The sequence below is a fragment of the Streptococcus sp. 32226D021BW genome, from assembly GCF_053545015.1.
On the sequence record NZ_JBPPVC010000004.1, the window covers coordinates 1 to 115,343 of the forward strand.

Here is a 115,343-nt window from a genome sequence, read left to right on the forward strand (position 1 = left end):
CACCTCAGAAAAGTATTGCCAAATTGCGATACTTTCCTTGAGGCACTTTTGTCCTGTTCTTGTTTCAATTAACTATAAAGAAGGCAAAACCGTTCAAGTAGATGAATGGATGACCTTTCTCAATGAGCACATGGAAGACACCCTTCTCACTCTTGAAGGAGAGAAAATGTATGTCGAAACCATCTTCCGCGAGGTATTGGACGGACGCGAATACCTTTACTGGTATTCTGTTCAAACTGAAGGAGGGATTGAAGTCGAAAATTCAGAATCCTATATCGACAGAAAACATTTAGAATATTGGGAAGAATGCATCGACCCGAGCTATGGTATGGTCGATTTGGATCCGCAAGTTGTAATGATTCCAAAGCCGATTTATGAAACCATGGAAGAATTAGACAGACAGTACGATGAGACGTATAGTCATTTGAATTAACTTTGATACATCGTCACTCTCGGCTTGCCGTACTCTAGTACAGCCTGCACCTCAGTTCCTTGTCTGAAAGCTAATTCATTCGACTATATAAAAAATGAGCTGCTCCATGCAACTCATTTTCTTTTTATTTTGGACTGATACCTAGCGTAATCCGTCCCAGACGGCTGATTCGCGTCATCTTCCAAGCAGGAGACCAGACAATCTCTACTTGTGCATCGGTAATGCCTTCGATTTTCTTCAAGGCTGTGACTAACTCACCTGGCATGGTATCAGCACAAGAACAACCAGCATCGGTAAAGGTCATGATGACCTTACAAAATCCATTCTCATCCAAATCAATTTCATAGACCAAGCCTAAATTATAGATATCCAATTCAATCTCCGGATCATAAATATTCTCTAGGACTTCGATCAATTGACTTGAAAGTGCAGCTGCTCGGTCATTGATTTTTATATCGTCTCTCATTGGAATTCTCAACTTTCTTGTTTTTACCATTTTCTCATATTTTTCATAATTTTTCAAGAAAATGTAGCTTAATTGTCTGAAAATTCAAAAAGAAGCTCCAAAGAGCTTCTTGAAGTTTTCTGTCTAGAGAATTAGATCGCTCTCATCTCCTTCGACTGACTTTCTCCAATCTGGAAGACATATTTGTGACCTTGGGTCAAGCTATGGTAGAAACCTTTCCCCTCATAAAGTTGAAAAATTTGCATGGTCTTGCGACTTTCCTCGTCCTTGTAAACATGTTGAACATAAGGATTGTCCGCAAAGACCTTTTCCAAGAGATCTTGACTTGCTGGTCTAGCCTTTCCTTCAATTCGGATGACTTGAATAAGATAATCTTCCTCAGACAAAGCCGTGATAGCTAGGCGCTCATCCCCCATCAATTGATGGTAAAAATGAGTTTCTGATCCTGTCATAAAGAATACACCATCTTCCGTCGCAGCTGTAATATGAATCGGTCTGGAATGAGGATTACCCGCCTCATCAACCGTAGCAAAAATCCCTACCTTCATTTCTTCCAAAATGTCCATGATATCTTTCAATTCCATAGCACACCTCCTAGACTTCTTTCTACTTTGATTATAGCAAATTCTAGCAAGAAAGTTAAGAAAAATTCCATTCATTTAAATAGATAATGAGAGGAGAAAGTAAGCTTGCACATTCTAACAAGACAGATAGAGAAAACGAAATGACAGATACCTTATATCTGATACTAGCTTGTTTTGACACAGGTAGACCATAAGACTAGAACTAGCTGTTTTCATTTAAAAAGATTGAAAGAATGATCATTCAACGACCATCCCTTCAATCTCAAATCTTGATTTCACTGTTCTTTAATAGGTAGCCAAGCATTTTTCCAAGTGTACTTGACCGACAGCATATAGTGTACAAATAACCCAATAAATGAGGGCTACACAGATATAAACTGTCATGTAGTCAGACTTGGCTCCACCGACTATCTTGGCCTTATTGAAAATCTCTGGTACAGTAATCATGGCTGTCAGAGAGGTACTTTTAACCATGTCCAAAAGCACATTGCTAAGAGGTGGTAGGGCAATTCGGAAGGCTTGGGGAATGATGATTTTTCTGTAAATCACATTGGTCCGCAAGCCCAAGGAACGCGCCGCCTCCCACTGTCCCTTATCAATGGCTGAAAGAGATGCACGAATAATTTCAGAAATGTAGGCACTGGACATGGATGTAAAGGCGATGATAGAAGCTGTGATGGCATCTAACTGTAGGCCCATGAAAGGCAAGCCAAAATAGATGAAAAAGAGGAGAACCATAAGAGGAATGCCCCTCATGAGAGAAATATGTGTCATGGCTAGCCAACGCAAGGGCGCCAACTTGGACATTCTAAGTAAGGCAACAAAGAAACCACAAAAGGTACCCAAGGCAAAACCAATTAAAGACAGAGAAAGAGTGTAAGGCAAGCCTTCCAAAATCTGTGGAATAGCCTCTCTTGCTATATCTGCATTAAAAACTGCCTGCCAGTTGATATCCATATCTTCTCCTCTTTCCTAAAAACCAGATAGACTTTGCCAGTCTGTGACTGACAAAGTCTATACAAGATGCATTTAATTTGTTACAAGGTCTTATTCAACTTCGATAACTGGCAATTGGTCTGCATTTTCAACAGGGACTGTCAAGTCTTGTCCTGCGTAGTATTTCTCAGAAATTGCCTTCAAAGTTCCATCAGCCTTCATCGCTTCAAGAGCCTCGTCAATTTTTTCTTTCAAGCTTGTGTCAGCCTTGCTCATGACAATGCCTTGTTCTGTTGGGTTGTATTTTGCATCACCCATCTTCACTTTGATATCTGGGAAGTTGGCATTGACCCATTTGATAGCCATCACTTGTGTGTAGTAGTCGTTTGGAATGAAGTCTGTACGACCTGTTGATACGTCACGCAAATAGACATCGTTGGTTACGTTGTCATAGATAACTGGCTCTGCACCTTGCTTTTCAGCAATTTTCATGTACTGGGTACCTGCGCCACCACCAGCTTTTTTACCAGTCCAGTCGCTCAAGTCAGCTGCTTCGATTCCTGATGAACCGTCTTCACGAACGATGTAGCCACCAACCGAATACTTGTAAGGAGTAGAGAAGTTGTACTTTTCCTTACGTGCTTCCGTCATGTCAAAGTTGTTAACAGAAATATCAACTTTACCACTGTCCACAGCTGTAAAGGCTTCTGCCACACCGATTTCTTGGTATTCGATTTCCAAATCTAAACGCTTACCAATTTCATTGATCATGTCAATTTCATAACCGACCAATTCTTTAGCATCGTTGTAGTAAGAAGTTGGGAAGAGGGTACCTGGTGTAGCAACTTTCAAGACACCAGCTTCTTGTACTTTTTCCCATTGAGTCTGTTCAGCAGAAGAACTGCTAGTATTCGAACTTGAGCTAGAACATGCTGCCAAGGTCAAAGTAGAAACCAAGAGAGCTGAGGCTAAAACTTTTTTCAACATAAAACAATCTCCTTTGGAAGCCATAGCTTCCTTTTTTTTACTTTTTCGGTGTTAACTCACCAACTTTTATAGGTTAACATTTTGAAAACGTTTTGGCAAATAATTGAACCGAAAAAATGGAGAAGTTATAAGTGAAGAAGTCCAGCTTGTTCTAACTGGTCTGCCAACTGCAAGAGTAAATCCTCTCGTCCCTTGGCTGCTGTCAATTGGATGCCGATTGGCAAGCCATCAGCCCGCACATAAGTTGGGAGAGAAATAGCTGGCTGACCACAAATATTGGCCTGCTGTGTAAAGGGAGTTAGGGCTAGGCTGTCCTCGAACATTTGCCAGATCAGGTCCTGCTGCTCTTCCATGGAATAGTTCTGGGTGTGCTTGAGGCGGTCCAGCATCTCTTGCGAGTGAGTGAACTGGTTTAGCTTGGGCGCTACATCTGCGACGGTCGGTGTCAGAAGGAGATCGTAGTGCTGGTGGAAGTCCGCCATGTTGGCACTGTAACGGTCCCAATCCTGTAAGACTTTGGAATAGAGCTTGGCTGGGATGGTCTGCCCGCTCTGGTAAATGGCCCAGGTCATGACCTCCATGTCATCCAAGGTCATCTGGCGCCCAAAAGCTGCTTCGATGTCGTCAAACATCTGAGCCGTGTCCACGCTGTTCATCAGGTAGAAGGATTTCATCAGGGCCACTCCATCCAGAGGATATTCTGATAATTCCACCACTTCATGCCCCAAATTTGCCAAGTGATGACAGGCTTTTTGAACTGCTTCTACCGCTTCAGAACTGACCTTGCTCCCTACTGGAGATTTGGTATAGTAGGCGATTTTTAGGGGGCGAGACAATTTTCCAAACACCTCCTCTTCACTCAGCTTGGCAAGGGGAAAAGGAGCTTCCAGCTGATAATCCTGGAAATGATAGAGCAGACGCTGGGTGTCTCGGACAGACTTGGTCAGGGCAAAATTGACAGATGCTCCCTGCCAGCCACGATAAGACTTAGGTCCAACTGGAATCCGACCACGACTGGTTTTGAGCCCAATCAAGCCATTGAAGGAGGCTGGGATGCGAATAGAGCCACCACCATCCGATGCCGCAGCAATAGAGACCATGCCTGAAGCCAGTGCTGCAGCTGCACCACCACTTGATCCACCAGCATTGCGACTGGGGTCCAAGGGAAGATTGACAGGACCATGCAAGCTGGCGTCTGAGATATTTTTGAAGCCGAATTCTGGCGTGTTGGTTCGACCGACAATGATGAAACCCAAGTCCTTCAAGCGTTGGACATAGGTGTCGGTATGACCTGCTGGTCGACCAGCAAGCAGGCGAGAACCAGCAGAAGATGGCTGCCCCTTTTCATTTTGCCCCAAATCCTTGAGCAAGAAGGGAACCCCTGCAAATGGCTTGCCCAGATAGTCTTCTTTCTCCGCTTCTTTCAAGGCCTCTTCATACTGCTTGCTGACAACCGCATTGAGGGCGGGATTGAACTTTTCAATTCTGTCAATCGTTTCTTGTACCAATTCCTTGGCAGAAACCTGTTTTTGATTGACAGCCTGAGCCATGGCTGTCGCATCTTTCCATGTCATAAGAATCTCCTAGATACCATATTTTTCCATAGACTGCTTGATGGTCTTTCCGAGCGCCATAAAATCAGCCATGTTGTCCGACGAGGGATAAAAGGTAGTCAGAAAAGCCCCTTTTTCAATCAAGACACGCTCAATTCGTGTTTTCATATCCTCCACCGTCAAAGCCTGACCGACCAAGTCTGACAGATTGGCCATCGAATCCGGATTTACTTGCGGAAATCTGTCCGATACTTCTTGCGGAGCAACACTTGCCACATAAAAATCCGCCACCACTTGCCCACGTTTGACTTGATTGCCTGAAACACTGATATAGGCAGAAATGGCAATAGCCTCTTGGTAAATCCGCTGAGCCAATCCAGCAAATTTCCGCCCCTTGATACTAAGGTCGTAGGTCCCTGGACAGTAGGAAGTTGCCACCTCACCACTGACCACCTCGAAGGGAAAATCCGAAAGTGCCTGGGCAATCAAATCCACCATGACCTGATAAGACTCCCGCAAATCAACCTTGTGACCAGAAGGATTGGGCAAAATCAGAGTGACATTTAAAATCCCTTCATCTGCAACGACTGCCAAACCGCCCAAACTCCGAATAATAGGACTGTAGCCTGCCTGACCAATACTGGCTAAGCCCTTATCCAGCTGGGCAACCTGACTATCCATCATCCCCAGAATGACCGTTTGGTCCATGGGCCAAAAATGTAAAATCCCTGTATTGGACTGACGATTGACCTCGCGCAAAAATACCTCAGTCCACACCAGTGGCCCCTGTTTCAAACCCGTCAAGCCAGACCGATCTTCATATTTCTTTATGGTCACATTCTCAACCCAAGATTTCATTCATAAGCGTTCTCTTTCAAATTACTATATCTTATTTTAACACAGAGCCTGTGATGCGTCGGAGAAAATGCCCAGAGTTGTTTCTGAAAAAGAAAGGAGACTGGAGTTTCCAGTCTCATCTTAGAATTATAAATCCTCAAAGGCATCTTTTACCTTGTCAAAGAATCCTTTTTTATGTGGTTTGACATCAATATTTCCTGCTGCCGCAAATTCTTTAAGAGCTGCACGTTGACGGTCGTTCAGACCTGTAGGGGTAACAATATTGACCGTCACATACTGATCACCGATGACCCCACCACGAACACTTGGAGCTCCCTTGCCTTTCAGACGGAAGGTCTTACCTGTCTGTGTTCCTTCAGGGATCACCATATCCACATCACCGTGAACGGTTGGTACATGGACTGTATCGCCCAAGGCTGCCTGAACAAAGTTGAGGTCTAATTTATAATAAATTGTTGTCCCCTCACGCTCAAACTTATCTGAAGCCTGGACTTGAATGACCACATAGAGATCTCCGTAAGGACCTCCATTAAAACCTGCTTCCCCCTGACCTGCCAGACGGATTTTCTGACCAGTTTCCACACCAGCTGGTACCTTAACCGTTACCGTATGAGCTTGTTTTTCATGACCGGTTCCGCGACACGTTGTACATGGATCCTTAATTTGTTTACCACGACCATGACAGACATCACAGGTCATTTGACGGCGCATGGTACCAAGTGGTGTTTGCGTGTCCACATTGATAATCCCTGAACCGTGACAGCGTCCACAGGTTACTGGACTTGTACCAGGTTTAGAACCTGAACCCGTACAGGTCCGACAAGTAGCTTCACGGTAGTATTTGACTTCTTTTTCTGTTCCAAAAATCGCTTCTTCAAAGGTAATTTCCAAGCCATAGGTTAAGTTATCACCTTGACGCGGAGCGTTCGGATTACGGCTAGCGCCTCCACCACCAAAGAAGCTAGAGAAGATATCTTCAAAGCCACCAAAACCAGCTCCGTCAAAGCCACCAAATCCCCCAAACCCACCAGCTCCACCGCCGAAGCCACCATTGGCACCAGCAGGACCAAACTGGTCATAAGCAGAACGCTTCTGAGGATCACTCAAGGTTTCATAAGCCTCTTGAACTTCCTTGTATTTATCCTCCGCACCCGGATCCTTGTTAATATCTGGATGGTATTTCTTTGAAAGCTTCCGATAAGCCTTCTTAATCTCGTCTGGCGAAGCATCCTTAGAAACCCCCAGACGATCGTAAAATTCTGTGTTGTTCATAGTTTATGATACAAAAGGCATTAAGAAAACCGTATGAAAATAGGAAACTGACGCAGTGTGTAAAACACACTAGGAGGTTTAGCTTTTTCACTAGGTTTTTAGCCTGTGTTCGAATAGCCGAACTTGTATTCCTTTCTGTAAAAGTTAGAAGGCTATTTACCCAAAAACAGAGGCTGGGTTGCAACCTCTGTTAATAAAATATTATAAATAATTTCGTATCCAATCTGGCATACTGGAGTCATCAATCGACCATGATTCTACTTCATGCTCATCTTTCTCCCACACATTTTCATCACCATCGAAAAACTTAACTCTAGAGCATTTATACTTTGTAACTACACTGCCTTCTAGGCGATATTCATTCCAATAATAGCTCTTTCCGTGACCTTTCCACTCATTTGTTATATAAATTGTTGACATAGTTACTCTCCATAAATATTGTCATGAGAAATACTACTTTTTCTACCGCATTCTTCGCACTTCCAAATATATTTATTATCGTCAAATCCACTTTGAACATTTAAGTATGCACCACAATGATCACAATACCAATCTACATCAGGAAATCTACCACTCATAATTATCCTCCTTGTTAGTCTAGTCACTAAGAAATCCTACTTCTCCGTAAACTCGCCGTCAACCACGTCGTCACCAGCATTTGTTGGGCCTGCTTGTGCACCTTCTTGGCCTGCGGTTGCTTGTTGGGCTGCTGCGGCTTGCTCGTAGAGTTTCACTGCAAGGGCTTGAGCTTTTTCGTTGAGGTTTTCAAGTTTAGCCTTCATGTCGTCCAAGTTGTTTGCTTCTTGAGCTGCTTTCAACTCGTCAAGAGCTGCTTGGGCTTGGTCGCGTTCTGCGTCGAAGCCTTTGCCTTCAGTTTCTTTCAGAGTTTTCTCAGTCGCAAAGATTGCTTGGTCAACATCATTACGAAGATCTACTTCTTCCTTACGTTTCTTATCTGCTTCAGCGTTTGCTTCTGCATCTTTCATCATGCGGTCGATTTCTTCATCTGTCAAACCTGAGTTAGATTGGATAACGATTGTTTGCTCTTTTTGCGTACCAAGGTCTTTGGCTTTTACAGAAACGATACCGTTCTTGTCGATGTCGAATGTTACTTCGATTTGTGGAATACCACGAGGTGCTGCAGGGATATCAGTCAATTGGAAGCGACCAAGAGTCTTGTTGTCTGCTGCCATTGGACGCTCACCTTGAAGCACGTGGATATCAACAGCTGGCTGGTTATCTGCCGCAGTTGAGAAGACCTGTGATTTAGAAGTTGGGATTGTTGTGTTACGGTCAATGAGTTTTGTAAATACACCACCCATTGTTTCGATACCAAGTGACAATGGTGTTACGTCAAGAAGAACAACATCTTTGACATCACCAGTGATGACACCACCTTGGATTGCCGCACCCATAGCAACCACTTCATCAGGGTTTACAGATTTGTTTGGCTCTTTACCTGTTTCAGCTTTTACAGCTTCTACAACGGCTGGGATACGAGTTGAACCACCGACAAGGATAACTTCGTCAATTTCTGACAAGCTGAGACCTGCATCTGACAGAGCTTGACGAACAGGAATTTTTGTACGTTCTACAAGGTCGTAAGTCAATTCGTCAAATTTCGCACGAGTCAATGTCATTTCCAAGTGAAGCGGACCTGCTGCACCTGCAGTGATAAACGGCAAGCTGATTTGAGTTGAAGTTACACCTGAAAGGTCTTTCTTCGCTTTTTCAGCCGCATCTTTCAAACGTTGAAGGGCCATCTTGTCAGCTGACAAGTCGATACCGTTTTCTTTCTTGAACTCTGCTACCATGTGATCGATAATCTTTTGGTCAAAGTCGTCACCACCGAGCTTGTTATCACCTGCTGTTGCAAGTACATCAAAGACACCGTCACCAAGTTCAAGGATAGATACGTCGAAAGTACCTCCACCAAGGTCGAATACCAAGATTTTTTCATCTTTGTCAGTCTTGTCCAAACCGTAAGCAAGGGCTGCTGCAGTTGGTTCGTTGACGATACGTTCTACTTCAAGACCTGCGATTTTACCAGCGTCTTTGGTTGCTTGACGTTGGGCATCGTTGAAGTAAGCAGGAACCGTGATAACGGCTTTGGTTACTTTTTCACCAAGGTACTCTTCAGCGTAGCCTTTCAAGTATTGAAGAATCATAGCTGAGATTTCTTGTGGTGTGTATTCTTTACCGTTTGCTGAAACTTTTTCAGAAGTTCCCATTTTTGATTTGATAGAGATGATGGTATCTGGGTTGGTTACTGCTTGGCGTTTTGCCGCATCACCAACGATGATTTCACCATTTTTGAAAGATACAACAGACGGAGTTGTGCGGTTCCCTTCTGGGTTTGCGATAATTTTTGATTCAGTTCCTTCAAGAACTGCAACTGCTGAGTTTGTTGTACCTAAGTCAATACCGATAATTTTAGACATGTGTGTTACCTCTTATTTTAGTTTTCTTTTATTCATTCATAGTTTACCGTCATTGCAGACGAGGTTTTTTCATAGTTTTCGAGTAACTCCTGTCGCTTTAGCGACCTTAGAGTTACCGACACAAAGTTTGCCCAAGAGCTAGGAGCCTAGCGACGAAGCGATTGGTTGCAAACTACTGTGCACGACATCTCGGTCAGGATTCTTTCTTTTTTGGGGAAATAGCAGAGCGACTACTCAGACACCACTACCATAGCCGGTCTCAGCAAGCGTTCATGCAACTTGTAGCCTTTTTGGAAGACTTGTGCAATGTGTTCTGCTGGGCAATCGTCTGTAGCTGGGACTGTTTGAATAGCCATGTGAAGATTTGAGTCAAAGACATCTGTTGCGACTTCCTCCACCCCTTCTTCTTTAAGGGCTTGGATCAAGCTTTCCTGTACCATTTCCAAACCTTTTTTAACATCTTCTGTCAAGCCTTCGACTTGAAGGGCACGCTCCAAGTTATCCAAACTCGGCAAGATTTTCTTGGCCAAGTCTTGCGAACGGTAACGTTGAATGGTTTGGCGTTCCTCGTTGGCACGGCGTTGGATATTTTGCATTTCAGCGTGGGCACGAAGGTACTTATTTTCAAATTCCTCTGCCCGCTCATTTGCCAAATCCAATTCTGATTTTTCAGGTGTCTCCACAACTTCTTCTGTTGCTTCAACCTCTTCTACGATTTCTTCGTTTTTGATTTCTTCTGACAAAACATTCTCCTTCTAATTGACTTCATAATGATTACTACTTAAATATCTGTAATAATCGGTTAATTTCATAAATAGGACGCGGCTGATGATGTTGATCAAGCTCATCTGCCTACGATAGTCCATATCAACAGGACCGAGCAAACTCATCTGGGCCATACCCCGATAGGGGATTGGAAAGCGGTGATGAATGACCGTCACATCTGCAAGTGCAGGATCACGATGTTCTGCCACAGAAATGCTGGTCTGCTGGTCGGGTGCCAAGCCCTGCCGCAACTCTGGTGCTAATAGCTGTGCGTTATCCAAGAGTTGGTAGGTGGCGAGATTGCCATAGGTCAGCGAGGCAACTTTTCCACTGATAAAGACTGATTCTTGGAAGAGATTGGAAAAGATGTAATCCATTAAATCCAAGACATTGTCCGTCGTGGTAAAGTAACGCTGCACCACTTGGGGAATCTCCGTCCGCAGCTTGTAGTGGATAGCCAAGACCGTCTGGTCAACGAAACGTTCATCCACCAGGCGTTTGAGCACTTCCAAGTCCCTGGTCAAAAAGTTCTTGGGAATGGCAAACTGGACAGTAACTGGTTTGGACTGGTCCAAGGTCAAGACTGCCAGAGCATCGTGACTACTGAGCTGTACGATGTCAAAGGAAGTCAGCTGCTGACTGGTCGGCTCCACATCTAAAATGACCGAGGTGTATCCTGTCAAATCCGCTAGGACCTGACTTGCCCGCTCCAAGATGTCTTCTAGCTTGAAGGCTTCAAAGTCGAAGGCCTTGACCACCTGATAAACATCTTCTTCATTGATGTGTTCCAGATTGAGCGAGTGGTTGACAAAGTATTGAAAACCAGCCCGACTGGGCATCCGACCACTTGATGTGTGGGCCTTTTCCAGCAAACCCAACTGCTCTAGCTTAGCCATATCATTACGAATGGTAGCCGAACTTGAAGCAATCATTTCCTGCAAGGCCTTAGAACCAACTGGCTCATGATGACGCGTAAACAATTCAACAATCAGATTCAAAATATCATTTTGACGTTGGGTAATCATCTCCGCTCCTTTCATGAACACTGTTTTAGTTACGCTCAATAAAAATCGACAGTAGCCTAGGAAGCGAGGCCGAATGTAGAACTCTGCTACTTTCCTAACTCTAGGTAGCAGGCTGAAATCCTCCACTGGAGAATTTCACTCACACAGGCAAGCTGACAACGGATAGTGTTGATTTTTGAAGAGCGTTAGCACTCTATGATGTCGAGTGCTAACCTATATACTCCCATTATACGCCGAAAAAATGGATTGTCAAGAGAAAAAGACAAAAAATTAGCACTCTTTTGCTTAGAGTGCTAAAAATCAGTCTGAGGACCTAGTTACTCTTTACCATACGATAAAAACGGGTACCTAGTAATAATAAAAGTGGAATATAAATGATAGAAATACCTAAGACAAAAGCTGGATGAGAACGCATATTCATCCCTAATAGAATGAAATACAGTCCCAAAGATAGCAAATAGCGTCTTTGGAAGATTGTTTTCACAAACTCTACCTTACTTTCCCTATCACCATATAATTCAAGCTCCCCCATCTTCGCAGGTTTCCTAAAAATATTGAAATTTTGGCAGGATACGACAAACTCCCATCCATAATCCTCGTACATACGCAAATAGGAGTCTCGGTCTTTATTTTTTGATTCCTTAAAATCAACCTGATACACAACCTCTTCTGGCTGGCATTTTTCAAAATGATAAAAGAAGAGCCAGCTAATCTTAACTAGTTTCCACCCTTGTTGATGCATCTCACTGAGATAGCTTGCCTGCTGACTGAAATCTGTGATAAAAAATACCTTACACTCTGTCTTAGTCTCCATAACTTTCCCCCTTACTATTTCGATAGAGCCGTTCAATTCGAGCCAATTCTATGTCTAAAATTTCTCGACCTGTTTCTGTTATCCGATAAAACTTCCGCTTGTCTTCTTCTCTGACAAAGGCAATCAGGCCGTCTTTCTCCATTTTCGACAGGGTGCCGTACATGGTTCCAGGGCTAATCACGACTTGCCCTGCCGTGACTTGCTTGGTCTTTTGCGTAATATCATAGCCATGCCGTTCTTCCTGTAAATGAAAGAGAATATAGAAGGCTGTTTCTGTCATGGGGACATAGACCCGTTTTAATTTGTCGTCCATAGAATCCTTTCGTATTGCGATACATCGAACTTCGATATACAAATTATATCGCACTTCGATATAGTTGTCAACAAAAAAATCAGAGAAATCTCCCTGATTTCATATCTTTATTTCCCTTGGGCAATCAATTCTGCTCCACGTTTTCGGTAGGATAGGTCGCCAACTGCTTCAATTAAAAGCTTGCCATTTTCGTATTTGAGGACGGTGATTGAGCCGTTATCGAGAAAGACATTGGCACCACGCTCTGGCTCCAACAGATGAGCCAGGGTTGCAATGGTCATACCATGACTGACCACAAGGGCATTGCCTCCGCCTTGTTTTTCCAAGTCTTGGGCGATGGATTCAAAGCCTGTCAAAATGCGGTCACGCAAGACTTTCCAAGACTCTGCCCAGCCAGCTGTGTCTGCTTCTTGAATACCTGCTGCGATTTCCTCAAAGGACATGCCTGTCGCATCAACTGTCCCTTTCAAACGAGGCAGGACACCTTGGAAAAGCTCGGCATCATACATGCCCTCAAAACTACCGAAACACCATTCGCGGATACGCTTGTCTTGGTAATAAGGAATTTTTCCCAAAATTCCCAACTCACGCTGTGCAATAGTAATGGTCTGAACAGTCCGTCCCAGGTCACTGGATACAGCAACCTTGAAATCAAGCCCTGCATCCTTGAGCCCCAAGCCCAATTCACGAATCCCTTCCTCACCAGCCTTGGTCAGCGGCGTATCACACCAGCCCTGCACGCGCCCAATGGTATTAAACATGGTTTTCCCGTGACGAGAAATATATAATCTTACGTCTGCCATTCCTTTTTCTCCTTGTCATTTCTTACTATATAGTATAACAAAAAACCGACTGCTTGTGGCAATCGGTCTACGTTTTTTAGTTCTTAAAGCTATGAATCGGTGCTGGAATTTGTCCACCACGATTGATAAAGTCCACAGAAGAAGCCTGATTGACCTTCATAACAGGAGCTGTTCCCAGCAGTCCACCGAATTCGATCATGTCCCCTTCTTTTCCAAGTGGAATAATACGAACCGCGGTTGTCTTCTGGTTGATAACCCCAATGGCAGCCTCATCCGCAATCATAGCTGCAATGGTTTCAGCAGGCGTTGTTTCTGGAATGGCAATCATGTCCAAACCAACAGAACAGATAGCTGTCATAGCTTCCAATTTTTCTAGGTTAAGTGAGCCATTTTGCACCGCTGCAATCATGCCCTCGTCCTCAGAAACAGGGATGAAGGCACCTGACAAACCACCGACTTGGTTGCAGGCCATGACTCCACCCTTTTTGACTGCGTCATTGAGCAGAGCAAGGGCAGCAGTCGTTCCGTGCGTACCAACGGTTTCTAAGCCCATTTCCTCCAAAACCCGTGCTACTGAGTCCCCGACAGCAGGTGTTGGAGCAAGTGAGAGGTCAACGATACCAAATTTAACACCCAAACGTTCGCTGGCCATATTGCCGACCAACTGACCGATACGGGTAATCTTGAAAGCCGTCTTCTTGACGGTCTCCGCCACCACATCAAAGCTCTCACCACGCACTTTTTCAAGGGCACGCTTGACCACACCAGGACCAGACACGCCGACGTTGATGACCACATCCGCCTCGCCGACACCGTGGAAGGCACCTGCCATAAAGGGATTGTCCTCGACCGCATTGGCAAAGACCACAAGTTTTGCCGCCCCCATATCAGAAGCCTCCGCCGTTTCCTTGATGATCCGCCCCATGTCCCGCACAGCTGTCATATTGATACCCGTCTTGGTCGAGCCGATGTTGACCGACGAGCAGACTTTTGTCGTTTGGGCCAATGCCTGCGGTATAGAGTTGATGAGGATTTCATCTCCTTTTTGGTAGCCCTTTTGAACCAGAGCTGAAAAACCTCCGATAAAATCGATGCCGATCTCATGAGCCGCCTTATCCAAGGCATGAGCCAGGGGAAGATAATCCGTGGCATCCGTCGCTGCACCAATCAAAGCAATAGGCGTTACTGATACACGTTTATTGACAATGGGAATACCTAGCTCTGCCGCAATCTCATCACCGACCGCTACCAAGTTCTTGGCCTTTGTGACAATCTTGGTATACACTTTCTCAGCAGCTTTCTCAATATCCGCATCAATACAGTCCAAGAGGGAAATTCCCATGGTGATGGTCCGAATATCGAAATTCTGCTCCTCAATCATTTCAATGGTTTCTCTAACCTGTCTAATATCCATGAAACCTCTCCTTACAAGTTGTGCATAGCATCAAAAATCGCCGCACTTTGAATGTTGATTTTCACGTTCAAACCCTGACCAAAAGCATCCAACTCCGAACGTAACTGAGTGAAATCTTTCTTCTCATCTGACGACACCACCGCCATCATGGTAAAATACTCATCCAAAACTGTCTGGGAAATATCATCAATATTAAGCCCTAACTCCGCAATCTTAGTCGCAACACCCGCAACAATTCCTGACTTGTCCTTACCGACAACTGTAACAATAGCTTTCATCTGAACACCTCTTCTAAATTTTCATTTATTTTATCATAAATACACAGAAAAAGGTACAAATCTTTTGATTTCTACCTGTATCGTACGTTTTTACAACTTCAACTGTTTCTTCTATTCGGCCACGGCTAGAGTTGCCTAGTTTTTAAGTTGCAAACTTTCTATTTCTACCAGTCTGTGATACACTAGTGTCACCGAATTCTATTATTTGTTGGTGGCGACAAGCTACCAACCTTTCTTTTGTTCAGAAAGGACACTTATGAAGATTATCAAGCAATTGTGGTGGTTCTTTTCCCTTGAGAAAAAGGCCTACCTGATTGGGATTTTATCACTCTGTTTGGTCAGCGTCCTCAATCTCCTTCCCGCTTCTATCATGGGGCAGTTGATTGACCAGATTGCCAGCAATCAGTTGACGGACAGCAACCTGCTACTCGGTGTCGCTGGGCTAGTTTTATCAGCCGTAGCTATGTACGGTCTTCGTTATGTTTGGCGGATGAATATCCTAGCGACCTCCTATCGGCTAGGAAAAATCATGAGGGCTCGGCTGTTTGACCACTTTATGCACCTATCTCCTTCCTTTTTTCAGCAACATCGAACAGGGGATTTAATGGCCCACGCGACTAATGACATCAATGCCTTAACACGACTAGCTGGCGGCGGTGTCATGTCCTTTGTCGATGCAACGGTCACAGCCTTGGTTACCTTAATCACGATGAGTGTGAGCATTTCCTGGCAGATGACCTTAGTTGCAATCCTACCCCTGCCCTTCATGACTTTAACCACTAATTTTTTAGGCCGTCGCACTCATGAAAATTTCAAGGCTTCACAGGCAGCCTTTTCAGAGCTTAACAACAAGGTACAGGAAGCTGTTTCTGGTATAAAAGTTACTAAATCCTTTGGCTACCAAGAACAAGAAACAGCTGCTTTTCAGGAAGTCAACCAAGCCGCCTTCTTGCAGAATATCAAAACCATGCGGTACGATGCCCTGTTCAACCCCGCCGTCCTATTTTTTATTGGCCTGTCCTACCTGCTGACCCTTCTGGTCGGCTCTCACTTCATCTCGCAAGGTCAGGTCAGTCTGGGCCAACTAGTAACCTTCATGACCTACTTGGACCTCCTAGTCTGGCCTCTCATGGCAATCGGTTTTTTGGTCAATATTAGCCAGCGTGGTGATGTATCTTACAATCGGATTCAGACCCTTCTCAGTATTTCCTCAGAGGTCATTGAAACAGACCAACCACTACCTGCACCGAACAATGGAGAGATTGCCTATGAGGTTAACGAGTTTGCCTACGATAGCACTCCAGTACTCCAAGATATCCAGTTTCAGATCAAAAAAGGGCAGACGATTGGCCTGGTGGGTCCAACAGGCTCTGGGAAGACCAGCCTGCTCAAACTCCTGATGCGAGAATACGACGTGGCTCATGGGCAAATCTTGCTCAATCAGGAAAATATCAAGAACTACAGGCTGGCTGATTTGCGACGGTTGATTGGCTATGTTCCCCAGGACCAGTTCCTCTTTGCAATCAGCGTAGCTGAGAATATCCGCTTTGGCAATCCAGATCTGCCTCTAGAACAGGTGGAAGAGGCTGTCAAAGCTGTCCATGTCTATGAGGATATCCAGGATATGCCGGATCGCTTTGACACCATGGTTGGCGAGAAGGGGATTTCCCTTTCTGGCGGACAAAAGCAACGCTTGGCCATGGCCCGTGCTATGATTCTCAATCCAGATATTCTACTCCTGGACGATTCGCTCTCAGCAGTGGACGCCAAGACAGAGCACGCTATTCTTGAAACCATTAAGCAAGAACGACTGGGTAAGACAACCATTATCACCGCCCACCGTCTGTCAGCCATTGTCCATGCGGATTTGATTTTGGTCCTGGAAGATGGGAAAATCGTAGAACGAGGTCGTCACCAAGACCTACTGGATGAAAAAGGCTGGTACTACGATACCTATATGATGCAGCAGTTAGAAAGTGAGGAAAGCGATCGTGACTAAGAACAAGCAAACCAGTGTTTTTTGGCGACTCCTGTCCTATCTTAAATCCTATCGACTGCTGACAATCCTTGCCCTCAGCTTTTTGTTGCTGACCACTCTTGTTCGCAGTCTAATTCCCCTTCTGGCTTCTTACTTTATAGACCACTATATTTCCTCGATTTCTGAGACTGCTGTGGCTATTCTAGCAGCCTACTTCGCCCTCTATCTGCTTCAAATGCTGCTCCAGTATTTTGGAAATCTCTGGTTTGTTAAGGTTTCCTATAGCATTGTCAGGGATATTCGCCGGGATGCCTTTGGGAGAATGGAAAAGCTGGGAATGGCTTACTTTGACCAGACTCCAAGCGGTTCCATTGTCTCGCGAATCACCAATGATACGGAGAGCATTTCAGAGATGTTTTCAGGGATTTTATCCAGTTTTATCTCCGCTCTCTTTATTATCTTCACCACGCTTTCGACCATGTTTGCTCTGGATTGGAAATTGACCTGTCTGATCATCCTCTTTCTTCCCTTGATTTTCGTCTTGGTTAATCAATACAGAAAACGGTCTGCTCCCATTGTGGCTAAGACCAGGAGCCTGCTGAGTTCTATCAACAGCAAACTGGCTGAAAGTATTGAAGGAATTCGGATTATCCAGGCTTTTTCTCAGGAGGACCGCTTAAAAGCAGAGTTTGAGGCTATCAACCAGGAACATCTGAACTATGCCAGTCGTTCCATGGCCTTGGACAGTCTCTTTCTCCGCCCCGCCCTATCACTTGTTAAGATTTTGGCCTATGCTCTACTCATGACCTATTTTGGTTTGGACTGGTCACAGGCTGGCATTTCTGCTGGTCTGATCTATGCTTTCATCCAGTATGTCAATCGTCTTTTCGATCCCTTGCTGGATGTCACACAGCATTTTTCCACCCTTCAAACCTCTATGGTATCTGCCGGACGAGTCTTTACGCTCATGGACCAGACTATCGAGGAGCCACTGCAGCTTGACCGAGGGGCCAAGATTGACAAGGGGCATATTGTCTTTGAGGATGTTTGCTTTTCCTATGACGACAAGCGGCAAATTCTGGACAAGGTTTCCTTTGAAGTGAGACAGGGGCAAACCATTGCCTTTGTGGGTGCTACAGGGTCAGGCAAGTCCTCTATCATCAATGTCTTTATGCGTTTCTATGAGTTCCAATCTGGACGGATTTTGATTGACGGTCAGGATATTCGTAGCTTTTCGCAGGAAGAATTACGGTCCGCGATTGGCCTAGTTCTGCAAGATCCCTTTCTATTTCATGGAACCATTGCATCCAATATCCAGATGTATCAGGATATTTCCCGAGAGGAGATTGAAGAAGCGGCTCAATTTGTGGATGCTGCTCCCTTTATTGAGAAACTTCCTGAGAAATATGACCACCTGGTCACCGAGCGGGGCACTGCCTTTTCGACAGGTCAACGGCAACTACTGGCCTTTGCACGCACCATGGCCAGTCAGCCTAAGATTCTCATTTTAGATGAGGCTACCGCCAATATCGATTCGGAGACGGAGCAAACGGTCCAGACCTCTCTTGAGAAAATGCGAAAGGGGCGGACAACCATCGCCATCGCCCACCGCCTATCAACCATTCAGGATGCCGACTGTATTTATGTCTTGGATAAGGGGAAAATCATCGAGTCCGGCAACCACGAAGAACTTCTAGCCCTCAAGGGGCACTACCACCGCATGTACCAATTACAAGCAGGGCAGTTAGCAGCGACCTAAACACCACTCCATTACAAAAGCCAAGTTCACAAAGAACTCGGCTTTTTTCTTATTTACATTTTCAGAGTCTCTGTTGATTGAAGACTCCTTCCTATTGCAATCCCTGCACTTTCTTATAGTCAATCATAATCATGCCTGTCCAGTTTATTTCAACCCTCGTGACCGACGGGCATAGGCTTTCCAATCAATCCCACGCGCCTCACACCAGTTCTGGACATTTGGAGCCAAGACCACATCTTTCTTGCGAAGTTCCGCAATATTCTTAGCACCCAACATGGTCATGATCTCAGCAATCTGCCATTGATAGGTCTTAATAGCTTGCAAGCCGTCGTCAAAACGATGCCCTTTTCCATCCTTGACATATTGAAGGAAATGATTGGACATACCAACAAGGTCTGCACCGAGGGCCAATGATTTAACAATATCTAGCGGTGTTTTAATACCACCAGATGCAATCAGGCTTGGACGTATATCCTCAGAAATAGACATAGCTTCCACCAAGGACGTTACGGTTGACTGACCCCACCCCTCTAAATAAGCATAGTCATTGAAGGTCCGACGGGCATTTTCAATCTTGGCAAAGTCCGTTCCCCCAGTACCAGACACATCGATGGTCTTGACGCCGACAGAAGCCAGCTGGGCGACAGTTTCACGGCTCATACCAAAACCAACTTCCTTGACGATGACAGGTACTTCCATCTCACGTACAAGGGTTTCAATATTTTTCAACCACATAGTAAAGTCACGGTCTCCCTCAGGCATGACAATCTCCTGGGGTGCATTGACATGAATCTGAATGGCATTGGCTTCCAACAAATCCACCGCCCGCTTGGCATTCTCCACACTATGATGGGCACCTAGGTTGGCAAAGATAATCCCGTAAGGATTTTCCCGACGCATCACAGAGAAGGTTTCCGCAACAGATGGATCCTTGATCGCCGCACTGACCGAACCAGAAGCCAGAGCAATCTTCCCAAAATGTCCCATAATTCCCAACAGACGGTTGATTTCGCGCGTCTTCTTGCTTCCGCCAGTCATAGCATTGACAAAGAAAGGAAAGGCAAAGTCCAAACCAGCTACACTGGTCGAAATATCCACCTCATCCACCTTGGTCTGTGGCAGGGAATGATGGACAAACAGAGTTTCCGTAAAGTCCTTGGCCGGCGTGGCACTATATTGCTGATTGGCCAAGCCAACGTGTTGATCCTTGCGGTCTAAACCAAATTCTCCTAGATAAAACATAGGGTTCTCCTTATTTTCTACTTGCGATGTTTAGGGTGAGTGGAAAAATGCCGGCTTCTTGCCAAGCCGTCTCTATCGCTACTTTTTGTTCCTTACTGTCTACCAAGCAAATGCCGCAGTCACCTCCGCCTGCGCCAGATGATTTGGCCACCGCTCCATAAGCCCGGGCCAGGTCACAGAGTTGACTCAGTTGAGGGGTTTCAATGACCAAGCCCATTCCTCTCGCAAAATCCTGTAAGAGCTTGCGATTGACTGACAAGGCCTGTCTAGCTGATACCAAGTCATTTGTCTGACAAGCTACTATCAACTGCTCTACACAGGTCTTAGAGTCGGCTAGAAACTGGCTATGAATTTGCTCTTTTTCAGCCTGACTTTTTTGGTTTTCCATCTGGGAAACTAGCCTGTCCGTCGAAGCCGCCGACCCAGTCCAACCAACCAAGAGGTCTAGACCTTGGGGTAACTGGATAGGGCTGACGGACAAACCTTGCCAATCACTTTCCACCACATCAAGCAGGGACAGCTCTGCCATTTTCCTTAAAAGCCAAGAACGGTCCAGGGAATGATAGGCTATCAAGCCACCAAAACTGGAGGCTGCCAAATCGCCAAAGGAGCCCGTCATGCCTAGCTTGGTCTGGGCCAAGGCTGCCAGCTTGTAGGTCAAAAGGACATCCGCTTGATGACCGTAATAGGTCAACAGGGCCTTGACTGTCGCAACAGTTACTGCCCCTGACGACCCCAGACCATACTTGGCACCTGAAGTCTGGTCATCCAGGTCAGACTGGACCGCTAGACTGTAAGTTCCATGACAAGCATAGCCCTTGGCTGTCAGATAGGCTTCGGTCACCTGCATGGCTGATTCAATCAGAGCATAGGGATGGTCATCTTGGATGAAAATCTCATTTTCCTTACGCTCCCAGGTCAGATAAAGGTCCGCCTTTTGGCTGGAATGAATACTGCCTTGGTCACTTGTTTCAATGGTGACGGTCAGGTACTGGTCAACCGCCGCAATCACCGCAGGATAACCGGCCTCAACAACTGCGTACTCCCCTGCTAGAAAGAGTTTTCCAGGTATCTTTACTTGTACTTTCATGCTACAAGCCCTTTTCAAACGCTGCTTGTGAGGTCTGCCACTCGTCTTCACTGAGGACGTAGGCAGCAGGACCAGGCTTGCTGGTGATAATTTTCTCTCTTGGGAAGACTTTGGCCAATTCAGCTACTAGCTCATCCATTTGACTTGCTCGGCAGAGGACCTTGACATTTGGTCCCGCATCCATGGTCATGTAGGCTGATAAGCCACTTGCCTCACGAACCTGACGGACGGCCTCTTGAGCCACCAGGCTATCGGCTGACCAGTAGGTAAAGGGTGGATTGGCAGAGAGCGTTGTTGCATGCATTTTCATGCCATTGTGCTCTGTAATCTGACCAAGTTTTTCAAAATCACGGCTGGCAATAGCTGCCTTGATGTCCACCAAGTCTTGCTTGGCTGTTTCTACCCAGGCTGAATAAAATGGCGAAGTAGCAACCGTGTGGTCCATTCCCTCTCGACTGGCAATCTTTTTCGGTCCGGTATTGACCGCCAAGACGACCATACCGATATCCCAATCCGCATCATCAATGGGGTGGGCCATCGAATCTTCCGAACCAATTCCCATATCCCACTCGACAAATCCACCAAATAGGCTGCGGGTGCTAGAGCCTGAGCCCCTACGAGCAAGGGTTGATAGGGTGGCTGGTGATAAATCTAAATCCAAGGCTGTCGCAGTTGCCAGAGCAAGTGCTGCGAAGGCTGATGCGGAGCTGGCCAAACCAGCTGCAGTCGGAACAAAATTTAGACTTTCCACTCGGGCAAATGCCCTTTCACCTATATATTCGCAAAACAAATCTAAAAATCGAGAAATTTTTAAAATTTCTTTTTCTTTTTGTAACATTCCGTTGAGATAGAACTCATCGGCAGTCAATTCTGAGTCAAAAACGACCTTGGTATCCGTATAAAATGCGTCAAGGGTCAGGGATAAACTAGAATTCATGGGTAGAAATAATTTCTTATCTCGTTTTCCCCAGTATTTAATCAAGGCAATATTGGTATGGGCACGGGCAATGCCTGTTTGTTTAGTCATTGGTTTCTCCTAAGTACTGTATCCAGGTTTGGCGGGCGCCTGCTTGGGTAAGAATTTGAGCAAGAGTTTGAGCATCTTGGCCTGTTCTAACAAGAGCAATCATGCAACCGCCTCTTCCACCACCGGTTAATTTGGCTCCGAGTGCTCCATTTTCTTGGGCAAGGCTGACGAGCTTATCCAAGCTGGGATCAGACACGCCTAATTCTTGCAGGAGGATATGGGCTTGGTTCATTCTGCTACCTAGAAGCTCTGCCTGGTCTGTGGCTAAATCTTCCTTGGCCTGTCGGGTCAAGTTGCCCAGTTCTTCTACTAGCTTGATAGCCTCTGGCTTTTTCTCCAACAAATCAGCCACGTCTGAAATGGCTTCTAAGGTGTTTCCCGTCACGCCTGTATCAGCCACTACCAAATGGGCATGGAGTTTCAGCTCCAAGGGCTCGATGGGCTGGTGCTTGATAAAAAAGACGGGGGACTTGCCGCTGGTGGTCGCCGCATCAATGCCCGAGGGATTGCCGTGAGCAATTTTTTCCGAAGACTGGACGATATCCCAGAGTTCGCTGTCGGTCAATTCTTTTTCATAGTATGCAAAGAGGGCGCGGGCAACGGCTACTGCCACCGCAGCACTAGACCCCATGCCTCGCTCGGCAGGAATGGTGGAGCTGATTTCGATGTGGATAGCAGGATCTGTCGGCGCGCCGATACGGTAGAGGGAAAAGCGGATGGCATGCTTGAGGCTTTCCCAGATTTTTGGCATCTTGTGAACCAGGCCTTCGTAAAAGTCACAAGCCACACTTAGAGCCTGACCCTGCGCCCTTACCTGAGCGGTAATTTCAACAGCAGAAAAAGGCATAGCAATTGCTGGCTGGCCATAGACAACCGAATGCTCGCCCATCAAAATGATTTTTCCATTTGCTTTTCCTACTACTGACATACTTTTCTCCTTACACAATCACTACTATTATACCATTTTTACATAAGAATAGAACACACGAAAACAGCCGACCGCAGTCGACTGTTCTCAGGAGATTATATGAAAAAGAAATTCGCTATTTCTAGCTTGAACATAGTATATAAGAACAAACTTAAGCGAAACTAAAAGATCTCTTAGTTTTTTCTAAAACGATTTCTCATACTTATTTTCTTAAAACTTGACGCGAAAACAGCCGACCGCAGTCGACTGTTTCCTGGAGATTATATGAAAAAAAATTCGCTAGTTCTAGCTTGAATATAGTATACAAGAACACACTTAAGCGAAACTGAAAGATTTCTTAGATTTTTCTAAAACGATTTCTCATACTTATTTTCTTAAAACTTGACGCGAAAACAGCCGACCGCAGTCGACTGTTCTCTGGAGATTATATGAAAAAGAAGGGCTATTTCTAGCTTGAACATAGTATACAAGAACAAACTTAAGTGAAACTGAAAGTTTTCTTAGATTTTTCTAAAGCGAGTTCTCATACTTATTTTCTTAAAACTTGATGCGAAAACAGCCGACCGCGGTCGACTGTTCTTTGGAGATTATATGAAAAAGAAATTCGCTATTTCTAGCTTGAATATAGTATATAGCTACAAACTTAAACGAAACTGAAAATTTTCTTAGCCTTATCTTAAATTGATTCTTGTTTTGAATACCTATACTGAAAAAATAGCACCCCTGCTCGGAAGGCATTATCTAAAATCGTTGCAATCCAAATGGCTGACAAACCGATTTTAAAAAATGTTACAAGTAAATAAGCTATGCCAATCCGCACTAGCCACATACCGATAGTTGTGGCATAAAAGGGTAATCTAGCATTTCCCAAACCTTGCCAAAGAGCTGTCATAATAAGAGTGCCAGCTGTAAAGGGAACTCCTAACATAGAATAGAGCAAAACTGTCTGGCTGGCCTGAACAACCTGTGATTCTTTTGAATATAAACTGATCAAAAATGGACCAGATAAATAGGTTGTAGCAGCTACCAGTAACATAAATAAGAGAGAGAGGAAAAAACTTCTTTTAAATATATCCTCAACCTCCGCCTGCTCCTGTCTATGCTTGGCTGTCAAGATAATAGTTGCCGTTGCGATTCCCATGGCTGGCATATAGTTAAACTGAGTGAGGGTTTCACCGATGGCGTTACCAGCCACAACCGCTGTACCTAAACCAGTAATCAAAGCGACAACAACCACATCTCCAGCCCGCATCATCAAACGTTCTCCGGTTGTTGGTAGGGCAAGACGAATGAGTTCTAAATCCCAAGACCAGGTCCATTTTTCAAAAGGGATAGACAGCTTTGCCCACAGCAGGAAACAACCGATTAGGCGTGACAAGATTGTCCCAAGTGCAACTCCTGCCACGCCAGCATGAAGCACAAAAACAGCGAAGGCTGAAAAAAGAACGTTCAACAAATTGGACAGGAGACTGATGTACATGGGGAACCGGGGTTGCCCCAAGGTTCGAAGCATGGCACCAAGACTCATCATCAAACCTAGAAAGAGAATCCCACCGCCAACCAAGATGAGATAAAGACCACCTGCTTGCGCAACAGCCACTTCAGCTCCCAAGCCTGACAGCAAGAACGGACCTGCCAAAACTGCAACAGCCCCTAAAACCAAGCTGACAAACAGGGTCACTTTTAGACTTTCACTAGCAAGGTAGCCCACCTTTTCAATCTTCCCCTGACCCAAAATCTGAGCCAGACGAGCTGAGATAGCCGCAGCTAAAGCGATAAAAATCGCTTGATAAACCGCCAAGATATTGTTGGCCAGAGACACTCCAGAAAGTGCTACAAGACCGATACTAGCCACTAAGTAAGAATCTACCATCCCCATCAGCATTTGGAGAATATTTTCAGCCATGGCTGGTAGGGCAATCCTTAGTATTTCTTTTGTATGCTTTTTCATAATCCCTTTTTCAATTGTTTACTATCGATGATTTTATCACAGACCGTCGCCAAGAGCTCCTCATCATGCGAGATGAGAAGGACCAGCTTCTTTTCTTTTTTCAACAAGGCCAGTACCCTAGCCAGTTCCTTCATCTGAGCCAGGTCCAATCCGCTAGAAGGCTCGTCAAAGATGAGGATATCCTTATCCGCCAATAAGCTGGCTACTATCATCACACGTTGCTGCTCACCGCCAGACAGGCTGACTGGGTGCCTGTCCAGCAAGTTATCCAAACGAAACCGACTGATCAGCTCCTCATCGAGTTGCTTGCCTTTCTGCCCTAGAGTCAATTCTCTGCGGACCTTTTCAGCAAAGAGTTGCAGGTGGACATCCTGCATGACAAAGGCTGTTTTTTCCAAACGCTTGCGGGCTGTTAGTTCTTTCCCCTGCCAAGAAATGCTGGCCTTCTTATCTTCTGCTAGTCCCACCAGATAGTTGGCCAGACTGGTTTTGCCAGAGCCATTTGGGCCAACTAGACCCACTACCTGACCTGGTGCCAGACAGAGTTGCTCTACCCGATAGAGAAAGTTACCAGCTGGGCTGACAGATAAGTTAGAAACAGACAAACCTTCTTGGTCAGACACAAACTGACTGGCCTGCTCTGCTATTGCCTCCCGATAAGGCGCCGCATCGTAGCACCGCAAGCCCATGTCTTGACGGCACTCCTCTGTCCGATGGAGAAAGTCGCTGGCTGGATAATCCGCCATCAGCTGCCCCTCCTGGAAGTAGAGGTAGCGGTCTGCCAAATCGCTCAGATAGGCCAAGAGGTGCTCGGCGATGATAATGGTCTTGCCTTCTTTTTTCAGTTTATGCAGGGCTTCTCGGACCTTGTGGACAGCCTCCTGGTCCAGATTGGCCGTTGGCTCGTCCAAGAGTAAGATGGGACTGCCCTGCATGGTCGCCGTTGCTAGAGCAATCAACTGCTTCTGACCACCTGACAGCTGAAAAATTGGCTTGTCATAGAAATCTTCCAGTTGAAAGAGACTATTGACCTCCTGCAAACGAGCTGCAATCTCTTCCGTAGAAAGCCCCTGATTTTCACAGGGAAAGACCAGCTCATGCAGGACTCGGGTATGGAAAAACTGGGTGGCTGGATTTTGAAAAACAGAGGCAACTTGATAGGACAGGTCCTCCACGCTGGCTTGTCTGATGTCCTGCCCCCAAATCTGCACCTGTCCTGTCACCTGAGCTGGATAATATTCTGGAATCAGACCATTGAGCAACTTGAGTAGGCTAGACTTACCGGAACCGCTGGGACCGCAAAGGACCACACACTGCCCAGCTGGAATGGTCAAGTCCGTGATCTGCAGAGCTGTCTTGCCCGCACCTGCATAGGTCACTTGGAGATGTTTTATCGTGATAGCCGTGTCCATAGAAGAAAGATCAGACAACATAGGCAAAGACTCCAATCTAGCCAAGTCCAACGCGACTTGACAAATTCACTGGGACGTCCATCCATAGCCATTCCCTTTGTCAAGGTTGCCACCGTCAAATCCTGGGCGGTTGCCAAGAGAGAAAGCATGAGGGGGACTAAAAAGTATTCCAGATAGCGTAGCGGTTGGACAAACAGAGCCCATCTGCCGAGAAATATTCCTCTGACCTTCAAGGAAGCCTGGATATGTCTGGCGTCCGACTTAATGGCTGGTAAAAAGCGAAACATGACACCCAAGGTCAAAAGGAAGGTTTCAGGCAACCGCCATTTCCGCAGGCCATGAATAAGGTCATAGCTGCTGGTGGTCATAAGAAGCAAATGCCCTGCCAGAAGCGGTGGCCAAATATATCCTATCACAACAAACAAGTGTGTCAACCAAGCTGGAAAGATTGACCAATAAGATAGCCCTAAAAAGAATCCGTAGCCAAGAAGTCCGACAACCGTCATCCTAGGCTTGCCAGAAAACCAGAAAAGCAGGCTCAGTCCAGAGACCAAGACTGCATTTTCCAGTCCGCTCAGCCGCATCCCATAGGTAAAACTGGTGAAGACGACCAAGAGAATCTTACTGCGTGCATCAAGTTTCATCCGACCAAACCTGAACGGTCAAAGTAGCGTTTGACCATATATTGTCCAAAGAGGCCGCTCAGACTAGCTGCCAGGATAATGGTAAAGGATAACCAGAGGACATTGGCAGGTGTAAAGTCCAGCATGACACGGGCCACATACTCTGCTGATTTACCACGGGCCAATAGACTAGCTTCATAGGCATCTCGCATGAACCACATGAGCAGAATCGGTCCTAAATTTCCAAAGGAGAATACAATATAACTAAGAAGATTGACCCATTTTTGTTTATAGTGACCAGCTTTTGCGATCAGTTCAGCTAGTAAGCCAAAGGTCAAGCTTGGCAGAAAGGCAGCTGTCATATAGCCAGATAGAAAGAAGAAGCAGGCCATGACCGCACCGACTAGACTAATAGAACCCGGCTTCCCAACCTTGGCAATCAAGAGCATATAGACTGGACCAGCTAAAAGAGCTGCTCCAGCTGGTGCATACATCATATTACCCGACCGATCAAAAGCCAAGCTCAATAAGGTTCCTAGACCAACACAAACAAAGTAGAGGGCAGCAAAAGCCCCTGTTACCATCAGATCTTTTACTTGTAATTTCTTCATTTATTTTTCCTTTACTAATTGCCCGGCTTCCAAACGGAAAATGGTATCCGCACAGGCCATGGTCGAACTTCTATGAGAAATCAAGAAGACCATGCCCTGACAATGTTCCTTAACCAGCTGGATAAAGCGGGCTTCATTGAGCGAATCTAGGTTACTAGTTGGCTCATCAAAGATATAGCAGTCCGCGTTTTTGAGCAGGGCCCGCATGAGTTCCAAGCGTTGCCCCTCTCCTGCTGAAAAGTCACTGGCTTCCACAAGCGTATCCAAGCCCTGCGGTGCTGCCAGAATCCGTTCTTTCATGTGGCATTTTTCTGCCAAGTCCATGATGGTTTCGTCCGACACATCTGTCCGACCCAAGACAAGATTTTCTCGAATGGTCTGGCGGAAGATTTGTGGCACCTGTGGTACATAGGCAAAGGAGCCCTGCAAATGGGCCTTATCTACCTGCCGACTATTCAAGCCAGACAGGCGGATTTGCCCTTGTTGCCAATCATACCACCGCATGATCAATTTCATCAAGGTGGTTTTTCCTGCACCGGACTCACCGACCAGACCAATTATGCCTCCCTGTTCAAACTGGACAGACAGGTTGCGATAGAGCCCTGTTTCTCGGTCATCATAGTCGAAGTCCAGTTGCTCGATAGCAATGTCCGTCACGCTGACCTCAACAAGCTCACCTGTTCGCTCTGCTTCTTTTTCATCCAAAAGAGCATAGATATTGCGACCAGCATTCATGGCTCGCTTGAAACCAAGAGGCAGACGGCTGAGCTCCAAGAAGGGAGCAAAGGAGCTAGTGAAAGAAACCAGCAGGGCTACTCCTGTTGCTAAGTCCAAACTCTGACTACCTACCAAGTCAAAGGTCAGCCAGGCAAAGCTCATGATCGACAAACCAACCACCAAAAAGGAAACAGCATACTGCATGAAGTTAGTTTGAGCGACCTTTCGCTCCTGACCATTGACCTCTTGGCTTTTCTGCGTCAGATTGGCAAAGCGTTCCTCTGTCTGCTGGAACTGCATGAGGTCCTTCATGCTCTTGAGACTTTCAATAAAGTAGGAAACATAGTCCTTGCGACTGGCATTTTGCTCCTTGAGCAAGGGCTGCAGCTGCTTGGCAAACTGATTTGGAATAGCAATAGCCAAAAGAGCATAGGTCACCAGAGCCAGCAAAGCCAAAACCCAGCTGGATAACCCAAAATAGACTGTCAAACCAAGAGCCACCAGAATCCCTGTACAAATCGGAGCAATGGTGTGGGCAAAGAAAACCTCCAAGGCCTCAATGTCCTCCCCAATCATCTTAAGCAGGCTACCGCTGTCCTGTCGATCCAATTTCCCAGGAGCCAGGGCCCTAAATTTTGCGAAAATCAAACGACGATAGGCCGCCAAGGTATGAAAGGCTACATAATGACCAAAGTAATGCTCACCATAGCGGAAGGCGCCACGTAAAAGAGCTAGGAGAATGAGGATTCCCAAGGTCCATAGCGGAGCAGGATTGCCAGTAAGGGCATTGAAAGCCAAATAGACCAGCATAACTGGAATAGCAATGGTCACCACCTGTCCCAAGACCGCAAAGCAAACCGCCACCGCAATCCGTGGCAAGAGGTGTTTCATGGACTGCAAGAGTCTCGGAATCAGCACACTTGTTGGCATTTCTTTCTTATCCATAAACTGCTTCCTCCAATTCTCTTTGTTGATCAACCAGCTGACCATAAGCCAGGCTAGTCTGATAAAGCGTGGCATGGTTGCCTGTCACAGCTCCCTCCGCAGACAAGAAGAGAATATCATCTGCCTGCTCCACCTGTTTCATCTTATGTGTAATAATAATAACAATCGCATCCTTGGCCACCAAGTTTATCAAATCGTAAATCAAGCCTTCATTGTCCTGATCGACGCTGGACGTCACCTCGTCAAAGATATAGAGCGAGCGTTTGGCCAAGACCGCACGGGCACAGATAACCTGCTGGCGTTGACCAGGCGACAAGAAAGCACCGTCATCGCCCACAATCGTGTCTAACCCGTCTGGCAAATGCTTAACAAACTGCAAGACCCCATGCTGATCTGCCCAAGCCAAGATGTCCTCCTTGGACCAATCACCAGCCATGCGTAAATTCTCATAGATTGACTGGTTGAGTAAGGTGGATTGACCAGATACATAGAGGACCTGTTCATTCAGAGACAACTGGCTGACAGTCGAAATCTCCTGCTCACCCAAGTAAATAGCTCCCTTATCCGCCCTCAAGCGTCCCAAGAGCAACTGGGCCAAGGTCGTTTTCCCCTGCCCTGACTCGCCCGCCAAGGCATAGACCTTTCCAGCTGTCATGGTCATAGAAATATCTTTTAAGACTGGCTTTTCTCCGTAGGCAAAGGCTAGATTTTCCAGTTTCAGACTGTCAAAAGCAGGCACATGGACAGAATCGATTTCCTGCTCCGCTGTCATACTGTCCAAGAAACCAAAGATGCGATCCGCCATCTTGGTATTCATCATAACCAAGTGCATACCGTAGCCCTGCTCCCGTATGGGTGCAAAAAACTCCGTCGCAATGAGGACAAAGAAGAGCACACTAAAGAGGGACAAATTGCCTGCCGCTAGGCTATTGACCGCCACAAAACCAGACAAGCCAATCCCCAAATACATGACCGCATCCATGTAGCCCACCGCTTGCAACTGAAAGCTGAGCAACTCCATGGTCGCATCGCGGAAGTCCTCGGCCTGTTCATTGAAGGTCTTTTCGTAGGTGGCTTCCGCCTGATAGGAATAGAGGGTGTTGAGGCCCTTGAGGTCGTCCAGGAAAAGATTGCCCACATCCATATAGGAACCCCAATAGCGATTCATAATCCGCTTGGACCGCTTCTGCATAGCGATAATGGAAATGGGAATTAGGGGCAAGGCCAAGATGAAAATGACTGCCCCCAGCGGGAAAATCAGAAAGACCAGCAAGAGAACTGTCGCACAGTTAAACTGGGTCCGCAAGGAAGATGCCATGTAGTAGGAATAGTAGGTATCCAGGCTATCAATTCCCTGTGAAGCGATGTTAAAGACATCCGCTGCTGTCGCTTTTGACTCAAACTGACCGTCCTTAGCCAAGAGAGCCTCAAAGAAAGACTGCTTGAGCGAATCCCGAGCAAACTGGGAACCCAATCCCTGCAAACGCTTGGCAATCAGGGCCACACCATATCCAAAGGCATTGAGCCCCAGCAAGATGAGGACAAACTGTACTAAATCAACCTGCCCGCCCTCATAGTAGGTCACAAAGCCCTTAGCAATCAGGTAAAAGGAAATAATCCGCATCAAAAACTGCACCCAGGATAGAAAGGCTGCCAAATAAACCAGCTTCATCTTGGGTTTGATGCGTTCTTTGAGTCGCTTCAAGAGGGCTTTTTTCTTTTCTCTGGAGATTTTCTCCTGTTCTTGTGCCATACGCCACCTCATCTACAAGTATTTACATCTAGTATACCATTCTTTGAATTATCTGTAAATTTTAATTTAAACAACAAAAAGAAAACAAACTGCCTGTTTTAAGCAGTTTGTCATAAGTCATTTTTTACTAAACACCCAAATAGCGTTCTACTTCAACCTGCATATCGGCAGCTGCAACGACGGTATTGTGGCGGACAGGTGCCGTTTCCAAGCCGTCCACAGCTGGTGGCAAGGCTACACCTGAAATCTCATGCAATTTTGCAAGGGCTTCAAAGTCAGACAAACCTGACTGGCCTGTCACAGCCTCAACCGCAACTACTGGGAACTTGTAAGGACTTGCTGTAGAAGCAATCACAGTCGGAGTTTGGTCCCCTGTTTGCTCCACATACTGTTTATAGACAGCTGAGGCAACAGCCGTATGTGGATCTTCAATGTAGTTTGACTCGTCATAGACACGCTTGATTTCCGCAGCGGTTTCTTCTTCTGTCGCAAAGGCGGCAGCAAAGAGAGAGAGGATATCCGCGTCAGCCCCTTGAATGTCATACTGACCAGCTGTGTTCAAGGCTTCCATGAGATCGGCTGTTTTGCCAGCGTCATTGCCAAATAGATGGAAAATCAAGCGCTCCAAGTTAGAGGACACCAAGATATCCATAGACGGACTAGTGGTCACGCGGAAGGTACGGTTCTTGTCGTAAACGCCTGTCGAGAAGAAGTCAGTCAAAACATTGTTGTCGTTGGACGCACAGATGAGCTTGCCAACTGGCAGACCGATTTGTTTGGCGTAATAAGCCGCCAAGATGTTACCGAAGTTACCTGTTGGAACGGTGAAGTTGACCTTATCGCCCGCCACAATCTCGCCAGTCTTAACCAGCTGAGCGTAGGCATAGACATAGTAAACAATCTGTGGCACCAAGCGGCCGATATTCATAGAGTTAGCAGATGAAAACTGGAGTTTCTTGGCCGCCAACTTGGCACGGAGGGCCTCATCATTGAACATATGTTTGACATTTGTCTGAGCATCGTCGAAGTTACCGTCAATAGCCACCACGTGCGTGTTGGCACCTGTCTGCGTAGTCATCTGCAACTCCTGAACCTTAGACACACCGTCGCGTGGGTAGAAGACGATGATTTGCGTGCCAGGGACATCCGCAAAGCCAGCCATAGCCGCCTTGCCCGTATCGCCTGAAGTCGCTGTCAAGATAACAATCTCATTTTCCAAACCATGCTTTTTCGCCGCAGTCGTCATCAAGTAAGGCAGGATGGACAGAGCCATATCCTTAAAGGCAATGGTTGATCCACGGAAAAGCTCCAAGTTGTACTGACCTTTTAGCTTAACCACTGGGGCAATAACTGGCGTGTCAAACTTGCTGTCATAGGCATTGTTGATACAGTAGTCCAGCTCGTCTGCCGTGAAATCATCCAAGAAAGCCGACAAAATCAGTTTAGCAACTTCTTGATAAGAAGCGTCTTTCAAAACAGAAAAATCCAAGTCAACTGTTGGAATGGAAATCGGTGTAAACAAACCACCATCTGTCGCCAAGCCCTGCAAAATCGCCTGACTAGCCGATACAGTATTTTGAACATCGCGTGTTGATTGATATACTAATGTCATGGTATCCCTCATAAAAAATCTATTTTTTCTATTCTACCACAAATTGACAGAAAATTGGGAAGATATGATGGAAAAGAAAGACTTTATCAGTAGTTTCCATACGATATTACTCTGTATTGCGTTCCAAGTCTGTCCATTCAAATAAAAATACCAGTCACCTAAATGGTAGACTGGTATAATTGAAAGTTTGGAGGCAATTTACCTATGGATGGTCCCTGGCCAACAGACCAAGTCACGATTTACTATACAAGCCTAAACTTGTTACCGAACTATTTCTAGTCCTAAGTCTTTCTAGGCAGATTGACGAAACTACCCAAACCATCAAGGAATGATTTGTACAACCAACACTTGTACGTTCATTTTGAAATCAGTTTTTCCTAAGAGAGTCAAGGCGGCGAAGACGACGGTTGAACTCAAGTTCACCTAGCCAAGCCAACGCAGAGTCTCGACGGAAAAATTATTTCAAACGGCCTGGTCGTTCTTTGTAGCCGTAATACGCATCCTCAATAATTTCTTGCATGTGGTCAACCATTGCTAGACGAGGGTTAGCTGGTGTACATTGGTCTTCGTAGGCAAGGAGAGCCAATTCACGAGAGTGTTCTTTGAGTTCTTTCTCGTCCACACCTTGCGCTTTCAAGTTCATTTGGATACCGATACGCTCACCGAGGTCATAAACAGCTTGTGCGTATGAAGCGACACCTTCCTCTGGTGTTGAAGCTGGAAGTCCTAGCATTTTCGCGATGTCTTGGTATTTCTCATCTGCTTTGTAGTAGTTGTACTTAGGCCATGTAGCTGTCTTAGCTGGACGAGTACCGTTGTAGCGGATAACGTATGGAAGCAAGATAGCATTTGTACGACCGTGAACTGTGTGGAAACGTCCACCAATCTTGTGGGCCATTGAGTGTGAAATACCCAAGAAGGCGTTGGCAAAGGCCATACCTGCAATAGTTGAAGCATTATGCATTTTCTCACGTGAGTGGAAGTCAGCATTCTTCACTGAGCTTTCAAGGTTTTCAAAGACAAGTTTAATGGCTTGAAGCGCAAGACCGTCTGTGAAGTCGTTGGCTACTGTTGATACGTATGCTTCTGTTGCGTGGGTCAATACGTCCATACCAGTATCAGCAGTAACATGGGCAGGTACTGTCAATACAAGCGCTGGGTCAACAATTGCCACAGTTGGTGTCAATGAGTAGTCAGCGATTGGGTACTTGCGGTTGTTTGCCTTATCAGAGATTACAGCAAATGGTGTTACTTCTGAACCTGTACCAGATGTTGTTGGAATCGCGATAAACTTAGATTTCTTACCAAGCTCTGGGAACTTGAAAGCACGTTTACGGATGTCCATGAATTTTTGGACTAGGTCATGGAAGTCAACAGTTGGTTGTTCGTAGAAGAGCCACATAACTTTGGCAGCATCCATTGGTGAACCACCACCAAGTGCGATGATTGTATCAGGTTTGAAGGTACGCATCAATTCTGTACCCTTGTAAACTGTTGTGATATCTGGATCTGGTTCAACGTCTGAGAAGATTTGGTAAACCACTTTATTACGACGAAGATCCAATTGTTCAATAATACGATCCAAGAAACCAAGTTCTACCATGGCATGGTCCGTAACGATCATCACACGTTCAACGTCACGACATTTTTGGAGGTATTGGATAGAATCACGTTCGAAGTATGTTTTAGAAGGAACTTTAAACCATTGCATATTATTTCTACGTCTTCCTACTTTCTTGATGTTGAGCAAGTTCATCGCACTTACGTTATCACTGATTGAGTTACGTCCATAAGAACCACAACCAAGTGTCAATGATGGCAAGAAGGCATTGTAAACATCACCGATACCACCGAAAGTAGATGGAGAGTTCCAGATAACACGAATCGCACGTACGATTGTACCAAATTCTTTGGCCAATTCCGCATCTTCTGTATGGATAGCTGCTGAGTGACCTAGACCATGGAATTCAACCATTTGACGAGCTGCTTCCAGACCTTCTTCACGGCCTTCAACTTTCAAGACCGCAATAACTGGTGACAATTTCTCACGAGTCAATGGTTCTTTTTCACCGATTTCAGCAACTTCAGCTGCCAAGATGTTAGTCCCTTCTGGAACTGAGAAACCAGCTTGTTCAGCAATCCATGCAGCTGGACGACCTACGATGTCCGCATTCAATTTGCCTTCTGCACAGTTCTTGCTATTGGCTTTTACACCGAAGCAGTACTCTTCGAGAAGGGCTTTTTCTTTCTTATTAACAAAGTAAGTTTTGTAAGATTTGAATTCAGCTACAAACTCGTCATACACTTCCTTATCAATGATTACTGCTTGCTCTGACGCGCAGACCATACCATTATCAAATGACTTAGACATGACGATATCATGAGCAGCTTGACGGATGTTTGCAGATTTTTCAACATAGGCAGGAACGTTACCGGCACCTACACCAAGAGCTGGTTTACCACAAGAGTAAGCTGCACGCACCATGGCGTTACCACCCGTTGCAAGAATTGTCGCAATACCGTCGTGCTTCATCAATTCAGAAGTTGCTTCCATAGATGGTTTTGTTACCCACTGGATACAGTTTTCTGGAGCACCAGCTGCCACAGCTGCTTCATAGACAACACGCGCTGCGTGAGCTGAAGACTCTTGAGCAGATGGATGGAAGGCAAAGACGATAGGGTTACGTGTTTTCAAAGCAATCAAGGCTTTGAAGATGGCAGTTGACGTTGGGTTAGTCGTTGGCGTGATACCACAGATAACACCAACTGGCTCAGCAATCAAGGTCAAGCCGGTTACATCATCTTCTTCGATGACACCAACTGTTTTTGTATGGCGCATATTGTTAACAACGTGCTCGCAGGCAAACAAGTTTTTAGTTGCCTTGTCTTCGAATACACCACGTTTGGTTTCTTCAAAAGCGTGCATTGCCAATTCACCGTGTTTGTCAAGAGCAGCTACCGAAGCCTTAGCTACAATGTAGTCTACCTCTTCTTGACCAAGTTTGCGGAACTCATCAAGAGCAACCAAACCTTTTTGAACAAGCTCATCAACGTGCTTGCGAGCTTCTGCTAATTTTTCTTCTGGTGATACAACTTTTTTATCAGCCATTGTGTTCCTCCAAATTTTCTTATTAACATTTTGTTAATTTTTTCACAATCTTATTCTACAACTTTTTATTTTATTTGTAAAGAGAATTTGTTATTTTTTTCACATTTTTTCTGTTTTATTTTTGAAAACGCTTTCTTTTTGTTTATCTGGAGTACATTTCAGAAAACTTTCTGAAATGTATCTGTTAACAGCTTCAAAAATAAACCTAAGACATAAAAATCTAACAACTAACCCCTTTGGTTTCTATTTTAACAAGAAAACGCTTACAAGTAAATGGCTTTTTATGAAAAAATTTCAGTAATTATCTGATTGTTTTCAAAAGCAGATACACTCCCCTCTCTTCTGATTTACTTGCATTTTCTTGTTTTATGTGATATTATTAACAAGAAAATATCTATATTAACACATCTAAAAAATGTGCTACAATAAATAGGAGGTCTGCCATGAAAGCAGTTGTCGTTAATCCAGAATCTACTGGTGTTGTCGTTGTTGAAAAAGAACTTCGTCCACTTGAAACTGGCGAAGCTCTGGTTCAGATTGAATATTGTGGTGTCTGCCATACTGACCTACACGTTGCTCAAGGTGATTTTGGCAAGGTCCCTGGCCGTGTTCTTGGGCATGAAGGGATTGGTGTCGTTACTGAAATCGCCCCTGATGTGACCAGCTTGAAGGTCGGCGACCGTGTCAGCGTTGCTTGGTTCTTCCAAGGTTGTGGTACTTGCGAATACTGTACTACTGGCCGTGAAACCCTCTGCCGTACAGTAAAAAATGCAGGCTACTCTGTTGACGGTGGTATGGCTGAGCAATGTATCGTAACAGCTGACTATGCGGTAAAAGTTCCAGAAGGTCTTGATCCAGCTCAAGCAAGTTCTATCACTTGTGCCGGCGTTACTTGTTATAAAGCTATTAAGGAAGCACACCTAGAACCAGGTCAATGGATTGTCATTTACGGTGCAGGTGGACTAGGCAACCTTGCAGTCCAATACGCTAAGAAAGTGTTCAATGCCCACGTTATCGCTGTAGACATCAATAATGACAAATTGGAATTAGCCAAAGAAGTCGGTGCAGATGTCATCATCAATGGTCTTGAAGTGGAAGACGTGCCTGGCTATATCAAGGAAGTAACTGGCGGCGGTGCCCACTCAACTGTCGTAACGGCTGTTTCTAAGGTTGCCTTCAACCAGGCTATTGACAGCGTTCGTGCAGGCGGTTATGTGGTTGCAGTCGGCCTCCCATCTGAATACATGGACCTCAGCATTGTGAAGACTGTACTAGATGGTATCAAGGTTGTCGGCTCTCTGGTTGGTACTCGTAAAGACCTAGAAGAAGCCTTCCACTTTGGTGCTATCGGTCTAGTTGTTCCAGTTGTTCAAAAACGCCCTGTAGAAGATGCAGAAGCCGTCTTTGATGAAATGGCTGCTGGTACTATCCAAGGCCGCATGGTACTTGACTTCTGCCACAGTCACTAATTTCTACTCTACTATAGTTAGAAGCGACTCATTAGAAGCGACTCAATTGTCGCTTCTTTTTTGCTTTTAGAACCAGAAAAAAGTAGCAGCCCTCGCTACTACTTGTCTAATTTTTCTAAAATACTTGCGAAATCTGTTTTTAAGATTTCCAAGCTTGTTTCAACTTGACTTCTAGTCTGGTTATTTTTTACCACAACCTGTCCGCTTCCCAGCTCGCTTCCACCAAGTGTGATAATGGTCTTGGCTCCAAAGACATCTGCTGACTTAAACTGGGCCTTGAGCTTGCGGTCCAGATAGTCGCGCTCTGCTCGGAAACCTTGTTTGCGGATAGCTTGAACAAGCTCAAGCGCTCCGCCATTGGCCTCCTGACCTAAAACTGCGATGTAGACATCCAACTGGGGGTCGAGAGGAAGCTCAATGCCTTGCTTTTCAAGGACGAGGATGAGGCGCTCAATCCCCATACCAAAGCCAAAAGCTGGCGTTTCTGGTCCGCCAAAGTAGGTCACCAATCCATCATAACGTCCACCGGCACAGATGGTCAGGTCATTGCCACCAACCTCTGTCATAAACTCAAAAATAGTGTGGTTGTAGTAGTCCAGACCGCGTACCATGTTAGTGTCAACGGTGTAAGCAATACCTAGGCTGTCCAGCATGGACTTGACTGCTTCAAAATGGGCTGTGCTTTCTTCGTCCAGATAGTCCAGGATAGACGGTGCATTTTCCACAGCGACCTTGTCTTCCTTTTCCTTGGAATCCAACACACGCAGGGGATTTTCTTCCAAACGGCGTTGGCTGTCCTTAGAAAGCTGGTCCTTGAGCGGTGTCAGGTAGTCAATCAAGGCCTGACGGTAGGCAGCACGGCTCTCAGGATTACCCAAACTATTGAGGTGGAGGCGGATACCTCTGATCCCCAACTCTCCAAAGAAGTGATAAGCCATGGCAATGGTTTCCACATCTGTTGCTGGGTTGCTAGAGCCAAAGCACTCAACACCAATCTGGTGGAACTGGCGCAGACGACCAGCTTGTGGGCGCTCGTAACGGAACATTGGACCCATGTAGTAGAACTTGGCAGGCTTTTGCACTTCTGGGGCAAAGAGCTTGTTCTCTACATAGGAGCGAACAACCGGTGCCGTCCCTTCTGGACGAAGAGTGATATGGCGGTCCCCCTTGTCATAGAAATCGTACATCTCCTTGGTCACAATGTCCGTTGTATCCCCAACTGAACGACTGATGACCTCGTAATGCTCGAAGATCGGTGTGCGAATTTCTGCATAATTGTACTGTTTGAAAATGTTCCTAGCAAAATGTTCGACATACTGCCACTTGGCAGAATCCTGTGGTAGTAAATCCTGGGTTCCTTTTGGTTTTTGAAGTTTCATGGGCTTTCTCATTTCTCTATATCTTGCCCCTTATTTTATCATATTTTAGTCTTTTTTGGAAATGGCAGAGCAGACAAAAGGGAGTGGGAAAGAACTCGACCATTCATAGAAGAGTTCGTCAACAAGTCCTTATTTCTAATTGTTGAGCTGAAACAGTCTATCCCCAGACTGTTTCACTCCCACCCCCGTGTAGCTCCAACAGTCAGAGTAGGGACTGTTGGAGGTTGGGAATAGGGCGAACAGAGTTCGCATCAGTCGTATAGGTCAGATTTGGAGTGTAAAACACGAACAAATCTGCCAATCAACCACTGCGCTGAGATGTTGACACTAACTTTGAGAAGCGGTGCTGGGCTTGAGCCCAGCCTCCTCGTTTTAAAAAACTATTTCTTATCCACAATCTGGAAATTCAAGTCGCTCACTTCTATCTCAACCTCAAGTTTTTCTTCGGAGTTGAGATTGAGGAGGTTTTCTAAAGCCGTTTCTGCAAAAGCCGCGACTTTTTCCTTACGTTCTGCATTATTCAAGACATCCTCACTTGTCTTGTATATGGCTTCTTGGGATTTATCATTTAAAAATTCCTGAGCCTTTTGCCCTGCAGTAAATACATCCACCGCCTTATCGACAAGACCATTGCTATTATTGCTGATTTTGATTTGACCATGCTGCTGAGAATCAACTTCGACAAGGACAGGCTGCTTGAATGTCAAGGTGTTGTTTTGAATGTGAACATCTGACTGCTCAATTCCTTCCAAGACCAGTTTGAACTCTGTCTGCACAGGAATATCTACAGACATTTCCCGCCCAACAAAGAGCTTGGTAAGGGGCTCTGTCCAGTCTGGCCATTCCTTTAATTTGTTGTTTTCAAAGGTCTGAGGGGCAGTGGTTGCTACCTCAGCTCCTGCCACAACCAGCTTGCTTTCCGCTTCAAACTTCTTGATAACAAATTCATACTGAACCTTGTGGGTCCCTTGGAACCAGGCAAAAATACTATTTCTAAGCCAAAAGATACCTAGACCTAAAACCAGCAATAAGACCAAAAGGCTAGCCAACTTTTTCGCGAAAAACTTCCCAACTGTTTTCATACAGTTCTCCTTCATATTTGAATTATCGGAACTTGTCCTACAACCATTATATATATATATGCTGTCAAGTATTTTTTGCATTTTTTTGATTATTTTAGCAAAGTTAGAGAATTTCTGCTCACAGGAAGTATTCGAGGCAAAAATTTTTAAAAAAATCTGTCAAGTAACTTTACTTTACAAAAAACTTTTGTTATACTGTTAAAGTTGACGAAAGTCATACGCACTATTTTAGATTGAAAAAGGGCTGTGCCCTTATATTTAACGGAGGAAAAAAGAAATGGCAGTACCTGCACGTCGCACTTCAAAAGCGAAGAAAAACAAACGTCGTACTCACTATAAAGTAGCAGCTCCAACTGTGAAATTTGATGAAACTACTGGAGATTACTCACGTTCTCACCGTGTATCTTTGAAAGGATACTACAAAGGACGTAAAATCGCTAAGGCTGCTTCAGCTGAATAATAGAAGGGAGATACCATGCGCGTAAATATTACACTTGAACACAAAGAATCTGGTGAGCGTTTGTACCTTACTTCAAAAAACAAACGTAACACTCCAGACCGTCTTCAATTGAAAAAATACTCACCAAAATTGCGTAAGCACGTTATTTTTACTGAGGTGAAATAGGGATTCACTACACGTCAATAGACAGTAGAAACCCTGATTTTATGCGATTTTTGAAAGATGAACTTTCATTACATTGCAGTACAAATCAGTCGAATCACTACCTTTTTTGAAATAAGTTTTTGATTCGGATAAGTAGTAAAACCCACTGGCTCATTAAGTCAGTGGTTTTTTGAGTGATTAGAAAGAAGTGAAGTTACGGATTAACAAGATCTACAATGATAATTTCTGGGCGATTAAAGAATCTTGGTACTCGTGTAGATTCTTTGGCCAGACCCCTGCTTACAATAAAATACGAATTTTCAACTTCATATAAACCACCTGCATATTTTGGAAGAAAACCTTGATTAGGCGCAAATACACCATTAACCAAATAAGGCACTCTCCATTGTCCTCCATGCGCATGACCAGATAACACTAAGTCAAATCCATACTTTTGATATGTATCAATTAGTTCTGGCCGGTGCGCTAGTAAAACTTGGAAGTCAGTGCTTATTTGCTTCCCTTTTATGTCTTCAAGTTGGTCTAGCAAACTCTCACTAGTATCATACTTTTGAAAATATTCAGGATCATCAATGCCTGAAATAGTGATGGATTGCCCCCTTACATCAACTCTACTACTATTTCCAGATAATACAACCACATTCTGTTGTCGCAGATGTTCTAGCATCTGTTCATATCGATTACTCCATATTTCATGATTACCTGACACATAGTAAGTATGATTAAATTTACTTAGCCCGCTCAACAATTCTAGAGTTTTTCTGTCAGAAAGTTCATCATCAAAAATATCTCCACCTAATAAAATGATATCTGGCTCTTCTTTCTCTAATGTTTCCAAGATTTGTATCTGATTTTTACCGTAATTTGATGAGTGTAAATCAGTAATTAGAGCAAGTCTGATTAGCTGAGATATTTTGGGACTAACAAGCCTGTAATGAGTTACTTGAAGCCGACTGTCAAAACCTAAAGCAAGAAAAATTAGGATACAAATAAAAACAAACCATCGTGGCTTAATATTTTTTAGTTTTTTCATTATTCGAACTATTTTACCAAATTTCTGTAACGACCAAACATTTTCAAAAGGTTACTCAATAATAATATCAAAATGTTTTTTATCAACTTCTTTTGGAGCAACATAGCTAATACTTCGTTTGGCATTGAATATGTCAGATTCTTCCAGTGATGTAGAAAGTCCGCTCCATGGTTCTAATGCGATAAAGGGACTCTGATTTGTAGTTGACCAAATCACTAAATATGGAAAATCATCAAATGCAATCGAAAGTTTCTTCTGATGATTTTTTGATTTCAAGGTTACCTTTCGTGATGCTAACTGATCCAATGTTATGGCATCATGCTCAAATAATTGATAGGACAAGTCCAAGGTTTTTTGATTTTCCAAGAATGGCCGGCGGTCTCGCAGATCAAGTAAGCCAGTTTCTGGAAAACTTCTAGGTACTGTACAAGATTCTACTTTTTCAAATTCTAAATAATAGTCTTCATAACTCTCACCATCCAACAAGGGACAATTAAAACCTGGGTGACCCCCAATAAAGTAAGGTAGCTTTCTATGTCCTTCAAGATTTTTCACCCGATATTCTGTCCGAATTGTATTGCCATGTAGTGAGTAGTTAATGGAAAGTTCAAATTCAAATGGGTAATTTTTTACGGTTTCTTCATTTGATGAAATAGAAAATTCCAAAGAGTTTTCAGTACTATTTACATTTTTGAACATCATTTTTCTCACAAGTCCATGCCTTGGAATTGTGCCAGTAAATGTCGGTCTTTCTGCAGGTTCATAGATAGCCCAATCATTTCGTAAACTTCCACAAATCGGAAATAGAACTGGTGCTTGACCGCTCCAATAGGTCGGATCACCTTGCCAAAGATATTCGATACCATCCTTGTCTTTAATAGAAATAATTTGTCCACCTAATTCAGAAAATTGTACTGTTAAGTTCTCATTTTTTAATTCGAGCATAAAAACTGCCTCCCTTATATGAAAACAAGGATGCTAACTTGAGCTAGGCATCCTTGTATTAGTTTTATTCAATAACCTGTGTTTCTGCTACTTTTTTATACCAATATGCACTTTTCTTTGGATAGCGTTCTTGGGTCTCAAAGTCAACATAAAACAAACCATATCGTTTCTCGTATCCATTTGACCAAGAAAATACATCCATCAAGGACCAGATGAAATAACCTTTAACGTTGGCACCATCTGAGATAGCATCTGAAATCACTTCTAAATGCTTTTTCACGTAGTCGATTCGACCATCGTCATAGACTGTTCCATCTACAAACTCATCTTTATAGCCTAGGCCGTTTTCAGTGATGTAGATTTTCTTATAGTTTGGATAGTCATTTTTCACACGCATGATTTGATCATAAAGACCTTGTGGGTAGATAATCCAATCCCAATCCGTTTTCGGAATATCGACTGGAGATTCTCTACGACCAACTCCCTTGATTTGATACTTAGAACTTCCCTTTTCACCTTTACCATTATGGATAATTTCAGTTTCTCCATCATGAGCTCTCATCCAATCACTCATATAGTAATTGATACCCAAGAAGTCGTTCAAATCTTTTGCGGCATCTAAGGCAGCGAAATCTTCATCACGAAGGTCTAATTCCCCGCCATTTACTTTCAGAATATGTCGAACGCCTTCAAGCGTTTTTTCAGAATAGTAACCCAAGTATGTAGCATCGAGGATAAATTTATTATGAATAATATCTTCTAGCTCCGCTGCACGAACATCGTCAGGGTTGCTTGGATCATAAGGATATTTCGTTGGCAATGCGTGTACAACACCAATTTCTCCACTATAACCAGCATCCTTGTATAGCTTAACCGCCTTAGCATGTGAAACCATCATATTGTGGTGAGATTGGAATACCTTAGCTAAGTCATACTGAATCCCTGGTGGGAACTTCCCAACTAGGTATTGCCCATCACCAATTGGACCGATTTCATTAAAGGTTGTCCAGTAATTAACTTCAGGGAATTCTTTGAAGCAAAACGCTGCGTAATTGACGAAGTGTTCAATGTTATCTCGATTCAGAAAGTCACCATTAGAATGTAGCGTTTCTGGTGTATCAAAATGGTGAAGCGTTACAAATGGTTCTACGCGACGTTTATGGCATTCCGCAAATAATTTATGGTAATACTCTACTCCCTTTGGATTCACTTCTCCAAAGCCTGTTGGGAAAATACGAGACCACGCAATTGAAATACGAATGCCATTCACACCAAACTGTTCACTTAGTTCTAAATCAACTGGATAACGATTATAAAAATCAGAAGCTGGTTCCGCAGTGTACCAGTAATTATCTTCTAGATACTTGTCCCACGCAACACGACCTTTTCCATCCGTCTGTGTAGCACCCTCTGCTTGATATGCAGCAGTTGCTCCACCAAATATAAAATCTTTCGGTAATGTTTTAACCATATGCCTACCTTCTTCTATCAAAAATAAATATAGGGGTAGGAGTTGGAGATTTCACTCCCACCCCCTTTGATTAAAACTGTTGTTTGACAAAGTCAAGAGCACCTTGACCATCACGAGTGAGTTTAATGTATTGAGCCCCTTCAGTTTTGGCAAGTTTAATACCCAATGCATCGGTTTCTTGTTTAATGTCATCGTAGTTTGATGCTACTTGAGGTGCAAGGATGACTAATTGATACTCTGGCAAAATCTCACGGTGTGCCCCATAACTTCCTGCTGTAGCTGTAACTGGAACACCATATTCTTTTGCAGCTTTAGTTAGAGCGTTGGCAAGTAATCCACTTGTACCACCCCCTGCACAAAGTACCAAAACATTTGTTTGTTCAGAAATTTCGGTGTCGACTGCAGCTTTTTCAAGAATAGCATCCGCTTTGGCAGTATTGAAATTAGCTGCTACTTTCTCTTTCAAGCTATTTTCAACTTTCCCTGATTGTTCTTCAGCAAGAATTTGCTCATCGTAAACTTTCAAGAATGGATAATAGATAAGTACATCGACAACTACCAATAAGATAGCTAGTGCAAAGGCAAGTGGAGCAAAGTTTGTCCCCATTACAATCCCCAATGGTCCTGGAGTTGTCCATGGCAAGTTAACGCTGAAGCTGTTCATTTTTAGCGTATCAACAAAGAATTTAAAAATCCATACGTTAGCAATTGGAGCTAAAATGAATGGAACAAAGAATACTGGGTTGAGTACAAGTGGTGCACCGAACAAGATCGGTTCATTTACACCAAAGAAAGTTGGAACAACTGAAGCACGTCCAATTGCTTTATTTCGTTTAGACTTAGTCAACCACATAAACATGAATGGCACAACCAAGGTAGCACCTGTACCACCCATTGTCACGATAAACATTTGAGTACCTGAAGTCAGGATTTTGTCCGCATGTTGACCCGCCTGTAGAAGCTGGAAGTTGGTTTCAATATTGGCATAAGTAATGGCTGCAATTGCTGGTTCCACAATAGATGGGCCATGAATCCCTACAAACCAGAACAAAGCATAGGCACCAAAGATAATTGTAATACCAACATAACCATCTGCGGCTGTAAATAGAGGCTCAAATAATTTCAGAATCGCCTCAGCAACGTTTGTTCCAAGGAATTGACGTGTCACAAGATCAATTCCATACAAGACAAAGATAGATAATGCATATGGAATTACATCTTTAAATGCCTGGGATACGTTCGGTGGAACTTCGTCTGGCATACGAATGGTGACATTGTTTTTCACACAGACCTTATAGATATTAACCGTAATGAAGGCTGCTAGAAAGGCTGTCAAAAGTCCCTTTGTTCCCATGTAACCATTGGCAAATCCACCTTCAATACCATCAGAAGCCAGTAATAAGAAACCTGAAATTGAGGCAATCATGGTTGAAATGAAGTTAATCTGATTGGTTTTTGGCAATTGACGGTTAAACGCATCTGTCAAAGATTTTGCGGTCGTTCCTGCAACTAAGACAGCTACAATACCCATTGTATAACCGTAAGGTTTCATGATAGCCGCAACTACTTCATCAGACCAAGTAAATCCAAAGATATTAGGCACGAAAGCCACCAATAGGAAGATACTTGAGAACAAGATAACCGGCATGGCAGCGATAAAACCATCACGGATAGCCCTTAAATAAGGGTTTCTCGAAATCTTTTCAAAGAAAGGCTTCCCTTTCTCAATGAATTCAATCAATTTATTCATTACTTATCACCTCGTTTGTAAAGTTCAATCATATGACTCATCATATCTTTCAATAATAATGTGGTCATGAGATGGTCTTGACCATGCATGAGCGTCACACTAAAGGCTAAATCCTCACCAGCCGCTTCTTTCTGCAACAAACTTGTCTGAGCATGGTGGGCTTCAACAATACAAGCATTGGCAGCTTCAACTAGTTCTTCTGCTTTTGCATAATCACCTTTTTGAGCAGCAGCTAGTGCCTCCATCAAACGAGAACGAGCATCACCAGCGAACGCAACAATCTCAAAACCTAATAACGTAATTTCTTCTCTGTTCATAACATGAACCTCCTATTTTTTATGTACTCAATGGAAATACCATTCAGACTAGGCGACGAAAACGTAGATAGAACTAAAGTTCATCAAGTTGAGGCAACAACGTCTGAATTGGATTTACGAAGAGTATGATTTACAATAACCGTTGAATATGTAACACAATATAGAACCTTTCACTATCATTTACTGGCTCATCAACCAATGATGTAATCATCTCAAAAATCTGACTTCCAACCTGATGGGCTCTTGGATTCTGGAGCTTGATGTACTGTTCCAAACTAGCAATCGATTCATTTGACTGATGGGATCTATCTAAGTAATTCAGAAAATAGGACAAATGAATCATAAAGCGATCATAAAAATTGCTATTTTCTTTTGTGCGTTTAATCCCATTCACTATCAAAATTTGTTCAACCTCAGCAATAATTTTCTTACTGATGTCATGTTCTTCACTAGTTGGATGAATTGTTTCACCTTTTGCATTGATTAAGTGAAGTGCAATTTTACCAATCTCATCATTTGGAAAATCATTTAGCAACTTTTCACGAAACATAGCTAAGGCTTCACGCGCCATTTTATATTCCAATGGATATTCGGCTGAAATATTGGGTAGCCTACTTTCTTGATAAGTATTCTTTAAAACCGCCTGATATGCACAATAAATATGATCTGTCAGTGTCACATATAGATATTCTTGTACAGGGTAATGATAAGTTTCTACCAGATGATTAATAACCGTGTAGGTTGCCGAAATAAAATCTAAGGGAATATCTTTTAACAAGGTTAGAAAATTTTCTTTGGCTTCATCATTTTTCAGTGAAAAAATATTTTCTATCTTGTCCTTAACAATTAAATCCCCTTTCTTCTTTTGAAAGGTTATACCTAATCCCATCACGACTGCCTGTTCCCCATGTTCATTTTTCACCAGGGCAGCGTTATTATTTAGTGACTGTATAATCCTAAACATATATCCCTCCTATATTTTTAAGCAAAAAAGACTACAAACAAACTGAGAATATCCTACTCTCAAATCCATTTGTAGTCTTGCCTAATCGAATTAGTTACAATCCACTCTATTCTTGCTGATGAGATTATTATAGCATATTCTCAGAAAATGTAAACCCTTTCTTTTAAGAAAATGGTTATTTTTCAATTATTTTTCTAGCCAAGAAGTTGCTGTTTGAGACAAGACTGCATCAAGCCCCTCAATATTTTCACGACCAACAGTACGTAACCATTCACGCGCAGCTTCTTCGCCTTGTTCAATATAGACTGGCACAACACCCGCCCACGTTGCACGACCGCAGAGAACACCGTTAAATTTAGCACCTGCTTCATGTGCAAACACTAGTGTATCTTGGAAGAGTTTAGCTGAAACACCTGCACTTAGATAAATATAAGGCAAATGAGTTGATGCTTCTTGTTGACGGAAATATTCAGCTGCTTCTTCTTTTGTATAGACGACTTCCCCTGTTCCAAAGTCTTCTACAAAATTCATGTTTACAGGTACTTCTACCTTGAGAACATCTACTCCAAAACGTTCATCCGAAAAGACTTTCATGGCTTCATTTACTTTTCGAGGTTTGACTTTTGCAAATTCCACACTGGCATTGTCTTCAATCGTTTCATCATAGCTCAAAATTTCCAAGAAGAATGGTAAACCTTCAGCCTGACATTCTGAACCCAAGCGTTCAATATAGGCCTGTTTTTGAAGGTTGACATATGGATCACCATCAACGTCATAGTAGAGTAGAAACTTAATCGCATCTGCCCCTTCTTCTTTTAGTCGTTTTACAGACCACTCTACTAGGCAATCTGGTAATCGACTAGTAGAGCTGGTATCATAGCCAGTTTTTTCATAAGCCAAAAGCAAACCGCACTGTTCGTCACGGGCGCGTGATGCTGGCAAACCAAATTCAGGATCTAACAGAATTGAGGAAGAAAATTGTGTTAATTCCTCTGAAACTAGTTTCTTTAGTTCTTCCATCTGCTCCACAGTAGGTTCTTCTGCCTGATGTTTTGCCATCATTTTTTTCAGGGCTCCACGTTGGTCGAAAGCTAAAGCTGAAATAATACCTGCTTCATTGCTTACTTTTTCCATGTATTTTCTTTTATCTGCTGTTGCTACCATATTATACCTCTTCGACTTCGATTTGAGAATACAACGATTCTGCATTTTCTAAATTGACGTAACCCGTCTGTTCTTCCTGGGCATTTAGCATGCCCAAAACATTAGCATTTTTTAATAATTCTGCTTCAGGTAAAGCATGTACCAAACCTGCTGCAATACCTGCAACAGTTGAATCTCCTGATCCTACTGGATTGACGACTTTGATTTTTGGAATTTTCACACGATAGAACTTGTCATTGTGCTTGGCAAAAGCCCCCTGTGCCCCTAATGAGACGACTATCCAATCAATTCCTTGGAAAAGTTGACCAGACAAAACTGATTTCAACTCTTGAATATCATCAGTAACTTCTTTACCAATCAGTTGTGATAACTCTTCTGTATTCGGCTTAATAACTGTCGGCTTCTGTTGGCTTTCTAAAACGTTTTTCAGCGCCTCACCAGAACAATCCAAAACAACAGCTACACCGAATTTTTTACAAAGTTCTACAATCTCAACATAATAATTGCTAGCAAGTCCCTTAGGCAAACTTCCTGAAATAACAACAACATCTACATTGTTCAGAATGATTTCAAGGTGTTCAATAAAATTCAAGGCTTCATGTTCTTGAATAGTTGGTCCTTGTTCTAAAATCTCCGTCTGTTTGCCATCATGAAGAACCGCAATACAGTTACGTGTTTCGCTCCCAATTTCCACAAAGGAATTTTTAATATCATTTCGAGTGAGTTGTTTCTTTACATAACTTCCAGTCTCACCGCCAATAAAGCCTGTTGCTACAACATCTTCACCGATTTGTTTCAAAACTCGTGTGACATTGAGCCCCTTGCCTCCAGCTGTTTTTTGAACTTTTTCTACTCGATTAACCGTATCTAAATGAAAGGTATCTAATTGATAGGCAATATCAACTGACGGATTTAAAGTGATCGTCAAAATCATGTGAGCCTCCTAGTCGTGGTATTCTCCACGATCCCACTTTTCAAGAAATTCCGTAAAGAACTCTGGATTAGCCTGCTCTTGATTGAGCGTTTCAACTGCAGCAATCTTTTCAATCAAACGTTTGTTTGCTTCAGTTGGTTTGTATTCTGCTTTAATGAAGGCTTCAATGATGTCGCACATGAGCAACTCACCTGTAATCTTTCCTCCAAAACCAATGACGTTGGCATTTAACTCTTCTTTTGCATAAAGTGCAGAGGTCATATCACGAACCAGGGCTGAGCGAACGCCAGGTACCTTGTTTACAGCATTGTTGATTCCAACACCTGTTCCACAAATACAAATTCCCAAATCTGCTTGTCCGCTTGCAACAGCTTCACCAACTTTTTTACCAAAGATTGGGTAATGAGTACGAACATTGTCATAAGTCCCAAAGTCCAACACTTCATATCCTTGATTTTTCAAATAATCTACCACAGCGATTTTTTCATAGGTTACAATGTGGTCACAACCGATTGCAATTTTCATCTCTTATTCTCCTTTGTTTACAACAATTAGCACATTTTATTTAGCATATCGACACGAATTTGGTGACGGCCGCCATCATACTCACCTTCAACAAATCCTTTAACGATATTTTTAGCAATTCCTTCTCCTACAATCTCACTACCGATTGTAATAATACGCGAATTGTTGTGTCCTCTTGTCATATAGGCAGAGCGTTCGTCTGAAACTTCTGCAGCGATCATGCCTTTAACTTTAGTTGCGGTCATAAATGGACCAACTCCATAAGCATCAATCACAATGCCAAGATTTCCTTCCTCTTGATTAACTTCTGCAACTACTGTCAAAGTTGTATCAACAAAATCACTTCCATCACTGACATCTTTAAAGTCATATGATTTTTCTAGCAAATAATCTTTAATAACGTCTTTTAGTTTTGAACCCGCTGGATCAGCACCGATAATGATTGTCATAACCTATCTCCTAACAAAAATAGAAAGTTGTAGCCATATTTGGCAGAAAATCTTTGTTTTGCAAAACTTAGAAAAAGCGTTTTCGCTTTTTATGTTTAAATTATACAACCAAACAAACATAAAGTCAACACATTTTGTTTTATTTTTGTTTATTTTTTTCGTATACAAACAAAAAACCAACATTTCACTGTTGGTTTTAATAACTTTATGATTTTGTAGTGATAATTTCGATGTGCTTACTTAATAATTGGTAATTTTCATCCTTTGCATTCATATCTGTCACTAGGGCGGTTACATCATTCAAATCACAAAAGGAAGTAAAATCATCTTTTCCAATTTTTGAGGTATCCAGCAGTAGATATTTTTCTAAAGAATGTTTAATAGCAATATTTTGCGTATAGGCTTCGGCTAGGGTAGAGGTCATGACATCAGTTCCCTTAAGTCCGTTACCTGAAAAGAAAATCTTGCTGAATCGCATTTTTTCTAAACTTGTATTGGTAATTTCTCCTACAAAAGATTCTGTCACTTGACGATATTCTCCCCCCAAGAGAAAGACTTGAAACTCCTCGGTCTTTTTTTGAGATAGGATGGTAAAAACAGGCATACAGTTTGTGATGACTGTTAGGCGAGGATTTTTAATGGCCTCAGCCAGAAAGGCCACTGTTGTTCCTGGGCCTAAGAACACCGTGTCTCCATCTTCTATCAGTTGTGCTGCTCTTTCCGCTATCTCTTGCTTGGCTTCCTTATTCTGAATGTGTTTCTCAGAATGGGAATATTCCCGATATTGAAAAGCCTTATTACTTCTAGCACCGCCGTGAATTTTTGTTAAGACACCTTGCTCTTCCAATTCAATAAAATCACGTCGAACAGTCATATCAGTAACATTTAGCAATTCTACTATCTCAGAAATTCGAACTGTGCCTTTTTTGTTTACCAATCGTGTAATTTCTTCTAGTCGTTCTCGTTTATTCATGTTTAATCCTTTGTTGTTTTTTTACATTATATCAAAAATAAACAAGAATATGTTGGAATTTTGAACATTTGTTCAATATAATCAGTACATCCCCACCATCATATTAGACACGGCACTGCTTAATAGCTTCCTTTCAGGTCTTTGAGAGCTCAGATATTGTATCCACAATATCCACAAAATCAAATCGCCAGCCATTTAAACCCTGCCAGTTTTAACAGCTAACGATAAGATAACTTAGTGGCTTCGCCCCCAAACTCCCAATGAAAAATCATGGATTGATTTTCTTCGGAATGAAATTAGGATAATAGATATGATTTGGAAAAGGTATCACATTGTTGAAGAGAGAGTAAGAAAAAAGAGAGCTTAATGCTCTCTCATATGAAAATTTGGACTACGTTAAATATTGAATCTCACCAAAAATACTTTCGATATTTTCTAATATATCTTCTTGTATAGCAGAAATATAGATCACATGAAGATTTATCTTTGCTCTTGAGCACGCTACATAAAGTAAATTACGAATTTCTTGAAATCTATTATCCTCAAAAGTTGTAGAATTATAATTTTTAAAAAAATATTTACAATAATCAATTTTTCTAGCAAATTTGTCTTGCAGTACTACAACTACATTATCAAATTCAAGGCCTTTTGAACCATGTAATGTATAATAGCTAATTCCCTTATTTTTTAAGTCATCAAAAATATAATTATACCACTTGATAAATTGAGAAACATCTAGGTTAAAAAATTCATCAATAACTGACATTTCTCTCTCTATTTCCTCCTCTGAATCCTGGAAATAATAAAAATAATCATAGGCACGATTCTTTATGTTCAATAAAATGTTATCTACAGTATCATCTATTGCGAATATTTTTCTTAAAATATCTTCACCTGATATTCGTCCTAGAATATTAACAATGTCATCAAGACATTCACTAACTGTCAGTGTTGAAAGGTTAATTTTTCTTGAGCTACTAATAAATTGTTTCATCTCTGCAAATGTGAGTGTTGATTTATAAGAAGTTAAAAACTGGACAATCTCTCGAACTGTTGAATTATCGTCTCCTGCCTTTAGAATAAAGTCTATGAAAGTTAATATTTCTCTTAAAAACCATCCCATGTGTTGTAAGTTCTGCTGTAAAAATTCATTAGTCACATTTTCATAGCTAGTACCACTAAATCTAGGAAATTTTTTCAAAACTGACAATAATTCATCAAATCCTCGGGCCTTTGAAATATCATCATTTTTCATTAGTAGACAAGATGTATTATTAGTCAGGCTATTTTCCTGTAAAAAAGTATTTAAACTAAAATCTTCTCCAGCTATGTAAAAATTATAGGATCCATTATCAAAATCACTATATATAGATTGTTGACCAAAATTGTCATTCCTAATTTTTTCAATCAACTCTACTATTTGCTTAGAAGAACGACGATTGAAGATTTTCTCAATACTCTTATATTCTTCTTTTTTTGGCAGAACACCTATTCCTGAACCATAAATATTTTGTAAGGAATCACCAAAAAATCCCACTACTAAGTTTTTCTTAGAATTTGAATATTCCCTGACACTATTGATAATAGCAACAACCTTTTCATCTGTATCTTGATACTCATCAACTAAGATATACGGATATCTATCTGAAAATAGTCTCTTTAACAAATTATGACTCGTAATAATATTTTTACAATAAAGCAATAATGTATCATGACTAATTACATAATTCTCAAGCTTATCTTTATTTCGAATTGGATTATAGATTATTTTTCTGGATTTCTTATTCTCGATTTCCATTAGTGCTATTTCTAATCTATACTTATTATTAATATGACTAACTAGACTACGAAACTTAGAAATATTATTTAACAAACCATCTTTTTCAAAATAATCACTATAAGCTAGAATTGCTGCTTTAAAATCAACTTCAGGACTACTAGGTGTATTGTAGAAAACTTTCAAAAAGTCCTCATTACAGATAACTTTTTGAAACTCAATCTGATTCACATGACTGGATAGCGAATTTTCACTTATCTTCTGTTCAATTTCATCAAGTTCCTCTTTAATTTTTTTCTCATGTTCTAGTGTCAGCAATTCTTGTTGGATTGCAATAAATCCCCAAAGAAATTCATGAATTGTAGAAACTATCACCGAAGAATTTTTTCCAATCCTATCAAGAATCTCATTTTTTGCAGCATTAGTATAAGTGATACATAAGATTTTTTGATTATTTGACTTTAAGTTTTCTCCTTCCGTCTTCAAAATATGCTCAATTGATTTTTGAAGTGCATAGGTTTTTCCTGCTCCAGCACCAGCATCGAAACAAAAGCTCTCAAAATTATCTAAGCATTCATTAATTTGTTGCTGAATATCTATCTCTAATTGTCTATTTTCTGGACTAATCGTATATGTCATAGATTTACTCCTTAAAATAATCACAAAGTGACTTTAAACCTGACTCAATATACTTTGGCAATTTGAGACTAAACTCTTCATCAGTCACTGATAAATACACCAATCCAGTAGAAAATTTTGATTTACCATCAGATAATTTAACTTGATACATATAGGAGTGCTTAGCAATATCGGAACTTTCATTGATATCTACAAAATACCTCATCCTTGGATGAACATATTGTAGGAGTTTAATCAAAGATGTCTTGTGTCCGTTTTCATCATCTATCGCATTTGTTAAAACAATTGACTCCTCAAAACTAGTGGCATAGAATCCATTTATTTTCCCTTGAGAATACATTAAAATGTTATTATGTTCAAAAATCAACTCCTCTTTATTCGTAAGCATCTCAATTAACTTAGAGTTAATTCTATCATATGTCGCACTGTCATCATTCAGCATTTTTTTTACAAAGTACTGTATAGTTCCATTGGTAGTCAAAGAACTTCCTATACTGCTATACCTTTCCTCTAAATCAGAAATATTTGAAGGAATAATATCAGAATTACCGTTTTCTTTTATATCAACCTTCTTTTCAGATTCTAATCTTTTTAAATCTAAATCTGTAAAAATAATAGTTTTAATTCCTAACAAATCTAATAAGCTAATAAACTGATGGGCATATGCTCCATCAATCCTATAAACCTTAATATGATGATTTTTCAAAGTAGGATGCCTATCAATTTCAAACCTAAGATAAGTTTCTTCAGAAACTCCTTCAACCAAAATAACTGCATCAGCAAAGAAAATATCTGAAACCTCTAGTCTTAAATATTTTTTGGTATATTCATAAGCTTTTTTGTCAATATCTCTACCAGATACTATTTTGTCATCACTTATGTTTTCTATAATATTATTTGTATTTGCTTGCCCCAGATAACAAATATTATTCAGAGTATTTCCTGATTGAATCTTACTGTTTAAGATATGTGTTGAGTGAGTCGTGATGATAATTTGAAAAGTATCTAATTGCTGTTTTTTACCAAGTAAGGTAGCAATTGCTTTTGAAATATTCTTTATAAATAATTCTTGCATCTGAGGATGCATAAATGACTCTGGTTCCTCAATACAAAGAATATTTACTGAGCCATTAATATCCTTCTCACTATATAATTCAATATAGTCAACAATCTTTGCGATAATGACCATCAAATTTGTATATCCCATACCAAACTGACTTTCGGGTATGTTATTATCTCCTTCTTGGTACTCATAAATAATACTATTTGCAAAAATTTTCTCTAAAGTTACATCTGGATGTAAATTCATCTTTAAATTCTTTGTTGACTCAATACTAGAAACTGCACTTTGAAGAATATCCTTTATATTGGTATCAACCATAGCCTTGACTTGAGAATTAATATTATCAACTAAACCATCAATTGCTGTTATATCATTATTTTTTATGTAAGTTGAAACTATTTTATTGTATGCTTGTGAAAGTGTCTTGTCACTTTTTACTGTATTTGCTTCTATTGTCTCTACCTTTAGTAGTGAAGACAGCGCAAATTCTTTAGCAGGTTCATTTCTTCCCATAGGATAAAAATTTAATATAAAATAATTACTGTTAAATAAACCTAAAAATTTTCGATATTGAAGCTCTTTTTTATAATCTAAAAATTTGTCATCTTGCTGAACGTCTTCTAAATAACTAATCTTAAGTTTGACAAGCTCTTCTAAAAAAGACTTAACATCAGCAACTTCATACTTAATATTAATAGTTACTTCTGCAACTTCTTCATTTTCATGAGTTCCAACTGTTTCTATACCGCCTAAAATTAATATATCTTCGAAACTTGAAATCAAATCATTTTCATCATCAATTCCTAATACCAGTTGAAACTCCATACTAGGAAACTTATCAATACTTTTTACCTCTTCTTCAGATTTACTATCAATATTTAAACGATACCAATCCGATAACATTTTTAAATTGAAGTCTGTATGCTTGAAAATATTTCTACTACCTGACTTGGTATTTTGTAGTGTACTTAATAACTTGACAATTGTACTTTTACCAGAATTATTTTTTCCTACAATTAATGATGAACTTTTTGATATATACTCTTCTGTTATATTTATCTTTTCCGATTCATCTTCAACACCTGACGTTTCTGGCCATTTACTATGAGCAAAGTTAATCGTCTGAACTTCTTCGCCATATTTTCTATAATTTTTTATTGACAAACTTTTTAAATACATACCATATCTCCTCCTAATTTTCTTTCATTACTGAAAACTCTCTCAACCGATCTTTCCCCATCTTCATCATCTCCTCCTCTACCTTACTCCACTCTCCGAAAAGGCAGTTTTGAAGAACTTCTGCTGCGGAACCTTCAGCAGTTTCAGAATCATAGATACAAGTTCTATCTCTTTGATAAATTTGAATCTGGTCAAAGAGATTTTCACTTTCTAACTCCCTTAGGTTTTCAACCAAGTTCTCTACAATCCCATCATGATGTTCTTTTGGTGTTGCTCTAGCCTGATTGGGATCTATGGCATAAAGCTCTTCGTAACGAATCAAGGTGCTGAGATAAGAAAGCTCTGGTTTGGTAGCAATAATAGCTAAGGAAACTTGGTATCCTTTTGATTTTAATAATTGAGCAGTCTGTCGAGGAACCTGAGTAGTTCGTAAGGTTCCTTCAATTAACAAATGATAACCTTGTGTGCTAAGTTCATCAACCAGATGCTCTACCATTTTTCCTGCAAATCTCTTGGTATAGTCCACGCTGTCTTTGCCATACTCTTCTTGTAGTGCTAAGTAATTGGGATACTGAGAACGATAGCTATCACCATCGATGATAATGATATTGCCTTGAAATTCCTTTTGCTTGATACGATGAATAGTCGTCTTACCTGCTCCGCTTTGTCCACCAAGTAAGATAGCTTTCGGTTGATCTGGAAGCATCTTTCCTCGGGTTAAGGCCCGAATGGTTCGCTGCAAAGCCTTCTGAAATTCAGCCTCACTAAATTCTTCCAACCTCATTAAGCCACCACCCGATGATTCACCATATCTAACATCCGCTCAATACCGTCTAAATAGCCATTGTAACGCTCTATTTCATCGAAGGTATCGACAAGGTAAATCTTTGTATTGATCAATTCGGCCAAGTCATCACTCATCAAAATCCAAGGATTGGCTTCGTCATCAAAAGCAATATCTTGACTATCCTGGTATCTATAAAGTTGTGATAAAATGCCTGCTCCACGTTCTTTTATCACTTCTACTTTTAAAGTCAGTTGGTAATCTTCAACAGGTGTTAACATCTTGTCCTCTCCTACAATATCGACATAAGAAACGTTAAATTTCTGACAAATACGGTCGATGAGTTCTGTTGAAACTGTACTAGTCCCATTTTCATAACGACTTAAGCTATTGCGTGAAATCCCAACCATTTTCGCAAATTCTGGTTGTGTTAAATCGTGTGTTCGACGTAGTGATTTAATATTGTCTCCAATCATAGCTAAAGACCTCCTCATATTTAATTTTATTATAGCATAAAAAATAATGACACACCATTTTTGGTGCGTACTTTGTTTTCTTATTTTTGGATTAGCCGTCTGCAAGACCCCTCGGAGAGCGTTTGTAGTTTTGATGGACCACAGGGCTGTCAAAACTACAAAAACGTTACTTTTTGGCAAAAAGTAACAAAAAGCTATCTTGAATCGAAGTCAATTGTTTATTTTACAGCTCAAAAATATCGAACATAGGCTAGCGGGGAATAGCAATGCGCCCCGCTGTTGCCCGCTATTCGGGCAATCGAGCATGAATTTTCAGTTTCATAATAATAAAAATGGAGTTCTACATTTTCCATTTATTGGTCAAACATGGACTTTATAAATTTAGACCATTTTTCAACTATTAATGGACTTCATACATATCCAATTTTTATTAAAAGATGGATTACTTTAACCATCCACCTTAGTATCAATAAAAATAATGGATGACTAGGTACTCCATAAAATCTCAATCTATGGACTATTTAATTTTCCATTTTTATTGGATTCGTGGTACGTTCTATAATCCACTTTTTATTAAAAAATGGATTACTTTATCCTTCCATTGTAGAATCTATAAAATAATGGATAACTAGGTATTCCAGGAAAACACTATCCATGGTTTATCTAGTTAGCCATTGTATTACCATTCATAGCCCAAGTATTACTTAAAGATAGACTACTGAATTGCCATAAATTAATAAAGAATAGTTTATTTCTTTGCCTATACTTTTCAAAAATGGTTAAAAATTTATCATTTTTACGATTATTTAGCTACGCATCTGGCATACTATAGTCGAGTAAAAAAGGAGACCAAAATGGTTGATATGTCAGTTTCGTTCGTGACGAATCCAAGAAAAACGAATATTCGTCATAACAATCGTTCCTTTACAGAAGATGAGTGGGAATCGCCTGCCCACAAGCATATAGACCGGAGAAAAAGTTCTTTTAACATATACATCAAACAAGTAAACATACAAGATATCTATAACGAAGAATTTGGGCCAAGGCTTGTAGCTTATAATGCAAAACAAATGAGAAGTGATCGCAAAATTAAAGATTATCTCAATCATGTAAAAAAATCGAAAACATTAGATGTTCAACGAGAATTTGTTATCGCGATTGGTTCAAAGGAAGATTGGGATAACTATTCAGACAAAGATAAACTAATAGTTGGAAATCTATTGGCACAATATGTAAAAGATTTTGAAGAGCGTCATAAACAATTACTTGTTTACAATGCTGTAGTCCATCTTGATGAAGCTGGTGCACCACATTTGCATTTTAATATTATTCCAATTGCTACTGGGTATAAAAAGGGTTTAAATAAACAACCAAGTTTTTCTAAAGCTCTATTTCAAGAGGGCTATACCGAACGTGGCCGTGGGCAATTCATTCAATTTCGTGAGCAAGAAATTAAAAAACTTGAACAACTCATGAAAAAATTGAATATTCAACGAAAAATTGTCGGTACAAATAAAATCGAAGATATGCGAGAGTACAAACAATTAATTCAAGAGGTTGAAAATGAGCGTGCAAAATTTAATAAAGAAAATAAAGCAAAAGAAACACATTTAAATCAATTGGATAATTTCATTGAAGATATGGAACAAAAAGCAGAATATTTAACACAACACAATAAAAATCTAGAAGAACGAAATGAGTTAATTAAACATGAAATGGATAAGCTTAATCTAAAGGATCAGCTGAAAAAACAATTTGTGGAAAATACTGTCGATAAAACTCTTGATTTGGCACAAGAGCTGACTGAAAAGCGAACAAAGTCATTAAAAGACAGAGTCGATACTGCAGAAAGTCGCAAGCTTGAAACTGAAAACAAATACCGCGAGGTACTTGCTATAAACAAGAAGTGGGCAAGTAAATATCAGATATTAGAAAACGAAAATAAATCTCTCAAACATGAAAATAAGTTTCTACGCAGAGTACTTGATAAACTTCAGAGAGCATTTGATAAAGCTGAAGAATTTCTCAAAAGCATCGGTTTCTGGAAAACTTTTAAAAATATTTTTCGACAAAAAGATTCTGAAGAATACAATTTATTCCAAGACATTCGACATGATCCAAATCTAGAGGGACAATCTAGTCGAATAAACCGTATAGACAAACATATCGATAACGATTTGTGGCGCTAATACTATTTCTGTTTTTCAAAAATCAGCTGTTTTTAATCCGAAATGTGGCATACTGAAATATAGAAAAACGAAAGAGGTTAAATTTTTATGGATAATCAACATTTATTAAAAATTCAAGAGTTACTAGAGGTATTGATCGAACTGCAAAAGAAAAACGCTACAAAACAATTACCAATTTTAACCCAAAAAGAATTATTACAGCAATTACAAATCTCTCCAAACACATTGAGGTCATGGGAATTGAGGGAGTTACCGAGACTTGAACCGCCAATAGAAAATACAAGAACTGTGTTCTACAAAATATCAGATGTTATTGACTTTCTTTCAAAATAAGTAAGAATGTGCTAAAATAATGGTATCAAAAAAGACAGCGAGGGTTGTTATTTTAGCCTTATTACTTATCCGATTTTAATTAGGCAATATGAATAAAGAAACAATTGAATACAAAGGCAAAAAAGTCATAAAAACTACGAAAAAAGATGGAAGTATCAGCTATTCACAAAAAGGTGTATACATCGGTACTGACAGTAAAACTGGAAAGTCAATTACCAAAACTGTCACAGCAAAAACACTTCGACAATTGGATAGAAAAATCATTGAATTAAAATTGCAGTTTGAGTCTAATGGCTCAACAGTCAAAACAGTCATCAAGGTTTCAAATCTTGCAGAACTTGCCGAAGCTTGGTTTACCAATTACAAGACATGGGTTAGCTCACACAATACGTTAAACAGAGTTAGAGGCTACTTGGACACTTATATTCTTCCAAAATTCGGAGATTATAAACCAGAGCAAATTACCTCAGCTGACATACAACAATGGGTGAACTATTTAGCACATAAATCACAAAAATCAGTTGCTTCAGGTAAGAAAAAATCTAGAAAAGGAGAAGCAAAAGATTTTGGTGCAGTAATCCATAAATTGAGTGATATATTCGACTACGGAATTACATTGGAACTCTTGACGACTAACCCTGCCAAAATAGTTAAAATTCCTCCCAAACCTAAAGCTCCTAAAAAACGTATGATGGTATTACATGATGAAGACTTAGCAAAATGGTTACAATTCCTTAATAGTCTTCAAAATACACGTGCTAATCGACGTTTTAAAACATTTTGTAACACATTACTAGCATCTGCCCTTCGAATCAATGAATTACTTGCTCTTGACATTGATGATTTACTGTTTGACACAAATGAGATCCAAGTCAATAAAACATTAATGTGGAAAGCTGGAAATAAAAAATTCGGGATTAAAGGTGAGGTTATCTGTAAGCAAACACCGAAAACTGATGCCAGCAATCGGACTGTCTCAGTCCCTAGACAAGTTCTTGAGGAACTCCGAGAATTTCATCTGGAAATGAATGCATATTTCACCAAGAAAGGGCTACCAGAAAGTTCGTTAATTTTTCCAACCATCTACGGGAATTATATGTGTGATAGAAACGAGCGTACAACTCTAGAAAAAAGATTGGAATCAATCAACTTACCTACATATGGATTTCATCTCTTTCGACATACACACGCTTCATTGATGTTGAATGCAGGAGCAAATTGGAAGGAATTGCAGACACGTTTAGGACACAAATCAATTTCAACAACAATGGATACCTATGCAGAATTGGCTCCAAAGAAAAAATTTGAAGCTGTTAATCTATTCCAAGCAAAACTTGACGAACTAACTTCATAACAAATTAATCACTACATTTTTCTCTACATATTTTTTTAATATTCATGAAAACCTTTATACAACAAGGTTTATAACAGCTAAAATAGAAAATACTTAACCTTTACTGAGGTAAAATAATTGAATTGAAAAAGCACTTGAGATCAATGATTTCAAGTGCTTTTTTTGATTTTATCAAGCTGTCATGTCTACATTTTTAGATAAAAATCATCCTCATAGACGATCGTTCATAATCTCCACAAAGCGATGGGTAAATTGGGCTGTCATGCCCCAGATATTTTCTGGAAGACCTTCGTAAAAGGGTACAGACCTTTGATGGTGACTAAAGGGATAATCAACACCCCCCCGTAAGCGGTCAAAGGGAAAATCGCAATCCGGCAGGACTTTGGAGGTCAAATCATAATATACCGGACTTGTTTGCAGTAGATAGTCTAACGGAACGGTGAACAGGCGAGCTACTTCTTCATTGGGTTGGAGGGCCTGCCAATCCAGATCCAAACAACCAACATAACAACGAATGGTTGACTGGGCAAAGACCAAGTAATCAATCTCTCCCAGTAATTCCACCTGCTCTGGCTTTATATTCAGCTCTTCTACTGCTTCACGGACTGCTGCTTCCTTAGCACTTTCACCAACCTCAACCCTCCCCCCTGGAAAAGATACCTCTCCTGGCTGGGAAATTCCTTCACTACGGACTTGATAAAGGACCTGCCACTGATTGTCTGACCAGACTAATGGCAACAAGACAGCGTACTCGCTTTTTTGTCCCAAAGGTTGGGGCTGATATTCCTTCAAGATCATTCTACTCTCATCAATCATCTCTCTATTCCTTACTAATTAGTGATGTACACCCACTATCTTAACCAATTTCTACCAATCCTACAAGTATCTTGATCCAAAAAACTGAGAAGTTGCCTTCCCAGTTTAGTCGTTTATTTTCCTTTTAACATGCCCATAATACCCCGAGTCACCACGCGCCCAACTTCCCGTCCGACCTGACTCATCAGATTCTTGGTAAAGCGGTCCATCATGGAATCTGTTTTACGACTGACTGGTTGGCTGGCTTTTTGAGCTGCTTTAGCTGCTTCTTTCTGGGCTTTCTCTTCCATTTTTGCGGCTTCTTTAGCTTCTTTTTCTGCCTGTTTTTCCGCCTCGGCCTGCTCTGCTTTTTGGATGAGTTCGGCTTCTTTAGCCTCTGTCATGGCTAAAATCTGCTCATGGGCTGACTCACGATTGACCGCGTCAGCATATTTTTCCATCAAAGGAGAATTATTGATAACCGACAAGAGGGCGCTTGGCTCCACCGTTCCCAGCATACTCTTTGGAGGATAAATCAATACTCGATCCGCAAAGCTTGGTGTCCCGTCAGCTTGCAGAGTAGACACAACTGCTTCACCTACCTGCAATTCCTGAATGACCTTGGCCAAATCCTCATCACCTTCTTGACGGAAGGTTTCAGCAACAGTCGCGACTGTCTTAAGCTCTTTTGGTGTGAAGGCACGAAGACCATGCTGGATCCGGTTACCCAACTGGGCTGCCACGCTATCAGGAATATCCGTTGGATTCTGGGTGACAAAGAAGACCCCCACACCTTTTGAACGAATCAAACGGACAATCAATTCAATCTTTTCAAGAAGAACTTTCGGTGCATCTTTGAAGAGAACATGAGCCTCATCAAAGAAGAAGACCATCTTAGGCTTGTCCAAATCACCCACCTCAGGTAACACTTCATAGAGTTCTGATAAGAGGCTGAGAAGAACCGTTGAATATAATGTTGGCTGATTAAATAGCTGAGTAGCTTGGAGAACGTTAATAACCCCACGACCATCTTCTGCAGTCCGCATCAAATCAGCAATGTCAAGGCTTGGCTCACCGAAGAAAATCTTACCACCTTGTTGCTCCAAAACAACCAAGCTACGCAAGATAGCACCGACCGAACGAGCTGGAATATTTCCATAATACTGGCTCAGCTCTGTCGCATTTTCAGCCACAAAATTGAGCATAGCCCGCAGGTCCATCAGATCAATCAAGAGAAGGCCACGCTCGTCTGCCACGCTGAAAACAATATTCAGGATGGACTCCTGAGTATCATTCAAGCCCAGCAAGCGTGTCAACAAGACAGGCCCCAGCTCTGAAATAGTCATGCGGACAGGAGTCCCATTTTCCCCCAAGACATCCCACAACTCAACTGGATAGCCAACTGGACTATAATCATGATAGTGAGTCTTCTCTAGACGACTAGGATCAATCTCCTTAGTATTGGCCGCAACCAAGCTATTCAAATCACCCTTGATGTCTGATAAAAAGACAGGAATACCCGCGTAACTCAACTGCTCCGCCAAGACTTTCAAGGTCACTGTCTTACCCGTACCCGTAGCACCTGCTATAATTCCATGACGATTGAGCCGCTTAAGCTTCATCTCTGCACGCTCACGACCATAACCAAAAGCAATAATATCTGACATATACTAGCCCCATTTCCGATTTTTCTATCCTTATTGTAGCATAGTTTTTTGGAAAATAGCAGAGCAGATAACTTAGCTTTCACATAAAATATTCATATCCATTCTTTCTACATATCATGATTTTCAGACAAATGAAGGTCATCTGTCAATTGATAACGGTTACTTTTGTTTTTTACTGAAAAACACTTACTTTTTTAGCGGTTTTCTGTTATACTCTTTTATTGTGAGAACATTCTCAAATACGTTTTAAAATACAAAGGGGATTATTATGGCAGCACAACCAGATTCGCTGATTTATAATATCGACAAAAGTATCAAGAAAAAAGCAGACTTGATCGAAAACAACTACTTTGCCTATGCTATTCGTGCAACCATGGCTAGTGTCTATCTAGCAATCGGTTTGGCCATCTCAGTTTATACGGCTGACAAGCTCAATCATATCGTTCCTGACTTAGGAAAATTCAGCTACGCTTTGATGTTTGGCTGGTGCTTGGTCATGATTTTGTATATGAACGCTGAGCTTGGTACTTCAAACATGATGTATATGACTTCTGCCATTCACCGCAAGGTTATCCCAACTAAGACTGCTTTGAAAATCTTGGCAACATGTATTTTCTTCAACTTTGTCGGTGCGGTTATCGTCTGCTACCTCTTGTCTTTGACATTACCATACCAACATATTGATCCACATAGCTACTTGTTAGAAGCAACTGTTGCTAAATTGGCTAAGACACCATTGACACAGTTTGTAGAAGGTATCTTTGCCAATATCGTTGTAAACATTGCTGTGTTTGTTACCATGCGTATGAAAGACGATGCTGGTCGTGTTATTTCATTGATCTTTATCATCTTCATCTTTGCCTTCCTTGGCTTTGAGCACGTTATCGCAAACTTCTCTACCTTCTCACTTGCCTTCTTTGCAAATGGCGGACCTGTTGAAGGAATGAATGTATTGAGTGTATTAAGTAACTTCCTATTCTCAGGACTCGGAAACTACGTTGGTGGTGGTCTCTTGATCGGTCTTCTTTATAGCTGGTTGAGTGATAAATCAAAACTTTACGTTGACTAATATAACTATTTACGGTTGGAAATCCAACCGTATTTTTTTGACAATTTTTGCACATATATCGTTGACAAAATATCTGTTTAGGTGTATATTTAACATATAACAAGATTTGATATATAACAAATAATAAATATATACCAAATCCAAACCTAATTACCCAACTATCAAAGAAAGGAGCGTCCTATGCATTTTCCAGTCCCCGCAGTGCTGACAGAATTTCTTATCCTGGCTATTTTGGAGTCCGATGATTCCTACGGTTACGAAATCTGTCAGACCATCAAACTGATTGCCAACATCAAGGAGTCCGCCCTCTATCCCATCCTGAAAAAGCTAGAGCAGAATGACTTTTTGACCACCTACTCCCAAGAATACCAAGGCCGCATGCGCAAGTATTACAGCCTGACCCAGCTGGGCCATGAAGAACTGGTTCGGCTCAAAGATGATTGGGACACCTACACAACAACCATCAACGGTATTATAGAAGGGAGCGTTCGCCATGACAAGAACTGAGTACATGGAGCAGTTAGAAAAACACTTGAAAAAACTGCCCCACAAGGAATACTTGGAAGCCAGAAACTTTTTTGAAGAATACTTTGACGAGGCTGGTCCAGAACGGGAAACAGACATTATCGAAGAACTAGGCTCACCAAAAGAAGCTGCCAGTGAGTTGATCAACAATATCCTCAACAAGCAAATTCAAGAAGACAAGGAAAACAAAGAATCACTCCAACTCACTTGGAAACACTGGGCTGGACTGGGATTATTGACTATGATGGGATTCTTCTCCTTCTTCCTACTCTTTATTATGGGCGAATTTATCGGCTTTATTCCCCTCTTTGCGACCCTTATCCTTGGCGCCTTTTTCCTCGGCCGCTACTTCCGCAACTTTAGCCAGACCAAACGAACACTCTGGTTAGCTATCCTTGCAGTTATTTCCCTACCTATCGCTATTCCACTCCTGCTCATTCTCCTAGCTAGCCTAGGCGGATTGACAGCCCTTATCCTAGCCCTCATTATCGGTGCCTTTGCTTTGGGTGTAGGAATGCTGACCAGCGGTGGCTATCTGATTTGGGAAGCCTTTAGCCTTCTGTCTGAAGGATTTAACATCTTCCTCATGGGCTTTGGCTCAGGATTGTCACTGATTGGTGGCGCCATTCTTATCTACATCTTGACTGGATTTTTTGCCTACTGGTCTTGGCGCTTAGTCAAGGCTTGCTTCAAATGGATATTGAAACGAGGTAAACGAGCATGAAAAAGAAACTAACCATGGCCATTATTATCGGCTTTGTCAGCCTGATTACAGGCTTAATTCTAGCTGGAATTGGATTTTTTACTGGGGGCATCACTCGTTTGGAAGAGGTAGCTATTCCCAAAGAAATTCACAAGACTTACACCGACCTGAATAGTATCAACATTGACTTTATCCCCCATAGCGTCTCTATCAAAGAGTCTAGCGATAACAACTACCATGTGACCTATGCCAATTCTGACAACAATATGCAGTCTCCGCTCACCCTTTCTGAAAAGGATGGCGCATTAACCCTTACTGCTCAACGACGAGAGTTTAAAATCGAAGGAATTATGCAGTTTTTCGGGGAACTTTTGGCTCAGGGAAAAGTAGATGTTAGCCTGGTTACCATTGAAATTCCAAAAGGGAAGACCTTGAATAAATTGGAAGGTCATACTATCGATTTCTATTACGGCAGCAACTTCACCATAGAGAATGTGCATATCAAAGAAATCAATCTGGAAGGCAATATCGAACTCACCAATAGCCATATCGACAGCGGTACGCTGAATACCCACTTCTTTCATGTCACCAATTCTAGTCTGAAAAATCTTGACATTTCTATCAATGATTCTAGCCTTCACCTTTCTAAAACCAGTCTGGAAAATGTGAACATTGAGAATTACTATGACTTGTCCGCTTCGCAAATCACTCTAAAAGGAAACAATGTCTTCACCCCTACCAAGACCAATTCCTACAATCACACAAGACTTGACTTGACCGAGCAAAGCCTACAAGACATCAATCTCACTATCAGCACACAGTTAGACCTAATGGCATTGGCTCAAGAGCAGGGCTACTACGCAGAAAATGAGAGAGAGCTGGAAGAAATGATGGGGGACCTGACTCATCTCGAGAAGAGATTTGAAACCATGGGTATTTACACCAGCGGAGTCTATGAAAAACTTTCTGTCAAAAAAGAAGACCGTAAACAAAGTTTGACCCTGGAAAACAAAAATAGCAAGAATAGCCTGACCATTGATGCCGTCAATGCAACCATAGCTTTCGAAGAATCAAAATAAATTAAGAAAACCAACTGTCCACGCAGTTGGTTTTCTCATTATTCATCTGTTTGATTATAAATCAAGAGACCTAATCCCATGAAGCTTACTAAGAAGAGGCTCAGCATCCAAACTTGATGACTACTATTTCCAACCATTGAAATGGTTTGACGAAGACCTGAAACAGAATAGGTCATTGGAAGATAGGGCTGAATGACTTGGAAGAAGCGTGGGCTGAGTTCGATTGGGTAGGTACCTGCGCTTGATCCAAGCTCTAGTAACAAGAGAATTAAGCTGGCAAAGGATCCGAAACGATCGTTCCACCCCACCAGGGCTGTAACGAGGGCCATGAAGGTCCAAGAGGCTAAGAGGATTAATCCCAAGGTTGCCATAGGATGAGCCGGATCAATTCCAATCAAGCGAAGAACACCGTACAGAATCAGTGCTGCTAGGCTGGCTATCGTACCATTCAGTAACAATTTCCCTTTAGCCCAATCCCAACGATTCTTGTAGGAACGATTATCAAGATGTTTAACGAAAATAACATTCGCTGATAAGGCTACAACCATCAGTGCGACTGATACCATATAAGGAGCCATTCCGACACCGTTGGTCTTCACATCATCTTGGTCGCTGTGTTCCAAGGTGACTGGTTGAGAAACTGCTTGTGCATTTTTGTCTTCTACAGAGATGACTGATAGTTGTTGACTGGCTGAACTGAGTGAATTCGTTAGGGTTTCACTACCTGTACGAAGACTGGAAATACCGCTTGTCAAGGTTTGACCGCCACTAGCTAATTGATCCGCACCAGCAATCAATTGCTGACTACCAGAAGCCAGTTGTCCTGAACCACTGACAAGTTGACTGGAGTTGGATGCCAAGGTTGCCAATCCTGATGTTAACTGACTACCTCCTGATTGGATGCTACTATTATTCGCAACCAACTGAGCTCCACCCTCTGCTAATTGGGCAACACCTGCGGTATAGGCTGTCACCCCTGACATGAGTTGACTTGCTCCACTTGATAATTGCGTTTGAAGTTGACTCACACCACTCGTCAAGGTTTGAGTTCCTGGTAGAACTTGTTGGTTCAAGGCGGTGTTGACCTGACTCAAGCCACTTGATAGGTTTTCAATGGCTGTTGTAGCACCTGGCAATGCTTGATTGGCAGCCGTGTTGATCTGACCGACAGCTGATTGCAGCTGGCTCATTTGTGTTGCCATGCCAGAAAGACTTTGTAGGCTAGATAAGGCTTGACTGAGTTGAGACAATTGACCCAAAATCGTTTGGGCTGCTGTCATTGTTGTCGAAGGTGAGTTTTGAAGGGCACCAACCAATTCAGCTTGCTGATCAGCTGTCAAGTTTTGATAGGTAGCCGTTGCTTGCAAGGCTTCAATGCTGGCTGTTTTATCAGCTTGGGCTGCAGTCAACAAGCCTTGAGCTTGAGCCCCCATCTCTGTCAAGAGGCTAGATAGAGTAGAGGTATCTACTGCAAGTCCTCCGATACTTGAGAGGCTATCATTTAATTGATTGATGGCCGCCTGCAACTGAGGAAGCCCTGTCAATAAGGCCTGTATTTGACTAGACTGTTCAGCAGACAAACTAGTTGAACTAGCGAGTTGCTCCAAGCCTGCCTGCAATTGATTGGCTCCTGTTACCAGTTGTTCAACCTGACTTGCTCCTGTTTGCAATTGTCCCACCCCAGCGATGAGCTGAGAGGAATTGGCATTTAATTGCTCCGCACCTGAAGCAAGACTCGCTACCCCATTTGTGTAGGTTGTTAAGCCACTGGAAAGTGTTTGACTTCCTGAAGCAGCCTGATTGACTCCATCTGTATAAGACACAATTCCAGTAGCCAATTGGTTTGCTCCTGTCACCAGTGATTGACCTGATGAAGATAAGGTAGATAGACCTGATGATAGAGTCTGACTTCCGGTTTCTAATTGACTAGCTCCATTTGTTAATTGTTGACTTCCATCTGCCGCTTCAACCATACCAGTTTGAATCTCTCCCATGCTGTCAAAAACAGCCGAGGTGTATGTTTCAGTAATCGTCTCTGAAACAGATGCTTTCAATTTTTCCATGGCTGATTCGCCCATCTTAGAAGCGACAAAGCTGTGACCTTTAGAGGTTTGGTAAGAAATGGTTAGTGGTTCAGGCTGATCTGTCAAGAGACTAGATGCTTTTTCCGATAAATCTTCTGGTAGGGTAATGACCATATAATAGTCCCCTTCTTCCAAGCCTTTTTCCGCATCTGTTTCTGATACAAAGTGGAAATCCAGGCTCTTGCTCTCTTTCATATTATCCACCATATCATCACCAATGGTGAGGGTTTTATCTTGAAAGCTCGCCGACTGGTCTTGATTGACAACTGCCACAGGCAACTGGTCTAGTCGGCCGTAAGGGTCCCACATAGAGGTTAGGAAACTAATGTTATATAAGGCTGGGACACAGGAAACACCGAGAATGGTGATCAAGGTCATTGGTTTTTTGAAAAAATTCTTTACTTTTTCCGACATAAGAAACTCCTTTAGACATCCTGTCCAAAAACTGATAAAATATATTATACAAGTATCATTTTTAAAATCAAGTAATAAGAATCATTTTTTGGACAATGTGTCTAAAAATGTTTAAAAGGAGCAAAATGGGAACAGATAATCGGAAAGAACGGACACGACAGGCTATTTTAGAAGCAATGGTGACTTGCCTAGAAACTCAAGGATTTAACGAAATTACAACCACCCACCTAGCACAGACTGCTGGTATCAGTCGTTCCAGTTTTTATACCCATTATAAGGATAAGTACGAATTAATCGACTCCTATCAACAGGGACTTTTTCACAAATTAGAGTCTATATTTGACCGTTATGATGGCAATCGCCAATCATCATTTTTAGAAATTTTCGAGTTACTCTATCGTGAAAAATTACTTTCTGCCCTACTGACCCATAACGGAACTCAAGAAATCCAAAATTTTCTTATCAATAAAGTCCGACTTCTTGTTGCCAATGATTTAGCGGAGCGCTTAGGAAAAGAGAATTTATCACAACTGGAAAAAGAATACAGCAGCATCTATTTTTCACATGCCTTCTTCGGTATCATGCAGGTTTGGATAAAAAATGGAAAGCAAGAATCTCCTCAATATATGACCGATTTTCTAATCAAAATGTTACCGTAATCATTATTTTCTACCTTCACCCCTTAAGAAATATGGTATAATAGTCTTATCGTGCAAACGTTTTCTTAAAGGAGATGATGAAATGATTCAAGCTGAACATCTATCAAAAACCTATTCCATCATAGATAAGGAAGTCGGTCTCAAAGGTTCGATTAAGGCCTTTTTCAAACCCAAGAAAAAGAAAATTCCTGCCGTCCAAGATATTTCCTTGCAGGTCAAAAAAGGCGAAATCATCGGCTATATCGGTTCCAACGGTTCTGGCAAATCTACGACTATCAAAATGCTGACGGGAGTCCTCTATCCAGACCAGGGCTCAGTCCGAATCAACGGCCTCAATCCACAAGAGAACCGCAAGGCTGTCAATAAGCAAATCGGAGTACTCTTTGGACAAAAATCCCATTTGGATTGGAACCTGCCTGTCCAGGAATCTTTTATCCTTCACGCAAAAATTTATGATGTTCCAGATAAGGTATTCAAAGAGCGATTGGCTGTCTTGATTGACCTACTGGACTTGGCTGATATTATGAAGCAACCAATCCGTAATCTGTCACTTGGCCAACGGGTTCGCTGTGAATTTGCGGCTATCTTTATCCACCAGCCTGCCGTTGTCTTTTTGGACGAGCCAACCATCGGTTTGGATGCCAGCGTTAAGGAGACCATTCGCTCCTTCATCCGCTATATGAATCAAGAATACCAGACCACTTTCTTGATTACTTCCCATGATATGAAGGACATCGAGAGCCTCTGTGAGCGGATTTTTATCATTGATAAGGGCAAGAAGGTCTACGATGGTTCACTGACCGTCCTTAAAGAGCGCTTTTCCACAGTCAAGACCATTCTCTTCTCAACAGAAAAGCCGATTGAAAAAGACTTGCAACTAGAGGGCTGGGAATTTGAACGAATAGATGACTTTCACTTTGAAATCCACTACCAAAGTAAGGTTTGGACCAGTGCCCAGGTGATTGAGCAAATCTTTAATCATTATTCGATTGAGGATGTCACCATGAAGGAATTGGAAATCGAAACCATGGTCCGCCAGATTTATGAGGAGGGTATCCATGCGTAAATATTTCTACATGACCCGCCTGACCATGATGAACGCCCTGCAATACAAGGCCTTCTTTCTAGCGACCTTCGTTTCACTGGCAGTGAAAATCTTGGTAGCTCTCTATGTTTGGAAGACTATTTTCTTTACCCAGTCAGAAGTCAATGGCTTCACCCTCCAAACCTTTACTACCTACATCATCTTTGCCAATCTATTAGCCAGCTTAAATTCCTTCTCACTTGGTCAAGATTTATCCTATAGCATTTTGCAAGGAAGCATTGCTGGGGAATTTCTCAGACCCTACTCCTTTATCCTAGCCCTCTTTTTCAAGGATCTTGGAAACAAGCTCTTGGAACTGATGAAATTTGCCGTCGTATTTATCGGTATTCTACTGGTTCATCAAGATTTCTACCTGCCTGATGGTCAAACCATTTTGCTCTTTCTGGTCAGCTCGATTTTGGGCATGTTTATCGTTCAACTACTGGATATGGCTTTTGGCTTCTTAGCATTTTTTACGGTCAATGCTTGGGGAGTGATGTTGCTCCGAATGGGGCTTTTCAATCTAGCCTCTGGAGCACTCTTGCCACTCAGTTTCTATCCACAGGCTGTGGAAAACTTTTTGAAACTCCTTCCCTATAATTATGCAGTTAACGTTCCAGTTTCCATTTTATTGGGACAGGAAAGCGATCTAACTGCTTTGGGATTGCAAGTTATATGGATACCCATTCTAGCCTGCTTCATCGCTGCTCTTTGGTCTCAGGCCAAGCGTCGTATTGTCATTTTTGGAGGTTAAGATGAAGAAATATATCAGCCTCTATTTGTATAATATCAAGGTCTACATGATGGCCCAGATGTCCTTTCGGGTGGACTTCTTCATCGGGCTTTTCTCCTCTTTGATTGAACAAATTGTCTACTTGATTTTCCTCAATATTCTCTTTGGAAATATTAAGGAAATCGCGGGTTTTAACTACGGTCAAATGCTTTTCATCTATGGAATAGCGACCGTCGGACGCTCCATTCACTTGATATTCTTTGATAATCTCTGGATGTTTGGTAGTCGCTATATTCGACAAGGTGAGTTTGAACGCCTTCTCCTCATGCCAGTCAATCCACTTTTTCAACTCATCTGTGAACGAATTCAACCTCAAGGAATCGGAACAACCATTATCGGTTCCCTTGCACTAGTCCAAGCTTCCAAGGAACTGGGTATGGAATGGAGTCTTGGAAAACTAGCCCTACTAATCTTTATCGCCATTTGTATCGGCCTACTCTATGCAGCCATTCAGCTGGGACCAACTGCTTTAGCATTTTGGATTGTGGAATCATTTCCTTTAACTATGGGAATTTTCGCCCTCAATCAGATGGCTCAATACCCACTCAATATCTATCCAAAAATCATTCAAATCCTGCTGATTTTTGTTTTCCCTTATGCTTTTACAGCCTATTTCCCAGCCCTCTACTTTTTAGACTTGTCTATGTGGGGACTGGCTCTGCCACTGGTTGTCCTGGTCTTATTTACCATCAATTATAAACTCTTCCGATATGGTATGACCAAGTTCACCAGCGTTGGAAATTAAAAAAAGCTAGCATTCTCTGGACGGAAAGTTCTAGCTTTTTTCTATATACTTATAAAATATGTTCTTCAAGCACCTGAAGTACGCCTGCTTCCAAATGGCTTGGAGCCAGGTATTTGGCAACCGCCTTGACCTTGTCCGTCGCATTTTCCATGGCATAGGAATAACCTACATAGTTTAACATCTCGATATCATTGTCCGAATCACCGAAGGCCATTACCTGTTCAGGTTCGATATCCAAACTAGTCAAAACCTGTTCCAAGCCCCAGGCCTTATGAATCCCTTCTGGCAATATATCAATGGAGCCATAGCCACTAGTCACTGCAACCAGCTGACCTTGAAAAACCTGGTTAAACTCTTCCGTTATCGATTCTACACGCGCTTCAGGAACCCAGAGACCAACCTTATAAATCGGCTCAGTTATTGGATAGGCACTGAGGTCGTCTAAGTAGGTTACACGGCTCTGGAAAGCAGCCATCTGTGTCGGTTCAATCGGCAAAGCCGTTCCCTCAAAAGGCACTCCAGCTCCATCCTGCATATAAATGTTCTTCTCCGTAGACAGCATTAGGCAGACCTCTGCCCAACGGCCTTGGAAAAACTCTAAAACTGCTTCGACTTCTTCTTGCTGAATAGCACGTCGAATCATTGTTTTGCCATTTTGATAAACATGGGCTCCATTATCTGCTACAAAGATTAACCGGTCTTCAAATCCTTGGCAAAGCTGCAATAACCTGCCCTTCCCATTCCCACTCGCAATGACAAATGGAATCTGTTTCTCTGCTAGCTTCTCCAAGACCCTCGAAAATCGCTCTCTATCAAAACTTCCTTGACCATCTAAGAAGGTCCCGTCCATATCTGTTGCAACTAATCGAACTACCATATTGTCTCCTTACCAATTTAGATTTACAAAATCCTTCATTTCTTGATAGGCTGTGTCCACACGCGCCTGGGTATCTGGATCCAACTGCCCATAATACTGACCGCCTTCTACCCAATCTTGCAAGATATAGGTTTGATACGCAAATTGTTCATAACCTTCTGACGAATACGTCCCCTTGGACAAGCGATTAACCCAGGTCGGATGAGCTTGGGCTGTCTGGATGCTTGTCTGCCCATTCTCTTTCTGAATGGTAATATCCATCAAAACACCCCGTTCTGTCCACTGGGCATTGGGTGTGTCTTCCATGCTTTCGATACGCTGGTTTGACAGGAAGTTGCCCATAGAATAGATAATCAATTTTCTCTGCCCATCTTTCTCAAGAATTTCCGCCGGTTCGACCACATGGGGATGTCCGCCCAAAACAATATCAGCCCCCCAATCAATCATTTGACGATACAGACTGGTCTGCTCCTCTGTTGGTTCCAACTGGTACTCCACTCCAGTTTGAGGCATGACAATGGTTATATCAGCCTCTTGCTCTGCCCGTTCAATCTCAGCACGCATTTTTTCTTGATGAAAATCGGAGAGATAGCCGTCATACTCCTCCTGACTGAGCAAGACTTCCAATCCATTAAAACCATAGGCATAGGCTAAAACAGCTATACGGATACCATTGACCTCTCGAATGTAGATCGGAGCAGTTGACCGATTTCCTTCCGCATAAACACCAACTGTGTCCACTCCAACTTCTCTAAATGTATTGACTGTGGAAACCAGGCCAGGCAGGTGAGAATCCAAGATATGATTGTGAGCCAAATCCACCACATCATAGCCTGCATCACGGATGTTACTAGCAACGATACTAGGAGCATTAAAGAGCGGATAGCCTGCCAGATCCATATCCGGAGAAATGGTTCCCTCAAAGTCTGCAATGGCAAAATCAGCCTGCTCAATCCAGGGCTTAACATAGGTGAAATTCTCAGAAAAATCATAGCTTCCATCCACTTGCTCTGCCCCTTGAAGAATGGGCAAATGGTAAAGTAGGTCTCCGTGAGCCATAATTCGAGCAGTCTTTACTTCCTTGTCTCCTTGGGTTTGACCAGTCTCTTCTTGTAACTGAATTTCCGAGCTAGGTGTAAATTGTTCCAAGACAAAAATAAGCCCCAACAAAAACAGTGCTAGACAAGCAATAAATACTAATTGTTGTCGGCTTCTTATTGAGGATACTCTCTTAGAACGGCTATAGGTTCTAGGATTTGACATCTTCTCACCTCCTCTTTCCTTATCCTTATTATACGCTTTTTATCCTCAAAAATCTATAGAAAAAACGGGAATAAATCCCCGCTTCCTCCTAGTCAATATACTGCAACTTTCCACGGAAATCTTCAATGGTTTCATAGCCCTTTTCTGCCATAATAGCTTGCAATTCAGCAGTAATGCGTTCAAAGGCAGATAGACCTTCCTTTTGCAGAGTTGTGCCGATTTGAACCATGCTAGCGCCGCAGAGAATGTGTTCAAAGGCATCACGACCTGTCAAAACACCGCCTGTTCCGACAATCTGGATTTCAGGTTTCAACCGTTGGTAAAAGGCATGGACATTGGCCAAGGCAGTCGGTTTGATGTATTCGCCTCCGATACCACCAAAACCATTTTTAGGCTTGATAACCACCTGCTCATCTTCAATATACAAGCCATTCCCAATAGAGTTGACACAATTGACAAACTTGAGTGGGAATTGATTGAAGATAGCTGCAGCCTGATCAAAATGAACAATATCAAAGTAAGGTGGCAACTTGATACCCAGAGGTTTAGTGAAATAGCTGAAAACTTCTCTTAGAATTGTTTCCGTTGTTTCAAAATCATAGGCAATCTGCGGTTTGCCAGGTACATTTGGACAGGAAAGATTGAGCTCAACCAATCCCATAAAGTCACTAGCTTCTACAGTTTTTAAAATCTCATGTGTTTCATCTGGCGACATGCCTACCAAGGACAAAACAAAGGTTCTATTTGGTTCAGTTTCCTGTAATTCTAGTAGATAATCCAAATAGTAAGCCAAGCCCTGATTTGGCAAGCCCATTGAGTTAATAGAACCAAGTGGCACATTCTGATAACGCGGTTCGGGATTGCCAGCTCGGTAGTCCAAGGTTGCTGTTTTGGTCACAAAGGTCCCCGCCACAGAATCCTTGACCGCAGCCAACTCTTCCTTGGTCATACACCAAACCCCTGCCGCATTCATCAAGCAGTTGTCAAACGAAAATCCGCCTAATCTTGTTGCTGTTGAAACCATGATTTCCTCCTAAGTAATTGCTCATTTTGACTGATTATATCACATCTTGGTAGCCAACCCAATAGATTGCTGTCAATGTTCGGAATTCTCAATTTTAACCATCACTTTTTTTAATAGTCAAAAACCCTCCTAAAAAATATAGGAAGGTTTTGGTAATTTCCGAATAGCTTTTAACCTTGTTTGCGTCTTCTTATCCCTACAAGACCGAATAGGGCCAAGATGGTTCCAATTCCCGTCCAAAGGGTAGCGGATGTCGAACCAGTATTTGGTCAATATGTTTTTCCATTTTTACCAACAAACGTTGGGTCTTTAGGTGTGGAAATTGAATCGCCTTCACTTACTTCATGTTTGGACAACTCTCGCTCCACTATTTCCGTAAAGTATTCCAGACCCGCAGTTGTTACAGCCTGCTCTAAGTCTTGACGCATTTTATTTCCAGAAGCAAGTAAAACCTTTTGCTCTTGCTCACTTGTTGCTAGACTTGATGCTAGATTTGAAACTGTGTTTTGCTCTTCTTTTACTTTGGCAACTAGATGTCCTGCTTCTTCTTGCGCTTTCAATAATGTTTCCGAATCAAAGGCAGCCTCAGCTTCACTTATCTTGTTTTGTGCTAGATCCACGTCTGATTGTTCTTTCATAGTCGCTTCTTTAGCAGATGCTACAACTGTAGCTTGCTTGTCAACAGCAGCTTGTGATGGTGCAACATCAGCAGAAGTTACTGCTACTTCAGCAGTAGGTATTGGTTCAACCGAAGCAAGTGTTCCAACAATATATTTCTTCTTTTTCATCTCATCCCCCTAAAATAGGTTGTTTGCAAGAGCTTGATAGAGCAACAATTCTTACAGAATTAGAGTAGTATTTTATCCCGGCATTGCCAAATATGCAATTCTATAGTGGTTTGTTTTTTGATCAACTTTATCATTATTTTTTTATATTTTGCATTTTTTACTTTACAAGAAAATATTGGAGTGCTATAATAATTATCAGATAAATTAAATTGTCAGACAATTTAATTTAGTTATCTAGTTCGCTTTTAATATATAGGTAATGAACGATGTCTGCTAGTCCAACCTAGTTGCTACACATTCATAAATATAGCTTGCGGAGTAAGTACCTTCTGTACGGTAGACCAGGGCCAGTTCTGGCATTATTTGAGCCAGGAAATGGACCTTCCTCGTTCATTGACCTAAATAATAAAAAAACTGAATGACTATAAAAAAAAAAAGAAATCAGGTGACCACATGTCAAACGCAAAAGCTTATATCGCCCAATCATTTGAAGCTGTCAAAGCCCGCAACCCACATGAAACTGAATTCCTTCAAGCTGTTGAAGAACTCTTCAACACTCTTGAGCCTGTTATTGAAGCTCACCCAGAGTACATTGAAGAAAATATCTTAGCTCGTATTGTAGAACCTGAGCGTATCATCAGCTTCCGTGTGCCATGGACTGATAAGGACGGTAAGGTGCAGGTGAACCGTGGCTACCGTGTACAATACAACTCAGCAGTAGGTCCTTACAAGGGCGGTCTTCGCTTCCACCCAACTGTTAACCAATCTATCTTGAAGTTCCTCGGTTTTGAGCAAATCTTCAAAAACGTTTTAACTGGTCTCCCAATCGGCGGTGGTAAAGGTGGTTCAGACTTCGATCCTAAAGGAAAAACAGATGCTGAAATCATGCGCTTCTGCCAAAGCTTTATGACTGAATTACAAAAACACATTGGTCCTTCTCTTGACGTTCCTGCCGGTGACATCGGTGTTGGTGGTCGCGAGATTGGTTATATGTACGGTCAATATAAACGCCTTCGCCAGTTTGATGCAGGTGTCTTGACTGGTAAACCTCTTGGCTTCGGTGGTTCACTCATCCGCCCAGAAGCAACTGGTTACGGCTTGGTTTACTTCACTGACAATATGTTGGCTGCAAACGGTAAATCCTTCAAAGACCAAACTGTACTTATCTCAGGTTCTGGTAACGTAGCTCAATTTGCAGTACAAAAAGCTACTGAACTTGGAGCAAAAGTTATCTCTGTTTCTGATTCTAATGGTTACATCATTGATGAAACAGGTATCGACTTTGACCTTCTTTGCGATATCAAAAACAACCGTCGTGCTCGTTTGACAGAATACGCTGCTGAAAAAGCAACTGCTCAATACTTTGAAGGTTCTGTATGGAACTACGATGGAAAAGCTGATATTGCCCTTCCATGTGCAACTCAAAATGAAATCAATGGCGAGCAAGCTGCTGCCCTTGTAAAAAATGGCGTTTACTGTGTGGCTGAAGGTGCTAACATGCCATCTGACCTTGATGCTATCAAAGTCTACAAAGATAATGGTGTCCTCTACGGTCTTGCTAAAGCTGCCAATGCTGGTGGTGTAGCTGTGTCTGCTCTTGAAATGAGCCAAAACAGCCTCCGCTTGTCATGGACACGTGAGGAAGTTGACAGTCGACTTAAAGACATCATGGCAAACATCTTCAACACAGCCAAAGAAACAGCTGAAAAATACAACCTTGGTACTGACTACCTTGCAGGTGCTAACATCGCAGCCTTTGAACAAGTTGCTGATGCAATGATTGCTCAAGGATTAGTGTAAGAAAATTTTTAGCTTCCCTTACTATAATGAAAATAACTCCCAGATTGACGTGCAAATTTGGGAGTTTTTCTTTGCTCTGAAAATATATAAGTCCTATCGATACAAGCAAAAACCTGCCCAAACTAAACTGGACAGGTTATTTGCCTTAATTTACTATTACTTAGTCAAAATTTGCAAGGTTTCAAGCAACTGATCAACATGAACTTCAACCGTATCACCTGTTCCCTTGATTTTGACTTCAACAATACCGTCAGCGGCTTTCTTACCAACAGTCACACGGATTGGCAAGCCAATCAAGTCACTATCAGAGAATTTCACACCGACACGCTCATTGCGGTCGTCTGTCAAGACTTCATAACCAGCACCGACCAAGCTGGCTTCGATGGACTGAGTCAAGGCCATAGCTTCTTCGTCCTTAACATTGACTGGAATCAAATGTACATCGAACGGTGCCAATTCTTTAGGGAAGTTGATCCCCCAAGCGTAACGGTATTCGCCTTTTGGTGTCTTATTGACAAAGAGGCGAGCGTGTTGCTCAAGAACAGCTGACAAGAGACGGCTAACACCGATACCATAACAACCCATAATAATCGGCATAGAACGACCATTTTCATCCAAGATGTTGGCATTCATGCTATCTGAATAACGGGTACCAAGCTTGAAGATGTGACCAATTTCGATACCTCGAGCAAAGTTGAGAACCCCGTGTCCATCTGGAGAAGGCTCGCCTTCCTTGACTTCACGAATGTCCACATACTCAGTCACTTGGAAATCACGACCTGCATTGGCACCTGTGTAGTGGAAACCATCTTCGTTGGCACCGACTACAGCGTTCTTCACATCTTGAACCTTGCGGTCTGCAATAATCTTGATGTTTTCTGGTAAGCCGACTGGGCCAAGTGAGCCAAAGCCTGCACCGAAGACTTTTTCTGCATCGGCTGGGCTAGCTACATCAAAGAAATCTGCTGCCAAGTGGTTTTTTAACTTGACATCGTTGACCTGGTCATTGCCAACAAGAAGGGCAACAACTGGCTCACCATCCGCCATAAAGAGCATGGTTTTGATGGTTTGCTCTTCCGCAACATTCAAGAAGGCAGCAACCTCGTCGATGGTTTTGGCATCTGGTGTCGCTACTTTGACCAAGTCTTCTTCAACTACAACTGCTGTACTTGGTTTGTACTCGCTAGTTGCCATTTCTAGGTTGGCAGCGTAGCCAGACTCGCTAGAGTAGGCGATGGTATCTTCACCAGACACAGACCAAGCCAAGAGTTCTGCCTTGATCGCTTCAAGAACATCCTCTGGTATTTCCTCAAAAGAAGCAACAGACTTGTCCAAGACAACCCAACGGTCGAGATCGGTACGGTCTGGGGTAATGGCCATAAATTCCTGGCTGTCCTTACCACCCATGGCACCACCGTCACCGATGATGGCCTTGAACTCAAGTCCTGCACGAGTGAAAATAGCCTCGTAAGCTGCCTTGTAGTCATCGTAGGTTTGATCCAGGCTCTCGTAGCTAGCGTGGAAGCTGTAACCGTCTTTCATGATAAACTCACGACCACGAAGAAGTCCGTTACGAGGGCGTTTTTCATCACGGTATTTTGGCTGGATTTGGTAAATGTTGAGTGGCAACTGCTTGTAAGATTGCACCGCATCACGCGCCAATAGTGTCACCGTTTCTTCGTGAGTTGGTCCCAAGATAAAGTCAGAACCTTCGCGGTTTTTGAGCTTGTAAAGATCGTCGCCATAAGTTTCGTAACGACCTGACTCACGCCAAATGTCCGCTGATAAGAGAGCTGGTGCCAAAAATTCAATAGCATCAATCTTATCAAACTCCTCACGCATGATATTTTTTGCTTTTTCAATCACACGGTTAGCCAAAGGCAAGTAGCTGTAAATACCAGCAGAAATCTGACGGACATAACCCGCACGCAACATCAAAGCGTGGCTAATCACCGACGCATCCGAAGGCATCTCCCGCAAAGTGGGGATAATCATTTTAGACTGTTTCATATTAAGATATAAGTGCGTTAAGAAAACGAAACGAAAATAGGAAACCTAACGCAGTGCCGTTGGCACAAGGCAGGTTTATCTTTTTCGTAAAGTTTTTAGCACGCATTCAATTCCTTTCGTAGTTTACTTGATTAGAAATCACAGAAGTCACTTTTCAAAACCCTTGCTGACGCTCGAGTTCAAATCTGAAAACTCTCTTTTCTTTCCATCATTTTTATCAGGAAAACACAGGTTTCAGCCCGTGTTCAATTCCTTTCGTAGTTTACCTGATTAGAAATCCAGAGGCGTAGCTCTCAATCTATTTTCCGAGTTTTTAGACCGAGTTCAATTACGAACCTCCTTTGTTCCTTTCATCTTTTGTTTATCAGGAATGCACAGGATTCAGCCCGTGTTCAGTTCCTTTCTTATTTTTCAGAACATCCTGCGTGAAGCACGCATTCAATTCCTTTCATAGTTTACTTGATTAGAAATCACAGAAGTCACTTTTCAAATCCCTCGCTGACGCTCGAGTTCAAATCTGAAAACTCTCTGTTCCTTTCTTTTTCGTAGTTTTTCAGAACATCCTGCGTTTAGCACGCATTCAATTCCTTTTGGAGTTTTTATCTAGAAGAATACACGCATAATATCATTCCAAGTCACAACCAGCATGAGGACAACCATGATTGCAACGCCTGCCAGCGTAATATAGGATTCTGTTTCTGGTTTGAGCGGTTTTCTGCGAATACCTTCTAAAATATTCATGACAATCTTCCCACCATCCAAGGCTGGAATAGGGATGAGATTGAAAATACCGATATTGATTGATAGCATAGCCATCAGGTTAAAGACCGAAACCCAACCGTTTGCAGCAGCCTGATTGCTGACAGAATAAATAGCAACAGGTCCACCCAATTGCTTGACGTCGAAGTTGGCAATCAAGTTTTTCAAGGCAGTTACAACAATAAGGGCTGTCGCACCCGCTTGCTCGAATCCCCCAATAATCTTATCAAGGAAACCAGTTTTTAAAATCGGTGAAATTCCAATTCGGTAGCTATTGTCAACCTTCTCAGCAGTAACAGTGAGCGATTTTTCAGCCCCTTCGTGTTCAACGACCAAATCAAAACTTGGAGCTGTAGAGGCTTCTGAGGCTACCTGACTAATGATGCTAGCAATATCAGTGTAAGTATGCGTTGTTTGACCATTGACCGACAAGATTTTATCACCTGTAACCAGACCTGCATCCTGTAAAGCACCGCCGTCTGTAATACGGACTGCATTACTTGTTGGATCTGCAACACCACCCTGAGCAAAGATAAGCATGATGAAAATAACGGTACCTAGAATAAAGTTATTCATAGGACCAGCAAAGTTGGTTATCAACTTCCCCCAGACAGTCGCATTTTGATATTGAACATCCAGCGGAGCAATCCGAACTTCCGTCCCATCTTCCTCTACAATCGTGGCATCATGGTCAACCTTGTAAGTCTTGTTTTCATCTAACACCAAGCCTGTAATTTCCAGCTTCTCTTCAAAGTCAAAACTGGTTACATTCATAGGTAAACTCAGATTATCAAGTTGCTTTCCTGAAAGGTTGATACGAGTAACAATACCATCGGCATTCAAAGTTAGGCTGGCAGGCGTACCTGTCTTAATTTCTGTCTTATCTTCACCCCAACCCGCCATACGAACATAGCCACCGAGGGGAAGAATGCGGATGGTGTAGAGAGTTCCATCCTGACCAGTATGAGAAAAGATTTTCGGTCCCATACCAATGGCAAATTCTCTGACAAGGATACCCGATTTTTTGGCAAAGTAGAAATGCCCAAATTCATGAACAACTACAATCACACCAAATATAAAGATAAAGGCTAAAATTCCCTTCATAGTCCCTCCTTAAAACAGTCCAAAGAAGTGCATGATAGGAAAGACAAAGATCATACCATCAAAGCGGTCTAAAATACCACCATGACCTGGAATCAGATTGCCAGAATCCTTGACACCAAAATGACGCTTAATAGCACTTTCTACTAAATCACCAAATTGAACAAAAGCAGAGAAGATGGCCACCAATACCAGCATCAAGAAGAAGGGATAACCTGCTCGAAGGCTTTTATCAACCAATAAGAAAATAATCGACAAGACGAGAGCGGAGCCAATCCCACCAAAAAATCCTTCCACCGTCTTATTGGGTGATACTTTTGGTAATAACTTTCTTCGACCAAATTGGCGACCAACCAGATAAGCCCCAATATCCGTTGCCCATACAATACAAAGTGCAAACAATACCTTATTCAACCCATCCGTCCGTGCCAACAGCAAATTATGAAAACCAATCCCTACATAAAAACTAGAGGCAATCGGAAAAACAACATCCGAGTAGTTGTACTCTCCCAAATTAAAAACGGTCGTTCCGAGAAGAAGGAACACAATAATGGCATAGGCTGTATAGTTGCCATCCGTTGGCAAAAAAGTCAGGTAATTCTGCAAAGGCAAGGTCAAGACTAGACTTGCCAACATGGCAAGAACCCCCTCAATTGAATTTGGAGCCAACTGTTTCATTTTGAGTAATTCAGCCGTAGCAATCATCGCTAGTAGGCCTACAAAGAAATGAAAAGTCGTTCCCCCTAGTAATAAAAAGGGAAGAAAGACTGCAAAAGCAATCCCTCCAAATACCACTCGTTTCTGCAAATCGTTTGTCATAACCTCTCCTTACACGCCACCAAAACGCCTGTGGCGACGGTTGTATTCTTTAATAGCTAATTTCAGTGCCTCACCATCAAAATCTGGCCAAGCAATATCTGTAAAATACAGCTCACTATAGGCTGTCTGCCAAGGCAAGAAATTACTCAAGCGCAATTCTCCACTGGTCCGAATAACCAAATCCGGATCACGAAGAGCAGGCGATAGACTTCCAGTATAGAGATAGTCCGCAATCAACTTTTCATCAATATCCCCTGGATTAAACTTGGCATCCAAGACATCTTGTGCAATGGCCTTGATTGCTCGGGTCACTTCATCACGCCCACCATAGTTCAGGGCAAAATTCAAAATCAAACCCGTATTATTCTTGGTTTTTTGTTCTGCCTTGTACAAGGCATTCAAAGTAGCCTCTGGAAGCTTAGAATGATCCCCAATCATTTGAATTTTAACATTATTTGCATGGAGTTCCGGTACATATTTATCATAAAACTCCACAGGTAAGTTCATGATAAATTTAACTTCCTTTTCTGGTCGAGACCAATTCTCCGTCGAAAATGCATAAACAGTTAATACTTTAACTCCCAGATCAGAAGCTGTTTTAGTCACTTTTTGAAGGGCATCCATCCCGGCCTTATGACCCATGATACGAGGCTGCATCCGCTTTTTCGCCCAGCGACCATTGCCGTCCATGATAACCGCTATATGCTTAGGAACTTCAATCGCTGTTTCAATGCTTTCCTTCTTTTTAAATTTAAATCTAAACATATTTTTCCTTAAATATTTATATATTTTGTTATGACATCTTTCGAAAGCTCGAATAATACTGTATATAATCAGCCTATTATACCATATTTATAAGGATTTACGCAAAAATCAGCTAGCGCGTTCATGCAAAAAACCGAGGTTCTCCCCGGTTTTCAGTCATCTATTCTTCGATAGCTGTTTCTGTTTTCTCTTGACTTGCTTCTTCTGCAATAACTGAACTTGTTGCTTCAGTTACTCGGTTACGAATAGCCCCGCGTTCAAAGGTCAAGTAGACTCCATCAACATCCAAGACAACCTTTTTATCATCGATTTCATCAACAATACCAAACAGACCACCAATAGTGACAATTTCATCACCTTTTTTAATCTGGCTGAGTGCATCTTGGCGCTGTTTTTGTTGTTTGCGCTGGCTATAGAACATAAAACCAATCATAGCAAGCATCAAAGCAGGAAATAATAATCCTTCCATTTGTGTACCTCTTTTTAGTTTGATAAGCATGATTATACCAAATTTAATGAAAGAAATCAAAATTTGGTCAGTCAAAAAAGACCGAACTCTCGTTCAGCCTTTATCTATCCTATTTTGCACTCCATACACTCTCAAGGATGTTGGTCTGTTCACGACCAGGTCCTACTGAGAAGGTTGAGATACGAACGCCGACCAATTCGCTGATACGACGAACATAGTTGCGAGCCGCTTCTGGCAATTCATCCAGACTACGTACACCTGTGATGTCTTCAGACCAACCTGGCATTTCTTCATAGATTGGTTTGCAGCGTTTGAGTTGCTCCAAACTTGCAGGGTAGTGGTCAATCCGCTCACCATCCAAATCATAAGCCACGCAGATTTTCAAGGTTTCAAGACCTGACAAAACGTCAATCGAGTTGAGGGACAAGTTGGTAATACCTGACACACGGCGGCTATGGCGCATCACCACTGAGTCAAACCAACCGACACGGCGTGGACGGCCTGTTGTCGTACCGTATTCTTTACCGATTTCACGGATACGGTCTCCGATTTCATCGTGCAATTCAGTTGGGAATGGTCCGTCACCAACACGGCTAGTGTAGGCCTTACATACACCAACAACCTTGTCAATCTTGCTTGGGCCGACACCGCTACCGATAGTCACACCACCAGCAACTGGGTTTGAAGAAGTAACGAATGGATAGGTACCTTGGTCAATATCCAACATAACCCCTTGGGCACCTTCAAACAAGACACGTTTGCCTTGGTCCAAAGCATCGTTCAAAATAACAGATGTGTCTGTTACATATTTCTTGATTTCTTGGCCATATGCGTAGTATTCTTCAAAGATTTCATCAAATTCAATAGGAGTTGACTCGTACATTTTTTCAAATAGACGGTTTTTCTCAGCCAAATTTGTTTTCAAGCGCTCTGCAAAAATCTCCTTGTCCAAGAGGTCTGCGATACGGATACCAACACGTGCAGCCTTGTCCATGTAAGCTGGACCGATACCCTTGTTGGTTGTACCAATCTTGTTTTCGCCTTTTGATTCTTCTTGCAATTGATCCAATTTGATGTGGTAAGGTAGGATAACATGTGCGCGGTCTGAAATCCGCAAGTTATCTGTTGTGACACCTGAATCATGGAGATAGTTGATTTCCTTCACCAATGATTTTGGATTGACAACCACACCATTACCGATAACAGAAATCTTTTCTGGGAAGAAGATTCCTGACGGAATCAAGTGCAACTTATACTTGGTACCGTCGATAACGATAGTGTGTCCTGCATTATCTCCACCTTGATAGCGCGCGATTACTTCAGCATTAGCAGACAAGAAATCTGTAATTTTACCCTTACCTTCGTCGCCCCACTGGGTTCCTACAACAACTACTGATGTCATATTCACTCTTTCTCTGAACTGGCTGACCAGTCCAGCCTTTCTTCTACTTCTGGCAGGAATCTCACCTGCAAGTTTCGTTTTACAATCCATTCTACCAAAAAACGAACATTTTTTCAAGAATTTCCAATATTTTCGTTTATGTCGGACGTTGTTTCTTGTTGCATCATTTTCAATCTCAAAATACGAACAAATGCTTATCCTGAACATTTTTAAAATTGTTTTTGACAGGAATTTCCGAAGCCTCCTCATCCTTTCCTTTTACCAACTTCATTTTTTCTTTCAAAACGTAGCAGAAATTTGTATTTGTTTTACAAACTAGATAAAATTGGTGTAAGACACTATCAGAAATTGGACGGATTGCTTATGTTACAGAAATTATCCCCAAATAGCCCCATCCTCCAAGCCACCTTTGGTTTGGAACGGGAATCCTTACGCATCAATGCTGACAACCACGTGGCTCAGACTCCACATCCTAAAAAATTAGGCTCTCGCAGTTTTCATCCGTATATCCAGACCGATTACAGCGAGCCACAACTAGAGCTAATTACACCCGTGGCTCATTCGACCAAAGAAGCTCGTCGTTTCCTCGGAGCCATCACGGATGTGGCAATGCGGTCTATGGATAAACAAGAATATCTCTGGCCCCTGTCCATGCCACCTGTCATTTCAGAAGAAGAAATCCAAATTGCCCAACTGGAAAGTGACTATGAGTATCAGTACCGTGTTGGTTTGGCAGAACGCTATGGTAAGTTGCTCCAGTCTATGTCAGGCATCCACTACAACTTCGAGCTCGGCAAGGACCTGACCCAGCAACTCTTTGAAGCCAGTGATTACGACGACCTCATCACCTTCAAAAACGCCCTCTATCTCAAACTGGCTCAGAATTTCTTACGCTACCGTTGGTTCTTGACCTACCTCTACGGAGCTAGCAGTCTGGCGGAAAAAGGATTTTTGACAGATGAAATTGGCTGCGTGCGGTCTATCCGCAATTCCAACTACGGCTATGTCAACGCCCCCGATGTCCACATCTCCTTCTCTTCCTTGGAGCAATACGTGACCGACATCGAGCAGGCGGTTGCTAGCGGTCAACTGTCTGCCGAAAAGGAATTTTACTCTGCGGTTCGCCTCCGCGGTGCCAAGACCAGCCGGGACTTTTTGACCAAGGGCATTACCTACTTGGAGTTTCGCAACTTCGACCTCAATCCCTTCGAGCCTCTGGCTATTAGCCAAGAGACACTTGACACCACCCACCTCTTTGCCCTGGCTCTCCTCTGGCTCGACGACATGGAGCAGGTATATGAGGAACTGGCAACAGCGGCAGCACTCAACAACCGCATCGCCCTCAGCCATCCCCACACCCCCCTACCAGCAGAGGCAGATGCCAGCCCTATCCTGACCGCCATGAAGGCTATCGTTCAACATTTCGGACTGGACGACTACTACAGCCAGCTCATCGCTCAGGTAGAGGCGGCCCTTCAAGACCCTCGTCTGACCCTCTCTGGAAAAATAGCAGAGCAGGTTGAAGACGGGTCTTTGGAACACTTCGGTCAGCAGCAAGGCAAGACTTTCCATGACTACGCTTGGACAGCCCCATACGCCCTCAAGGGCTATGAAAACATGGAACTCTCCACCCAGATGATTCTCTTTGACGCCATTCAGCTGGGCTTGAATGTGGAGATTTTAGATGAAGAAGACCAGTTTCTCAAGCTCTGGCATGGTGACCATGTCGAGTACATCAAAAATGGCAACATGACCTCCAAGGACAACTACGTCATTCCTCTGGCTATGGCCAACAAGGTCGTAACCAAGAAGATCTTGGACCAGGCTGGTTTTCCAGTGCCTGCGGGAGCTGAATTTTCTAACAAAGAAGATGCCCTGCGGTATTACGGACAGGTCGCCAGCTCTGCTATTGTTGTCAAACCAAAATCCACCAACTTTGGCCTAGGCATCTCTATCTTCCAAGAACCAGCCAGCCAAGCGGACTATGAAAAAGCCCTTGACATCGCCTTTTCGGAAGACAGCCATGTACTGGTGGAGGAATTCGTGGCGGGAACCGAGTACCGTTTCTTCATCTTGGACGGCAAGTGCGAAGCTGTCCTGCTCCGCGTCGCAGCCAATGTCGTTGGGGATGGGCAGTCAACCATCCGAGAATTGGTGGACCAAAAAAACCAAGATCCTCTGCGAGGCCGTGATCACCGTTCACCGCTTGAAATCATCAATCTAGGCGATATCGAACTGCTCATGTTAGAGCAACAGGGCTACACACCTGATACAGTCTTGCCAGAAGGCGTCCAAGCCTTTCTGCGTGGCAATTCCAATATCTCCACCGGTGGTGACTCCATTGATATGACCGATCAGATGGATGAGTCCTACAAGCAACTGGCTGCCGATATGGCGACTGCCATGGGTGCTTGGGCCTGTGGTGTGGATTTGATTATCCCCGACCGCACCAAGCCAGCAAGCAAAGAAGAGCCAAACTGCACTTGTATCGAGCTTAACTTTAACCCTGCCATGTACCTGCACACCTATACTTACGCAGGACCTGGGCAGAGCATCACACCTAAAATTTTGAGGAAGTTGTTTCCTGAACTGTAAACTGGCTAGTCATAGTCAGTTTTTTACTTTCGGTCTCCCCCTTTCCCCATTTTCCCCACTTGTGCTATAATAATCCTTATGGATAAAATTATTAAGACTCTATCAAAAAGCGGGCATTTCCGTGCCTTTGTGCTAGATAGCACAGAAACCGTGAAAACAGCCCAAGAAAAACACGATACTATGGCTTCATCAACTGTGGCTCTGGGCCGCACCCTCATTGCCAATCAGATTTTGGCTGCCAACGAAAAAGGCGACACCAAGATCACCCTGAAAATCTTGGCCAGCGGTGCTATTGGGGCTATCATCTCCGTTGCCAATACCAAAGGGCAAGTCAAGGGCTACATTCAAAATCCAGACTTGGATTACAAACGAACAGCAACTGGCGAAGTCATCGTTGGGCCACTTGTGGGCAATGGACAATTCCTGGTCATCACAGACTACGGAACAGGCCACCCTTACAATTCCATGACCCCCTTAATCTCCGGTGAAATCGGTGAAGACTTTGCCTATTTCTTGACAGACAGCCAGCAGACACCTTCTGCGGTCGGACTGAATGTCTTGTTGGACGAAGAAGACAAGGTCAAGGTGGCTGGCGGATTCTTGTTGCAAGTTCTTCCAGGTGCGACCGAGGCTGAAATTGCCCGTTTCGAGAAACGCATCCAGGAAATGCCTGCCATTTCGAGCTTGCTGGCTTCTGAAAACCACATAGAAGCTCTGCTATCCGCCATTTATGGCGATGATGACTTCAAACGCCTGTCAGAAGAGGAAATCGGCTTTGTCTGCGACTGCTCTAAGGACCGCTTCCTCGATGCTCTAGCCAGCTTGCCAAAAACAGACCTGCAAGAGATGAAAGACGTGGACAAGGGCGTGGACATCACCTGTCAATTCTGCCAGACCCATTACCACTTTGACGAAAACGATTTGGAGGAACTCATCAATGGCTAATCTCAACACCCCTTTCATGATTGGTGATGTGGAAATCCCCAATCGCTGCGTGCTGGCCCCAATGGCTGGCGTGACCAACTCGGCCTTCCGTACCATTGCCAAGGAAATGGGCGCAGGTCTGGTCGTTATGGAAATGATTTCTGAAAAAGGCCTTCTCTACAACAACGAGAAGACCCTCCACATGCTCCATATCGACGACAACGAATACCCCATGTCCATCCAGCTTTTTGGTGGCGATGCCGAAGGACTGAAACGGGCTGCCGACTTCATCCAGAAGAACACCAAGGCTAACATCGTGGACATCAATATGGGCTGCCCCGTCAACAAGGTCATCAAGAATGAGGCCGGTGCCAAGTGGCTCAAAGATCCCGATAAGATTTACCACATCATCAAGGAAGTGACCTCGGTCCTCGATATTCCCTTGACTGTTAAAATGCGGACAGGTTGGAACAATACCGACCTAGCGGTCGAAAATGCCCTGGCCGCAGAAAGTGGCGGAGTGGCTGCCCTAGCCATGCACGGACGGACTCGCGAGCAGATGTACACAGGAACGGTTGACCTAGAAACCTTGACCAAGGTAGCTGGCAGCCTGACCAAGATTCCCTTCATCGCAAACGGCGACATCCGTAATGTAGAAGATGCCCGTCAACGAATCGAGGAAGTCGGTGCCGATGCCGTCATGGTCGGACGGACCGCTATGGGCAATCCTTACATCTTCAACCAAATCAACCACTATCTTGAAACAGGAGAAGTCCTGCCCGACCTCTCCTTCGATGATAAACTCAATGTCGCCTTCGACCACCTGACCCGATTGACCAATCTCAAAGGTGAGTCCGTTGCCGTCCGCGAATTCCGTGGCCTTGCTCCCCACTATCTCCGTGGCTCAGCAGGTGCTGCCAAGATTCGTGGCGCCGTTGCCAAGGCAGAAACCATTGAGCAGGTCCAAGAACTCTTTGACCAAGCCAGAGAAGCTTATCAAGAACGGATTGCTAAATAAGATAAACTGGCAGGTTAAAACTCGCTAACAATGAAACAGAAAAACGCATAAAACCAAGGTTATGACCTGATTTTATGCGTTTTTTCGTATAGATTACTACATGTTTAGTAACGATAATCGGGGTCGTAATGAATGTAGATACTATTCTTATCGTCGTATTCGTAGGCTAATTTCCAACGGTTGATAATACGAATAGAATTTTTATCTGGTAACCATCTTAGCAAGGCTAAAAGTGTACAATCTGGTTCTTTGCTATAGAGAACCAGTTCTGTTTCATCATTTCCGATGAACACATTTAAATTTGGATGAACATGGATAGTATACTGTCTAAATGAATACTGTTTCACTCAACTCCCTCCTCTTCCATAGAATAAATAGTTACCGAGTTACCTGAGATTTCATGCTCCACACCCCAAAATGTATCTACCAAAAGTCTACCCTCTTTAGAAAGTTTTACCTGACAGCAGATTGCAGTATGGTCTGGAAAGATAACTAATATCTCATCATTTCCATCATAAACTGGGTGTAGTTTTTCAGAAATCTTAATTTCAAAATGATTTAGTTGAAATGATTTCATTAAATCCTCCTAATTGAACTATGGTCGTAAATAGTATCCATATCTACTATACGTTCCTATTCTTTGACCACTTCTGTTATAAAGCTTCCAATAGCTGCCGCCGTGTCCACCTGCTCCAGAATTAACTCCATAATCTCTAATGAGATAGGTTCCCCTTGCACCATAATAGGTTCCAGCTCTACCAGATGCTGCTGTTCCAAATCTATTTGAAAATCCTGATAGATTTATATAAGTTAATCTACCACCACCTTCAAGGTTTGAGTCATGAATAGACCTAGTTTCGATAGGTGTTTCAATCCGACTAGCAGCCTGAACAGATGACATTGATGACATAACTGTAATCAATACAGTAAACAAGCAAATAAAACAAGTGATAGTTTTTTTCAAAAGATTTTTTTTCATAAGAACCACCTCCTTTTTTTGATGAGTATATAGTAACAAATAAAATTAAAATAGTCAAAAAAAATTGTATTTTCTTGTACATATACAAGTCATTTCCGAACGTTCGTTAAAATACATGGGATTTCTGTAAAAATCAGTGATAAAAAACGCATAAAACCAAGGTTATGACCTGATTTTATGCGTTTTTTCCATACTGTTTTACATGGCTTCCTTTCCAAAAAAGGCAAGAAAGGCAGGGGCAATGTAAGCCTGATATTGTTGAGGATACTCACGAATGAGGGTGGCTGAAATACCAAATCTTCTAGGACTATAATGAGCTTGATAACCTCGCCTATGCAGTTCCTGAGCGTATTCTTCCTCAGACACATAGAAGACTGGCACTTGATTTTCAGACAAGTCCAACAAAGCAAGCAGGCGTTCTAGCCAAAGGTCCCAACCATCAGGATAGGCTGGCAAGTCGGTTTCATCAAGCGCATAAACTCTCACCAAATCATCTTTCTTAAACTGCTCTTGAGCAAATTGAAAACGTTTAGTCAGATCCAAACCTATCCTATCCCCACGATCCTTGTCATATCCTGAAACCACCACACAAACTTGACCACAAGCCAACTTTGCTCGTTCAATCAAATCCAAGTGCCCCTTGTGCATGGGAGCAAAGGTTCCGAAAACGACTGCTACGGTTTGTTTCATACCTTACCTTTCACATCCGAAAACTATTTTTTTGCGGCAGATAAAGTCCTCACAATCTGCTTCTAAAAGCAGTCTTAGTTCTAGCATTTTTCCACCTATTTGACCACATCAAACTTGAGCTCTTCGCCCTTAACCCCAATCTTCAAGGTTGAACCAGTTGGCAACTCCCCACGGAGCAACATCTCTGCCAACGGGTCTTCCAACTTGGTCTGCAAGAGTCTACGCAGCGGACGGGCTCCCATTTCTGGGTCGTACCCTTGTTTAGCCAATAACTTAAGGGCTGACGGCTGAAGTTTGAGAGTAATATCTTTCTCAGCTGTTACCGCAAGCAAGGATTTGACCATGACCTTGACAACATCATGCATATCGGTTTCAGTCAAACTATGGAAGACCACTTTTTCATCGATACGGTTGATAAATTCAGGACGGTAGGCCTTTTTCAATTCCTCAAAAATGCGTTTCTCCACTTCCTTGTGGTCCTTAGACAAATCAAGGGCACCAAAACCAACTGTCTTATCATCACGAAGGGCTGTCGCTCCAAGGTTTGAGGTCATGATAATGATGGTATTGGAGAAATCCACCTTGCGTCCCTTACTGTCTGTCAAGACACCATCATCCAAGACCTGCAAGAGAACATTGAAAATATCTGGATGGGCTTTCTCAACCTCGTCAAAGAGAAGAACAGAATAAGGTTTGTTGCGGACTTTCTCCGTCAATTCGCCACCCTCTTCATAGCCAACATAGCCTGGAGGGGCACCATTTAGACGGCTGGCTGCGAATTTCTCCATGTATTCAGACATGTCAAAGCGTATCAGAGCTGACTCATCATCAAAGAGAACCTCTGCCAGCGCCTTAGCCAACTCCGTCTTACCGACCCCAGTCGGTCCTAAGAACATGAAGGAACCAATCGGTCTGCGCCCTGTCCGAATACCCGACTGATTACGACGGATAGCCCTGCTGACTGCAGAAATGGCTTCTTCCTGCCCAATGACACGCTGGTGTAATGCGGCTTCCAAATTCAAATACTTCTTGGCATCTGACTGGCTGAGCTTGGTCACTGGAATACCAGACAGACGACTGAGGGTTTCTAAGATATCTTCTTCCGTCACTTCTACATCATAGATTTGACTAGCTTTGGTTGCTTCCTTAGCCTCAAACAATAGCTTACTCACGGTTTTATATTTTTTAGCCATCAGTGCCTTATCAATACTTGTCAAACCAGTTTCTAAGACTTGGCCTTTTATACGATTTTGCACGGTTGCACTGGCTTCATCTAGCAAATCGATTGCTGAATCTGGCAGGTTTTTACTGGTCAAATACCGCTTAGCGTAGGTTACAGCAGTCTCAACAGCCCTATCTCCAATACGGACCCTGTGGTATTTCTCAAAAGTCCCTTTTAGACCAGACAAAATGGCAATGCTATCTTCCACAGTCGGCTCTTCAATCATCACTTTGGCAAAACGACGTGCCAAGGCCGCATCTTTTTCGATATGCTTTTGGTACTCATCTTGAGTCGTCGCCCCAACTGTCCGAAGAGTTCCGCGAGCCAGGGCTGGCTTGAGGATATTGGCCGCATCCAGAGTTGAATCAATCCCTGAACCAGACCCCATAATGGTATGCAGCTCATCGATGAAGAGTATCACCTGACCATCTTCTTCGATGTCATTGATGATATTGTTCATCCGCTCTTCGAAGTCACCACGGAAACGAGTGCCTGCAATCACATTCATCAAATCAAGTTCTAGTACCCGCATCTTAGATAGGCTAACAGGCACATCACCTGAAGCGACACGTTGGGCCAGACCCAAAGCGAGTGCTGTTTTTCCGACACCCGCATCACCTACTAGGACAGGATTATTCTTGGTCTTTCGGGACAAGATTTGAATCATCCGTGAAATTTCAGCATCCCGGCCAATAACAGGTTCCATCTTGCCTTCTCGGGCTAGTGCAGTCAAATCACGGGTATAGTCTTCCAATCCTCCACTCTGTGGCTGAGGCATCCCCATCATCTGTCCCGCATTGGTTGGCTTGTTTTTCCCACCCTTCATGATACTGCGGATAGATTTCAAGTCTTCCTTTGTAAAGCCTGCACGTGTTTCCAAGGTTTTACGTAGATCTAAAAAACGAATCTTATCATCTGAGTCCTCAAAATGAAAACCGACTTTATCCAAAATCTGACTAGCAGTCGAACGCTTATCCAAAAGCAAAGCCATAAATAAATGTTCCGTACCTAATTCCTTGGCTTTAACAACCTCTGCAATTTTCTTGGCCAAACTAGCTGTTTCATCCAAACGTTTAGAAGATGGCAAAATATGCAAATGATCCAATTCTTCACGATAGACCTTATCTGTCACAACAAAGGTCGCATGCTCATAATCAGAAATAGAAACTGGATACTCTGCTAAAACAGCTCCTGCAACCGTATCATGATTGATGACAAAGGACAGGAGAATATGCCAGGTTTCTAAATAGTCACAGGCATAGCGTTGGGCGACCAACTGGGCATCTTCAAACACCCTTTGTAAACCAGTTGAAATCTTCATGAATTAATCCTCTTTCCTATCTAAACGTCGTAAAATTTGACGCATCATTCGAGCACGAATGCTTGCTGCATCCTTACCCAATACCTCATCCGAACCAGTTGCCAGAAAAAGATTGCCCTCTCTTTCTGTCATCAATCCTTCATCAAACAGCAACTGCAGAATATCTGCATAGACCGTCGCAGACAATTGTTCGCCCATATTGTTTAATAAATCATGGACCAGTTCATGCTTGTCTGAAAAGGTAATTCGACCAATACGGATGTAGCCACCGCCACCCCGCTTGCTCTCGACAATATAGCCACGACTGGCTGTAAATCGTGTCTTGATGACATAATTTATCTGGCTAGGAACCACCTCAAACCGACTGGCCAATTCACTTCGACGCAACTCAGCTACACTAACTTGGTCCAAGATGGCTTTGATATGCTCTTCTATATAATCCGATGTATTTTTCATCGCCATAGTATCGCCTCTTTCTTTGACTATCTTTGACCATTATACTATTTTTGTTTACATTTTGAAAGCGAAAGCCTCACTTCCACACAAACGTAGCTACTTTTTGAAATCTGCTCTGCTTTATCCTATAATAAAAGAAAAAAAAACAGAAAGGACTAGGGCTTCCGTATTTGGTTGAACTGAATACGGACTAGGGACTGAGCCAAAAAGATATACGAGAACTAGACGCTTGCGACGTTCTGTTCCCTATTTTTCTGTGTCCACTTAAGGCCCTTTACATCTTATACCATGAACTTTCAAGATTACATTCAAGACTTTACAAGTGTGACTGTGGAGCAGGCACAGAACCTTCTAGCTGCCAAAGAGGAGGCTGTTCTCTTCATCGGACGAGCAACCTGTCCTTACTGCAACCGCTTCGCACCAAAACTCCACAAGGTCGCCCAAGACAAGCAAGTGACTGTTCACTTCCTCGACTCTAGCCAAGTCAGCCCTGAACTTCAGGCCCTCCGCGATCACTACCAAGTTCCTACCGTACCTGGTCTCTTGGTCGCTAAACCTACTGGAGTCCAAGTCCGCTGCGACTCCAGCATGACGGAAGAAGAGATTGCGGCTTTTATTCAAGGCTAATGCTAGACATTTCCTACCAGGCCAACATCTTCCACATCTCTTATCAAGGAAGACCACTCGGCAAGATTCACAGCTACCAAAATCCCTACCACCAGACCAATATCTATCTGCGACTGGCTTTGGTCGATTACGATTGGACCATAGCAGAGCAGCTCTTCCAGTCCTTACAAACTTACTTAGGCGGAAAAACTCTTCAAGTTATGCTCTCCTCTGCAGAGCAGGAAAGAATCCATTTCCTCACCGCAGCAGGCTTTGTCTTCAAACGGAAATGTTATGAGTTCGAAGTGACCAAGCAAGACTATCTCAGTCAAACAGGCACATCCAACATAAGTATAGTCCGCAAAGGCACCGCACCTTATCAAATAGCCTGTCAGCAAATCTTTGACCACTATCAAACAGTCCACCAAGACATCAACCCTTGGACTGCCAGTCAAGAAGACTTTGAAAAGGATCTGCCTGACCTAGTTTATACAGACTCAGAAAATTGTGCCTTCGTAGAAAACAATGAAATTGCCTACGTATGCGGAAAAGATGAACAAAGCTTTGATTCCTTCATCCAAGCAGTTATTTGCCAACTATTTGAACAGTATGAGCAAATTAGCTTTGAGGCTGATGACTGCGATCCTATCGCCATGCATTTAGCTGACCAATTCCGACAACCAAACAAACCCAGCTGGAACACCTACATTTTAGACAGATAGCAAAAGCACCGACCACAAGGCCGGTGCTTTTTAAGGAGATTATGAAAAATATTTAGGATTGATAATAGTATAACCTAGTCTAGCATATCCGACATCCGCCCTAAGACCGATTTTACCAAAAAAGAACTCCCTTTCGGAAGTTCTTGAATTGTCGAGTAAGCTTTCAATTTGCTTTTAGTAGTCGCTTCAAAGGTTTGGGAATCCTTTGAAGACTGGAGATAGTGCGAACCAAGTTCGCCTCGAAAGAGCCGTACAGCTTGTAAAGTAAGTCACATTCGTGAAGTACAGCTCTCAATATGAAAAGAACTCCCATTCGGAAGTTCTTGAATTGTCGAGTAGTTTTTCAGTTTGCTTTTAGTACGAGGCAACGAGCCGTAGGCTGTACTGAAGTACGGCAAGGCGAGTTAACGAAGTAATAAAAGATAAAATGAAGACTACCAATTATTTACCAAGAGCTGCTGCCATAGTAGCTGCAACTTCTGCTTCAAAGTCGTTTGAAGCTTTCTCGATACCTTCACCTACTTCGAAACGAGCAAATTCTACAACTGAAGCGTTTACTGAGTTCAAGTAAGCTTCAACTGTTTTGCTGTCGTCCATGATGTAAACTTGAGCAAGAAGTGTGTATGCTTGGTCAACTTGAGTGTTGTCAAGCAAGAAGCGGTCCATTTTACCTGGGATGATTTTGTCCCAGATTTTTTCTGGCTTGCCTTCTGCTGCCAATTCTGCTTTGATTGCTTCTTCAGCTGCTGCGATTACTTCATCAGTCAACTGAGCTTTTGAACCGTATTGCAAGAGTGGCAATGCTGGTTTATCAACCATTGCACGGCTCTCGTTGTCTTGTTCGATTTTGTGGTTGATTTGTGCCAACTCATCTTTAACGAATTGCTCATCCAACTCAGTGTAAGAAAGAACAGTTGGTTTCATCGCAGCGATGTGCATTGAGATTTGTTTAGCAAGAGTTTCGTCACCACCGTCGATTACTGAGATAACACCGATACGGCCGCCGTTGTGTTGGTAAGCACCAAATGCTTGAGCATCTGTTTTCTCAACCAAAGCAAAGCGACGGAATGAGATTTTCTCACCGATTGTTGCAGTTGCGTTTACGTATGCTTCTTCAAGGGTTTCACCTGAAGGCATAACCAATTTAAGAGCTGCTTCGTTGTCAGCTGGTTTACCTTCTGCAATTACTTTAGCAGTAGTGTTTACCAATTCAACGAATTGAGCGTTTTTCGCAACAAAGTCAGTTTCAGCGTTAACTTCAACAACTGCTGCTACGTTACCATCAACGTAAACACCTGTCAAACCTTCAGCCGCTACACGGTCAGCTTTCTTAGCTGCCTTAGCCATACCTTTTTCGCGAAGCAATTCAATCGCTTTTTCGATATCACCTTCAGTTTCAACCAATGCTTTTTTCGCGTCCATAACGCCAGCACCTGATTTTTCACGCAATTCTTTAACGAGAGCTGCTGTAATTTCTGCCATGTCTATTCTCCTTGTTTGTATTTATAAAATAGAGGAGCGGGCTCAGCCCTGCCCCTCTAGGATTGTTTTTGTTGTTTTAATAACAATGTTGAATTGTACTCGGACTAAAAAGCTAGGATTTAGATAAATCTAACGCTTTTCTTAACGCCTTCGTTACTTATTTTCCTTCTACAACTTCAACCAATTCTTCGATTGATTCTGTAGATGCTGGCTCAGCTGCCAATTCAGCTTCAACTGCTGCTACGCTGTCTTCACCTTGGTTGCCTTCGATGATAGCGTCAGCCATTTTAGCTGTGATCAATTTAACAGCGCGGATAGCGTCATCGTTAGCTGGGATGATAACATCAATATCATCTGGATCTGTGTTTGTGTCAACCATGGCTACAACTGGGATACCCAATTTCTTAGCTTCTTTAACAGCGATTTGCTCTTTGTGTGGGTCAACTACGAACATTACGTCTGGAATGCGTGGCATGTCAGCGATACCGCCCAAGAATTTTTCAAGACGAGCACGTTGTTTGTTCAACAATGCTACTTCTTTCTTAGGAAGCACGTCGAAAGTTCCATCTTCTTCCATGCGGTTGATTTCTTTCAAACGAGCGATACGTTTTTGGATTGTACCCCAGTTTGTAAGAGTTCCACCCAACCAACGGTGGTTGATGAAGTATTGACCAGCGCGGATAGCTTCGTCTTTAACAGCTTCAGCAGCTTGTTTTTTAGTACCTACGAACAAGATAACTGCGTCGTTTGCTGCAGCGTCACGGATGAATTCGTAAGCTTGGTCAGCCAATTTTACAGTTTGTTGCAAGTCGATAACGTGGATACCGTTACGCTCTGTGAAGATGTATTTAGCCATCTTAGGATTCCAGCGACGAGTTTGGTGACCAAAGTGTACACCAGCCTCAAGAAGTTGTTTCATTGAAATTACTGCCATGAGTATTTCTCCTTTTTGTTTTTTCTCCTCTCCCGAACTTCGACTTGCAGCCCAACCTTTCGGCAACAAGACCACAATTGGTCCGAGATGAGTATTTGTTGCACAGCAACTCTATTAGTATATCAGAATACCTGTCTATTTTCAAGCAAAATAGTAGAGAAATTCGTCAAAAATCGGCACTTTTTCTATTCAAAGTAGGTTTCAGCAACTACTGCATAGGTTCCTGCTACCACATCCATTTTTTCCAACTGACCGTTAGCATTGATCCTATAAAAACCAGCTGATGGAGCAACATTGGGATCTGTCCCTTTCATATTTGGACTGCTGTGGTCTTCTCTAACCTCAATGTAAACCAATCCATCGGATGACTGAACATTTGTAACCACCTGTGCTAGAAAATCATCTCTAGTAAATGGTGTGCCATATCTTGTCGCAGCATGTGCCTTGGCCCAATTAGCTGCCTGCTCGACGGTCAAATTCTTGGTGTCTACAGACATATTAGGAACAGTTGCCGAGCTAGTTTCAGTTGCTACTGCTGAACTTTCACCGAGGACCAAGTTTTCAAAGAAAGCTTGTAATTCCTGGTTTTTAGTCGGTCGGAAATACAAACGCTTCTCTGGGTTGCCTTGATTTTGCTCGGTAATCCAAGCAATTGCCTGACCATCCTTAATGGTAAAGAGATAGAGATGGGCACTTGGGAATTTTGTATTTTCAATATCCGAATAGATCCCAACTACTGCTGTTTTTCCTGCCTCTACCTGACCAGTTTCACTCCAAACTAGATCAGGAGTTTCTCCTAGAAAATCTGGCGTCATTTGTTGCTCCGGGCTACTGAGAATACCTGAGGGCAAGGTCACGCCAAAAAAGTTACCTTGACGACTTGGTCCATAAGATACATAGTATTGGGGAGGCGAGAATGATGGCCCCCATTGGTCAATCACAAACGTTCTCAATGCCTCTGCCTTGCCAACATCCCAAGAACCGACCTGACTACTTGATGTAGAGGTAGTTGTGGTTGATGTACTGGAACTGGTGCTTGACGAGCTAGAGGATGACGTCGATACAGAAGTCGAGGTTGTTTCTTGCTTCTGATTGCCACAGGCCATCAAGAAGCAGACGCTGGCTCCCAAAAGTAAGCCTGATATCATTCTATTCTTTTTCATCCCATCTCTCCTAATCATCCACTCGATAAAAGACACCTTGGCTAAAGCTTTCTGTCGTTGCGACACTCTGGGTAGTAAAAATCCTATCCTTGCTGGTGTCCGTCTGATCGCTATGCCCTTCTAACAATCCATAAGTATTCTGTACCCCTTTTGGAATCAGCAAAGTTGGTATGGTAGGTGAAGCCATAGCATTTGGATTGGTAATTCCTGCTAAAAGAACTTCACCTTCAAACTTAGCATTTTGTACATCAACAAAGGCAGTATTGCCACCACCATTTACAGCCACATTCCCCTGACTATCAATCTCTATTCGATCGCCACGGGAATTGACCCAGTCACCTTCCAAGCTAGCAAAATTTCCAGCTTGGATTTGTTCCAAATTCATGGACTGGACACTATCTGTTTGATCTGAACTGCTGGTGTCCGTTTCCTCTCTATCAAACTCAGAATCTTCCCAGTCAAATTGATTAGGATCTAGAATTTCTGACTCTGTCTTTCCAAAAACAGAAACAAGTTCATCTCTCATATGAAAATCTTGCTCGACTCCCTCAATCAATTGACCATTTGCATCTAACTTATTAAGCGTACCTACGGCATCTCCTGTCCCTGAACTCCATCCATAACTAACATATTCTCCACTCTGGAACAAGACAAGGGCGCTTCTCCCACCACCAACTCCAGCTACAAAATTTTCTGCTAACAAAGAAATTTGACCATCAATAATCGCGTAGAATCCCTTTACAAATACTGACCCATCTGTATTTTCAGATCCGATAAACAGTTCATTCTGACCATCCTGATTAAGATCATAAAAGGCATATCTTAAATGGGGAGCAGTTTTTACCACACTTTCCATAACCCAAGAATTCATCGGAAGCTGTAAACCTTGTAAGACAGCCATCATTTTTTCTACATTTTCTTTATCTGCACTATTCGCAAAATCAATGATTGCTTGGTAATCCGAAAAGACGGACTGATACAGTTCCTTATCATCCTTCTTGACTTGGCTCGAACTAGTTGAACTTTGTTGTTTCGTTGATGAACTAGTCGAACTTTGCTGAGTGGATGACGAGGTTGAGGATTGTTTCGTCTGTACATTTGACTTGCTACAAGCTGATAAGGTTGCTGCACAAACCAGTGCTAGAGCTAGATATTTTTTCATAATAACCTCCAAATAAAAAATAGATTGGGAACGAAAGGTATGGCTATTCTTGATTATACCGACAGTTGCTCCGACAAGCATTTCCAGTCTTCACTGCCCTTTACCAGACACATTATCTGTAAATGTTTATTTTTCCACTTGACCAATTTCACTATTTAAGGTACAATATTCTTTGTTATGGCGGTATAGCCAAGTGGTAAGGCACGGCTCTGCAAAAGCTTGATCGTCGGTTCAAATCCGTCTACCGCCTTTATTATAGGATTTTATCCGAATTTATACAAGTCAAAAGCCCGATTTTTAGGGCTTTTTTGATTTTTAATTCGGTTAAATTCGGTTAAGTTTGAAAATAATTTGGGGCGAATTTTGGGCAAGAACTTTTCAAACTATCAAAAAACTCCCCACAGCTTTTCGCTATGAGGAGCATGGATTTATTACAACTCAGCAATCTGGCTCAAGTTAACTTCAGCAATGGTATCATTCCCAAACATAGAGATGACCATTTTGACCTTGTTGTTGTCGATTTCTGTGATTTTACCTGTGTAGTCGGTGAAGGCACCGTCGATGATACGCACAGTGTCGCCAACTTTGACATCAATATCAAATTCTTGCACAGTTTGACCCATAGATACCAAGATTTGACGGATTTCTTCTTCCAAGAGGGGAGTTGGTTTTGAACGGTTACCGTGGGAACCTACGAAACCTGTAACGTTTGGTGTGTTACGCACTACAAACCAAGCTTCATCGGTCATGACCATTTCCACCAAAACGTAACCTGGGAAACGGTTTTCTTCTACTTCCTTAACCTCACCGTTCTTCTCAACTTGAACGGTCTGAGTAGGAATTTCTACACGAAGAATGTTTTCTAACATGTTATAGGTGTGGGCGCGTTGGAGCAAGTTCTCCTTAACCTTGTTCTCATATCCTGAATAAGTTTGCAAAACAAACCAGCCCTTATCAAAACTATCGTACATTTTTATCTTCCTTTCTATGGAACCACTGCATTTTTAGACGCTAAAAAAAGCCCGAAGGCTTTCGCTTTTCTTTATTATATCACTTCCATTTTACAAATGGCAAGTGTTTTCTAGAAAAGATTGATTAAACTCATGATCCCACGTGACAAAATCAAGTCAAAGAGATAAACAATTGCCACGAAAAATGCTGTGTATTGTACAACAGAGGCAAAGTCCTTCCAGCTCTGCTTACGAGTTGGCCAGGCGGTCTTTTTTAAAATCTGGAAAATATCTTTCAAAAATTTCACGCGCTACTCCTATCTGGTTTCCTTGTGAACGGTGTATTGTCCACAATGTTTACAAAATTTATTTACTTCTAACCGTGTTGGCTTGGGATTACTCGACAAACTAATCGAATAGTTGCGAGAACCACAAACAGTACAGGCTAGGCTTGCTTTTTTTAGTGCCATAAAGCCCTCCATCTTTCTCATTTTATCATGTTTCTAAGGATTTGACAACTCCTCAAACCAAGTTGTAACCGTATCCCAAAGAGATTTAGCCCTCTCTGGCAACTGGGCATCAATCAGATTTTGCTTGGTTTGCTCAATCAGATTACGAGCTTGATCGGAAATCTCCTGCACCTGCTCCTGGCTAATGCCAACCTCAGACTGTGTCGCTGGTTCTTCTGCTACTTCCACAATTCCATTTTGCATATAAGCATTCTCCACATCAAACTGTGTCCCGGCAGTATTAGGCAAAATCGAATTGGCAACCGTTTGAAAGACTGCTGGCGCCATCCAATAACTGCCGCTGTCAATATAGTGGTTTTCATCCGTCTGCTCAAAACCAACCCACTGACTGATAACCAAATCTGGCGTGTAGGCAATGTGCCACTGGTCATTGACCAAATCCACATTAAAGCTGGTTTCCGTCGTTCCCGTCTTACCAGCCAAGTAGTAATTTGCCGCATCAGCTGTTACACCTGTACCGTTTGTAAATGTTCCCAGCATCATAGAAGTCATCTTATCAGCCACCGACCGATCAAGAACCTTGGTACTAGTTTCACGATGCTCTGCCAGAACCTTACCACTGGCTGTTTCAATACGGGTAATCAAGTGAGCGTCTTTCATGACACCCTTGTTAGCAAAGACAGCATAGGCCTGGGCCATTTGTAGAGGATTAGTTTCCACACCCGAACCAATTGAAACACCCAAGACCTTTTCGACTTCATCCATGTTTAGACCGAACTTCTTGCCATATTCAAAGGCCTTGTCAATACCCAAGGTGTTCACTATGTAGGCTACTGGCAAATTGTAGGAAAGAGCCAAGGCCTGATACATAGGAATGGTATCCGAGGTCGAACGATCATAGTTATGCAAGGTGTAATCGCCATAGGTTTCCGTATGGTTATCCAAAGCCATGTCTGTGGACCATCCCGCAGCCACCGCAGGTGCATAGGCTACAAGAGGCTTAATGGTTGACCCAGGACTTCTCTGCCCCTGTGTCGCAAAGTTAAAGGTTCTAAAGTCTGCATCCTCTGCACTGTTGACACGACCAACCAAGGCGCGTACACCACCCGTCTTAGGATCCAAGGCCACACTGGCAGCCTGGGCATAGGTCCCATCATAGCTGGAGGATGGGAACATGGACTCATCATCAAAAATGACCTGCATACTGGCCTGTGAATTTTGGTCCATCTCCGTGTAAATCCGATAGCCGTTGTTGATGATGTCCGATTCTTTCAAACCATATCTATCAATGGCCTCTGCAATGACCGCATCAAAATAGGATGGGTAGGAGTAATTGCTCTGTTTTCCTGAATAAGTATCAGCTAATTGACTAGCCACATCTACCTGAGCACCGGCATCAGCCGTTGCCTGATCAATCACGCCAGCATCTACCATGACTTGTAAAATAGTATCGCGACGATTGGTCGCGTTCTCAATAGAGTAATAGGGATTGTAAAGCTCAGGACCTTTCAACATGCCTGCTAGTAGAGCGGATTGCTCAATGGACAAATCACTGGCAGAAATTCCAAAATATTTTTGACTAGCGTCTTCCACACCCCAGACCCCATTGCCAAAATAAGCATTGTTGAGGTACATGGTCAGGATTTCTTGCTTGCTGTATTTTTTATTGATTTCAAGGGCAAGAAAATATTCTCTGGCCTTCCGGCTGATGGTCTGGTCCTGGGTCAAAAAGGCATTCTTGGCTAACTGCTGCGTAATGGTTGAACCACCACCTGAACGCCCCAAGGTCAAGACTGCTAGAATAGTCCGCTGATAGTTAATTCCTGAGTTTTTATAAAAACTCCTATCTTCTGTCGCGATGACGGCATTTTCCATATGATCCGAAATCGCATCCAGCTCCACATAAGTACCTTTTTGACCAGACAGGGTACCGGCCTCTGCTCCATCCTTATCATAGATAATGGTGGTAGCCTTGAGAGCTTCCTGTAAATCCCCAACATTGGCTGTCTTTGCTAGGAAGAAGAGATAGCCGCCTACGGTCAATACTATGACCCCAATCACAATCAATAAAATCTTGGTCAACTGATAGCGACGCCAGAATTTGCGAATCGGCTCTGGAATTCGTGACTTCTTCTTTGCTTTTTCGAAAGATTTACCACTTCCTCGACGGCTACGACGAAGAGGCTCTTCCTGCTCAGCCTGAAAGTCCTCTAGTACATCAATCGGTTGATACTCTAAATCATCTCTGTCCATTACATACCTCTTTCTAGTGAATTTTGTACCATTATACACCATTTCCTAAAAACTAGCAGAAAAAAGCCTGCGACCACTTGTGACAACAGACAGAGAAAATTTTCCAAAAATATGATAAAATAGGGTCATTCTGAACAAGAAAAGGATATTCCATGACACAAGTATATGACATTACCATTATCGGTGGCGGCCCAGTCGGTTTATTCGCTGCCTTCTATGCCCACCTCCGTCAAGCCAAGGTCAAAGTCATTGACTCCCTGCCTCAACTAGGTGGCCAGCCTGCCATTCTCTATCCTGAGAAGGCCATTTTGGACATTCCGGCCTTTCCAAGTCTGACCGGACAGGAGTTGACCGACAACCTCCTTGCCCAACTGGCACCCTTTGACACAACTATCTGCCTCAATGAAACCTTAACTGCCATTGAGCCTGGGGAAACCATTACCCTAACGACTAACAAGGGCAGTCACCAAACCAAGACCCTGATTATCGCCATGGGGGGTGGGGCCTTCAAGCCTCGTCCGCTGGAGATTGACGGTGCCGACAGCTTTGACAACGTCCACTACCACGTATCCAATATCCAGCAGTATGCGGACAAGGACATCGTCGTTTTGGGTGGCGGTGACTCTGCGGTCGATTGGTCCCTGGCCTTTGAAAAAATCGCTAAGACCACCCAGATCGTCCACCGTCGCGACAACTTCCGAGCCCTCGAGCACAGCGTAGAAGAGCTCAAGCAGTCCAGCGTTACTATTCACACACCTTTTGTCCCTAAAGGACTTTCTGGGGAAAATGGCAGAGCTTCTGCCATTGATTTCGATAAGGTGAAGAGCGAGGACAAGCTGACCCTGTCTTTCGACCACCTCTTTGTCAACTACGGTTTCAAATCATCTGTCGGCACGCTAAAAGAATGGGGCTTGGAGCTCAGTCGCCACCGCATTGTCGTCAACAGCAAGCAAGAAACTTCTGTTCCTGGTATCTATGCCATCGGTGACTGTTGTTTCTATGAAGGCAAAGTTGACCTGATTGCGACTGGGCTAGGAGAAGCCCCAACCGCAGTCAACAATGCCATGAACTACCTCAATCCAAACGAAAAAGTGCAACCAAAGCACTCAACCAGCCTATAAGATGAAAATTGATATTCGCATTCCCCAAGCCTTTCCCCAACTGACTGTCAAGGAGGTCTTGGAAGATTATTTTCTCATTCCCAGAAAAATCCGCCACTTCCTCCGCACCAAGAAGCACGTCCGTGTCAACGGCGAGCTAATTAACTGGCAGAGCCCGATAGCAGCAGGCGACTTGTTAGAATTGACCTTTGACCAGGAAGATTATCCTGAAAAAAATATTCCTCTGGGACGGGCTGACTTGGTGGAGGAACTCTATCAAGATGAGCACCTCATTATCGTCAACAAACCTGAAGGCATGAAAACCCACGGCAATGAGCCGACGGAAATTGCCCTGCTCAACCATGTGTCTGCCTATGTGGGACAGACCTGCTATGTGGTCCACAGACTCGATATGGAAACCAGCGGAGCCATTCTCTTCGCCAAAAATCCCTTTATCCTGCCCATTCTCAATCGGCTCTTGGAAGACAAGGTCATCTACCGTGACTACCTAGCCCTCTGCCAAGGCCAGCTAAAAATGACAGACTGGACTATTACCGATAAAATCGGACGGGACCGACACGACCGCAGAAAGCGAGTGGTCGACAACCGCAAGGGGCAGACAGCTCTTACCCAGGTCCGCCTCTTGAAGACCCTTGGCAAAAATAGTCTAGTTTCCTGTCGCCTCCAGACAGGCCGAACCCATCAAATCCGGGTTCATTTGTCTCATCATGGTCATGCTCTAATTGGCGACCCACTCTATAGTCGAGTCACTGCTCCACGTCTCATGCTCCACGCCCAAAAACTCAGCCTGACCCACCCGCTGACACTCAAAGAAATCAGTGTGGAAGCACGGTCAGAGAGTTTTGAGAAGGTGATGAGAAAATGAGATAAACAAATACACCCCCAGAGTTCTCATGCTCTGAGGGTGTTTTTTTACTTGAAGCTCACTCGGAACCTCCTTGATGGATTCAGCCTGATCCAGACCCGACAGGTCTTCGTTGAGAATCTCATATTGACCGATGTCATTGATGGCATAGATGGTATGGTCCTCAATCCCCTGCTCCTCCTTATCTGGCTGGTAATCAGCCCCAGACCAGGCAGACTGGAAGAGTTCATACACTTCATTGTTTCCGACTTGGAGGTAGCCACGACCCACCTGGGTAATCTCAGCCGCATCTGGCGTCTTAAGCATCTCCATGGAGTCGCTCCGATCTGCCACCTTGAGTGCCAGCTTGAAGCGGGAGTTGGACCAGATCTGGTCATCCACCACACCAGATGGCTTCATACTTTTCTTGAGGTTTTTGAAAATGGCAGAGCTACTCACTTTATTCAAAGAGAAAAACAACGTAGTGCCTTGTATTTCATCCCTTTTTCTAGCTCCATTTTACACCAAGTCTATCCTCGCTGTTTGTGCATCAATGAAAAATCTACCCTTCCATTATACCAAAAAATCCAGACAAGGTAATCTTGTCTGGATAGAAATAACTTGAGTAAACCACCGAAATAGTCCTACTTCAAATCAAAGTCTTATTTGACTTGTTTACGGGGAATTTGTAAATCAGACTCCCATTGTCCATAGATCTCCATAAATCGACTTTCCTCGTCATCGGAATAGCCTTTAAAAACAACCTTATCAACATTTTCATGTTGGAAAAAGAGGGTTGAATCAGTTTGGAAACCGGATGGATACAACACACCCATATAATCTGCAAGTGCTTGTTCGCCACTATCTGGATCATTGAAAATAACCCCACGACCAACAATAACAAGTTTTTGAGTTCCCTCTTCCAAGTAAACAACACTTCCAAGAGGAAGTAACTCTTTTGATTTATTCATTTTCTAATAACTCCTTGTGTTTTTTCAAATACCTTTTACCGTACCAGTCCTCAAGGGATTTCCCTTCCCATTCTCGGTATTCTTCTGGATATTTCCATTTGTAGTAGGCCTGAAGGAAGTAGGGGAATCCAATGAAAATCGTAATTGCCATTATCACAATATTCCCCACAAACCATGTAAGCAGAAAACCTAATGCCGTCATTGATGTCGCGAACTTCATTCCCACTCCTTTCAGAATAAAGTTAACAATGACGCCCAAACTTAAAACTCCCATCCCATAAATAGCAATTTTATTGGCGATTTTATCGATCAAACTAGGAGCACTAACCGTTCTGTACATTAGTTTTCTAAGGTTTCCAACCTCTATCGTAATCATGAAATAGCCCAAAAATCCAATAAAAGTATAGACAGCAATAACCCCCAAAAATGATAATGCAGGTAACAAAAAGTCATTAAATACTAAATTGAATTCTAATGCAAACCAATTCATAAATGTGAAAGCATGAAATTGATATCGATAAGGAAAAAGGTACATTCGTTTAACAAATTTTCCGATCACCACTAATAAGAGCCAAATTAGGAGAAGGATTAGATAAATACTCACCGTCAACGAGGGAGATTCTGCGATTGGTATAGTTAAAGTTTGGCTATCATGAAACATCATGGAAACAACTAGCGTGGAAAAATTAAATCCAATAGGACAAATTAGCGTTACAATTAAGCTTCGGATGATAAACCACATTGATGTCCTTCCACCTTTAAAATATTTAGCAGTTTTATCATGTTGATCCTGCTGCAATTTTAAAAATCCATCATCCTCAAGATTGAGACTCTCTTCAAAACTAGCACTAAAAATTGACTTTTTCTTCATAACCTATTACCCGAATTCTCCAAATGTATCAGAGACTGTAGCTACTTACCCTTGATGGCTTTACATACAAAAATGTAACAAGTAGCCCTAGAAAGAAGGGAATACTTACTAATACCTCCGTACTTTTAAATAGAGTTAATATGATTTGTGAATCAACATATCTACCAATAAATGTTATTAAATACATGAAGAGATTAACAGTCAAAAATCCCAAGATTTTCTTTCCATAACCGTTTTTCTCTATGTCCTCCATTGAAGTCTGAATGTACTGATCCGTTACCAACCCCATGCTCTCTTCTAAAGAGGCATTCCATACTGTTTTTTTCATGTTTTCTCATCCTTATCAAATCAACCTGCTCTACTATTATACCAAAATTCTAGATAAGATAGCATGTTTAAAAATGTCGTTCAGATATGAGTTTGAAGCCACCAAAAAAAGCTGAACACTCAGCTTTTTTATGCACGCATAATCTAAATAGGGGGCAGCTTACATCTCTTGAAGTGCTGACCAGTAAAAGTTACTCAAAAATATTACCCAACTCAACATCCACGCGATTTTCTTTGACATTGATGTCGGTCACGGCTAGAAGCGATTTATAGTTGGCTACGTTGCGGTCACCTTTTTGATTTTCCGCAAAGACAGCTACGCCAACCAAGGTTGAATCAAACTCAGAGAGTAGACTGATCATACCATTGATGGTACCACCATTTTTCAAGAAGTCATCAACAATCAAGACACGACTTCCTGCCTTCAAACTACGCTTGGATAGGAACATCTTCTCAATACGGTCGCTCGATCCTGACACATAGTTAACCGAAACGGTTGAACCCTCTGTAATCTTGAGGTCTCGACGAACGATAACAAATGGAACATTGAGTACATTGGCAACGGCATTGGCCAAGGGAACACCCTTTGTCGCAACCGTCATGACGGCATCAATCTTTTCTTCCTTAAAAGAATTGGCAATAATACGACCAACGTTTTTCAAGACATGAGGTGTTGAAAGAAGGTCAGATGAGTAAATATAGCCACCTGGCAAAATCCGGTTACTTTCAGCCATCTGGTCACGAAGAGTTTGGGCAATCTCGATGGACTCTTCCTTAGAAATAGAAGGCGTGAACACAACACCTCCACTGGCACCGGTAATGGTTTCAATTTGACCAATCGAACTTTCTTCAAATGCCTTTTTAATAATAGCAATATCTTCTGAAATCGAAGACTTAGCAGACTCATACTTTTCCGCAAAGGTATTCAAGCTTGTTAATTCGTAAGGGTGATTGATGAGGTAGTTAGAGATAACAACCATTCGTTCACTTCTTCTTAATTTCATATCGTTCTCCTTTTTGGCTTTTTCCTATTATAGCACAATCTATGCAAAAAGCGAACTTTTTTATTTTAAAAAGTCCGCTTTTTTCGTATTTTGTTCATTTTTCACAAATACCATGATGGTCGAAGCCTGCTATAGCCTTGATACCAAGTCCAAATAGCATCAGCCTGTTCTTTCATCAAGGGGATTTGGAGGGGATCCACCTGCTCCGCCCAAGAAAGAGCTCCCAGACTATTCACGGTCAGATAAAGGGCTAGAAGCCTCCAAAATTCTTCAGGAATATGTCCTTCAAAATAGGCATCCAGCTGACCACGCGCAAAGGCTGGAGACAAGTCTGCCGTGAAAATCAAACGGTTGAATTCTTCCCAAGGGTCTCCTATGTCGTAGCGATCAAAGTCTAAAATTTTCAGTCTTCCATCCTGGCCCAGTAGGAAGTTACCAGTGTGAAAATCACCATGATGGTAGGCAATCGATCTCCCTTCAAGCAAGTGACGATTGGCCTGAACAAAATCAATCATGGCTGGTCCAGTTGGATAGGAATGACTAGCTGCTTGGTAGGCCGCTAATTTATTGTCAATCTTAGCCTGATAAAAACTGTTCCAGTCCCGTTGGCTTTGGTCAATTGACAGACCATGCAGGGCGCGTAAAAACTTTCCAGTCTGACAGCCCAATTCATATAAGGTTTGTTCTGACAGACTGGTAGCCAAGTCATTCATATCCTGACCTTTCATCCATTCATAAAGGGTGTAGACTGACAAGTCATCCGCCCAAAAACTTAGTGGCTCTGCCACAGGCAAACCTAGACCAAACAGGTTTTCAACTAACTGAAACTCTAATCGCTTAACCTCATAGACTGGTCGCTCTGCTATTCTCAAAAGACCAAGGCGACCATCTTCTAGCTGGACCTTGTACTTTCGGTCCGTGGACCAGCCTTTGGTGAGGGGCTGTCGAGACACTATCCGAACTGCCATCAGTCGATATTGGGTTTATAGAAAGCGCGGTTATCCATGGCAAAGATGCGGTTGGTCATCTCGCCTGGGCCGACCTTGTCCAAGGCTGATAGCATCATCATCATTTCCGCATCAATGTTGTCAATCATGTGGAGGATTTCCGCCTCCATAATCTGCGGACGGACAGGGCTTCCATACTCCAGCAAACCATGGTGGCTGAGGATGACATGGCGCAGAACAGTCACTTCCTCCAGACTGTCATCGATGCCCAATTCCATCAATACCTTGGTAATCTCTTCGTCAATCAAGGAAATGTGCCCAATCAGATTGCCACGGACAGTGTAGCCAGTATTGTCTGGACCAGTCAATTCGATAACCTTGGCTAGGTCATGGAGCATAATCCCTGCAAAGAGCAGGCTCTTGTTGAGCTGGGGATAAATATCACCAATTTTATCAGCCAAGCGTACCATGGTCGCTGTATGGAAGGACAAGCCTGAGTAGAAGGCATGGTGATTGGTCTTGGCTGCTGGATAGGAATAAAATTCCTTGTCGTACTTGCTGTAGAGAGCACGGACAATCCGCTGCCATGTGGCATTTTCAATGCGGAAAATCATCTGGCTCAGGTAGTCCTTGGTGTCCTTGACATCAACAGGTGGTTTTTCCTTGAAATCAGCAGGGTCGTTGGGCTCGCCTGCCTTTGGCAAACGAAGAACAAGCTGGTTGACCTGAGGGGTATTGTTGTAAACCTCACGGCGTCCCTGCATGTGAACAACAGTTCCAGCAGTAAAGTCCTTGATTTTCCCTGGCTGGGCATCCCAGACCTTGCCTTCAATCTCGCCCGTATCATCTTGGAAAGTTAGCGCTAGGTAGTCTTTTCCAGCTCGTGTTTGACGGACTTCAGCTGTCTTGATCAGATAGAACCCTTCGAAGAATTCATCTTTTTTCATTTGATTAATTTTCATTATCTTCCTCATCTAATGGGGACAGGCCAAGCAGTCCCTTGGTTTGGTCATCTTCGTACAGGTCAATGGTACGGAGACTACGCTCGATAGCGTTGGTGCGAGTGGTTAGGAGTTTATCAATATTGCTGCTGGCTTGATTGAGTTGTTTCTGAGCCTTAAGCAAGAGGTCAGAAAACTTGCCAAATTCCAGCTTGACATTGCCCAAGACCTTGGAAATATCATCGGCTGACCGTTGAATGTTGAGGGTCTTAAAGCCGACGGAGAGGGAATTGAGTAGGGCAGACAGGGTGGTCGGTCCTGCTACCACGATATTTTCCTGACGGCGAAGCTCATCAAAGAAAATGGGATTGCGGACCACCTCTGAATAAAGTCCTTCGGTTGGCAAGAACAACACACCAAAATTAGTCGTTTCAGGCGGATTGAGGTACTTGCTCTGAATGTCCTTGGCAAAACGTTTAATAGCCGCTAAAAGATTTTTGCGGTGGAAGTCAATCTGGTCCTTATCGCCACTTTCGTAGGCATCTTCCAAGCGATAATAGTCCGCCAACGGAAACTTGGAATCGATTGGCAGATAGATATAGTCTCCCTCGGTCCGTCCTGGTAGCTTGACCGCATACTCCACGCGCTCACTAGAGCCTGAAACTGTGGCAAACTCTCGCTCATATTGGCTAGGTGTCAAAATATCCTCGATAATCTGTCCCAACTGCAATTCACCCATGATGCCACGGGTTTTGGTGCCAGACAGGACCTTGTTCAGACTACCCACATCACGCGCCACCGTCTGCATTTCACCCAGACCACGATTGACTGATTCCAACTGCTTGGACACCGTTTCAAAGGAGGCTTGTAGGCGGGTTTGCAGGGTTTTCTCCAGCTTTTCCTCGACTGTTTGCCGCATTTCTTCCAGGCGTTTTTCATTGGACTCCTGAATGGCCTGCAAACGGCGGTCGGTGGCATCTCGATTTTCCAAGTGGCTCTTATTCAGCTCTTGACGGATGTCGGTTAGCTGTTGGTAAAGCTCCGTGCGAAGTCTTTCCACTTCCTGGTGAATGGCTTGTTGCTGTTTAAGGGTTGCATTTTCTAGTTGATAGCTGAGCTGATCAGACAAGTTGTCTGCAGTGTCTTCTGCCTGATCTTGCAAAAGCAGGGCCAAGCTCTGCCATTTTCCATAAAGAAAAACCAAGGCAAGCAAGACCAGTATCAGCAAAATAAGTAGTACAATATCCATCTAATTCTTGTCCTTACTGTAGATCAGGACCACGTAGCCCTGATCCAGTTGAATGTCTATGTCCCTATCTATAAATTCGTTAGAAGCATAGCATTTTTTGAAAAAATAATTGCTGGCATCCAGCGGGTACTTGGCATGACGAATGGTCAGGCAGCTTTGGTCCGACGGCATAAAGGAAATGTACTTCATACCAGCAATCGGTGACAAACGGTGCTGACCTGCAGGTCGAAAACGGACGACGTTCTGACTGTCCACCAATTCAATCTGCTCCATATAGGCTGCCAAGTCCGGCTCTGCAGCCAAAAAGAGATTGGCCATCATATGGTCCATACGCCCACCCAAAGCTCCGTAGATACGGACCTGAGCCTGCGGATAGGCCTTGAAGATTTCCTTTAAAGCCAGCTCCAAATCTGTATCATCTTTTTCAGCAGGAGCTTGCAAAAAACGCTCTGCCAGACCCTTTATCCGCACCAACTCCTCCGAGGTCACCGAGTCAAAATCACCGATAGCCCAGTCAAGAGGCAGGGAATGGTCCAGAAGACGAAGAGAGCCTGCATCTACCCCCACATAGAGGTCGGCAGGCTCAGGAAGGCAGTCAAAGGAACCGCCTGCAATGACAGCAATCTTAATCATTGAGGGCAGCTCTCAGTTTGGCAACGTTGGCATCCAAATCGCCTTTGAAGAGGTAGGAACCAGCCACAAAGACATTGGCACCCGCATTTTTGGCTGAATGAATGGTCTTGTCGTCAATCCCACCGTCCACTTCGATGTCAAAGGTCAAGCCTTTGGCTTCACGGAGTTTAACCAAATCTGCAATCTTCTCAGCCACTTCTGGAATGTAGGCTTGTCCACCAAAACCTGGGTTGACCGTCATGAGCAGAACCTGATCCACCAAGTTGAGCACAGGCTCAATGGTCACAAGAGGAGTGCCTGGATTGATCACCACACCCACCTTCATACCAGCCGCACGAATTTTTTGGAGGGTCCCATGCAAGTGAACCGTTGCTTCTGCGTGAATAGTCAAGATATCCGCACCTGCTCGAGCAAAGGTCTCAATATGATTTTCAGGATTAGACACCATTAGATGGCAATCGAAAACCAGCTTGCTATGAGGACGCATGGCCGCAACCACATCCGCCCCAAAGCTAATATTTGGCACGAAATGACCGTCCATGACATCAATGTGCACATACTCCACACCTGTCTTTTCTAGACGCTTGAGCTCTTTTTCAAAATTTGCATAATCTGCCGCCAAAATAGACGGTGCAATCTTATAATGTGACATACAGAACCAACTTTCTATTTGAATTTCTTACTTACCTTGGCATAGGTTTCGCGCTGATTTTGGATTTCGCTGAGGAATTGAAGATAATTGTCAAAGCGACTTTGGGAAATGGCAGAGCTGGCAACAGCTTCCTTGACCGCACAATCCGGCTCATGGGTATGGGTACAGGTCCTAAATTTGCAGTCCTGGCTGCTTTCTGCAATCTCTGGGAAACAATCTGTCAGAGCCTCAGCCTCCTTGACTTCATAGTCTAGGGATGAAAAACCTGGCGTATCCGCAATTTTCCCACCGAAGACATTGTAGAAGCTGACCGCACGAGTGGTATGGCGACCCCGCCCCAGACTATCTGAAATAGCCCCTGTTTCCAAGGCTAATTCTGGTGCAATGCGATTGAGAAGAGTCGATTTACCAACCCCTGTCTGCCCCATAAAGACCGTCACCTTATCCTGCAATAATGGCGTCAATTCCTCCAAACTATAGACAAATGGATAGCCAATTTTCTCATAGATAGCCTTGAAGGCATCCATTTCCGTCCGATCTTCTACCAAGTCCATCTTAGAGATATAAATAATAGGATCCATGTCCTTCTGTTCCAAAAGCACTAGGAAACGGTCTAGTAGATTGGCATTAAAATCAGGTTCCTTGGCGGACATGATAACCACCGCCTGATCGATATTGACGATCGGAGGCCGAACCAAACTATTCTTCCGCTCATGGATTTTTAAAATATAGCCTTCTGAGTTTTCCTCCGCAGAAAAGTCCACAAAATCACCCACATAGGGCGTTTGGCCTTTCTTACGAAAATTTCCTCTGGCTCTGGTTTGATAAACAATTCCATTCGCCTCAACATAGTAAAAACCTGCCAAGGCCTTGATAATTCTTCCTTGCAATGAAGACTCCTTTGTGTGTACTTGCTACCATTATACCAAATTTCCTAGGAAAAAGGGAGTAAAGCCAAGTCCTGTAGAGATAGAATTTCCCAGCCTATATAAAAGTGAGATAACTAAAAAAGCCCTCAAACGAGAGCTTTCTTGGTATACATAGATGGACTAGTCTCTTTTGCGTGATGTAGCAGCTAATCCCAGACCTGAAAGACCGGACAAGAAGCCTCCTAAGCCTAGGAGAATAGAGCTGCTATCGCCTGTTTTTGGTAAGGTTTTGGCAGTAGCCTGAGAACCTTCCTCTGGTTTGACAGTATTTGTGCTTGGAGTAGAATTGTCTACCTTTTTCTTGTCGGTTGTTGCGACTGTCTGAGCCTTGCTAGTTGTATTGCCAGCTAGGAGCGAGGTAGCCGTTGGTTTTCCAGTTGGTTGGTCGGTTGGGGTTTCAACTAGTTGCTCAACGGGTTTTTCTGTTGGTGTTTCTACTGGCTTCTCAACTGGGGTTTCAGTTGGCTGTCCTGCTGGAGTTTCGACTGGTTGCTCTACTGGCTTCTCAGCTGGTTGTTCAACTGGTTGCTCGATTGGAGTTGTAGCTAGGATTTCAGTTGGCTGTCCTGCTGGAGTTTCTACTGGTTGTTCTGTCGGAGTTTCTACTGGCTTCTCAACTGGTTGCTCAACAGGCTGGTCG

General features: G+C 42.8%; 109 protein-coding genes, 1 tRNA gene and 2 pseudogenes (1 of these 112 running past the window's edge). 26 read left to right on the plus strand and 86 right to left on the minus strand.

The window, feature by feature from the left end; translation table 11 throughout:
• Nucleotides 1-67 precede the first annotated feature (67 nt).
• A complete protein-coding gene (locus ACEE44_RS03570; RefSeq protein ID WP_449171380.1) occupies nt 68-433 on the plus strand; it encodes a DUF6176 family protein in 366 nt (121 codons plus the stop codon).
• A gap of 124 nt (nt 434-557) precedes the next feature.
• Here the strand turns inward: ACEE44_RS03570 and ACEE44_RS03575 are convergent, their stop codons facing one another.
• The 17 genes from ACEE44_RS03575 to ACEE44_RS03655 form a co-directional block, all read right to left on the minus strand.
• Nucleotides 558-899, minus strand: a complete 342-nt coding sequence (locus ACEE44_RS03575) for a metal-sulfur cluster assembly factor (protein WP_332410776.1) — start codon at nt 897-899, stop codon at nt 558-560.
• Nucleotides 900-1,030: 131 nt separating this feature from the next.
• Nucleotides 1,031-1,483: a pyridoxamine 5'-phosphate oxidase family protein gene (locus ACEE44_RS03580; protein ID WP_449171301.1), complete on the minus strand. Its 453-nt coding sequence runs from the start codon at nt 1,481-1,483 to the stop codon at nt 1,031-1,033.
• Between the two features lie 285 nt (nt 1,484-1,768).
• Nucleotides 1,769-2,440: an amino acid ABC transporter permease gene (locus ACEE44_RS03585; RefSeq protein ID WP_449171302.1), complete on the minus strand. Its 672-nt coding sequence runs from the start codon at nt 2,438-2,440 to the stop codon at nt 1,769-1,771.
• Between the two features lie 90 nt (nt 2,441-2,530).
• Nucleotides 2,531-3,406 carry a transporter substrate-binding domain-containing protein gene (locus ACEE44_RS03590; protein WP_449171303.1) on the minus strand — a complete coding sequence of 292 codons (876 nt, stop codon included), beginning with the start codon at nt 3,404-3,406 and terminating at the stop codon, nt 2,531-2,533.
• Between the two features lie 125 nt (nt 3,407-3,531).
• Nucleotides 3,532-4,980 (minus strand): amidase, encoded by a 1,449-nt coding sequence (locus ACEE44_RS03595; RefSeq protein ID WP_449171304.1) that lies wholly within the window; start codon nt 4,978-4,980, stop codon nt 3,532-3,534.
• Nucleotides 4,981-4,989: 9 nt separating this feature from the next.
• Nucleotides 4,990-5,817 (minus strand): lipoate--protein ligase family protein, encoded by an 828-nt coding sequence (locus ACEE44_RS03600; protein WP_449171305.1) that lies wholly within the window; start codon nt 5,815-5,817, stop codon nt 4,990-4,992.
• 126 nt (nt 5,818-5,943) lie between these two features.
• On the minus strand, nt 5,944-7,089 hold the full coding sequence (gene dnaJ / locus ACEE44_RS03605) for a molecular chaperone DnaJ (protein ID WP_449171306.1): 1,146 nt from the start codon (nt 7,087-7,089) through the stop codon (nt 5,944-5,946).
• Nucleotides 7,090-7,290: 201 nt separating this feature from the next.
• Nucleotides 7,291-7,509: a hypothetical protein gene (locus ACEE44_RS03610; RefSeq protein WP_332410786.1), complete on the minus strand. Its 219-nt coding sequence runs from the start codon at nt 7,507-7,509 to the stop codon at nt 7,291-7,293.
• 2 nt (nt 7,510-7,511) lie between these two features.
• Complete coding sequence (locus ACEE44_RS03615; protein ID WP_332410787.1) at nt 7,512-7,667, minus strand: Sec23/Sec24 zinc finger-containing protein; 156 nt, start codon at nt 7,665-7,667, stop codon at nt 7,512-7,514.
• 36 nt (nt 7,668-7,703) lie between these two features.
• A complete protein-coding gene (gene dnaK, locus ACEE44_RS03620; protein WP_449171307.1) occupies nt 7,704-9,530 on the minus strand; it encodes a molecular chaperone DnaK in 1,827 nt (608 codons plus the stop codon).
• 230 nt (nt 9,531-9,760) lie between these two features.
• The gene (grpE, locus tag ACEE44_RS03625; protein WP_449171308.1) at nt 9,761-10,273 is read right to left on the minus strand and encodes a nucleotide exchange factor GrpE; all 513 of its coding nucleotides are present in this window, start codon (nt 10,271-10,273) and stop codon (nt 9,761-9,763) included.
• Between the two features lie 12 nt (nt 10,274-10,285).
• Nucleotides 10,286-11,320, minus strand: coding sequence for a heat-inducible transcriptional repressor HrcA (gene hrcA / locus ACEE44_RS03630; RefSeq protein WP_449171309.1), 1,035 nt, complete (start codon nt 11,318-11,320; stop codon nt 10,286-10,288).
• A 313-nt stretch (nt 11,321-11,633) separates the two neighbouring features.
• A complete protein-coding gene (locus tag ACEE44_RS03635) occupies nt 11,634-12,134 on the minus strand; it encodes a DUF2812 domain-containing protein (RefSeq protein ID WP_449171310.1) in 501 nt (166 codons plus the stop codon).
• Nucleotides 12,124-12,447: a PadR family transcriptional regulator gene (locus ACEE44_RS03640; RefSeq protein WP_449171311.1), complete on the minus strand. Its 324-nt coding sequence runs from the start codon at nt 12,445-12,447 to the stop codon at nt 12,124-12,126. Before ACEE44_RS03640 ends, ACEE44_RS03635 begins: the two co-directional genes overlap by 11 nt.
• Before the next feature lie 107 nt (nt 12,448-12,554).
• A complete protein-coding gene (locus tag ACEE44_RS03645; protein ID WP_449171312.1) occupies nt 12,555-13,250 on the minus strand; it encodes a histidine phosphatase family protein in 696 nt (231 codons plus the stop codon).
• A gap of 76 nt (nt 13,251-13,326) precedes the next feature.
• The gene (locus ACEE44_RS03650; protein ID WP_024397825.1) at nt 13,327-14,664 is read right to left on the minus strand and encodes a PFL family protein; all 1,338 of its coding nucleotides are present in this window, start codon (nt 14,662-14,664) and stop codon (nt 13,327-13,329) included.
• Between the two features lie 11 nt (nt 14,665-14,675).
• On the minus strand, nt 14,676-14,942 hold the full coding sequence (locus ACEE44_RS03655; RefSeq protein WP_449171313.1) for an ACT domain-containing protein: 267 nt from the start codon (nt 14,940-14,942) through the stop codon (nt 14,676-14,678).
• Nucleotides 14,943-15,198: 256 nt separating this feature from the next.
• Between ACEE44_RS03655 and ACEE44_RS03660 the strand changes: the two genes are divergently transcribed.
• Together ACEE44_RS03660 and ACEE44_RS03665 are read left to right on the plus strand one after the other, a co-directional pair.
• Nucleotides 15,199-16,941: an ABC transporter ATP-binding protein gene (locus tag ACEE44_RS03660; RefSeq protein WP_449171314.1), complete on the plus strand. Its 1,743-nt coding sequence runs from the start codon at nt 15,199-15,201 to the stop codon at nt 16,939-16,941.
• Entirely contained in the window at nt 16,931-18,679 is a 1,749-nt protein-coding gene (locus tag ACEE44_RS03665; RefSeq protein WP_449171381.1) for an ABC transporter ATP-binding protein, read from the plus strand. The genes ACEE44_RS03660 and ACEE44_RS03665 overlap by 11 nt, the downstream gene beginning before the upstream one ends.
• A 144-nt stretch (nt 18,680-18,823) precedes the next feature.
• Here ACEE44_RS03665 and fni read toward each other — a convergent pair whose 3' ends face one another.
• From fni to adhE, 12 genes are all read right to left on the minus strand, one after another.
• Complete coding sequence (fni, locus tag ACEE44_RS03670) at nt 18,824-19,921, minus strand: type 2 isopentenyl-diphosphate Delta-isomerase (protein WP_449171315.1); 1,098 nt, start codon at nt 19,919-19,921, stop codon at nt 18,824-18,826.
• Nucleotides 19,922-19,931: 10 nt separating this feature from the next.
• Entirely contained in the window at nt 19,932-21,011 is a 1,080-nt protein-coding gene (locus ACEE44_RS03675) for a phosphomevalonate kinase (RefSeq protein WP_449171316.1), read from the minus strand.
• Between the two features lies 1 nt (nt 21,012).
• Nucleotides 21,013-22,038: a diphosphomevalonate decarboxylase gene (mvaD, locus tag ACEE44_RS03680; RefSeq protein ID WP_449171317.1), complete on the minus strand. Its 1,026-nt coding sequence runs from the start codon at nt 22,036-22,038 to the stop codon at nt 21,013-21,015.
• Nucleotides 22,031-22,966 (minus strand): mevalonate kinase, encoded by a 936-nt coding sequence (gene mvk / locus ACEE44_RS03685; protein WP_105255985.1) that lies wholly within the window; start codon nt 22,964-22,966, stop codon nt 22,031-22,033. Before mvk ends, mvaD begins: the two co-directional genes overlap by 8 nt.
• Before the next feature lie 676 nt (nt 22,967-23,642).
• Entirely contained in the window at nt 23,643-24,917 is a 1,275-nt protein-coding gene (locus tag ACEE44_RS03690; RefSeq protein ID WP_449171318.1) for an MATE family efflux transporter, read from the minus strand.
• The gene (locus ACEE44_RS03695) at nt 24,914-26,350 is read right to left on the minus strand and encodes an ABC transporter ATP-binding protein (RefSeq protein ID WP_449171319.1); all 1,437 of its coding nucleotides are present in this window, start codon (nt 26,348-26,350) and stop codon (nt 24,914-24,916) included. The genes ACEE44_RS03690 and ACEE44_RS03695 overlap by 4 nt, the downstream gene beginning before the upstream one ends.
• On the minus strand, nt 26,308-26,973 hold the full coding sequence (locus ACEE44_RS03700) for an energy-coupling factor transporter transmembrane component T family protein (protein ID WP_449171320.1): 666 nt from the start codon (nt 26,971-26,973) through the stop codon (nt 26,308-26,310). The genes ACEE44_RS03695 and ACEE44_RS03700 overlap by 43 nt, the downstream gene beginning before the upstream one ends.
• On the minus strand, nt 26,970-27,563 hold the full coding sequence (locus ACEE44_RS03705; protein WP_332410809.1) for an MptD family putative ECF transporter S component: 594 nt from the start codon (nt 27,561-27,563) through the stop codon (nt 26,970-26,972). The genes ACEE44_RS03700 and ACEE44_RS03705 overlap by 4 nt, the downstream gene beginning before the upstream one ends.
• Entirely contained in the window at nt 27,564-29,225 is a 1,662-nt protein-coding gene (locus ACEE44_RS03710) for an ABC transporter ATP-binding protein (protein WP_449171321.1), read from the minus strand.
• The gene (locus ACEE44_RS03715) at nt 29,218-30,978 is read right to left on the minus strand and encodes an ABC transporter ATP-binding protein/permease (RefSeq protein WP_449171322.1); all 1,761 of its coding nucleotides are present in this window, start codon (nt 30,976-30,978) and stop codon (nt 29,218-29,220) included. The genes ACEE44_RS03710 and ACEE44_RS03715 overlap by 8 nt, the downstream gene beginning before the upstream one ends.
• 127 nt (nt 30,979-31,105) lie before the next feature.
• A complete protein-coding gene (gene thrC / locus ACEE44_RS03720; RefSeq protein ID WP_449171323.1) occupies nt 31,106-32,590 on the minus strand; it encodes a threonine synthase in 1,485 nt (494 codons plus the stop codon).
• A 457-nt stretch (nt 32,591-33,047) separates the two neighbouring features.
• Nucleotides 33,048-35,699 (minus strand): bifunctional acetaldehyde-CoA/alcohol dehydrogenase, encoded by a 2,652-nt coding sequence (gene adhE / locus ACEE44_RS03725; RefSeq protein ID WP_449171324.1) that lies wholly within the window; start codon nt 35,697-35,699, stop codon nt 33,048-33,050.
• A 443-nt stretch (nt 35,700-36,142) separates the two neighbouring features.
• On the opposite strand from adhE, the gene adhP reads away from it, so the two are divergent.
• Nucleotides 36,143-37,168, plus strand: coding sequence for an alcohol dehydrogenase AdhP (gene adhP / locus ACEE44_RS03730; RefSeq protein ID WP_332410821.1), 1,026 nt, complete (start codon nt 36,143-36,145; stop codon nt 37,166-37,168).
• A gap of 98 nt (nt 37,169-37,266) precedes the next feature.
• Here the strand turns inward: adhP and hisS are convergent, their stop codons facing one another.
• Both hisS and ACEE44_RS03740 read right to left on the minus strand, forming a co-directional pair.
• Complete coding sequence (gene hisS, locus ACEE44_RS03735; RefSeq protein WP_449171325.1) at nt 37,267-38,547, minus strand: histidine--tRNA ligase; 1,281 nt, start codon at nt 38,545-38,547, stop codon at nt 37,267-37,269.
• A gap of 380 nt (nt 38,548-38,927) precedes the next feature.
• Nucleotides 38,928-39,629, minus strand: coding sequence for a hypothetical protein (locus ACEE44_RS03740; protein WP_105158707.1), 702 nt, complete (start codon nt 39,627-39,629; stop codon nt 38,928-38,930).
• A 277-nt stretch (nt 39,630-39,906) separates the two neighbouring features.
• Between ACEE44_RS03740 and rpmF the strand changes: the two genes are divergently transcribed.
• The gene (gene rpmF / locus ACEE44_RS03745; protein WP_002937589.1) at nt 39,907-40,089 is read left to right on the plus strand and encodes a 50S ribosomal protein L32; all 183 of its coding nucleotides are present in this window, start codon (nt 39,907-39,909) and stop codon (nt 40,087-40,089) included.
• Nucleotides 40,090-40,104: 15 nt separating this feature from the next.
• A complete protein-coding gene (gene rpmG, locus ACEE44_RS03750) occupies nt 40,105-40,254 on the plus strand; it encodes a 50S ribosomal protein L33 (RefSeq protein WP_002262412.1) in 150 nt (49 codons plus the stop codon).
• 193 nt (nt 40,255-40,447) lie between these two features.
• Here the strand turns inward: rpmG (ACEE44_RS03750) and ACEE44_RS03755 are convergent, their stop codons facing one another.
• The 15 genes from ACEE44_RS03755 to pezA all read right to left on the minus strand — a co-directional run bounded on the left by ACEE44_RS03755 (nt 40,448) and on the right by pezA (nt 56,697).
• Entirely contained in the window at nt 40,448-41,287 is an 840-nt protein-coding gene (locus tag ACEE44_RS03755; RefSeq protein WP_449171326.1) for a metallophosphoesterase, read from the minus strand.
• A 51-nt stretch (nt 41,288-41,338) separates the two neighbouring features.
• Entirely contained in the window at nt 41,339-42,232 is an 894-nt protein-coding gene (locus ACEE44_RS03760) for an aldose 1-epimerase family protein (protein ID WP_449171327.1), read from the minus strand.
• Nucleotides 42,233-42,296: 64 nt separating this feature from the next.
• Nucleotides 42,297-43,703 carry a 6-phospho-beta-galactosidase gene (lacG, locus tag ACEE44_RS03765; protein ID WP_449171328.1) on the minus strand — a complete coding sequence of 469 codons (1,407 nt, stop codon included), beginning with the start codon at nt 43,701-43,703 and terminating at the stop codon, nt 42,297-42,299.
• Between the two features lie 70 nt (nt 43,704-43,773).
• Complete coding sequence (locus ACEE44_RS03770) at nt 43,774-45,453, minus strand: lactose-specific PTS transporter subunit EIIC (RefSeq protein WP_024415631.1); 1,680 nt, start codon at nt 45,451-45,453, stop codon at nt 43,774-43,776.
• Entirely contained in the window at nt 45,453-45,770 is a 318-nt protein-coding gene (locus ACEE44_RS03775) for a PTS lactose/cellobiose transporter subunit IIA (RefSeq protein WP_003048451.1), read from the minus strand. Before ACEE44_RS03775 ends, ACEE44_RS03770 begins: the two co-directional genes overlap by 1 nt.
• 130 nt (nt 45,771-45,900) lie before the next feature.
• On the minus strand, nt 45,901-46,734 hold the full coding sequence (locus tag ACEE44_RS03780) for a PRD domain-containing protein (RefSeq protein ID WP_449171329.1): 834 nt from the start codon (nt 46,732-46,734) through the stop codon (nt 45,901-45,903).
• A gap of 186 nt (nt 46,735-46,920) precedes the next feature.
• Nucleotides 46,921-47,898, minus strand: a complete 978-nt coding sequence (gene lacD, locus ACEE44_RS03785) for a tagatose-bisphosphate aldolase (protein WP_449171330.1) — start codon at nt 47,896-47,898, stop codon at nt 46,921-46,923.
• Nucleotide 47,899: 1 nt separating this feature from the next.
• The gene (locus tag ACEE44_RS03790) at nt 47,900-48,832 is read right to left on the minus strand and encodes a tagatose-6-phosphate kinase (protein ID WP_449171331.1); all 933 of its coding nucleotides are present in this window, start codon (nt 48,830-48,832) and stop codon (nt 47,900-47,902) included.
• A 9-nt stretch (nt 48,833-48,841) separates the two neighbouring features.
• Nucleotides 48,842-49,357 carry a galactose-6-phosphate isomerase subunit LacB gene (gene lacB, locus ACEE44_RS03795; protein WP_002941130.1) on the minus strand — a complete coding sequence of 172 codons (516 nt, stop codon included), beginning with the start codon at nt 49,355-49,357 and terminating at the stop codon, nt 48,842-48,844.
• Between the two features lie 26 nt (nt 49,358-49,383).
• Nucleotides 49,384-49,806, minus strand: a complete 423-nt coding sequence (gene lacA, locus ACEE44_RS03800; RefSeq protein ID WP_449171332.1) for a galactose-6-phosphate isomerase subunit LacA — start codon at nt 49,804-49,806, stop codon at nt 49,384-49,386.
• Between the two features lie 205 nt (nt 49,807-50,011).
• Nucleotides 50,012-50,779, minus strand: a complete 768-nt coding sequence (locus ACEE44_RS03805) for a DeoR/GlpR family DNA-binding transcription regulator (protein ID WP_029180424.1) — start codon at nt 50,777-50,779, stop codon at nt 50,012-50,014.
• 391 nt (nt 50,780-51,170) lie between these two features.
• The gene (locus ACEE44_RS03810; protein ID WP_449171333.1) at nt 51,171-53,195 is read right to left on the minus strand and encodes a UvrD-helicase domain-containing protein; all 2,025 of its coding nucleotides are present in this window, start codon (nt 53,193-53,195) and stop codon (nt 51,171-51,173) included.
• Between the two features lie 4 nt (nt 53,196-53,199).
• Nucleotides 53,200-55,437, minus strand: coding sequence for an AAA family ATPase (locus ACEE44_RS03815; protein ID WP_449171334.1), 2,238 nt, complete (start codon nt 55,435-55,437; stop codon nt 53,200-53,202).
• A gap of 13 nt (nt 55,438-55,450) precedes the next feature.
• The gene (gene pezT / locus ACEE44_RS03820) at nt 55,451-56,221 is read right to left on the minus strand and encodes a type II toxin-antitoxin system toxin PezT (RefSeq protein ID WP_449171335.1); all 771 of its coding nucleotides are present in this window, start codon (nt 56,219-56,221) and stop codon (nt 55,451-55,453) included.
• Nucleotides 56,221-56,697 carry a type II toxin-antitoxin system antitoxin PezA gene (pezA, locus tag ACEE44_RS03825; RefSeq protein ID WP_449171336.1) on the minus strand — a complete coding sequence of 159 codons (477 nt, stop codon included), beginning with the start codon at nt 56,695-56,697 and terminating at the stop codon, nt 56,221-56,223. The genes pezT and pezA overlap by 1 nt, the downstream gene beginning before the upstream one ends.
• Before the next feature lie 854 nt (nt 56,698-57,551).
• On the opposite strand from pezA, the gene ACEE44_RS03830 reads away from it, so the two are divergent.
• From ACEE44_RS03830 to ACEE44_RS03840, 3 genes are all read left to right on the plus strand, one after another.
• Nucleotides 57,552-58,886, plus strand: a complete 1,335-nt coding sequence (locus tag ACEE44_RS03830) for a plasmid recombination protein (RefSeq protein ID WP_449171337.1) — start codon at nt 57,552-57,554, stop codon at nt 58,884-58,886.
• Between the two features lie 87 nt (nt 58,887-58,973).
• Entirely contained in the window at nt 58,974-59,219 is a 246-nt protein-coding gene (locus ACEE44_RS03835) for a hypothetical protein (protein WP_449171338.1), read from the plus strand.
• 88 nt (nt 59,220-59,307) lie between these two features.
• Nucleotides 59,308-60,573: a tyrosine-type recombinase/integrase gene (locus tag ACEE44_RS03840; RefSeq protein WP_449171339.1), complete on the plus strand. Its 1,266-nt coding sequence runs from the start codon at nt 59,308-59,310 to the stop codon at nt 60,571-60,573.
• A 210-nt stretch (nt 60,574-60,783) separates the two neighbouring features.
• Here ACEE44_RS03840 and ACEE44_RS03845 read toward each other — a convergent pair whose 3' ends face one another.
• A complete protein-coding gene (locus ACEE44_RS03845) occupies nt 60,784-61,371 on the minus strand; it encodes an NUDIX hydrolase (RefSeq protein WP_449171340.1) in 588 nt (195 codons plus the stop codon).
• Between the two features lie 131 nt (nt 61,372-61,502).
• Nucleotides 61,503-63,035 carry a helicase HerA-like domain-containing protein gene (locus ACEE44_RS03850; protein WP_449171341.1) on the minus strand — a complete coding sequence of 511 codons (1,533 nt, stop codon included), beginning with the start codon at nt 63,033-63,035 and terminating at the stop codon, nt 61,503-61,505.
• A 268-nt stretch (nt 63,036-63,303) separates the two neighbouring features.
• Between ACEE44_RS03850 and ACEE44_RS03855 the strand changes: the two genes are divergently transcribed.
• The 4 genes from ACEE44_RS03855 (at nt 63,304) to ACEE44_RS03870 (ending at nt 66,411) form a co-directional block, all read left to right on the plus strand.
• On the plus strand, nt 63,304-64,104 hold the full coding sequence (locus ACEE44_RS03855) for a formate/nitrite transporter family protein (protein ID WP_172028505.1): 801 nt from the start codon (nt 63,304-63,306) through the stop codon (nt 64,102-64,104).
• Between the two features lie 180 nt (nt 64,105-64,284).
• Entirely contained in the window at nt 64,285-64,611 is a 327-nt protein-coding gene (locus ACEE44_RS03860; protein ID WP_172053956.1) for a helix-turn-helix transcriptional regulator, read from the plus strand.
• The gene (locus tag ACEE44_RS03865; protein WP_449171342.1) at nt 64,598-65,353 is read left to right on the plus strand and encodes a DUF1700 domain-containing protein; all 756 of its coding nucleotides are present in this window, start codon (nt 64,598-64,600) and stop codon (nt 65,351-65,353) included. The genes ACEE44_RS03860 and ACEE44_RS03865 overlap by 14 nt, the downstream gene beginning before the upstream one ends.
• Nucleotides 65,350-66,411 (plus strand): DUF4097 family beta strand repeat-containing protein, encoded by a 1,062-nt coding sequence (locus tag ACEE44_RS03870; RefSeq protein WP_172090895.1) that lies wholly within the window; start codon nt 65,350-65,352, stop codon nt 66,409-66,411. Before ACEE44_RS03865 ends, ACEE44_RS03870 begins: the two co-directional genes overlap by 4 nt.
• Before the next feature lie 38 nt (nt 66,412-66,449).
• On the opposite strand, the gene ACEE44_RS03875 is transcribed toward ACEE44_RS03870, so the two are convergent.
• Entirely contained in the window at nt 66,450-68,909 is a 2,460-nt protein-coding gene (locus ACEE44_RS03875; protein ID WP_172090896.1) for a YhgE/Pip family protein, read from the minus strand.
• A gap of 125 nt (nt 68,910-69,034) precedes the next feature.
• Here ACEE44_RS03875 and ACEE44_RS03880 point away from each other — a divergent pair, with 125 nt between their 5' ends.
• The 4 genes from ACEE44_RS03880 to ACEE44_RS03895 all read left to right on the plus strand — a co-directional run bounded on the left by ACEE44_RS03880 (nt 69,035) and on the right by ACEE44_RS03895 (nt 72,190).
• Complete coding sequence (locus ACEE44_RS03880) at nt 69,035-69,568, plus strand: TetR/AcrR family transcriptional regulator (RefSeq protein ID WP_172028508.1); 534 nt, start codon at nt 69,035-69,037, stop codon at nt 69,566-69,568.
• Nucleotides 69,569-69,650: 82 nt separating this feature from the next.
• Entirely contained in the window at nt 69,651-70,634 is a 984-nt protein-coding gene (locus ACEE44_RS03885; protein WP_172028509.1) for an ATP-binding cassette domain-containing protein, read from the plus strand.
• Entirely contained in the window at nt 70,627-71,406 is a 780-nt protein-coding gene (locus tag ACEE44_RS03890) for an ABC-2 family transporter protein (RefSeq protein ID WP_172076277.1), read from the plus strand. The genes ACEE44_RS03885 and ACEE44_RS03890 overlap by 8 nt, the downstream gene beginning before the upstream one ends.
• A gap of 1 nt (nt 71,407) precedes the next feature.
• A complete protein-coding gene (locus ACEE44_RS03895; protein WP_044781015.1) occupies nt 71,408-72,190 on the plus strand; it encodes an ABC transporter permease in 783 nt (260 codons plus the stop codon).
• Nucleotides 72,191-72,239: 49 nt separating this feature from the next.
• Here the strand turns inward: ACEE44_RS03895 and ACEE44_RS03900 are convergent, their stop codons facing one another.
• The 5 genes and pseudogenes from ACEE44_RS03900 to ACEE44_RS03920 all read right to left on the minus strand — a co-directional run bounded on the left by ACEE44_RS03900 (nt 72,240) and on the right by ACEE44_RS03920 (nt 76,142).
• The gene (locus tag ACEE44_RS03900) at nt 72,240-73,067 is read right to left on the minus strand and encodes a Cof-type HAD-IIB family hydrolase (RefSeq protein WP_172090897.1); all 828 of its coding nucleotides are present in this window, start codon (nt 73,065-73,067) and stop codon (nt 72,240-72,242) included.
• Nucleotides 73,068-73,076: 9 nt separating this feature from the next.
• Complete coding sequence (locus tag ACEE44_RS03905; RefSeq protein WP_172090898.1) at nt 73,077-74,330, minus strand: CapA family protein; 1,254 nt, start codon at nt 74,328-74,330, stop codon at nt 73,077-73,079.
• A gap of 88 nt (nt 74,331-74,418) precedes the next feature.
• Nucleotides 74,419-75,354 (minus strand): dihydroorotate oxidase, encoded by a 936-nt coding sequence (locus ACEE44_RS03910; protein WP_449171343.1) that lies wholly within the window; start codon nt 75,352-75,354, stop codon nt 74,419-74,421.
• Between the two features lie 170 nt (nt 75,355-75,524).
• A pseudogene (locus tag ACEE44_RS03915) lies at nt 75,525-75,611 on the minus strand (LPXTG cell wall anchor domain-containing protein); the annotation flags it as partial.
• A 12-nt stretch (nt 75,612-75,623) separates the two neighbouring features.
• A complete protein-coding gene (locus ACEE44_RS03920) occupies nt 75,624-76,142 on the minus strand; it encodes a hypothetical protein (protein WP_449171344.1) in 519 nt (172 codons plus the stop codon).
• Between the two features lie 453 nt (nt 76,143-76,595).
• On the opposite strand from ACEE44_RS03920, the gene gdhA reads away from it, so the two are divergent.
• Nucleotides 76,596-77,942 (plus strand): NADP-specific glutamate dehydrogenase, encoded by a 1,347-nt coding sequence (gdhA, locus tag ACEE44_RS03925; RefSeq protein ID WP_449171345.1) that lies wholly within the window; start codon nt 76,596-76,598, stop codon nt 77,940-77,942.
• A gap of 156 nt (nt 77,943-78,098) precedes the next feature.
• Here the strand turns inward: gdhA and ACEE44_RS03930 are convergent, their stop codons facing one another.
• The 6 genes from ACEE44_RS03930 to ACEE44_RS03955 form a co-directional block, all read right to left on the minus strand.
• Nucleotides 78,099-79,952, minus strand: a complete 1,854-nt coding sequence (locus tag ACEE44_RS03930) for a proline--tRNA ligase (protein WP_449171346.1) — start codon at nt 79,950-79,952, stop codon at nt 78,099-78,101.
• Between the two features lie 603 nt (nt 79,953-80,555).
• On the minus strand, nt 80,556-81,815 hold the full coding sequence (gene rseP / locus ACEE44_RS03935; RefSeq protein WP_449171347.1) for an RIP metalloprotease RseP: 1,260 nt from the start codon (nt 81,813-81,815) through the stop codon (nt 80,556-80,558).
• Between the two features lie 9 nt (nt 81,816-81,824).
• Complete coding sequence (locus ACEE44_RS03940) at nt 81,825-82,619, minus strand: phosphatidate cytidylyltransferase (protein WP_449171382.1); 795 nt, start codon at nt 82,617-82,619, stop codon at nt 81,825-81,827.
• Between the two features lie 21 nt (nt 82,620-82,640).
• Nucleotides 82,641-83,396 (minus strand): isoprenyl transferase, encoded by a 756-nt coding sequence (locus tag ACEE44_RS03945; RefSeq protein ID WP_449171348.1) that lies wholly within the window; start codon nt 83,394-83,396, stop codon nt 82,641-82,643.
• A 160-nt stretch (nt 83,397-83,556) separates the two neighbouring features.
• The gene (gene yajC / locus ACEE44_RS03950; RefSeq protein WP_449171349.1) at nt 83,557-83,865 is read right to left on the minus strand and encodes a preprotein translocase subunit YajC; all 309 of its coding nucleotides are present in this window, start codon (nt 83,863-83,865) and stop codon (nt 83,557-83,559) included.
• 109 nt (nt 83,866-83,974) lie between these two features.
• Complete coding sequence (locus ACEE44_RS03955; protein ID WP_002940128.1) at nt 83,975-85,267, minus strand: adenylosuccinate synthase; 1,293 nt, start codon at nt 85,265-85,267, stop codon at nt 83,975-83,977.
• A gap of 363 nt (nt 85,268-85,630) precedes the next feature.
• On the opposite strand from ACEE44_RS03955, the gene gshAB reads away from it, so the two are divergent.
• The 3 genes from gshAB (at nt 85,631) to dusB (ending at nt 89,804) form a co-directional block, all read left to right on the plus strand.
• The gene (gene gshAB, locus ACEE44_RS03960; RefSeq protein ID WP_449171350.1) at nt 85,631-87,862 is read left to right on the plus strand and encodes a bifunctional glutamate--cysteine ligase GshA/glutathione synthetase GshB; all 2,232 of its coding nucleotides are present in this window, start codon (nt 85,631-85,633) and stop codon (nt 87,860-87,862) included.
• A 78-nt stretch (nt 87,863-87,940) separates the two neighbouring features.
• The gene (gene hslO, locus ACEE44_RS03965; RefSeq protein WP_172053700.1) at nt 87,941-88,807 is read left to right on the plus strand and encodes an Hsp33 family molecular chaperone HslO; all 867 of its coding nucleotides are present in this window, start codon (nt 87,941-87,943) and stop codon (nt 88,805-88,807) included.
• Nucleotides 88,800-89,804, plus strand: coding sequence for a tRNA dihydrouridine synthase DusB (gene dusB, locus ACEE44_RS03970; RefSeq protein WP_158456488.1), 1,005 nt, complete (start codon nt 88,800-88,802; stop codon nt 89,802-89,804). Before hslO ends, dusB begins: the two co-directional genes overlap by 8 nt.
• A 104-nt stretch (nt 89,805-89,908) precedes the next feature.
• Here dusB and ACEE44_RS03975 read toward each other — a convergent pair whose 3' ends face one another.
• The 6 genes from ACEE44_RS03975 to ACEE44_RS04000 all read right to left on the minus strand — a co-directional run bounded on the left by ACEE44_RS03975 (nt 89,909) and on the right by ACEE44_RS04000 (nt 94,478).
• Nucleotides 89,909-90,151, minus strand: a complete 243-nt coding sequence (locus ACEE44_RS03975; RefSeq protein ID WP_172000566.1) for a hypothetical protein — start codon at nt 90,149-90,151, stop codon at nt 89,909-89,911.
• A complete protein-coding gene (locus ACEE44_RS03980; protein WP_105109046.1) occupies nt 90,148-90,381 on the minus strand; it encodes a hypothetical protein in 234 nt (77 codons plus the stop codon). The genes ACEE44_RS03975 and ACEE44_RS03980 overlap by 4 nt, the downstream gene beginning before the upstream one ends.
• A gap of 18 nt (nt 90,382-90,399) precedes the next feature.
• A complete protein-coding gene (locus ACEE44_RS03985; protein ID WP_172000567.1) occupies nt 90,400-90,783 on the minus strand; it encodes a hypothetical protein in 384 nt (127 codons plus the stop codon).
• A gap of 198 nt (nt 90,784-90,981) precedes the next feature.
• Nucleotides 90,982-91,473 carry an adenylyltransferase/cytidyltransferase family protein gene (locus tag ACEE44_RS03990; RefSeq protein ID WP_172000568.1) on the minus strand — a complete coding sequence of 164 codons (492 nt, stop codon included), beginning with the start codon at nt 91,471-91,473 and terminating at the stop codon, nt 90,982-90,984.
• Nucleotides 91,474-91,568: 95 nt separating this feature from the next.
• Nucleotides 91,569-94,016, minus strand: coding sequence for an ATP-dependent Clp protease ATP-binding subunit (locus ACEE44_RS03995; RefSeq protein ID WP_449171351.1), 2,448 nt, complete (start codon nt 94,014-94,016; stop codon nt 91,569-91,571).
• Between the two features lie 3 nt (nt 94,017-94,019).
• Nucleotides 94,020-94,478, minus strand: coding sequence for a CtsR family transcriptional regulator (locus ACEE44_RS04000; RefSeq protein ID WP_172000570.1), 459 nt, complete (start codon nt 94,476-94,478; stop codon nt 94,020-94,022).
• Nucleotides 94,479-94,760: 282 nt separating this feature from the next.
• Between ACEE44_RS04000 and ACEE44_RS04005 the strand changes: the two genes are divergently transcribed.
• Nucleotides 94,761-95,099 carry a thioredoxin domain-containing protein gene (locus ACEE44_RS04005; RefSeq protein ID WP_449171352.1) on the plus strand — a complete coding sequence of 113 codons (339 nt, stop codon included), beginning with the start codon at nt 94,761-94,763 and terminating at the stop codon, nt 95,097-95,099.
• Nucleotides 95,099-95,800 carry a GNAT family acetyltransferase gene (locus ACEE44_RS04010; protein ID WP_449171353.1) on the plus strand — a complete coding sequence of 234 codons (702 nt, stop codon included), beginning with the start codon at nt 95,099-95,101 and terminating at the stop codon, nt 95,798-95,800. Before ACEE44_RS04005 ends, ACEE44_RS04010 begins: the two co-directional genes overlap by 1 nt.
• Before the next feature lie 441 nt (nt 95,801-96,241).
• On the opposite strand, the gene tsf is transcribed toward ACEE44_RS04010, so the two are convergent.
• The 4 genes from tsf to ACEE44_RS04030 form a co-directional block, all read right to left on the minus strand.
• On the minus strand, nt 96,242-97,282 hold the full coding sequence (tsf, locus tag ACEE44_RS04015; RefSeq protein ID WP_449171354.1) for a translation elongation factor Ts: 1,041 nt from the start codon (nt 97,280-97,282) through the stop codon (nt 96,242-96,244).
• Between the two features lie 157 nt (nt 97,283-97,439).
• Nucleotides 97,440-98,216, minus strand: a complete 777-nt coding sequence (rpsB, locus tag ACEE44_RS04020; protein WP_014637198.1) for a 30S ribosomal protein S2 — start codon at nt 98,214-98,216, stop codon at nt 97,440-97,442.
• Between the two features lie 185 nt (nt 98,217-98,401).
• A complete protein-coding gene (locus ACEE44_RS04025) occupies nt 98,402-99,379 on the minus strand; it encodes a DUF4767 domain-containing protein (RefSeq protein ID WP_449171355.1) in 978 nt (325 codons plus the stop codon).
• Between the two features lie 10 nt (nt 99,380-99,389).
• On the minus strand, nt 99,390-100,541 hold the full coding sequence (locus ACEE44_RS04030) for a DUF6287 domain-containing protein (protein WP_449171356.1): 1,152 nt from the start codon (nt 100,539-100,541) through the stop codon (nt 99,390-99,392).
• Between the two features lie 179 nt (nt 100,542-100,720).
• Between ACEE44_RS04030 and ACEE44_RS04035 the strand changes: the two genes are divergently transcribed.
• Nucleotides 100,721-100,791 (plus strand) — tRNA-Cys (locus ACEE44_RS04035).
• A 181-nt stretch (nt 100,792-100,972) separates the two neighbouring features.
• Here ACEE44_RS04035 and nusG read toward each other — a convergent pair.
• The 4 genes from nusG to pbp2a all read right to left on the minus strand — a co-directional run bounded on the left by nusG (nt 100,973) and on the right by pbp2a (nt 104,214).
• Complete coding sequence (gene nusG / locus ACEE44_RS04040; protein ID WP_002940254.1) at nt 100,973-101,512, minus strand: transcription termination/antitermination protein NusG; 540 nt, start codon at nt 101,510-101,512, stop codon at nt 100,973-100,975.
• 110 nt (nt 101,513-101,622) lie between these two features.
• A complete protein-coding gene (secE, locus tag ACEE44_RS04045) occupies nt 101,623-101,799 on the minus strand; it encodes a preprotein translocase subunit SecE (protein ID WP_105124308.1) in 177 nt (58 codons plus the stop codon).
• A gap of 9 nt (nt 101,800-101,808) precedes the next feature.
• Nucleotides 101,809-101,961 (minus strand): 50S ribosomal protein L33, encoded by a 153-nt coding sequence (rpmG, locus tag ACEE44_RS04050; RefSeq protein WP_002940258.1) that lies wholly within the window; start codon nt 101,959-101,961, stop codon nt 101,809-101,811.
• A 33-nt stretch (nt 101,962-101,994) separates the two neighbouring features.
• Nucleotides 101,995-104,214, minus strand: coding sequence for a penicillin-binding protein PBP2A (gene pbp2a, locus ACEE44_RS04055; RefSeq protein WP_449171357.1), 2,220 nt, complete (start codon nt 104,212-104,214; stop codon nt 101,995-101,997).
• Nucleotides 104,215-104,366: 152 nt separating this feature from the next.
• Here pbp2a and ACEE44_RS04060 point away from each other — a divergent pair, with 152 nt between their 5' ends.
• Both ACEE44_RS04060 and ACEE44_RS04065 read left to right on the plus strand, forming a co-directional pair.
• Nucleotides 104,367-105,335 carry an NAD(P)/FAD-dependent oxidoreductase gene (locus tag ACEE44_RS04060; RefSeq protein ID WP_449171358.1) on the plus strand — a complete coding sequence of 323 codons (969 nt, stop codon included), beginning with the start codon at nt 104,367-104,369 and terminating at the stop codon, nt 105,333-105,335.
• A gap of 1 nt (nt 105,336) precedes the next feature.
• Nucleotides 105,337-106,200, plus strand: coding sequence for an RluA family pseudouridine synthase (locus tag ACEE44_RS04065; protein ID WP_449171359.1), 864 nt, complete (start codon nt 105,337-105,339; stop codon nt 106,198-106,200).
• 54 nt (nt 106,201-106,254) lie between these two features.
• On the opposite strand, the pseudogene ACEE44_RS04070 reads toward ACEE44_RS04065, so the two are convergent.
• The 12 genes and pseudogenes from ACEE44_RS04070 to ACEE44_RS04125 form a co-directional block, all read right to left on the minus strand.
• Nucleotides 106,255-106,602, minus strand: a pseudogene (locus ACEE44_RS04070) (type VII secretion protein EssC); the annotation flags it as partial.
• A gap of 239 nt (nt 106,603-106,841) precedes the next feature.
• A complete protein-coding gene (locus tag ACEE44_RS04075; RefSeq protein ID WP_024407992.1) occupies nt 106,842-107,150 on the minus strand; it encodes a DUF4176 domain-containing protein in 309 nt (102 codons plus the stop codon).
• Complete coding sequence (locus ACEE44_RS04080; protein ID WP_449171360.1) at nt 107,143-108,021, minus strand: hypothetical protein; 879 nt, start codon at nt 108,019-108,021, stop codon at nt 107,143-107,145. The genes ACEE44_RS04075 and ACEE44_RS04080 overlap by 8 nt, the downstream gene beginning before the upstream one ends.
• Nucleotides 108,022-108,049: 28 nt before the next feature.
• Nucleotides 108,050-108,349, minus strand: a complete 300-nt coding sequence (locus ACEE44_RS04085; protein WP_449171361.1) for a hypothetical protein — start codon at nt 108,347-108,349, stop codon at nt 108,050-108,052.
• A gap of 190 nt (nt 108,350-108,539) precedes the next feature.
• Entirely contained in the window at nt 108,540-109,352 is an 813-nt protein-coding gene (gene purR, locus ACEE44_RS04090) for a pur operon repressor (protein WP_449171362.1), read from the minus strand.
• Nucleotides 109,353-109,453: 101 nt separating this feature from the next.
• Nucleotides 109,454-110,320, minus strand: a complete 867-nt coding sequence (locus ACEE44_RS04095; RefSeq protein WP_449171363.1) for an aminoglycoside phosphotransferase family protein — start codon at nt 110,318-110,320, stop codon at nt 109,454-109,456.
• Complete coding sequence (locus ACEE44_RS04100; RefSeq protein ID WP_024386106.1) at nt 110,320-111,261, minus strand: 3'-5' exoribonuclease YhaM family protein; 942 nt, start codon at nt 111,259-111,261, stop codon at nt 110,320-110,322. The genes ACEE44_RS04095 and ACEE44_RS04100 overlap by 1 nt, the downstream gene beginning before the upstream one ends.
• Nucleotides 111,251-112,489 (minus strand): DNA recombination protein RmuC, encoded by a 1,239-nt coding sequence (locus ACEE44_RS04105; RefSeq protein ID WP_449171364.1) that lies wholly within the window; start codon nt 112,487-112,489, stop codon nt 111,251-111,253. Before ACEE44_RS04105 ends, ACEE44_RS04100 begins: the two co-directional genes overlap by 11 nt.
• Complete coding sequence (locus tag ACEE44_RS04110; RefSeq protein ID WP_449171365.1) at nt 112,490-113,122, minus strand: thiamine diphosphokinase; 633 nt, start codon at nt 113,120-113,122, stop codon at nt 112,490-112,492.
• Nucleotides 113,115-113,774 carry a ribulose-phosphate 3-epimerase gene (rpe, locus tag ACEE44_RS04115; protein ID WP_024409901.1) on the minus strand — a complete coding sequence of 220 codons (660 nt, stop codon included), beginning with the start codon at nt 113,772-113,774 and terminating at the stop codon, nt 113,115-113,117. Before rpe ends, ACEE44_RS04110 begins: the two co-directional genes overlap by 8 nt.
• A gap of 14 nt (nt 113,775-113,788) precedes the next feature.
• Nucleotides 113,789-114,664, minus strand: a complete 876-nt coding sequence (rsgA, locus tag ACEE44_RS04120) for a ribosome small subunit-dependent GTPase A (RefSeq protein ID WP_125183861.1) — start codon at nt 114,662-114,664, stop codon at nt 113,789-113,791.
• Nucleotides 114,665-114,823: 159 nt separating this feature from the next.
• Nucleotides 114,824-115,343, minus strand: the 3' end of a protein-coding gene (locus ACEE44_RS04125) for an LPXTG cell wall anchor domain-containing protein (protein ID WP_171999083.1). Its footprint extends 719 nt past the window's final position; the window shows 520 of its 1,239 coding nt (coding positions 720-1,239); the start codon falls outside the window, past its right edge; it ends in the stop codon at nt 114,824-114,826.

What these genes read in the sequence shown, in the direction of transcription:
- ACEE44_RS03575 (WP_332410776.1), bottom strand. Translation starts at nt 899, where the DNA reads ATGAGAGACGATATAAAAATCAATGACCGAGCAGCTGCACTTTCAAGT.
- ACEE44_RS03580 (WP_449171301.1), bottom strand. Translation starts at nt 1,483, where the DNA reads ATGGAATTGAAAGATATCATGGACATTTTGGAAGAAATGAAGGTAGGG.
- ACEE44_RS03585 (WP_449171302.1), bottom strand. Translation starts at nt 2,440, where the DNA reads ATGGATATCAACTGGCAGGCAGTTTTTAATGCAGATATAGCAAGAGAG.
- ACEE44_RS03590 (WP_449171303.1), bottom strand. Translation starts at nt 3,406, where the DNA reads ATGTTGAAAAAAGTTTTAGCCTCAGCTCTCTTGGTTTCTACTTTGACC.
- ACEE44_RS03595 (WP_449171304.1), bottom strand. Translation starts at nt 4,980, where the DNA reads ATGACATGGAAAGATGCGACAGCCATGGCTCAGGCTGTCAATCAAAAA.
- ACEE44_RS03600 (WP_449171305.1), bottom strand. Translation starts at nt 5,817, where the DNA reads ATGAAATCTTGGGTTGAGAATGTGACCATAAAGAAATATGAAGATCGG.
- dnaJ (WP_449171306.1), bottom strand. Translation starts at nt 7,089, where the DNA reads ATGAACAACACAGAATTTTACGATCGTCTGGGGGTTTCTAAGGATGCT.
- ACEE44_RS03610 (WP_332410786.1), bottom strand. Translation starts at nt 7,509, where the DNA reads ATGTCAACAATTTATATAACAAATGAGTGGAAAGGTCACGGAAAGAGC.
- ACEE44_RS03615 (WP_332410787.1), bottom strand. Translation starts at nt 7,667, where the DNA reads ATGAGTGGTAGATTTCCTGATGTAGATTGGTATTGTGATCATTGTGGT.
- dnaK (WP_449171307.1), bottom strand. Translation starts at nt 9,530, where the DNA reads ATGTCTAAAATTATCGGTATTGACTTAGGTACAACAAACTCAGCAGTT.
- hrcA (WP_449171309.1), bottom strand. Translation starts at nt 11,320, where the DNA reads ATGATTACCCAACGTCAAAATGATATTTTGAATCTGATTGTTGAATTG.
- ACEE44_RS03635 (WP_449171310.1), bottom strand. Translation starts at nt 12,134, where the DNA reads ATGGAGACTAAGACAGAGTGTAAGGTATTTTTTATCACAGATTTCAGT.
- ACEE44_RS03640 (WP_449171311.1), bottom strand. Translation starts at nt 12,447, where the DNA reads ATGGACGACAAATTAAAACGGGTCTATGTCCCCATGACAGAAACAGCC.
- ACEE44_RS03645 (WP_449171312.1), bottom strand. Translation starts at nt 13,250, where the DNA reads ATGGCAGACGTAAGATTATATATTTCTCGTCACGGGAAAACCATGTTT.
- ACEE44_RS03650 (WP_024397825.1), bottom strand. Translation starts at nt 14,664, where the DNA reads ATGGATATTAGACAGGTTAGAGAAACCATTGAAATGATTGAGGAGCAG.
- ACEE44_RS03655 (WP_449171313.1), bottom strand. Translation starts at nt 14,942, where the DNA reads ATGAAAGCTATTGTTACAGTTGTCGGTAAGGACAAGTCAGGAATTGTT.
- ACEE44_RS03660 (WP_449171314.1), top strand. Translation starts at nt 15,199, where the DNA reads ATGAAGATTATCAAGCAATTGTGGTGGTTCTTTTCCCTTGAGAAAAAG.
- fni (WP_449171315.1), bottom strand. Translation starts at nt 19,921, where the DNA reads ATGTTTTATCTAGGAGAATTTGGTTTAGACCGCAAGGATCAACACGTT.
- ACEE44_RS03675 (WP_449171316.1), bottom strand. Translation starts at nt 21,011, where the DNA reads ATGAAAGTACAAGTAAAGATACCTGGAAAACTCTTTCTAGCAGGGGAG.
- mvaD (WP_449171317.1), bottom strand. Translation starts at nt 22,038, where the DNA reads ATGACTAAACAAACAGGCATTGCCCGTGCCCATACCAATATTGCCTTG.
- mvk (WP_105255985.1), bottom strand. Translation starts at nt 22,966, where the DNA reads ATGTCAGTAGTAGGAAAAGCAAATGGAAAAATCATTTTGATGGGCGAG.
- ACEE44_RS03690 (WP_449171318.1), bottom strand. Translation starts at nt 24,917, where the DNA reads ATGAAAAAGCATACAAAAGAAATACTAAGGATTGCCCTACCAGCCATG.
- ACEE44_RS03695 (WP_449171319.1), bottom strand. Translation starts at nt 26,350, where the DNA reads ATGTTGTCTGATCTTTCTTCTATGGACACGGCTATCACGATAAAACAT.
- ACEE44_RS03700 (WP_449171320.1), bottom strand. Translation starts at nt 26,973, where the DNA reads ATGAAACTTGATGCACGCAGTAAGATTCTCTTGGTCGTCTTCACCAGT.
- ACEE44_RS03705 (WP_332410809.1), bottom strand. Translation starts at nt 27,563, where the DNA reads ATGAAGAAATTACAAGTAAAAGATCTGATGGTAACAGGGGCTTTTGCT.
- ACEE44_RS03710 (WP_449171321.1), bottom strand. Translation starts at nt 29,225, where the DNA reads ATGGATAAGAAAGAAATGCCAACAAGTGTGCTGATTCCGAGACTCTTG.
- ACEE44_RS03715 (WP_449171322.1), bottom strand. Translation starts at nt 30,978, where the DNA reads ATGGCACAAGAACAGGAGAAAATCTCCAGAGAAAAGAAAAAAGCCCTC.
- thrC (WP_449171323.1), bottom strand. Translation starts at nt 32,590, where the DNA reads ATGACATTAGTATATCAATCAACACGCGATGTTCAAAATACTGTATCG.
- adhE (WP_449171324.1), bottom strand. Translation starts at nt 35,699, where the DNA reads ATGGCTGATAAAAAAGTTGTATCACCAGAAGAAAAATTAGCAGAAGCT.
- adhP (WP_332410821.1), top strand. Translation starts at nt 36,143, where the DNA reads ATGAAAGCAGTTGTCGTTAATCCAGAATCTACTGGTGTTGTCGTTGTT.
- hisS (WP_449171325.1), bottom strand. Translation starts at nt 38,547, where the DNA reads ATGAAACTTCAAAAACCAAAAGGAACCCAGGATTTACTACCACAGGAT.
- ACEE44_RS03740 (WP_105158707.1), bottom strand. Translation starts at nt 39,629, where the DNA reads ATGAAAACAGTTGGGAAGTTTTTCGCGAAAAAGTTGGCTAGCCTTTTG.
- rpmF (WP_002937589.1), top strand. Translation starts at nt 39,907, where the DNA reads ATGGCAGTACCTGCACGTCGCACTTCAAAAGCGAAGAAAAACAAACGT.
- rpmG (WP_002262412.1), top strand. Translation starts at nt 40,105, where the DNA reads ATGCGCGTAAATATTACACTTGAACACAAAGAATCTGGTGAGCGTTTG.
- ACEE44_RS03755 (WP_449171326.1), bottom strand. Translation starts at nt 41,287, where the DNA reads ATGAAAAAACTAAAAAATATTAAGCCACGATGGTTTGTTTTTATTTGT.
- ACEE44_RS03760 (WP_449171327.1), bottom strand. Translation starts at nt 42,232, where the DNA reads ATGCTCGAATTAAAAAATGAGAACTTAACAGTACAATTTTCTGAATTA.
- lacG (WP_449171328.1), bottom strand. Translation starts at nt 43,703, where the DNA reads ATGGTTAAAACATTACCGAAAGATTTTATATTTGGTGGAGCAACTGCT.
- ACEE44_RS03770 (WP_024415631.1), bottom strand. Translation starts at nt 45,453, where the DNA reads ATGAATAAATTGATTGAATTCATTGAGAAAGGGAAGCCTTTCTTTGAA.
- ACEE44_RS03775 (WP_003048451.1), bottom strand. Translation starts at nt 45,770, where the DNA reads ATGAACAGAGAAGAAATTACGTTATTAGGTTTTGAGATTGTTGCGTTC.
- ACEE44_RS03780 (WP_449171329.1), bottom strand. Translation starts at nt 46,734, where the DNA reads ATGTTTAGGATTATACAGTCACTAAATAATAACGCTGCCCTGGTGAAA.
- lacD (WP_449171330.1), bottom strand. Translation starts at nt 47,898, where the DNA reads ATGGTAGCAACAGCAGATAAAAGAAAATACATGGAAAAAGTAAGCAAT.
- ACEE44_RS03790 (WP_449171331.1), bottom strand. Translation starts at nt 48,832, where the DNA reads ATGATTTTGACGATCACTTTAAATCCGTCAGTTGATATTGCCTATCAA.
- lacB (WP_002941130.1), bottom strand. Translation starts at nt 49,357, where the DNA reads ATGAAAATTGCAATCGGTTGTGACCACATTGTAACCTATGAAAAAATC.
- lacA (WP_449171332.1), bottom strand. Translation starts at nt 49,806, where the DNA reads ATGACAATCATTATCGGTGCTGATCCAGCGGGTTCAAAACTAAAAGAC.
- ACEE44_RS03805 (WP_029180424.1), bottom strand. Translation starts at nt 50,779, where the DNA reads ATGAATAAACGAGAACGACTAGAAGAAATTACACGATTGGTAAACAAA.
- ACEE44_RS03810 (WP_449171333.1), bottom strand. Translation starts at nt 53,195, where the DNA reads ATGACATATACGATTAGTCCAGAAAATAGACAATTAGAGATAGATATT.
- ACEE44_RS03815 (WP_449171334.1), bottom strand. Translation starts at nt 55,437, where the DNA reads ATGTATTTAAAAAGTTTGTCAATAAAAAATTATAGAAAATATGGCGAA.
- pezT (WP_449171335.1), bottom strand. Translation starts at nt 56,221, where the DNA reads ATGAGGTTGGAAGAATTTAGTGAGGCTGAATTTCAGAAGGCTTTGCAG.
- pezA (WP_449171336.1), bottom strand. Translation starts at nt 56,697, where the DNA reads ATGATTGGAGACAATATTAAATCACTACGTCGAACACACGATTTAACA.
- ACEE44_RS03830 (WP_449171337.1), top strand. Translation starts at nt 57,552, where the DNA reads ATGGTTGATATGTCAGTTTCGTTCGTGACGAATCCAAGAAAAACGAAT.
- ACEE44_RS03835 (WP_449171338.1), top strand. Translation starts at nt 58,974, where the DNA reads ATGGATAATCAACATTTATTAAAAATTCAAGAGTTACTAGAGGTATTG.
- ACEE44_RS03840 (WP_449171339.1), top strand. Translation starts at nt 59,308, where the DNA reads ATGAATAAAGAAACAATTGAATACAAAGGCAAAAAAGTCATAAAAACT.
- ACEE44_RS03845 (WP_449171340.1), bottom strand. Translation starts at nt 61,371, where the DNA reads ATGATCTTGAAGGAATATCAGCCCCAACCTTTGGGACAAAAAAGCGAG.
- ACEE44_RS03850 (WP_449171341.1), bottom strand. Translation starts at nt 63,035, where the DNA reads ATGTCAGATATTATTGCTTTTGGTTATGGTCGTGAGCGTGCAGAGATG.
- ACEE44_RS03855 (WP_172028505.1), top strand. Translation starts at nt 63,304, where the DNA reads ATGGCAGCACAACCAGATTCGCTGATTTATAATATCGACAAAAGTATC.
- ACEE44_RS03860 (WP_172053956.1), top strand. Translation starts at nt 64,285, where the DNA reads ATGCATTTTCCAGTCCCCGCAGTGCTGACAGAATTTCTTATCCTGGCT.
- ACEE44_RS03865 (WP_449171342.1), top strand. Translation starts at nt 64,598, where the DNA reads ATGACAAGAACTGAGTACATGGAGCAGTTAGAAAAACACTTGAAAAAA.
- ACEE44_RS03870 (WP_172090895.1), top strand. Translation starts at nt 65,350, where the DNA reads ATGAAAAAGAAACTAACCATGGCCATTATTATCGGCTTTGTCAGCCTG.
- ACEE44_RS03875 (WP_172090896.1), bottom strand. Translation starts at nt 68,909, where the DNA reads ATGTCGGAAAAAGTAAAGAATTTTTTCAAAAAACCAATGACCTTGATC.
- ACEE44_RS03880 (WP_172028508.1), top strand. Translation starts at nt 69,035, where the DNA reads ATGGGAACAGATAATCGGAAAGAACGGACACGACAGGCTATTTTAGAA.
- ACEE44_RS03885 (WP_172028509.1), top strand. Translation starts at nt 69,651, where the DNA reads ATGATTCAAGCTGAACATCTATCAAAAACCTATTCCATCATAGATAAG.
- ACEE44_RS03890 (WP_172076277.1), top strand. Translation starts at nt 70,627, where the DNA reads ATGCGTAAATATTTCTACATGACCCGCCTGACCATGATGAACGCCCTG.
- ACEE44_RS03895 (WP_044781015.1), top strand. Translation starts at nt 71,408, where the DNA reads ATGAAGAAATATATCAGCCTCTATTTGTATAATATCAAGGTCTACATG.
- ACEE44_RS03900 (WP_172090897.1), bottom strand. Translation starts at nt 73,067, where the DNA reads ATGGTAGTTCGATTAGTTGCAACAGATATGGACGGGACCTTCTTAGAT.
- ACEE44_RS03905 (WP_172090898.1), bottom strand. Translation starts at nt 74,330, where the DNA reads ATGTCAAATCCTAGAACCTATAGCCGTTCTAAGAGAGTATCCTCAATA.
- ACEE44_RS03910 (WP_449171343.1), bottom strand. Translation starts at nt 75,354, where the DNA reads ATGGTTTCAACAGCAACAAGATTAGGCGGATTTTCGTTTGACAACTGC.
- ACEE44_RS03920 (WP_449171344.1), bottom strand. Translation starts at nt 76,142, where the DNA reads ATGAAAAAGAAGAAATATATTGTTGGAACACTTGCTTCGGTTGAACCA.
- gdhA (WP_449171345.1), top strand. Translation starts at nt 76,596, where the DNA reads ATGTCAAACGCAAAAGCTTATATCGCCCAATCATTTGAAGCTGTCAAA.
- ACEE44_RS03930 (WP_449171346.1), bottom strand. Translation starts at nt 79,952, where the DNA reads ATGAAACAGTCTAAAATGATTATCCCCACTTTGCGGGAGATGCCTTCG.
- rseP (WP_449171347.1), bottom strand. Translation starts at nt 81,815, where the DNA reads ATGAAGGGAATTTTAGCCTTTATCTTTATATTTGGTGTGATTGTAGTT.
- ACEE44_RS03945 (WP_449171348.1), bottom strand. Translation starts at nt 83,396, where the DNA reads ATGTTTAGATTTAAATTTAAAAAGAAGGAAAGCATTGAAACAGCGATT.
- yajC (WP_449171349.1), bottom strand. Translation starts at nt 83,865, where the DNA reads ATGGAAGGATTATTATTTCCTGCTTTGATGCTTGCTATGATTGGTTTT.
- ACEE44_RS03955 (WP_002940128.1), bottom strand. Translation starts at nt 85,267, where the DNA reads ATGACATCAGTAGTTGTTGTAGGAACCCAGTGGGGCGACGAAGGTAAG.
- gshAB (WP_449171350.1), top strand. Translation starts at nt 85,631, where the DNA reads ATGTTACAGAAATTATCCCCAAATAGCCCCATCCTCCAAGCCACCTTT.
- hslO (WP_172053700.1), top strand. Translation starts at nt 87,941, where the DNA reads ATGGATAAAATTATTAAGACTCTATCAAAAAGCGGGCATTTCCGTGCC.
- dusB (WP_158456488.1), top strand. Translation starts at nt 88,800, where the DNA reads ATGGCTAATCTCAACACCCCTTTCATGATTGGTGATGTGGAAATCCCC.
- ACEE44_RS03980 (WP_105109046.1), bottom strand. Translation starts at nt 90,381, where the DNA reads ATGAAATCATTTCAACTAAATCATTTTGAAATTAAGATTTCTGAAAAA.
- ACEE44_RS03985 (WP_172000567.1), bottom strand. Translation starts at nt 90,783, where the DNA reads ATGAAAAAAAATCTTTTGAAAAAAACTATCACTTGTTTTATTTGCTTG.
- ACEE44_RS03990 (WP_172000568.1), bottom strand. Translation starts at nt 91,473, where the DNA reads ATGAAACAAACCGTAGCAGTCGTTTTCGGAACCTTTGCTCCCATGCAC.
- ACEE44_RS03995 (WP_449171351.1), bottom strand. Translation starts at nt 94,016, where the DNA reads ATGAAGATTTCAACTGGTTTACAAAGGGTGTTTGAAGATGCCCAGTTG.
- ACEE44_RS04000 (WP_172000570.1), bottom strand. Translation starts at nt 94,478, where the DNA reads ATGGCGATGAAAAATACATCGGATTATATAGAAGAGCATATCAAAGCC.
- ACEE44_RS04005 (WP_449171352.1), top strand. Translation starts at nt 94,761, where the DNA reads ATGAACTTTCAAGATTACATTCAAGACTTTACAAGTGTGACTGTGGAG.
- ACEE44_RS04010 (WP_449171353.1), top strand. Translation starts at nt 95,099, where the DNA reads ATGCTAGACATTTCCTACCAGGCCAACATCTTCCACATCTCTTATCAA.
- tsf (WP_449171354.1), bottom strand. Translation starts at nt 97,282, where the DNA reads ATGGCAGAAATTACAGCAGCTCTCGTTAAAGAATTGCGTGAAAAATCA.
- rpsB (WP_014637198.1), bottom strand. Translation starts at nt 98,216, where the DNA reads ATGGCAGTAATTTCAATGAAACAACTTCTTGAGGCTGGTGTACACTTT.
- ACEE44_RS04025 (WP_449171355.1), bottom strand. Translation starts at nt 99,379, where the DNA reads ATGAAAAAGAATAGAATGATATCAGGCTTACTTTTGGGAGCCAGCGTC.
- ACEE44_RS04030 (WP_449171356.1), bottom strand. Translation starts at nt 100,541, where the DNA reads ATGAAAAAATATCTAGCTCTAGCACTGGTTTGTGCAGCAACCTTATCA.
- nusG (WP_002940254.1), bottom strand. Translation starts at nt 101,512, where the DNA reads ATGTACGATAGTTTTGATAAGGGCTGGTTTGTTTTGCAAACTTATTCA.
- rpmG (WP_002940258.1), bottom strand. Translation starts at nt 101,961, where the DNA reads ATGGCACTAAAAAAAGCAAGCCTAGCCTGTACTGTTTGTGGTTCTCGC.
- pbp2a (WP_449171357.1), bottom strand. Translation starts at nt 104,214, where the DNA reads ATGGACAGAGATGATTTAGAGTATCAACCGATTGATGTACTAGAGGAC.
- ACEE44_RS04060 (WP_449171358.1), top strand. Translation starts at nt 104,367, where the DNA reads ATGACACAAGTATATGACATTACCATTATCGGTGGCGGCCCAGTCGGT.
- ACEE44_RS04065 (WP_449171359.1), top strand. Translation starts at nt 105,337, where the DNA reads ATGAAAATTGATATTCGCATTCCCCAAGCCTTTCCCCAACTGACTGTC.
- ACEE44_RS04075 (WP_024407992.1), bottom strand. Translation starts at nt 107,150, where the DNA reads ATGAATAAATCAAAAGAGTTACTTCCTCTTGGAAGTGTTGTTTACTTG.
- ACEE44_RS04080 (WP_449171360.1), bottom strand. Translation starts at nt 108,021, where the DNA reads ATGAAGAAAAAGTCAATTTTTAGTGCTAGTTTTGAAGAGAGTCTCAAT.
- ACEE44_RS04085 (WP_449171361.1), bottom strand. Translation starts at nt 108,349, where the DNA reads ATGAAAAAAACAGTATGGAATGCCTCTTTAGAAGAGAGCATGGGGTTG.
- purR (WP_449171362.1), bottom strand. Translation starts at nt 109,352, where the DNA reads ATGAAATTAAGAAGAAGTGAACGAATGGTTGTTATCTCTAACTACCTC.
- ACEE44_RS04095 (WP_449171363.1), bottom strand. Translation starts at nt 110,320, where the DNA reads ATGGCAGTTCGGATAGTGTCTCGACAGCCCCTCACCAAAGGCTGGTCC.
- ACEE44_RS04100 (WP_024386106.1), bottom strand. Translation starts at nt 111,261, where the DNA reads ATGAAAATTAATCAAATGAAAAAAGATGAATTCTTCGAAGGGTTCTAT.
- ACEE44_RS04105 (WP_449171364.1), bottom strand. Translation starts at nt 112,489, where the DNA reads ATGGATATTGTACTACTTATTTTGCTGATACTGGTCTTGCTTGCCTTG.
- ACEE44_RS04110 (WP_449171365.1), bottom strand. Translation starts at nt 113,122, where the DNA reads ATGATTAAGATTGCTGTCATTGCAGGCGGTTCCTTTGACTGCCTTCCT.
- rpe (WP_024409901.1), bottom strand. Translation starts at nt 113,774, where the DNA reads ATGTCACATTATAAGATTGCACCGTCTATTTTGGCGGCAGATTATGCA.